This window comes from Sphingopyxis sp. (genome assembly GCF_051861155.1).
Taxonomy (GTDB): domain Bacteria; phylum Pseudomonadota; class Alphaproteobacteria; order Sphingomonadales; family Sphingomonadaceae; genus Sphingopyxis.
In genome coordinates this window covers 56768-170973 of sequence record NZ_JBHYDE010000008.1, presented here as the reverse complement: position 1 = coordinate 170973, position 114206 = coordinate 56768, and the positions used below count along the sequence as shown (strand labels likewise).

Annotated in this window: 105 protein-coding genes and 1 tRNA gene (1 of these 106 cut by a window edge); 63 read left to right on the top strand and 43 right to left on the bottom strand. The window is 66.0% G+C overall.

Features of this window, described 5'->3' with window-relative positions; genetic code table 11:
- The 8 genes from ACTIFP_RS15145 to ACTIFP_RS15110 all read left to right on the top strand — a co-directional run.
- Window positions 1-945: the 3' portion of a 5-(carboxyamino)imidazole ribonucleotide synthase gene (locus ACTIFP_RS15145; protein ID WP_439569568.1), read on the top strand. The gene continues 147 nt to the left of window position 1, outside the view; only the last 945 of its 1092 coding nucleotides appear in the window; its start codon lies beyond the left edge, outside the window; it ends in the stop codon at window positions 943-945.
- Window positions 942-1430: a dihydrofolate reductase gene (locus ACTIFP_RS15140; protein ID WP_439569534.1), complete on the top strand. Its 489-nt coding sequence runs from the start codon at window positions 942-944 to the stop codon at window positions 1428-1430. The genes ACTIFP_RS15145 and ACTIFP_RS15140 overlap by 4 nt, the downstream gene beginning before the upstream one ends.
- 5 nt (window positions 1431-1435) lie before the next feature.
- Window positions 1436-2617, top strand: coding sequence for a dipeptidase (locus tag ACTIFP_RS15135; RefSeq protein ID WP_439569533.1), 1182 nt, complete (start codon window positions 1436-1438; stop codon window positions 2615-2617).
- Between the two features lie 118 nt (window positions 2618-2735).
- On the top strand, window positions 2736-3662 hold the full coding sequence (locus tag ACTIFP_RS15130; RefSeq protein WP_439569532.1) for a bifunctional riboflavin kinase/FAD synthetase: 927 nt from the start codon (window positions 2736-2738) through the stop codon (window positions 3660-3662).
- Window positions 3663-3840: 178 nt separating this feature from the next.
- Window positions 3841-4884, top strand: coding sequence for a glycerophosphodiester phosphodiesterase family protein (locus ACTIFP_RS15125; protein ID WP_439569531.1), 1044 nt, complete (start codon window positions 3841-3843; stop codon window positions 4882-4884).
- 208 nt (window positions 4885-5092) lie between these two features.
- Complete coding sequence (gene ileS, locus ACTIFP_RS15120; protein ID WP_439569530.1) at window positions 5093-8341, top strand: isoleucine--tRNA ligase; 3249 nt, start codon at window positions 5093-5095, stop codon at window positions 8339-8341.
- A complete protein-coding gene (lspA, locus tag ACTIFP_RS15115; RefSeq protein ID WP_439569529.1) occupies window positions 8338-8859 on the top strand; it encodes a signal peptidase II in 522 nt (173 codons plus the stop codon). Before ileS ends, lspA begins: the two co-directional genes overlap by 4 nt.
- A gap of 26 nt (window positions 8860-8885) precedes the next feature.
- On the top strand, window positions 8886-9305 hold the full coding sequence (locus ACTIFP_RS15110) for a DUF3035 domain-containing protein (protein WP_439569528.1): 420 nt from the start codon (window positions 8886-8888) through the stop codon (window positions 9303-9305).
- 58 nt (window positions 9306-9363) lie between these two features.
- Here ACTIFP_RS15110 and ACTIFP_RS15105 read toward each other — a convergent pair whose 3' ends face one another.
- Window positions 9364-10032, bottom strand: coding sequence for a hypothetical protein (locus ACTIFP_RS15105; protein ID WP_439569527.1), 669 nt, complete (start codon window positions 10030-10032; stop codon window positions 9364-9366).
- Between the two features lie 100 nt (window positions 10033-10132).
- Between ACTIFP_RS15105 and relB the strand changes: the two genes are divergently transcribed.
- Both relB and ACTIFP_RS15095 read left to right on the top strand, forming a co-directional pair.
- Window positions 10133-10351 carry a type II toxin-antitoxin system RelB family antitoxin gene (gene relB, locus ACTIFP_RS15100; protein ID WP_439569526.1) on the top strand — a complete coding sequence of 73 codons (219 nt, stop codon included), beginning with the start codon at window positions 10133-10135 and terminating at the stop codon, window positions 10349-10351.
- Window positions 10335-10598, top strand: coding sequence for a type II toxin-antitoxin system RelE family toxin (locus ACTIFP_RS15095; protein WP_439569525.1), 264 nt, complete (start codon window positions 10335-10337; stop codon window positions 10596-10598). Before relB ends, ACTIFP_RS15095 begins: the two co-directional genes overlap by 17 nt.
- Here the strand turns inward: ACTIFP_RS15095 and dxs are convergent.
- The 3 genes from dxs to ACTIFP_RS15080 form a co-directional block, all read right to left on the bottom strand.
- Window positions 10595-12523 carry a 1-deoxy-D-xylulose-5-phosphate synthase gene (dxs, locus tag ACTIFP_RS15090; protein WP_439569524.1) on the bottom strand — a complete coding sequence of 643 codons (1929 nt, stop codon included), beginning with the start codon at window positions 12521-12523 and terminating at the stop codon, window positions 10595-10597. The genes ACTIFP_RS15095 and dxs overlap by 4 nt on opposite strands.
- 118 nt (window positions 12524-12641) lie before the next feature.
- The gene (locus tag ACTIFP_RS15085) at window positions 12642-12866 is read right to left on the bottom strand and encodes a hypothetical protein (protein WP_439569523.1); all 225 of its coding nucleotides are present in this window, start codon (window positions 12864-12866) and stop codon (window positions 12642-12644) included.
- The gene (locus ACTIFP_RS15080; protein ID WP_439569522.1) at window positions 12863-13693 is read right to left on the bottom strand and encodes a hypothetical protein; all 831 of its coding nucleotides are present in this window, start codon (window positions 13691-13693) and stop codon (window positions 12863-12865) included. The genes ACTIFP_RS15085 and ACTIFP_RS15080 overlap by 4 nt, the downstream gene beginning before the upstream one ends.
- 204 nt (window positions 13694-13897) lie before the next feature.
- Here ACTIFP_RS15080 and ACTIFP_RS15075 point away from each other — a divergent pair, with 204 nt between their 5' ends.
- Window positions 13898-14914 (top strand): MipA/OmpV family protein, encoded by a 1017-nt coding sequence (locus tag ACTIFP_RS15075; RefSeq protein ID WP_439569521.1) that lies wholly within the window; start codon window positions 13898-13900, stop codon window positions 14912-14914.
- Window positions 14915-15378: 464 nt separating this feature from the next.
- Here ACTIFP_RS15075 and ACTIFP_RS15070 read toward each other — a convergent pair whose 3' ends face one another.
- The 4 genes from ACTIFP_RS15070 to hflK all read right to left on the bottom strand — a co-directional run bounded on the left by ACTIFP_RS15070 (window position 15379) and on the right by hflK (window position 19513).
- Complete coding sequence (locus tag ACTIFP_RS15070; protein ID WP_439569567.1) at window positions 15379-15747, bottom strand: VOC family protein; 369 nt, start codon at window positions 15745-15747, stop codon at window positions 15379-15381.
- Window positions 15748-15868: 121 nt separating this feature from the next.
- The gene (locus ACTIFP_RS15065; RefSeq protein ID WP_439569520.1) at window positions 15869-17362 is read right to left on the bottom strand and encodes a trypsin-like peptidase domain-containing protein; all 1494 of its coding nucleotides are present in this window, start codon (window positions 17360-17362) and stop codon (window positions 15869-15871) included.
- Window positions 17363-17489: 127 nt separating this feature from the next.
- Window positions 17490-18341, bottom strand: coding sequence for a protease modulator HflC (gene hflC / locus ACTIFP_RS15060; protein WP_439569566.1), 852 nt, complete (start codon window positions 18339-18341; stop codon window positions 17490-17492).
- The gene (gene hflK / locus ACTIFP_RS15055; protein WP_439569519.1) at window positions 18341-19513 is read right to left on the bottom strand and encodes a protease modulator HflK; all 1173 of its coding nucleotides are present in this window, start codon (window positions 19511-19513) and stop codon (window positions 18341-18343) included. The genes hflC and hflK overlap by 1 nt, the downstream gene beginning before the upstream one ends.
- Window positions 19514-19603: 90 nt before the next feature.
- On the opposite strand from hflK, the gene ACTIFP_RS15050 reads away from it, so the two are divergent.
- From ACTIFP_RS15050 to phbB, 7 genes are all read left to right on the top strand, one after another.
- Complete coding sequence (locus ACTIFP_RS15050; RefSeq protein WP_439569518.1) at window positions 19604-20593, top strand: Mrp/NBP35 family ATP-binding protein; 990 nt, start codon at window positions 19604-19606, stop codon at window positions 20591-20593.
- A 6-nt stretch (window positions 20594-20599) separates the two neighbouring features.
- The gene (locus ACTIFP_RS15045) at window positions 20600-21022 is read left to right on the top strand and encodes a CoA-binding protein (protein WP_439569517.1); all 423 of its coding nucleotides are present in this window, start codon (window positions 20600-20602) and stop codon (window positions 21020-21022) included.
- A complete protein-coding gene (locus ACTIFP_RS15040; protein ID WP_439569516.1) occupies window positions 21019-21615 on the top strand; it encodes a hypothetical protein in 597 nt (198 codons plus the stop codon). The genes ACTIFP_RS15045 and ACTIFP_RS15040 overlap by 4 nt, the downstream gene beginning before the upstream one ends.
- Before the next feature lie 163 nt (window positions 21616-21778).
- Entirely contained in the window at window positions 21779-24067 is a 2289-nt protein-coding gene (locus ACTIFP_RS15035; protein WP_439569515.1) for a molybdopterin cofactor-binding domain-containing protein, read from the top strand.
- Window positions 24064-25059, top strand: coding sequence for a ferrochelatase (hemH, locus tag ACTIFP_RS15030; protein WP_439569514.1), 996 nt, complete (start codon window positions 24064-24066; stop codon window positions 25057-25059). The genes ACTIFP_RS15035 and hemH overlap by 4 nt, the downstream gene beginning before the upstream one ends.
- Window positions 25060-25151: 92 nt before the next feature.
- Window positions 25152-26708 carry a DUF1963 domain-containing protein gene (locus ACTIFP_RS15025; protein ID WP_439569513.1) on the top strand — a complete coding sequence of 519 codons (1557 nt, stop codon included), beginning with the start codon at window positions 25152-25154 and terminating at the stop codon, window positions 26706-26708.
- A 97-nt stretch (window positions 26709-26805) separates the two neighbouring features.
- On the top strand, window positions 26806-27528 hold the full coding sequence (gene phbB, locus ACTIFP_RS15020; protein ID WP_439569512.1) for an acetoacetyl-CoA reductase: 723 nt from the start codon (window positions 26806-26808) through the stop codon (window positions 27526-27528).
- 296 nt (window positions 27529-27824) lie between these two features.
- On the opposite strand, the gene ACTIFP_RS15015 is transcribed toward phbB, so the two are convergent.
- Window positions 27825-28568, bottom strand: a complete 744-nt coding sequence (locus ACTIFP_RS15015) for a DUF4019 domain-containing protein (RefSeq protein WP_439569511.1) — start codon at window positions 28566-28568, stop codon at window positions 27825-27827.
- A 145-nt stretch (window positions 28569-28713) separates the two neighbouring features.
- Between ACTIFP_RS15015 and ACTIFP_RS15010 the strand changes: the two genes are divergently transcribed.
- From ACTIFP_RS15010 to ACTIFP_RS15000, 3 genes are read left to right on the top strand one after another with little or no spacing between them, the layout of a single operon-like run.
- The gene (locus ACTIFP_RS15010) at window positions 28714-29256 is read left to right on the top strand and encodes a DUF7010 family protein (RefSeq protein ID WP_439569510.1); all 543 of its coding nucleotides are present in this window, start codon (window positions 28714-28716) and stop codon (window positions 29254-29256) included.
- On the top strand, window positions 29223-29480 hold the full coding sequence (locus ACTIFP_RS15005) for a ribbon-helix-helix domain-containing protein (protein WP_439569509.1): 258 nt from the start codon (window positions 29223-29225) through the stop codon (window positions 29478-29480). Before ACTIFP_RS15010 ends, ACTIFP_RS15005 begins: the two co-directional genes overlap by 34 nt.
- Window positions 29477-29686: a hypothetical protein gene (locus tag ACTIFP_RS15000; protein WP_439569508.1), complete on the top strand. Its 210-nt coding sequence runs from the start codon at window positions 29477-29479 to the stop codon at window positions 29684-29686. Before ACTIFP_RS15005 ends, ACTIFP_RS15000 begins: the two co-directional genes overlap by 4 nt.
- On the opposite strand, the gene ACTIFP_RS14995 is transcribed toward ACTIFP_RS15000, so the two are convergent.
- The 8 genes from ACTIFP_RS14995 to ACTIFP_RS14960 form a co-directional block, all read right to left on the bottom strand.
- The gene (locus tag ACTIFP_RS14995) at window positions 29683-30546 is read right to left on the bottom strand and encodes an ATP-grasp domain-containing protein (protein WP_439569507.1); all 864 of its coding nucleotides are present in this window, start codon (window positions 30544-30546) and stop codon (window positions 29683-29685) included. The two genes, ACTIFP_RS15000 and ACTIFP_RS14995, sit on opposite strands and share 4 nt — an antisense overlap.
- Window positions 30547-30650: 104 nt before the next feature.
- The gene (locus tag ACTIFP_RS14990) at window positions 30651-35357 is read right to left on the bottom strand and encodes an NAD-glutamate dehydrogenase (RefSeq protein ID WP_439569506.1); all 4707 of its coding nucleotides are present in this window, start codon (window positions 35355-35357) and stop codon (window positions 30651-30653) included.
- A gap of 164 nt (window positions 35358-35521) precedes the next feature.
- On the bottom strand, window positions 35522-36865 hold the full coding sequence (locus ACTIFP_RS14985) for a PAS domain-containing protein (protein WP_439569505.1): 1344 nt from the start codon (window positions 36863-36865) through the stop codon (window positions 35522-35524).
- Between the two features lie 107 nt (window positions 36866-36972).
- The gene (locus ACTIFP_RS14980) at window positions 36973-39024 is read right to left on the bottom strand and encodes a glycoside hydrolase family 97 protein (RefSeq protein WP_439569565.1); all 2052 of its coding nucleotides are present in this window, start codon (window positions 39022-39024) and stop codon (window positions 36973-36975) included.
- Window positions 39024-40631 carry an alpha-amylase family glycosyl hydrolase gene (locus tag ACTIFP_RS14975; protein ID WP_439569504.1) on the bottom strand — a complete coding sequence of 536 codons (1608 nt, stop codon included), beginning with the start codon at window positions 40629-40631 and terminating at the stop codon, window positions 39024-39026. The genes ACTIFP_RS14980 and ACTIFP_RS14975 overlap by 1 nt, the downstream gene beginning before the upstream one ends.
- Before the next feature lie 49 nt (window positions 40632-40680).
- Window positions 40681-42483, bottom strand: coding sequence for an alpha-amylase family glycosyl hydrolase (locus ACTIFP_RS14970; protein ID WP_439569503.1), 1803 nt, complete (start codon window positions 42481-42483; stop codon window positions 40681-40683).
- A complete protein-coding gene (locus ACTIFP_RS14965) occupies window positions 42480-43982 on the bottom strand; it encodes a tryptophan halogenase family protein (RefSeq protein WP_439569502.1) in 1503 nt (500 codons plus the stop codon). Before ACTIFP_RS14965 ends, ACTIFP_RS14970 begins: the two co-directional genes overlap by 4 nt.
- Before the next feature lie 80 nt (window positions 43983-44062).
- Window positions 44063-46900, bottom strand: a complete 2838-nt coding sequence (locus tag ACTIFP_RS14960; protein WP_439569501.1) for a TonB-dependent receptor — start codon at window positions 46898-46900, stop codon at window positions 44063-44065.
- Between the two features lie 320 nt (window positions 46901-47220).
- On the opposite strand from ACTIFP_RS14960, the gene ACTIFP_RS14955 reads away from it, so the two are divergent.
- Entirely contained in the window at window positions 47221-48255 is a 1035-nt protein-coding gene (locus ACTIFP_RS14955) for a LacI family DNA-binding transcriptional regulator (RefSeq protein WP_439569500.1), read from the top strand.
- Between the two features lie 136 nt (window positions 48256-48391).
- Entirely contained in the window at window positions 48392-49900 is a 1509-nt protein-coding gene (locus ACTIFP_RS14950; RefSeq protein WP_439569499.1) for an MFS transporter, read from the top strand.
- Here ACTIFP_RS14950 and ACTIFP_RS14945 read toward each other — a convergent pair.
- From ACTIFP_RS14945 to ACTIFP_RS14925, 5 genes are all read right to left on the bottom strand, one after another.
- Window positions 49897-51306 carry an efflux transporter outer membrane subunit gene (locus ACTIFP_RS14945; RefSeq protein ID WP_439569498.1) on the bottom strand — a complete coding sequence of 470 codons (1410 nt, stop codon included), beginning with the start codon at window positions 51304-51306 and terminating at the stop codon, window positions 49897-49899. The two genes, ACTIFP_RS14950 and ACTIFP_RS14945, sit on opposite strands and share 4 nt — an antisense overlap.
- An 11-nt stretch (window positions 51307-51317) precedes the next feature.
- The gene (locus ACTIFP_RS14940) at window positions 51318-54509 is read right to left on the bottom strand and encodes an efflux RND transporter permease subunit (RefSeq protein WP_439569497.1); all 3192 of its coding nucleotides are present in this window, start codon (window positions 54507-54509) and stop codon (window positions 51318-51320) included.
- Window positions 54510-54686: 177 nt separating this feature from the next.
- A complete protein-coding gene (locus ACTIFP_RS14935) occupies window positions 54687-55958 on the bottom strand; it encodes an efflux RND transporter periplasmic adaptor subunit (protein WP_439569496.1) in 1272 nt (423 codons plus the stop codon).
- Window positions 55959-56342: 384 nt separating this feature from the next.
- Window positions 56343-56966 carry a TetR/AcrR family transcriptional regulator gene (locus ACTIFP_RS14930; protein WP_439569495.1) on the bottom strand — a complete coding sequence of 208 codons (624 nt, stop codon included), beginning with the start codon at window positions 56964-56966 and terminating at the stop codon, window positions 56343-56345.
- A 90-nt stretch (window positions 56967-57056) separates the two neighbouring features.
- A tRNA-Cys gene (locus ACTIFP_RS14925) sits at window positions 57057-57130 on the bottom strand.
- Window positions 57131-57381: 251 nt separating this feature from the next.
- Between ACTIFP_RS14925 and ACTIFP_RS14920 the strand changes: the two genes are divergently transcribed.
- The 3 genes from ACTIFP_RS14920 to ACTIFP_RS14910 all read left to right on the top strand — a co-directional run bounded on the left by ACTIFP_RS14920 (window position 57382) and on the right by ACTIFP_RS14910 (window position 60062).
- A complete protein-coding gene (locus ACTIFP_RS14920; protein WP_439569494.1) occupies window positions 57382-58044 on the top strand; it encodes a protein-L-isoaspartate O-methyltransferase family protein in 663 nt (220 codons plus the stop codon).
- Window positions 58045-58080: 36 nt separating this feature from the next.
- Window positions 58081-59562 carry a TolC family outer membrane protein gene (locus ACTIFP_RS14915; protein ID WP_439569564.1) on the top strand — a complete coding sequence of 494 codons (1482 nt, stop codon included), beginning with the start codon at window positions 58081-58083 and terminating at the stop codon, window positions 59560-59562.
- Window positions 59563-59639: 77 nt separating this feature from the next.
- On the top strand, window positions 59640-60062 hold the full coding sequence (locus ACTIFP_RS14910; protein ID WP_439569493.1) for a DUF2497 domain-containing protein: 423 nt from the start codon (window positions 59640-59642) through the stop codon (window positions 60060-60062).
- Window positions 60063-60100: 38 nt separating this feature from the next.
- Here the strand turns inward: ACTIFP_RS14910 and nudC are convergent, their stop codons facing one another.
- Genes nudC through ACTIFP_RS14895 form a run of 3 tightly spaced genes read right to left on the bottom strand, consistent with a single transcriptional unit; the run spans window position 60101 to window position 63305 of the window.
- A complete protein-coding gene (gene nudC, locus ACTIFP_RS14905) occupies window positions 60101-60970 on the bottom strand; it encodes an NAD(+) diphosphatase (RefSeq protein ID WP_439569492.1) in 870 nt (289 codons plus the stop codon).
- Window positions 60970-62256 (bottom strand): serine hydrolase domain-containing protein, encoded by a 1287-nt coding sequence (locus tag ACTIFP_RS14900; protein WP_439569491.1) that lies wholly within the window; start codon window positions 62254-62256, stop codon window positions 60970-60972. The genes nudC and ACTIFP_RS14900 overlap by 1 nt, the downstream gene beginning before the upstream one ends.
- Entirely contained in the window at window positions 62253-63305 is a 1053-nt protein-coding gene (locus ACTIFP_RS14895; RefSeq protein ID WP_439569490.1) for an A/G-specific adenine glycosylase, read from the bottom strand. Before ACTIFP_RS14895 ends, ACTIFP_RS14900 begins: the two co-directional genes overlap by 4 nt.
- Window positions 63306-63331: 26 nt before the next feature.
- Here ACTIFP_RS14895 and ACTIFP_RS14890 point away from each other — a divergent pair, with 26 nt between their 5' ends.
- From ACTIFP_RS14890 to smc, 4 genes are all read left to right on the top strand, one after another.
- Entirely contained in the window at window positions 63332-63907 is a 576-nt protein-coding gene (locus tag ACTIFP_RS14890; protein WP_439569489.1) for a DUF721 domain-containing protein, read from the top strand.
- A gap of 17 nt (window positions 63908-63924) precedes the next feature.
- Entirely contained in the window at window positions 63925-64641 is a 717-nt protein-coding gene (locus tag ACTIFP_RS14885; protein ID WP_439569488.1) for a thioredoxin domain-containing protein, read from the top strand.
- 36 nt (window positions 64642-64677) lie between these two features.
- Entirely contained in the window at window positions 64678-65418 is a 741-nt protein-coding gene (locus ACTIFP_RS14880) for a thioredoxin domain-containing protein (protein WP_439569487.1), read from the top strand.
- 141 nt (window positions 65419-65559) lie between these two features.
- On the top strand, window positions 65560-69003 hold the full coding sequence (gene smc / locus ACTIFP_RS14875; RefSeq protein WP_439569486.1) for a chromosome segregation protein SMC: 3444 nt from the start codon (window positions 65560-65562) through the stop codon (window positions 69001-69003).
- A 1-nt stretch (window position 69004) separates the two neighbouring features.
- Here smc and ubiA read toward each other — a convergent pair whose 3' ends face one another.
- The 4 genes from ubiA to ACTIFP_RS14855 all read right to left on the bottom strand — a co-directional run bounded on the left by ubiA (window position 69005) and on the right by ACTIFP_RS14855 (window position 73216).
- Window positions 69005-69913, bottom strand: a complete 909-nt coding sequence (ubiA, locus tag ACTIFP_RS14870) for a 4-hydroxybenzoate octaprenyltransferase (RefSeq protein ID WP_439569485.1) — start codon at window positions 69911-69913, stop codon at window positions 69005-69007.
- Window positions 69914-69984: 71 nt separating this feature from the next.
- The gene (locus tag ACTIFP_RS14865; protein ID WP_439569484.1) at window positions 69985-70659 is read right to left on the bottom strand and encodes a TadE/TadG family type IV pilus assembly protein; all 675 of its coding nucleotides are present in this window, start codon (window positions 70657-70659) and stop codon (window positions 69985-69987) included.
- On the bottom strand, window positions 70656-71258 hold the full coding sequence (locus ACTIFP_RS14860) for a TadE/TadG family type IV pilus assembly protein (protein ID WP_439569483.1): 603 nt from the start codon (window positions 71256-71258) through the stop codon (window positions 70656-70658). The genes ACTIFP_RS14865 and ACTIFP_RS14860 overlap by 4 nt, the downstream gene beginning before the upstream one ends.
- Window positions 71255-73216, bottom strand: coding sequence for a pilus assembly protein TadG-related protein (locus ACTIFP_RS14855; protein ID WP_439569482.1), 1962 nt, complete (start codon window positions 73214-73216; stop codon window positions 71255-71257). Before ACTIFP_RS14855 ends, ACTIFP_RS14860 begins: the two co-directional genes overlap by 4 nt.
- 205 nt (window positions 73217-73421) lie before the next feature.
- Between ACTIFP_RS14855 and ACTIFP_RS14850 the strand changes: the two genes are divergently transcribed.
- The 5 genes from ACTIFP_RS14850 to ACTIFP_RS14830 all read left to right on the top strand — a co-directional run bounded on the left by ACTIFP_RS14850 (window position 73422) and on the right by ACTIFP_RS14830 (window position 82307).
- Complete coding sequence (locus ACTIFP_RS14850; protein WP_439569481.1) at window positions 73422-74171, top strand: 16S rRNA (uracil(1498)-N(3))-methyltransferase; 750 nt, start codon at window positions 73422-73424, stop codon at window positions 74169-74171.
- A gap of 158 nt (window positions 74172-74329) precedes the next feature.
- Window positions 74330-76243 (top strand): proprotein convertase P-domain-containing protein, encoded by a 1914-nt coding sequence (locus tag ACTIFP_RS14845; protein WP_439569480.1) that lies wholly within the window; start codon window positions 74330-74332, stop codon window positions 76241-76243.
- Window positions 76240-78285 (top strand): hypothetical protein, encoded by a 2046-nt coding sequence (locus tag ACTIFP_RS14840; RefSeq protein WP_439569479.1) that lies wholly within the window; start codon window positions 76240-76242, stop codon window positions 78283-78285. The genes ACTIFP_RS14845 and ACTIFP_RS14840 overlap by 4 nt, the downstream gene beginning before the upstream one ends.
- Before the next feature lie 51 nt (window positions 78286-78336).
- A complete protein-coding gene (locus ACTIFP_RS14835; RefSeq protein WP_439569478.1) occupies window positions 78337-79710 on the top strand; it encodes a glutamate--cysteine ligase in 1374 nt (457 codons plus the stop codon).
- 320 nt (window positions 79711-80030) lie between these two features.
- On the top strand, window positions 80031-82307 hold the full coding sequence (locus ACTIFP_RS14830; protein ID WP_439569477.1) for a TonB-dependent receptor: 2277 nt from the start codon (window positions 80031-80033) through the stop codon (window positions 82305-82307).
- Between the two features lie 33 nt (window positions 82308-82340).
- Here the strand turns inward: ACTIFP_RS14830 and ACTIFP_RS14825 are convergent, their stop codons facing one another.
- A complete protein-coding gene (locus tag ACTIFP_RS14825; RefSeq protein ID WP_439569476.1) occupies window positions 82341-83747 on the bottom strand; it encodes a methyltransferase family protein in 1407 nt (468 codons plus the stop codon).
- Window positions 83748-83978: 231 nt separating this feature from the next.
- On the opposite strand from ACTIFP_RS14825, the gene ACTIFP_RS14820 reads away from it, so the two are divergent.
- From ACTIFP_RS14820 to ACTIFP_RS14810, 3 genes are read left to right on the top strand one after another with little or no spacing between them, the layout of a single operon-like run.
- A complete protein-coding gene (locus ACTIFP_RS14820) occupies window positions 83979-85181 on the top strand; it encodes a M23 family metallopeptidase (RefSeq protein WP_439569475.1) in 1203 nt (400 codons plus the stop codon).
- Window positions 85135-85581 carry a bactofilin family protein gene (locus ACTIFP_RS14815; protein WP_439569474.1) on the top strand — a complete coding sequence of 149 codons (447 nt, stop codon included), beginning with the start codon at window positions 85135-85137 and terminating at the stop codon, window positions 85579-85581. Before ACTIFP_RS14820 ends, ACTIFP_RS14815 begins: the two co-directional genes overlap by 47 nt.
- A 22-nt stretch (window positions 85582-85603) precedes the next feature.
- Complete coding sequence (locus ACTIFP_RS14810; RefSeq protein ID WP_439569473.1) at window positions 85604-85825, top strand: DUF2945 domain-containing protein; 222 nt, start codon at window positions 85604-85606, stop codon at window positions 85823-85825.
- Here ACTIFP_RS14810 and ACTIFP_RS14805 read toward each other — a convergent pair.
- Together ACTIFP_RS14805 and ACTIFP_RS14800 are read right to left on the bottom strand one after the other, a co-directional pair.
- A complete protein-coding gene (locus ACTIFP_RS14805; protein WP_439569472.1) occupies window positions 85812-86111 on the bottom strand; it encodes a DUF1905 domain-containing protein in 300 nt (99 codons plus the stop codon). The genes ACTIFP_RS14810 and ACTIFP_RS14805 overlap by 14 nt on opposite strands.
- Window positions 86108-87616, bottom strand: a complete 1509-nt coding sequence (locus tag ACTIFP_RS14800) for a YifB family Mg chelatase-like AAA ATPase (protein WP_439569471.1) — start codon at window positions 87614-87616, stop codon at window positions 86108-86110. The genes ACTIFP_RS14805 and ACTIFP_RS14800 overlap by 4 nt, the downstream gene beginning before the upstream one ends.
- Before the next feature lie 142 nt (window positions 87617-87758).
- Between ACTIFP_RS14800 and ACTIFP_RS14795 the strand changes: the two genes are divergently transcribed.
- From ACTIFP_RS14795 to ACTIFP_RS14735, 13 genes are all read left to right on the top strand, one after another.
- Window positions 87759-88460, top strand: a complete 702-nt coding sequence (locus tag ACTIFP_RS14795; protein WP_439569470.1) for a TetR/AcrR family transcriptional regulator — start codon at window positions 87759-87761, stop codon at window positions 88458-88460.
- 69 nt (window positions 88461-88529) lie between these two features.
- The gene (locus ACTIFP_RS14790) at window positions 88530-88967 is read left to right on the top strand and encodes a VOC family protein (RefSeq protein WP_439569469.1); all 438 of its coding nucleotides are present in this window, start codon (window positions 88530-88532) and stop codon (window positions 88965-88967) included.
- A 26-nt stretch (window positions 88968-88993) separates the two neighbouring features.
- Window positions 88994-89413: a DoxX family protein gene (locus ACTIFP_RS14785; RefSeq protein WP_439569468.1), complete on the top strand. Its 420-nt coding sequence runs from the start codon at window positions 88994-88996 to the stop codon at window positions 89411-89413.
- Window positions 89410-89628 carry a DUF4287 domain-containing protein gene (locus tag ACTIFP_RS14780; RefSeq protein ID WP_439569467.1) on the top strand — a complete coding sequence of 73 codons (219 nt, stop codon included), beginning with the start codon at window positions 89410-89412 and terminating at the stop codon, window positions 89626-89628. The genes ACTIFP_RS14785 and ACTIFP_RS14780 overlap by 4 nt, the downstream gene beginning before the upstream one ends.
- Before the next feature lie 30 nt (window positions 89629-89658).
- Window positions 89659-90612, top strand: coding sequence for an alpha/beta fold hydrolase (locus ACTIFP_RS14775; protein ID WP_439569466.1), 954 nt, complete (start codon window positions 89659-89661; stop codon window positions 90610-90612).
- A gap of 36 nt (window positions 90613-90648) precedes the next feature.
- Window positions 90649-91320: a glutathione S-transferase family protein gene (locus tag ACTIFP_RS14770; RefSeq protein WP_439569465.1), complete on the top strand. Its 672-nt coding sequence runs from the start codon at window positions 90649-90651 to the stop codon at window positions 91318-91320.
- A gap of 149 nt (window positions 91321-91469) precedes the next feature.
- A complete protein-coding gene (locus ACTIFP_RS14765) occupies window positions 91470-92189 on the top strand; it encodes a DUF1428 domain-containing protein (protein WP_439569464.1) in 720 nt (239 codons plus the stop codon).
- Window positions 92190-92359: 170 nt separating this feature from the next.
- Window positions 92360-92920, top strand: a complete 561-nt coding sequence (locus ACTIFP_RS14760; RefSeq protein WP_439569463.1) for a GFA family protein — start codon at window positions 92360-92362, stop codon at window positions 92918-92920.
- A complete protein-coding gene (locus tag ACTIFP_RS14755) occupies window positions 92917-93216 on the top strand; it encodes a DUF6958 family protein (protein ID WP_439569462.1) in 300 nt (99 codons plus the stop codon). The genes ACTIFP_RS14760 and ACTIFP_RS14755 overlap by 4 nt, the downstream gene beginning before the upstream one ends.
- 34 nt (window positions 93217-93250) lie before the next feature.
- Window positions 93251-94048 carry a VOC family protein gene (locus ACTIFP_RS14750; protein ID WP_439569461.1) on the top strand — a complete coding sequence of 266 codons (798 nt, stop codon included), beginning with the start codon at window positions 93251-93253 and terminating at the stop codon, window positions 94046-94048.
- A 25-nt stretch (window positions 94049-94073) separates the two neighbouring features.
- The gene (locus ACTIFP_RS14745) at window positions 94074-94556 is read left to right on the top strand and encodes a VOC family protein (protein WP_439569460.1); all 483 of its coding nucleotides are present in this window, start codon (window positions 94074-94076) and stop codon (window positions 94554-94556) included.
- A gap of 4 nt (window positions 94557-94560) precedes the next feature.
- Window positions 94561-95214, top strand: a complete 654-nt coding sequence (locus tag ACTIFP_RS14740; RefSeq protein WP_439569459.1) for a glutathione S-transferase family protein — start codon at window positions 94561-94563, stop codon at window positions 95212-95214.
- A gap of 87 nt (window positions 95215-95301) precedes the next feature.
- On the top strand, window positions 95302-96090 hold the full coding sequence (locus tag ACTIFP_RS14735) for an alpha/beta hydrolase (RefSeq protein ID WP_439569458.1): 789 nt from the start codon (window positions 95302-95304) through the stop codon (window positions 96088-96090).
- 27 nt (window positions 96091-96117) lie between these two features.
- On the opposite strand, the gene ACTIFP_RS14730 is transcribed toward ACTIFP_RS14735, so the two are convergent.
- On the bottom strand, window positions 96118-96252 hold the full coding sequence (locus ACTIFP_RS14730; RefSeq protein ID WP_293699368.1) for an entericidin EcnA/B family protein: 135 nt from the start codon (window positions 96250-96252) through the stop codon (window positions 96118-96120).
- A 209-nt stretch (window positions 96253-96461) separates the two neighbouring features.
- Here ACTIFP_RS14730 and ACTIFP_RS14725 point away from each other — a divergent pair, with 209 nt between their 5' ends.
- The 7 genes from ACTIFP_RS14725 to ACTIFP_RS14695 all read left to right on the top strand — a co-directional run bounded on the left by ACTIFP_RS14725 (window position 96462) and on the right by ACTIFP_RS14695 (window position 100870).
- Window positions 96462-96773, top strand: coding sequence for a hypothetical protein (locus tag ACTIFP_RS14725; protein ID WP_439569457.1), 312 nt, complete (start codon window positions 96462-96464; stop codon window positions 96771-96773).
- A gap of 101 nt (window positions 96774-96874) precedes the next feature.
- Entirely contained in the window at window positions 96875-97009 is a 135-nt protein-coding gene (rpmH, locus tag ACTIFP_RS14720; protein WP_037517054.1) for a 50S ribosomal protein L34, read from the top strand.
- 20 nt (window positions 97010-97029) lie between these two features.
- Window positions 97030-97395, top strand: coding sequence for a ribonuclease P protein component (gene rnpA / locus ACTIFP_RS14715; protein ID WP_439569456.1), 366 nt, complete (start codon window positions 97030-97032; stop codon window positions 97393-97395).
- Window positions 97392-97604 (top strand): membrane protein insertion efficiency factor YidD, encoded by a 213-nt coding sequence (gene yidD / locus ACTIFP_RS14710; RefSeq protein ID WP_439569455.1) that lies wholly within the window; start codon window positions 97392-97394, stop codon window positions 97602-97604. The genes rnpA and yidD overlap by 4 nt, the downstream gene beginning before the upstream one ends.
- A 55-nt stretch (window positions 97605-97659) precedes the next feature.
- On the top strand, window positions 97660-99414 hold the full coding sequence (gene yidC / locus ACTIFP_RS14705) for a membrane protein insertase YidC (protein WP_439569454.1): 1755 nt from the start codon (window positions 97660-97662) through the stop codon (window positions 99412-99414).
- 11 nt (window positions 99415-99425) lie between these two features.
- The gene (gene yihA, locus ACTIFP_RS14700; protein ID WP_439569563.1) at window positions 99426-100070 is read left to right on the top strand and encodes a ribosome biogenesis GTP-binding protein YihA/YsxC; all 645 of its coding nucleotides are present in this window, start codon (window positions 99426-99428) and stop codon (window positions 100068-100070) included.
- 128 nt (window positions 100071-100198) lie between these two features.
- Entirely contained in the window at window positions 100199-100870 is a 672-nt protein-coding gene (locus tag ACTIFP_RS14695; protein WP_439569453.1) for a glutathione S-transferase family protein, read from the top strand.
- Window positions 100871-100906: 36 nt separating this feature from the next.
- Here the strand turns inward: ACTIFP_RS14695 and ACTIFP_RS14690 are convergent, their stop codons facing one another.
- Both ACTIFP_RS14690 and ACTIFP_RS14685 read right to left on the bottom strand, forming a co-directional pair.
- The gene (locus ACTIFP_RS14690) at window positions 100907-101464 is read right to left on the bottom strand and encodes a DUF3885 domain-containing protein (protein WP_439569452.1); all 558 of its coding nucleotides are present in this window, start codon (window positions 101462-101464) and stop codon (window positions 100907-100909) included.
- Window positions 101465-101518: 54 nt separating this feature from the next.
- Window positions 101519-101986, bottom strand: a complete 468-nt coding sequence (locus ACTIFP_RS14685) for a cupin domain-containing protein (RefSeq protein WP_439569451.1) — start codon at window positions 101984-101986, stop codon at window positions 101519-101521.
- A 97-nt stretch (window positions 101987-102083) separates the two neighbouring features.
- Here ACTIFP_RS14685 and dapE point away from each other — a divergent pair, with 97 nt between their 5' ends.
- A complete protein-coding gene (dapE, locus tag ACTIFP_RS14680) occupies window positions 102084-103217 on the top strand; it encodes a succinyl-diaminopimelate desuccinylase (RefSeq protein ID WP_439569450.1) in 1134 nt (377 codons plus the stop codon).
- On the opposite strand, the gene ACTIFP_RS14675 is transcribed toward dapE, so the two are convergent.
- The 3 genes from ACTIFP_RS14675 to ACTIFP_RS14665 are packed head-to-tail and all read right to left on the bottom strand — an operon-like array spanning window position 103214 to window position 105802.
- Window positions 103214-103792, bottom strand: a complete 579-nt coding sequence (locus ACTIFP_RS14675; protein ID WP_439569449.1) for a Smr/MutS family protein — start codon at window positions 103790-103792, stop codon at window positions 103214-103216. The genes dapE and ACTIFP_RS14675 overlap by 4 nt on opposite strands.
- 7 nt (window positions 103793-103799) lie before the next feature.
- Window positions 103800-105128, bottom strand: a complete 1329-nt coding sequence (gene mltA, locus ACTIFP_RS14670; RefSeq protein ID WP_439569448.1) for a murein transglycosylase A — start codon at window positions 105126-105128, stop codon at window positions 103800-103802.
- 5 nt (window positions 105129-105133) lie between these two features.
- On the bottom strand, window positions 105134-105802 hold the full coding sequence (locus ACTIFP_RS14665; protein WP_439569447.1) for a Tim44/TimA family putative adaptor protein: 669 nt from the start codon (window positions 105800-105802) through the stop codon (window positions 105134-105136).
- 247 nt (window positions 105803-106049) lie between these two features.
- On the opposite strand from ACTIFP_RS14665, the gene secB reads away from it, so the two are divergent.
- From secB to ACTIFP_RS14645, 4 genes are all read left to right on the top strand, one after another.
- Entirely contained in the window at window positions 106050-106568 is a 519-nt protein-coding gene (secB, locus tag ACTIFP_RS14660; RefSeq protein WP_439569446.1) for a protein-export chaperone SecB, read from the top strand.
- Window positions 106569-106595: 27 nt separating this feature from the next.
- Window positions 106596-108173, top strand: a complete 1578-nt coding sequence (murJ, locus tag ACTIFP_RS14655) for a murein biosynthesis integral membrane protein MurJ (RefSeq protein WP_439569445.1) — start codon at window positions 106596-106598, stop codon at window positions 108171-108173.
- A 13-nt stretch (window positions 108174-108186) separates the two neighbouring features.
- Window positions 108187-109185: a tryptophan--tRNA ligase gene (trpS, locus tag ACTIFP_RS14650; protein WP_439569444.1), complete on the top strand. Its 999-nt coding sequence runs from the start codon at window positions 108187-108189 to the stop codon at window positions 109183-109185.
- Between the two features lie 164 nt (window positions 109186-109349).
- Entirely contained in the window at window positions 109350-110054 is a 705-nt protein-coding gene (locus tag ACTIFP_RS14645; RefSeq protein WP_439569562.1) for a DUF4136 domain-containing protein, read from the top strand.
- Between the two features lie 144 nt (window positions 110055-110198).
- Here ACTIFP_RS14645 and ACTIFP_RS14640 read toward each other — a convergent pair whose 3' ends face one another.
- The 5 genes from ACTIFP_RS14640 to mutM all read right to left on the bottom strand — a co-directional run bounded on the left by ACTIFP_RS14640 (window position 110199) and on the right by mutM (window position 114155).
- On the bottom strand, window positions 110199-110855 hold the full coding sequence (locus tag ACTIFP_RS14640; protein ID WP_439569443.1) for a suppressor of fused domain protein: 657 nt from the start codon (window positions 110853-110855) through the stop codon (window positions 110199-110201).
- A gap of 159 nt (window positions 110856-111014) precedes the next feature.
- Entirely contained in the window at window positions 111015-112373 is a 1359-nt protein-coding gene (gene dnaA, locus ACTIFP_RS14635) for a chromosomal replication initiator protein DnaA (protein WP_439569442.1), read from the bottom strand.
- Between the two features lie 241 nt (window positions 112374-112614).
- On the bottom strand, window positions 112615-112851 hold the full coding sequence (locus ACTIFP_RS14630; protein WP_439569441.1) for a hypothetical protein: 237 nt from the start codon (window positions 112849-112851) through the stop codon (window positions 112615-112617).
- Between the two features lie 40 nt (window positions 112852-112891).
- A complete protein-coding gene (gene rpsT / locus ACTIFP_RS14625) occupies window positions 112892-113155 on the bottom strand; it encodes a 30S ribosomal protein S20 (RefSeq protein WP_088440120.1) in 264 nt (87 codons plus the stop codon).
- 187 nt (window positions 113156-113342) lie between these two features.
- Complete coding sequence (mutM, locus tag ACTIFP_RS14620) at window positions 113343-114155, bottom strand: bifunctional DNA-formamidopyrimidine glycosylase/DNA-(apurinic or apyrimidinic site) lyase (protein ID WP_439569440.1); 813 nt, start codon at window positions 114153-114155, stop codon at window positions 113343-113345.
- Window positions 114156-114206 lie beyond the last annotated feature (51 nt).

Sequence of the window (114206 nt, the reverse complement as noted above, 5' to 3'; positions counted from 1 at the left end):
CAGCATGTCCAGGCGGCGTGGGACGACGAACCGCGCCTCGCCGCCTTTGCCGCAGGCTGCGACGCGGTGACCATCGAGTTTGAAAATGTTCCCGTCGACACGGTGCGCTTTCTGTCGGGGCATGTGTCGGTGCGCCCCGGCGCGCAGGCGCTGGAAATCGCGCAGGATCGGCTGACCGAAAAGACGTTCGTGACCGGGCTCGGCGGCCGCCCCGCGCCCTTCGCCCCGGTGCCCGACCGCGCTGCGCTCGATGCCGCGCTGTCCGAAGTCGGCGCGCCCGCGATCCTGAAAACGCTGCGCATGGGCTACGACGGCAAGGGCCAGGCGCGGCTCGCCGCCCCCGCCGACGCCGACGCCGCATGGGATGCGATCGACCGCCACGCCGCGATCCTCGAAGGCTTCGTTACCTTCGCGCATGAATTTTCGGTGCTGCTGGTGCGCGGCCTCGACGGCGAGACGCGCTTCTGGGACAGCAGCGTCAACGTCCATGCGCACGGCATCCTCGCCACCTCGGCGCTGCCGCCGCCGCCGATCATCCTCGATCAGCAGGATGCGGCGCGCGCGCTGATGACGCGCATCGCCGACGATCTCGACTATGTCGGCGTGCTGACCGGCGAATTTTTTGCCACCGACGACGGCCCGATCTTCAACGAGATGGCACCGCGCGTCCACAACAGCGGCCACTGGACGATCGAGGGCGCGGTGACCAGCCAGTTCGAAAACCACATCCGCGCCGTCGCCGGCCTGCCGCTGGGCAGCACCGCGACCGTCGCACTGCCCATCACCATGCGCAATCTGATCGGCGCCGATATCGCGACCGTGCCCGCGCTGCTGACCGACGGCGCATGCCACGTCCATCATTATGGCAAGACCGAAGTGCGCGCGGGCCGCAAGCTCGGCCACGCCACGTGGGTCGGCGTTGCGGTCGGAACCGACCCCGCATGAACCACCCCGAAATCACCCTCATCCTCGCGCGCGCCGCCAATGGCGTGATCGGCGCCGATGGCAAGATGCCCTGGCACCTGCCCGCGGATCTTCGCCGTTTCAAACGGCTGACGACGGGGCGCCCGATGATCATGGGGCGCAAGACCTTCGACAGCCTGCCCGCGGTGCTCGAAGGACGCCGCCACATCGTCCTGACCCGCGACGCCGACTGGCAGGACGAGGGCGCCGAACCCGTCGCGAGCGTGGAGGAGGCGCTGAAACTCGCCAATGCCCCACACGTCATGGTGATCGGCGGCGCCGAAATCTATCGCCTGTTCCTGCCGCTGGCCGACCGCATCGAGCTGACCGAAGTCGCGCTCGAACCCAGGGGCGACGCAGTGATCGCCTATCCCGACGGGGGGTGGCGCGAAGTGGCACGCGAGGACCATCCCGCCGACGAAGCCGGGCGCCCCGCGTACAGCTTCGTCACGCTGACAAGGACATAGCACCCATGCGCCGCTGGCTGATCGCCCTCCTGCTCGTTATCGCGGTCGCCGCGCTCGCCTTTTTCGCGTTCGCCCCCGGGATCATCGAGCGCGGCACCAACCAGATCGACGGCAAACCGCTGCCCGCGGTCAGCGAACGCGCGAAGGCGCTGCATGCGACGCTGACGATCGTCGACCTGCACAGCGACACCTTGTTGTGGAAACGCAGCATCCTGGATCGCGCCGACCGCGGCCACATGGACCTGCCGCGGCTCGAAGACGGCAATGTCGCGCTGCAAATCCTCGCCAGCACGACCAAATCGCCCAAGGGGCAGAATTACGACGCCAACAGCGGTGATACCGACAATATCACCAGCCTGGTGATCGCGCAGCTCCAGCCGGTGCGGACGTGGAAGTCGCTGCTCGAACGCTCGCTGTGGCACGCCGAAAAGCTGCACCGCGCTGCCGCGGCGTCGGACGGCAAGCTGCGCGCGGTCGCCACCGCCACCGATCTCGACGCGCTGCTCGCGGCGCGCAAGGGCAAGCCGCTGACCACCGGCGCCCTGCTCAGCATCGAAGGCCTGCACCCGCTCGAAGGCAAGCTCGCCAATCTCGACAAGCTCTACGCCGCGGGCTTCCGCATGGCAGGGCTCACCCATTTCTTCGACAACGACCTCGCGGGATCGATGCACGGCCTCAAGAAAGGCGGCCTCACGCCGCTCGGGCGCCAGGTCGTCACCGCGATGGAGGCGAAGGGCATGGTCGTCGACATCGCGCATTGTTCGAACGCCTGCGTCGCCGACATCCTCAAAATGGCGCGCCGCCCCGTCGTCTCCAGCCATGGCGGGGTGCAGGCGACGTGCAAGGTCAACCGCAACCTGTCGGACGCGCAGATCCGCGGCGTCGCCGCGACCGGCGGCCTGATCGGCATCGGCTATTGGGACGCCGCGATCTGCGACACCGCGCCCGCCAGCATCGCGAAGGCGATGAAGCATGTCCGTGACCTCGTCGGCATCCAGCACGTCGCGCTGGGCAGCGACTATGACGGCGCCACCACGGTGCGCTTCGACACGTCGAAGCTGGCGCAGGTCACCCAGGCGCTGATCGACGCCGGGTTCAGCGACGACGAAATCCGCGCCGCGATGGGCGGCAACGCGGTCCGCGTGCTCCAGGCGGGCCTCGTCCCGCTGACGCCGCCGGTCCCATGAACCCATTCTCCAAATCCGTTCGTCCTGAGCTTGTTGAAGGGCTGTTCTTTTCTTTGGCAACGCCGAAAAGAAGAACGGTGCTTCGACAAGCTCAGCACGAACGGAAGAGAGGGCGGATATGATCCGCCTCGACGGCCACGCTCGCATCGAAGGTCCACTGCGCGGCGGGGTCATCGCGCTCGGCAATTTCGATGGCTTCCATGCCGGGCATCAGGCGGTCGTCGGCCGCGCCGTCCGCCATGCCCGCGATGAAGGCCGCCCGGCGATCGTCGCGACCTTCGACCCGCATCCGGTGCGTTTTTTCAAACCCGACGTGCCGCCCTTCCGCCTCACCACGCTCGACCAAAGGCAAGAGCTGTTCGCCGCGGCGGGCGCCGACGCGATGCTCGTGCTGCCCTTCGACGCCGCGCTCGCGGGGACAACGGCCGAGGATTTTATCACCGGACTTCTCCTCGATCGCTACGGCGCCGCGGGGGTCGTCACCGGCGCCGATTTTGTGTTCGGCAAGGGCCGCGGCGGCGACGTCGTGACGCTGGCCGACCACGCCCGCCGCCGCAGTTTCTTCACCGAAATGGTCGCGCCCGTCGAGGATAACGCGGTGATCTCGTCGAGCCGCATCCGCGAAGCGCTGCAGGCGGGCGACTGCGCTACCGCCGCGCGCCTGCTCACCCGCCCCTTCACGGTGCGCGGGCGGGTCGAACATGGCGACAAGAACGGCCGCCTGCTCGGCTTTCCCACCGCCAATATCGACATGGGCAATTACCTCCGCCCGCGCTACGGCATCTACGCGGTGACCGGAAAGCTGCGCGACGGCCGCATTCTGAAAGGCGCCGCGAACCTCGGCATCCGCCCCAGTTTCGACCCGCCCAAGGAATTGCTCGAACCGCATTTCTTTGATTTTGCCGAGGATCTGTACGGCCAGGACATCGACGTCGCCTTCCACGCCTTCATCCGGCCCGAAGCGAAATATGACAGCATGGACGCGCTGATGGTGCAGATCGCCAGGGATTGCGATGCGGCGAAGGCGTTGTTGGCGGACATCTAAACCCTCTCCCCTTGCGGGAGAGGGCAGCGAGACTTGCGAGCTTGCTCGCTAGTCGCAGCGGGTGAGGGGTCGGCGCGCTATCGATATGGCGCTACCCCCTCTCCCAGCCTCAGCTAGGCAGCAAACTGCCAAGCTTGCGCAACCCTCTCCCGCAAGGGGAGAGGGAGTGGGGGACGAAATGACCGACAATGATTGGGCATCGGCCCTCGAACCCCCACCCAAAAAGCCGCTTCGCCGCGGCACCAAAATCGCGCTGTGGATCTTCGCCGCCTTCGTCGCCTGGGCGGTGCTCAGCAACGCCAGCTGGCTTGCCCCCTCGCCCGATGGCAAACCCAAACTCATCGCGCACCGCGGCGTCTATCACCTCTATGACAAGCGCGCCGCGGTCGGCCGCGACACCTGCACCGCCGTCCACGCCTATCCGCCCGAGCATGACGTTTTCGAAAACACCCCCGAATCAATGCGCTGGGCGGTCGGGCTGGGCGCCGACATGGTCGAGATCGACGTCGCGCCGACCAAGGACGGGCGCATGGTGCTGTTCCACGACTGGACCGTCGATTGCCGCACCGATGGCAAGGGCGCCACTCGCGACCTGACGCTGGCCGAGCTGAAGGCGCTCGACATCGGTTACGGCTACACCGCCGACGGCGGCCAAACCTTCCCGCTGCGCGGCAAGGGCGTCGGCAAGCTGCCGACCGTCGAGGAAGGGCTCGCGGCGCTCCCCGTCCACCCGATCCTGTTCAACTTCAAATCGAAAAACCCGCGCGAGGCCGACCAGCTGTTCGCGATCCTGCGCGCTTCTGGCCGCGACAGCGCCAAGCTCGGCGACGCCTTTTACGGCCACCAACGCCCGGTCAAACGTATGCGTGAATTACTCCCCGAAAACTGGTCGTTCGACCTCAAGCGCGAGGCGATGGTCTGCACCAAAGATTATGTGACCTACGGCTGGACCGGCATCGTCCCCGCCAGCTGCCGGAACGGCGTGCTCGCGATCCCGGTCAATTATCAATGGGCGTTCTGGGGCTGGCCCGACCGGCTGATCGCACGCATGGACAGCGTCGGTGCGCGCATCATCGTCTTCGGTCCCTATGAACAGGGCAAATCGAACGAAGGCCTGACCACCCCCCAGCAACTCGCCAAAATCCCCGCCAGCTTCAACGGCTATATCTGGGTCGAAGACATCCGTGCGGTGGGGCCAGCGTTAAGGCCGCGGCAGCGGTAATCCCCTCTCCCATTGGGAGAGGGTTGCGCAGCCTTGGCAACTCGTTGCCTAGGCGAAGCTGGGTGAGGGGTTCTACGCTATCGATGGCGCACAGCCCCCTCACCCGCTGCGACTAAGCCAGCAAGCTGGCAAGTCTCGCTGCCCTCTCCCGCAAGGGGAGAGGGACAGAGGTTTGCTCCCACGCAAATCTGCGCTAAGCGCCGCCCCCATGACCGACAGCACGCCCAGCCCAGAACAGCGCGACTACCGCGACACCGTCTTCCTGCCCAAGACCGACTTCCCGATGAAGGCCGGCCTGCCGCAGAAGGAGCCGCTGATTCTCGCCAAATGGGTCGAGGGCAATCTGGAAGGCCAGATCCGCGCCGCGCGCGCCGGCCGCGACCAGTTCATCCTCCACGACGGCCCGCCCTATGCCAATGGCGACATGCACATCGGCCATGCGCTCAACCATATCCTGAAGGACATGGTCGTCCGCACGCAAACACTGAAGGGCAAGGACGCGCCCTACGTCCCCGGCTGGGACTGCCACGGCCTGCCGATCGAGTGGAAGGTCGAGGAGCAATATCGCAAGAAAAAGCTCAACAAGGACGAGGTGCCGGTCGAGGAATTCCGCGCCGAATGCCGCGCCTATGCGCAGCATTGGGTCGACACCCAGCGCGAGCAGCTGAAACGCCTCGGCATCGGCGGCGACTGGGACCATCCCTACCTCACGATGGATTATGAGGCCGAGGCGACGATCGTCCGCGAACTGCTCAAATTCGCGGCGAACGACATGCTCTATCGCGGCGCCAAGCCGGTGATGTGGTCGCCGGTCGAAAAGACCGCGCTCGCCGAGGCCGAGATCGAATATGAGGATATCGTCTCGACGCAGATCGATGTGGCGTTCGAGATCGACGATGCACACCAATGCAAGCCGATCGAATACATGTTGGCAACGGGTGGCCGAGTATTGGCCGTAATCTGGACGACGACTCCTTGGACGATTCCAGTGAATCAGGCGATCGCGTTCAATCCAAACGTCACATACTCATTCCTGCGCTTGGGTGTGTCTCGCCCTGTTCTTGTCGACGAGACTTGGCCTGAGGAAGACATTGTTCGTCGGCTGCGTCAGCACGGCTACAAGATCATGAATGACGCGTATTTGGTAGCGAAGGATTTGATCGATCCGTTCATCGAACGGATGAACAACGCCATCAAACACATCGATTTCAGTGACATTACGCCTCATCCAGTGAGGTTCTTTGAGACGTTCGATTTCTCAGTTTCTGCTGGCAGCGATGTTGAAATTCTTGGCAAGGAACTGATTGGCGCAACCGTTCGCCACCCAATGCACGCGCTCGGCGGCTTCTTCGACCGCCCGCGCCCCTTCTTGCCCGGCGATTTCGTCACCACCGACAGCGGCACCGGGCTCGTCCATATGTCGCCCGATCACGGCGAGGATGATTTCGACCTGTGCAAGGCGAACGGCATCGACCCCGTGTTCGCAGTCGAGGGCGACGGCAAGTATCGCGAGGATTGGGGCTGGCTCGGCGGCCAGGGCAGCGTCATCAACCCTAAGTTTACCGCCCCCGACGGCCCGATCTGCACCGACCTGCGCGAATCCGGCGGCCTGCTCGCGGCTTCGGCCGACTACAAGCACAGCTATCCGCACAGCTGGCGCTCGAAAGCCAAGGTCATCTATCGCTGCACCCCGCAATGGTTCGTGCCGATGGACAAGGTGATGACGCACATCGAGCCCAAGGCGCCGCGCGAGCAGCGCTGGGAATCCGAAGGCGGCGCGATCAACCCCGCCGAGGAGGATCTCTGCGCAGCGCCGACATTGCGGCAGGCCGCGATGCACGCGATCGACCGCACGCGCTTCGTGCCCGAAAAGGGCCGCAACCGCATCGGTAGCATGGTCAAGGACCGCCCCGACTGGGTGCTGTCGCGCCAGCGCGCGTGGGGCGTGCCGATCACGCTGTTCGTCGACCGCAAGACCGGCCATTATCTCAACGATCCGATCGTCAACGACCGCATCGTTGCCGCCGTCCGCGAGGGCGGCGTCGACGCCTGGAACGACGCGCGCGCGCAGGAATATCTGGGCGAGAGTTACAACGCCGCCGATTACGAACGCATCGTCGACATCCTCGACGTCTGGTTCGATTCGGGCTGCACCCACGCCTTCGTCCTCGAAAGCGGCAAATGGCCCGCGCTCGTCCGTCACGACGGCGGCACCCACAGCGCCGACCTCTATCTTGAAGGCAGCGACCAGCATCGCGGCTGGTTCCAGTCGTCCTTGCTCGAAAGCTGCGGCACGCGCGGACAGGCGCCGTACAAGGCGGTGCTGACCCACGGCTTCACGATGGATTCCAAAGGCTTCAAAATGTCGAAGTCGCTGGGCAACACGATCAGCCCGATCGACCTGATGCGCGACTATGGCGCCGACATCCTCCGCCTGTGGGCGCTGTCGGTCGACTTCACCGAAGACCACCGCATCGGCAAGGAAATCCTGACCGGCGTCGCCGACCAGTATCGCAAGCTGCGCAACACCTTCCGCTATTTGCTCGGCGCGCTCGAAGGCTTCACCGACGAAGAGCGTATCGCCGACGTCGCGGCGATGCCCGAACTCGAACGCTATATGCTCAGCCTGCTCGCCGACCTCGACGGCAAGCTCGCGCGCGCGGTCGATGATTTCGACTTCAACAGCTACACGCGCCTGCTCTCGGATTTCTGCAACGAAGACCTGTCGGCCTTCTATTTCGATATCCGCAAGGACAGCCTCTACTGCGACATCGGCCCCGCCGCGCCGCTCGGCACCGACAAACGCCGTGCGTACCGCACCGTGCTCGACACGCTGTTCCACGCACTGGTGCGCTACGCCGCCCCGGTGCTGGTGTTCACAGCTGAGGAAGTGTGGGGCACGCGCTATCCCGACGCGGATAGCGTTCATTTGCTAGAGTGGCCGAACCTCGACACCCTCCTCCGTCATCCCCGCGAAGGCGGGGATCCCGCTTCTTCCAGCATCGCCGCAGAGCGGGATTCCCTCCTCCGCGGGAATGACGAGTTGAAGGAAAAGTGGGGGCGCGTGCGCGAAATTCGTTGGGCCGTTTCGGGCGCAATTGAACCTCTTCGCCGTGACAAGCTCATCAAATCCAGTCTGGGCGCGCGCGTCGAGGTGCATTGCTTTCACGACGCTGATCTCGAACTTCTGCGGTCCATCAATTTCGCCGAGGTTTGCATCGTCGAAGATGTGAAACTAGAAAAGTGGAATGTCGTGGAATCGGCGTCTGGCGATCAGGTAATTTCTATTGCTGATCCGTTGGGCGACACCTTTTGGCACGATCACGTTGACTTTGTACGTATCGGAGTCACCCCCACCACCGACCAAAAATGCGGTCGCTGCTGGCGCCACCTCCCCGAAGTCACCGCGGACGGCGCCTTGTGCAATCGCTGCGAGACGGTATTGAACCCCGCATGACCAGCACTCGTTCGCCGCACCTGCGCTTTGGCCTGTTGATCGCGGCCTTCGCCTTCATCCTCGATCAGGTGACCAAATGGGTCGTCATCACCCCGCTGTCGCTCGAGGCGAAGCGCGAGATCGAGATCATCGACATCTTCAACCTGACCTGGGCGGAAAACTGCGGCATTTCGCTGTCGATGTTTTCCGATTGCAACGACACGACGCGCTGGACGCTGGTCGCGGTGACCGCCGCGGTGGCCGCCGCGGTCGGCATCTGGATGACGCGCGAAAAGGCGCGCGGCGATGTGATCGCGCTCGCGCTGATCCTCGGCGGCGCGCTCGGCAATATCGTCGACCGCGTCCGCCACGGCTTTGTCGTCGATTTCGCCGACCTGCATTTCGGCGATTTCCGGCCGTTCCTGATCTTCAACGTCGCCGATGCGTGCATCTCGATCGGGGTGCTTTTGCTGGTTGCGCGCGCGCTGCTCTTGGGCGACAAGGCGGCCAGCACCGACGGCAAGCCGTCTTCCGATTAAACGGGGCGCATAGGAGTATATTTCAAGTGAACCGGACCACCGCCATCCTGGCCGCCTCGATTCTGGCTACCACCCTGTCGGCCTGCGGGTCGAACAATCTGTTCAGCCGCGACCGCCCCGACGAATTCGCGGTGTCGCGTCAGGCGCCGCTCGTCGTGCCGCCCGATTTCGCGCTGACCCCGCCCGCCCCCGGCACCGCGCGTCCCGGCGGCGAATCGACCGCGGAACAGACGCTGCGCGCGCTGTTCGGCGGCCCCTCGGCGCGCAGCCCCAATGAAGCCGCGGTGATCAGCAGCGCCGACGGCGCCCGCGCCGACCCCGGCATCCGCAGCCAGGTCGGCAGCCCCGACACGCAGGTTGTCGACAAGGGCCTGGTCGTCCGCGACATCCTGGCCGCCCCCGAAGGCGACGGCCGCGACGCGCAGGCGGCGATCCCGGGGGCGTAAACGCGCCGCCAAATTCAGGACGACGGCCCGGCTTTCCGGGCCGTTTTCTTTTGTGCGGTCAGCTGAACAGGCTCGACAGCAGCAACATTGCAACCAGGCTTTCCACCATCGCGCGCGATGCGTGGCCAAAGGCGCGCAATCGCCCGCATTTCAGATGCTGGTTGAACCACGCCGTCTGCAGGAAGCCGAACCACAGGAAGCCGAAGATCGCGAGCGAGCCCCCCGCGATCAGGGCCCACTCCTGCGCCAGCTTGATCAGGATCACCGCGCTGCCGAGCATGATCGCCAACAGCGCGGCGACATAGCATTGGCTGTAAAAGGGCGCGCGCAGCGTGTCGCGATCGACCCGCAACCGCCGCGCCCGCACCAGCCGGGTCGCCATCAGCACCGGAAACAGGCTGTACAGCACGATGCGCAACATGATCAGGTCGGTGTTGGTGCTGACCAGTGCCGACAACCCGACCTTGCTCGCCACCACCGCATCATTGCCGACCAGCGCCAGTTCGGCGGCATGGACGAGGATCAGCGACAACAGCAGGAACAGCGGCGGCGACAGCGTGTCGGTATATTGCTGGTCCTCGGCATCGCCCTGCTCGATGTCCGAATAGTCCATCATCTGCAGCGGCCGCACCAGCGTGCGCCACAGGGTCATCGGATAAAAGACCAGCCACGACATCACCTCGTACAAAAGCTCGTCGAGCGACTGCAGCAGGTTGAAGAAGTTCATGCAACCTTCTCCGCCGGCAAACGGCAAATGTCCATAAATAGCGCTCCGATCTTGTTTGCCGACCGGCTTCGCTATACATGTATAGCGAAGGAGTCGTGACATGCTCGCCATTCGCCTCGACAAAGAACTGGAAGAACGGCTCGCCGACGCAGCAAAGCGCGCTGGCCGCACCAAAACTTCGTTCGCGCGAAAAGCGATCGAAGAATATATCGAGGACATTGAGGATATCGCCGCCGCCGAAGAGGCGATGCGCCAACACGATCCCGCCAAAACCATTTCCCTTGCCGAGCTGAGGAAAGAACTTGGCCTGGACGATTGAGCTCGACGACGGCGCGCGCCGCGCCTTTCGCAAAATTGCTCGCGAACAGGCCGATCGCATTACGCGCTATCTGGAGGAACTCACCGCCCTCGAAGATCCGCGCCAGCGCGGCAAAGCGCTGACGGGAAGTCTCAAAGGGCTGTGGCGATATCGGGTGGGCGACTATCGTATTGTGGTCCGCATCTATGATGAGCGGCTGGTCGTCCTGGTCCTCACGCTAGCCCATCGTCGTGAGGGGTATCGCTAGGCCCGGACCCCCGCCTCTTCGACGCCCGCGCTGTTATGGCGCAGCGCTTTCAACACGCAATCGACGATCTGCGGCGCATTCAGCCCCGCGGCGTCATATTGCGCCTCGGGCTTGTCCTGATCCTGAAACGCATCGGGCAGGCGCAAGGTGCGCAGCTTCAGCCCGGCGTCGATCAGCCCCTCGTCACTCGCCAGGGTCAGCACATGCGCGCCGAGGCCGCCGACGCTGCCTTCCTCGACCGTCACGCACACCTCATGGCTCGCCAGCGTCTTGCGGATCAGTTCCTCGTCGAGCGGCTTGGCGAAGCGCAGGTCGATGACGCTCGTCGACAGCCCGCGCGCTTCCAGCGTGTCGGCGGCCTTAAGCGCCTCGGCCAGCCTTGTCCCGAGCGAGAAGATCGCGACGGTCTTGCCGTGCCGCACGACGCGCCCCTTGCCGATCTCCAGCTTCACCGGAACCTCGGGCAGCGGCACCCCGGTGCCATTGCCGCGCGGATAGCGGAACGCGATCGGCCCCGCGTCATATTCGGCGGCGGTATAGGTCATATGGACCAGCTCGGCCTCGTCGGCCGCCGCCATCACCACCATGTTCGGCAGCGTCGCCAGATAGGTGACGTCGAACGACCCGGCATGCGTCGATCCATCGGCGCCGACCAGCCCGGCGCGGTCGATCGCAAAGCGCACCGGCAGATTCTGGATCGCCACGTCATGGACGACCTGGTCATAGGCGCGCTGGAGGAAGGTCGAATAGATCGCGCAGAACGGCCGCATCCCCTGCGCCGCCAGCCCTGCCGCGAACGTCACCGCATGCTGCTCGGCAATCCCGACGTCGAAGCTGCGCGTCGGATGCGCTTTCGCGAATTTGTCGACCCCGGTTCCCGACGGCATCGCCGCGGTGATCGCGACGATGCGCGGATCGCTGTCGGCCAGTTTCGCCAGCGTTTCGCCAAAGACGTTCTGATATGCGGGCGGTCCCGGCGGCGCTTTCGCCTGCTGCCCGGTGATGACGTCGAATTTCTGGACGCCATGATATTTGTCGGCGGCAGCCTCGGCGGGGGCATAGCCCTTGCCCTTCATCGTCACCGCGTGGATGAGCACCGGGCCATGGTCGCTGTCGCGGACATTTTCCAGCACCGGGATCAGATGGTCGAGATTATGGCCGTCGATCGGCCCGACATAATAAAAGCCCAGCTCCTCGAACAATGTCCCGCCCATCGCCATGCCGCGGGCATATTCGTCGGTCTTTTTCGCCGCCTTGTGCAGCGGCTCGGGCAATTTGCGCGCAAAGCGCCGCGCGATTTCGCGCAGTTCGATGAACGGCCGCGACGACACCAGTTTCGCGAGATAGGCCGAGAGTCCTCCAACGGGGGGCGCGATCGACATGTCGTTGTCGTTGAGGATCACGATCAGCCGGTTGCCCGCCTGCTGCGCGTTGTTCATCGCCTCATAGGCCATGCCCGCCGACATCGACCCGTCGCCGATCACCGCGATCGCGCGCCCGGGCTCGTCCTTCAGCTTGTTGGCGATCGCAAAGCCCAAGGCCGCGCTGATCGATGTCGAGCTGTGCGCGGCGCCGAACGGATCATATTCGCTCTCGCTGCGCTTGGTGAAGCCCGACAATCCGCCGCCCTGGCGCAAGGTGCGGATGCGGTCGCGGCGCCCGGTGATGATCTTGTGCGGATAGCATTGATGCCCGACGTCCCACACGATCTTGTCGCGCGGGGTGTCGAACACATAGTGGAGCGCGGTGGTCAGTTCGACCACCCCCAGCCCGCTACCCAGATGGCCGCCCGTGGTGCCGACCGCCGAAATCATCTCGGCGCGCAGCTCGTCGGCGAACTGGCGGAGATCTTCGGGCTTCAGCTTGCGGAGGTCGGCGGGGACATCCACCGTGTCGAGCAGCGGCGTTGACGGACGATCGGTCATCGCGTCGTCATAATGGTAACCGCCGAAACTGTCGAACGAAAAGCCAATCTTATCCCCTCCCGCTTGCGAGCGTCGGGTCGGTCATGCCCTTGGCCCCTTCAGCAAGCGGGAGGGGAGGTTAATCCTCGCCTTCATCGCGCTTTGCTGCGCCGATCTGCGCATAAAGCCCGCGCACCATCAGGTCGGTGAACACCAGCATGACCCCGACCATCCCGATCAACAGCGCGACCGCGGCGACCGGAAACGGCCCGACACTGTCGATCGCCCCGCGCCGCAGCGCCACCGCGAGCGCCGCCGCAATGGCCATCAGCGCATAACCGATCAGGCGCGGGGTGCGGTTCATGCACCGGCCGCCGCGGGCGCGCCATATTCACTGAGGTCGATCGCCCGAATATCAGCGAAAATGTCCCGTTTTGCGATATAGCGCGCAGCCTGCTTCAAATCCTGGGCAAGGTGCGGTTTGAGATAGGCCGCTGCCGCCATCGGGTCGCGGCCCGCGAGCGTCTCGCTGATCGCCAGCGCGGTCATCAGCGCGCGTTCGGATAAATAGCCTTGCGAACCCGCAACGAACCACCCGCCATATTGGGTGCCAAGTTCGCCCTGCGTGTGGCGGCTAAAACGCGCACCATTGCCAAGAAAGATGCCGAAACCGAGGAACACGGCAGCGAGGTCGGTCAGCAGCTCATGACAATCCTCGCCGCCCGGTACCGGCCGCTCGGTGCTGGAGAGAAGATAATGGGCGACCTCGTGCGCCAGCGTCGCTACCAGCGCGGCCTCGTTGCCAATTTGCTGGCGACTTGCCACAATCTCCGCAAGCCAGCCGCCCGTGCCATCTTCAATGATCTGAAATGTCCCCATCGCCCAGCCCGTTTCAGGGGTCAGCGCGTGGATCTGCGACACCGCGCGCAATTCGGGTTCGCCATCGTCCATTACCAGCCGCACCGGCCAGTCGGCAATGTCCGCAATCGTCATGATCTGGCCCAGCAATTCCGCGGCGCGCGCGTCACCGGTCTGCTTGCTGTCGGGAAAACAGGCGCCGTCGGGCGTCGCGAGTATGCCCACGCGATGCTTGTCGAGCCCCTCGAACTCCTCGAGCAGCCAGCGAAAGCCTGCCAGCTGCCATTCCCACTCGTCTGCCGCCAAGGGCCGCTTCGGACCGAACAGGTTCATGCGCGCGACAGCATGACTTGGGCAGGACCAAGTGTCGCGCGGCGGGAACCAACAGCGCTGCGGCGCGATAGGGAAACGGCAATGGCGCGGTGATGCATGAAAGGCACGATGCGGCCAAAACCGGTTTTCGGCAAGACGAAGCCTTTGCAATATCTCGACCTTCGCCTACACCCCCGGCAAGAGGGGCAAGAATATAGGATGTGTATGCCCGACTTGACGCCGCTCTTCCGCATGGTTCGCCAGACCGGCCCGCTCCTCGCCACGCTCGCTTTTTCCGGCTTCGCTGCCGCTCCCGCGGCCGCCGCCGATGCGCCGCTGCCCCCCGCGATCCCCGCGCCCGGCGACGCCCTGCTGGTTGCCGAGCCCGTGCTGCCGGCGCGCTATGGGCAGGATACCGGCGACATCGACGAAAATATCCTGCTCCCCGCCGCGCGCGACGACGATGATGATGAACGCAAATGGTCGCGCAATTATATCTCGGTCGCCGGGGGCGTGCTCAGTTCACCCGACTACAACGGCTCGGACGAGCGCCGCCTGCTCCCCGCCTTTTACATCCGCGGTCGCTACGACGGCTATTCCTTTTCGACCCGCGGCACCAATCTTCAGGTCGATCTGATCCGCCACCGCCGCGGGCAAAAGACCGACTTCAAATTCGGCCCGATCATCAGCCTGCGCGCCGACCGCACCGGCAGCATCAAGGATCCGCAGGTCGAGGCGCTCGGCAAGCGCAAGCTGTCGGTCGAGGCGGGCTTTTTCACCGGCGTCACCCACACCGGAGTGATCACCAGCGATTATGACCAGATCGGCTTTCGCCTCGTCGCGCTCAAGGACATCTCCGGCCGCCACGGCAGCTGGGCCGCGTCGCCGACGATCGATTATGGCACCCCGCTGTCGAAACGCGCCTTTGTCGGGGTGTCGGCGTCGGTCAATTTCTACGGCAAGGGTTTTGGCCGCTATTATTACGACGTCGACCCGGTCGGCAGCGCCGCCAGCGGCCTGCCCGTCTATACCGGCGCGGGCGCCAGGGCGGGTGCGGGCAAATATACCCTCGGTCTCGCGGGCGCCTATGCCCTGTCGGGCGATTTGCGCAAAGGATTCGTGATGATCGGCGGTGCCCAATATGGCCGCCTCCTCTCGCGCCTCGCCGATTCGCCGATCGTGAAGGACGTTGGCAGTGCCGACCAATGGCTGTTCGGCGGCGGGCTGGCGTATCAGTTTTGATTTTTTCGAGCGGTTGCCACCATTGCTTCTCCTTGTCGTGAAGCGATGGGAGAGGGACCGCTCGCGAAGCGAGCGGTAAAGGGGCAGCAGCGGCAGCGCCATGACCCCTCTTGTCAGCGCTTCGCGCTGCCACCTCCCTGCGGCGAACCGCGGGGAGGACATGTCCCCATTCGCGACCCTATTTCAGCCATTCGCTGCCGATCCGGAAGGAATGACCAAGAGACGATCAGAAATTGCCGTGTTTCGAAAGGGCGTATCGAGAGAAGATTCGCGCAGCGGCCGCAGAGCACGCAGCGAAGATAAAATGATTCACGCAGAGTCGCGGAGTTGAAGCCGAGGTGGATCATCTCGCCGCGAAATGGCTAAGCGATCCAGGCCCTGCATGATGCGCGGCAGCGCGTGAACAATATAAGACTCGTCAGCGCTCCCTGCGCGAATTTCATCTGGCCCAAAACCGCCGCGCATCACCCCATGATGAACGCATTCAGCTTATTCCCATCCGGATCGCGGAAATAGCCGGCGTAGAAGGTGTCGCCGCGCGGTCCCGGGGGGCCTTCGCAGGTGCCGCCGTTGGCGAGCGCGATGTCGTAGAGGCGCTGGACCTGGTCCTTGTCCCTGGCCTCCAGCGCCACCATCACGCCGTTGCCGACGCTTGCGGCATTGCCGTCGAACGGCTTGGTCAGCCCGATGCCCGCGGCGCCGCCCGGCTTGCCCCACGCGATGAAGCCGTCGAACTCCATCATCCGCGGCGTATCGAGCTCGGCGGCGATCGCGTCATAAAAAACGGCAGCCTTAGCAAGGTCGTTCGTCCCCAACGTCACATAACCGATCATCATCCGCCTCCCGATTCGTCAACAAGAGAACATAATAAGAACATTGCGTGCGTTTGTCAAGCAAAAAAGGGCGCCGGACCCGTAGTCCGACGCCCTGTTTTGACCGGCAGAATGCGCTGTCTTACTTGACCCGCACCGCGATGAACGCCGACGGGCCGCCACGGCGCAGGATTTCGAGCAGCACCGCATCGCGCCCCGCCCGCTTGGCGTCCGCGACCGCCTTGGCCAGCGCGTCGCTGGTCGCCACGGGCACCCGGTTGGCGCTGAGGATCACGTCGCCGCGGCGCAGGCCCTTGCGGCCCGCGTCGCTGTTCGCCGATGCGGCGCCGATCACCAGCCCCTTGGTTCCGGCGTCGACCCCCACCGCGCGTGCGATGTCGGGGGTGACCACCTGCACCGCCAGGCCGAGGTCTTCCTGGATCGCCTTGTCGGCGGCGCCGGTCGGATCCTCGGGAACCGCCTGTTCCTCTTCGGGGTCGAAGTTGCTGCCGGCCAGTTCCTCCTCGGGCGGCCGGGTGCCGACGAGGACGTTGAGCGTCATCGGCTTGCCGTCGCGGATGATTTCCAGCGGGATGCGTGTCCCCGGCTTGGTGTTCGACACGATGTACGACAGCGTCTGCTGCGGCGTGACTTCGCGGCCGTTGACCTTGGTCACCACGTCGCCGCGGCGCAATCCGGCCTTTTCGCCCGCCTGCGCGGGTTCGACGCGCTGGATGAATTCGCCGCGGTCCTTGGGCAGGCCGAGCGCCGCCGCCAGATCCTCGTCGACCGGCGCGATGCCGATGCCCAGATAGCCGCGCTGCGGCCGTTCGCCGGCGCGCAATGCGTTGATCACCGGGATCGCCGCTTCGGCCGGAATGGCGAAGTTGACGCCGATATTGGCGCCGACCGGCGAAATCAGCATGTTGTTGATGCCGACGACATTGCCCTGCAAATCGAACAGCGGGCCGCCCGAATTGCCGCGGTTGATCGCGGTATCGGTCTGGATATAGCGGTCATAGGCGCCGGACTGGCCGATGCTGCGCTGCAATGCCGAGACGATGCCCGCGGTCACCGTCGAGCCGAGGCCGAGCGGGTTACCGATCGCGACGACCCAGTCGCCGACGCGCGCGGTGCCGCCATTGGCGAATTTCACGAACGGCAGGCCGGTCGCGTCGATCTTGAGCAGCGCCAGGTCGGACGCGGCGTCGCGGCCGACGATCGTCGCGCGATATTCCTTCTGGTTGGTCAGCGTCACCGTGACCTGATTGACCGCCTCGCCGCGCGGGCCGCCCGAAATCACATGGTTGTTGGTGACGATATAGCCGTCGGCCGAGATCAGGAAGCCCGATCCGCCGCCCTGCTGTTCCTGGGTGATCGGCTCGCGCGTCCCGGCAAAGGGGTTGATGCGGGTGCCGAGTGTGACCTCCTGCCGGGTCGAGATGTTGACCACCGCGGGCTGCAACTGTTCGACAAGATCGGCAAAGCTTTCGGGCGCGCCCGACCGCGGCACGACCTTGGCGATTTCGCTCTGCTCGTTTTGCGCAACCTGCGCGCCGACGGGGGACTGGGTGACCAGCGCCAGCGCGGTGCCACCCGCCAGCAAGGCCGAAGTGATGCCATAAACATAACGCACGATCGAAAATCCTCTTCTCTTGGGAAAACTCTTAACCCCGGCCGCGGCGGTCTGCGACGCAGCGGCTGAACGCCAATTGAACATGAACGGGCGCTTTCGGTTCCATTCACCGTCGCGCCCGGCCGCATCAACCGCCGCTGAAACGCTTCAGATATTCATTGTCGGGCGACATGATGATCGAGGTTCCGCCCTGGTTGTTTTCACCCAGGAAGGTCTGGCGATAGCTTTGCATGGCGCGGTAGAAATCGTAAAATTCGGGATCCTTGCCAAAGCTGGCGGCATAGATGCGCGCCGCTTCACCATCGGCGTTACCGCGGATGATCTGCGCTTCCTTTTGCCCTTCGGCGCGGATCGCGGTCGCTTCCTGCTGGCGCGCCGACCGCATGCGGTTATACGCCGCGATCAGCGTCGCGCCTTCGGGCAGGTCGGCGCGCTTGATCCGCACATCGATGACCTCGGCGCCATATTTGTTCGCCTCGCGGTTCAGCGCGACCTGGATATTGTCCATCACCGCGCCGCGTTCGGGCGACAGCAGGGTCGCAAAGGTGCGCTTGCCCAGCTCGTTGCGCAGCGACGAGCCCAGGATCGTTGCGAGCTGTTGCTGCAACCGCTCCTCGGTGCGGATCGCAGTGTACATGCGCACCGGATTGGTGATGCGAAAGCGCGCAAAGGCGTCGACCTGCAATCTTTGCTGGTCGGTCGACAGCACCTGCTGGCGCTCCATGTTCACGCCCATGATGCGCTTGTCGATATATTGGATGCCGTCGGTGAACGGCACCCGCAGGACGAGGCCCGCGCCCGAGCTGCCGAAATCCTCATTCGCTTTGTAGCGGTTCACGGTGCGTTCGATTTCACCGAAGCGCAGGATCAGCGCCTGCTTGTCCTCGGGCACGATCGCCAGCGACTGCGACAGGATGACGAGCAGCGCGACGACCCCGACGAGCAGGCGCACGGGGTTCTGGAACAGCGAACTCAACATCATTCGCCTCCCTTCGTCGCCGCGGCGGGCGGCGTGGCGGGAATCCGTTTCTGGACCTCGTTGAGCGGCAGATAGGGGGTCACCCCGCGCGCTTCGACGACGGTCTTGTCGACATTCGACAACACATTCTCCATCGTTTCATAATAAAGGCGCTTGCGGGTCACCCCCGGCGCCAGCCGATATTGTTCGTAAATCTGGTCGAAGGCGGCGGTGTCGCCGCGGGCGCGTTCGAGCACCTGCTGTTGATAGGCGCGCGACAGGTTGATCGCCGATTCGCGCTCCTGCAGCGCCGCGGTGACTTCCTTGAACGCATCATCGACCTGGCTCGGCGGGTCGGCCTGGCGGATCGCGATGCCCTGGATGGCAACGCCGGCGCGATATTGGTTGAGCAGTTCCTGCATGCGTTGCTGGACCTGCGCCTCGATCTCGACGCGGCCGGGGCCGATCGCATCGGTCAGGTTGAAATTGGCGACGGTGGCGCGCATCGAGCTTTCGGCGACTTCGCGGATCGTGCCTTCGGGATCGGCAAGCTGGAAAAAGAACAGCTCGGGATCGCGCACCGACCAGCGCACTTCATACGCCAAGTCGACCAGGCTCTGGTCGCGGGTCAGCACGAAATTTTCGTCGGTCGCGTTGGGCGAGCCGACCGCCATGGTGCGGATCGCGCGGACGTCCTCCAGCCGGATGCGCTCGATCGGCGCCGGCCAGGTGAATTTTACGCCGGGGCCGACGGTGCGCGAATAGCTGCCGAGGCGGGTGACGACGCCTTCTTTTTCGGGCGGCACGATGTGGAACGACGAAAAAATCACCCACAGCACCGCCGCGGCGAGCACGCCCCATTTCCAGAATTTCGCCGAATCGCCCAGGTTGAACTGACCGCCGCCGCCCGAGCCGCCGCCGCCAAAGCCGCCGCGTCCCTTGCGCAGCAGCTCGTCGAGCGCCGAAGGGCCGCGCGGTTTGCGGCCGCGATTGATGTCGATGGGATCGGGGGTCACCCACGGGTTGCGCGGGCCGGGGCGCTTGCCGTCGCCGCCATCCTTGCCCCCGTCGTCGTCGCCCTTGCCCGGACCACTGCCCCACGGGCTCTTGGTCATCTGAAGGATCGACCCGAAAAATTGCCGCAATCCGCTGGGGCTGCGGCGTCCGATGCTGCCGTCGATATTATCGTTCATAACGCTTTTATAGGGTCGGCGCGCGCGATTAACAGGGGGGCCCGCGAAAATGGCTGGCAATTGACCCGCGCATGCCTATCTGCCGCGGACATGACCGATCACAGCGCCGCCATCGCCCGCCTGACCACCGTCGCCGCCGAATTGAGCGAGGGGCGCACCTCGGGCCTGCGCCTGCTCGACGATGCGGGATTACTGGCGGTCGTGCTCGACGTATCGGGGCTGGCGGCCGAGGATCGCCAGCCGCTGGAGGACCAGCTGCGCGCGGGGCTGCTCGCCGAGGCGGGGGTCAGCGAAGTGCGCATCGCGATGACGGCCGAGAAAAAGACGATGACGATCATCGCGGTCGGCAGCGGCAAGGGCGGCGTCGGGAAATCGACCCTCGCCGCCAATCTGGCGGTCGCGCTCCAGCGACGCGGGATCAAGGTCGGGCTGGTCGACGCCGACATTTATGGCCCCTCACAACCCCGCCTGATGGACAGCGAGCATGTGAAACCCGAATCGCGCGGGTCGAAACTGATCCCCGTCCCCAACGCCTATGGCGTGCCGATGCTGTCGACCGGGCAGATCGCGGCGCCGGGGCAGGCGATCGCCTGGCGCGGGCCGATGGCGGGCAAGGCGCTTGAGCAACTGGTCGATGCGAGCTGGGGCGACATCGACACGCTGATCGTCGATCTCCCGCCGGGCACCGGCGACGTCCAGCTGACGATGATCCAGAAACACAAGCCCGCGGGCGCGGTGATCGTGTCGACCCCGCAGGATCTGGCGCTGATGGACGCGACGCGCGCGGTCAGCCTGTTCGAACAGGCGGCGGTGCCGATCGTCGGCCTCGTCGAAAATATGGCTGGCTATGCCTGCCCGCATTGCGGCGAGGTCAGCGATCCGTTCGGCAGCGGCGGCGCCGAGGCCGCGGCCAAGGTGATGGGGCTCGATTTTCTGGGCCGCGTCCCGCTGGCGATGGGCATCCGCCTCGCCAGCGACGGCGGCGTCCCGCCCGCCGCCGGAACCGACCCGGCGGGCGAGCCGTTCCATGCGATAGCGGCAAAGGTCGCCGCGTGGCTGCAAGCGCGCAAACAGGGGTAAAGCGACATGGCGATCAACGACGAAGGTGAAATCCGCGACCTGCTGGGGCAAAAACGCCGCATCGCGGTGGTCGGCGCCTCGCCCAACCCGGCGCGCGCATCGAACGAGATCCTCGCCTTCCTGCTTCGCCAGGGCCATGACGTGATCGCGGTCAATCCGGGCCACGCCGGCAAGACGATCCACGGCGCCCCGGTTGTCGCGACGCTGGCCGATGTCGAACCGCCCGCCGAAATCGTCGATATTTTCCGCAACAGCGACGACGCCGGGGCGGCGGTCGATGAAGCGATTGTGCACGGTGCCAAGGCGGTGTGGATGCAGCTGGGGGTGATCAACGACGCCGCGGCGAAGCGCGCCGATGCAGCGGGGCTGATGGTCGTCATGGACCGCTGTCCCAAGATCGAGATTCCGCGGCTCGGGCTGCTGCGGTGAAGGCCGCGCTGGCGCTGCTCGCCGCGACCGCACTGGCCGGTTGTGCCTCGACTCCGGTTCCCGCCAAGCCGCAAGACGCGTTTTTCGCCGTACTCACCGCGCGCTGCGGCCAAGCCTATGCCGGACAGCTTGCGAGCAATCAGGACGCCGATGCCGATATGCGCGGCAAAGCGATGGTGATGCACATTCGCAGTTGTACGCCCGACCGCATCGAAATCCCCTTCCACATCGACGGCGTCGGCCCCGACGGCGGCTGGGACCGCTCGCGCACCTGGGTCATCACCCGCACCGCCACCGGGCTGCGCCTGAAACACGACCATCGCCACGCCGACGGCGGCAAGGACGAACTGACGATGTATGGCGGCGACACCACCGATCGCGGCACCGCCACGCGCCAGACTTTCCCGGTCGATGCCGAATCGATCGCGCTGTTCACCCGCACCGGGCGCAGCGTGTCGAACACCAACATCTGGTCGGTCGAAACCACGGCAGAGGGCTTCACCTATGGCCTGAACCGCGAGAACCGCGATTTTCGCGTGACCTTCGACTACCGCCAGCCGGTCGCCCCGCCGCCTGCGCCGTGGGGGTGGTAGCCCTCTTCCGTCATTGCGAGGAGCCGCAGGCGACGCGGCAATCCAGGGTGGCGTAACCCGCCCTGGATTGCTTCGCTTCGCTCGCAATGACGAACGGGATTCGGCACAGCCCCGCACCAAAAGCCTTTGCCCTCGCGACTCGCCCCGCTTATCAGCATCGGCGATGGTGGGCATTCGTGACACGGCTCTGAAAAACAAATCGCGCCTGCCGCAGGTCAGCCGCCGCCAGATGCTGGTCGGCGCCACCGCCGCGGGCGGGCTGGCGATCGCGTGGAGCCTGTGGCCGCGCGACTATCAACCCAATCTGACCGCCGCCCCCGACGAGCATGTCTTCAATGCCTTTCTCAAGATCGGCGACGACGGGCACGTCAGCGCCATCGTCCCGCAATGCGAGATGGGGCAGGGCGTCACGACGCTGTTGCCGCAGATCATGGCCGACGAACTCGGCGCCGACTGGCGGACGATCGCGGTCGAAACCGCCCCGATCAACCCGCTCTACACCAACACCCTGCTGGTCGACGAGGATAGCGGGCTGTTCACCCCGCGCGCCGGTGTCCCCGATTTTGTGTCCGACGTGCGCAGCTGGGCGCGGCGCGAGTGGGCGGTGCGCCACGCGGTGATGCTGACCGCGAACAGTTCGTCGGTGCGGATGTTCGAGGGACCGTGCCGCGCCGCCGCGGCGCAGGCGCGCGCGCTGCTGATGATGGCGGCGGCGGCGCGCTGGGACGCCGATTGGGAAGATTGCGATACGCAGGATGGCTTTGTCATCCTAGGCAAGCAGAAGCTGCGCTTCGGCGAGGTTGCCGCCGCCGCCGCCTTGCTCGAACCGCCCGCCGAGCCCGTGTACCGCGCCAGCAGCGGCGACCCCCTGTACGGCAAGGAACTGACGCGGCTCGACCTGCCCGCCAAAATCGACGGGTCGGCCAATTTTGCCGGCGACATCCGCCTGCCCGACATGGTGTTCGCCGCGATCCGCCAAGGGCCGCTGGGTGCGACGCGGCTGAAAAGCATCGACCGGAAACGCGGCCTGGCCTCCGCCGGCCTGCTCCATGTCGTCACCCACGACCGCTGGGTCGCTGCGGTCGCGCGCAACTGGTGGGCGGCGAACCGCGCGCTCGACCGCTTGGCGCCGGTGTTCGAAACCGCCGGCACGCCGATTTCCACGACCCGCATCGACGCGGCGCTGAAACAGGCGCTGAACGACGGCGGCACGCGCATATCGCATACCGGCGACGTCGCCGAAGCAATGATCGGGCGCGCCAAAATCGTCGCCGAATATGCCGTCGCCCCTGCCCTTCACGCGCCGATCGAAACGCGCACCGCGACCGCCGCCCCCGACGGCGGGCGGCTGCGCGTCTGGACCGCGACGCAGGCGCCCGCGCAGTGCCGCGATGCGATCGCGCGCGCGACCGGACTGGCGGCGGGCGATGTCATCCTGTTCCCGATGATGGCGGGCGGCTCGTTCGACGCCTGCCTCGACCATAGCGCCGCGGTGCAGGCGGCGATCATCGCGCTACAGGTGAAGCGGCCGGTCCAGCTCGCCTGGTCGCGCGCCGAAGAGATCATGCGCCTGCCGCCGCGCGCCCCGGCGCGGGCGCGGCTCAGCGCGACGCTCAACGCCGCAGGCGGCATCGACGCACTGGTGACGCGAATCGCCGTGCCGCCGACCAACCACGAGGTGCGCGCGCGGCTGTTCGACAATGTCCCCGCCGATGTCGCACAGCGCGAGGCGGTGGGCCGCGCCGACGCCGCCGCGGTCGAGGGCGCCGCAAGCAGCTACGCCTTTCCGCACCATGCGATCGATCATTGCCCTGCCGACATCGGGCTGCCGACCGGGCGCTGGCGCGGCAATGCCGACAGCTACACTGCCTTTTTCACCGAATGTTTCGTCGACGAAATGGCGACGCGCGCGGGGACCGACGGCCTGTCCTATCGCATGGCGATGCTCGGCGATGCGCCGCTGCTCGCGCGCTGCCTGCTCACCGCGACCAGCCTGGGCGGGTGGGAAGGCGGCGTGTCGGGGACCGCGCAGGGGCTGGCGTGCCACAGCATGCGCGGCAGCCATATCGCGCTGATGGCGACCGCGCAGCAGAGCGACAAGGGGTTGCAGGTCGAACAGCTGGTCGCGGTCGTCGACGCCGGGCGGCTCGTCAATCCGGCGGTCGCGCGGCAACAGATCGAGGGCGGGCTGATCTTCGGCCTCGCCGCCGCGGTCGGGGCGACCACCGACTACAGGGGAGGCGTTGCCACCGCGCGCAAGCTGGGCCAGCTTGGCCTGCCGCGGCTGTCGCAGACTCCGCAGATTTTGGTCGAATTCGTCGACAGCGACCGCGAACCCGGCGGTTTGGGCGAAATCGCGGTGCCCGTCGTCGCGCCTGCGATCGCCAATGCGATGTTCGCCGCAACCGGCCGCCGCATCCGCCGCTTGCCCCTGTCGGGGCAGCCGCTTTGACCCTGCCCCCCGATCATCCGCCCGTCGCGGCGCGGCGCATCGGTGTGCTGCTGATCAACCTCGGCACCCCCGAAGCCCCCGATCCGCCGTCGGTGCGGCGTTATCTGGCCCAGTTCCTGTCCGATCGCCGCGTCGTGGAAATCCCGCAGCTATTGTGGCAGCCGATCCTGCGCGGCATCATCCTGACCACCCGGCCCAGGAAATCGGCGCACGCCTATGCCCAGGTGTGGACCGATGAAGGCTCACCGCTCGCCGCGATCACCCGCGCGCAAAGCGCGGCGTTGCAGGGCGTATTCGGCGAGGAAGTGCACGTCGCCTATGCGATGCGCTACGGCAAACCCGCGATCGGCCCCGCAATCGATGCGCTGGTCGCGGCGGGGTGCCAGCGCATCCTGATCGCGCCGCTGTATCCGCAATATTGCGCCGCGACGACCGCGACGGTGGTCGATGCGGCCGGCGATCATCTGAAGACCCTGCGCTGGCAACCGACCTTGCGCTACCTGCCGCCCTATCACGACGATCCGGCCTATATCGACGCGCTCAAGGCTTCGGCCGAGGCGGGGCTGGCGGCGCTCGACTTCGCCCCCGACGTGCTGCTCGCCAGCTTTCACGGCATGCCCGAACGCACGCTGCATCTGGGCGATCCCTATCATTGCCAGTGCCGCAAGACGGCACGATTGCTGTCCGAGGCGATGGGCCGCCCGATAGAGGTCGCGTTTCAGTCGCGCTTTGGCCGCGCCAAATGGCTCGAACCCGCGACCGACACCCGGCTCGCAGCCTTGGGCAAAGCAGGACAGAGCGTCGCGATCCTCGCCCCCGGCTTTTCCGCCGATTGCCTCGAAACGCGCGAGGAGCTGGCGATCCGCGGCAAGGAACAGTTCGCGGCCGCAGGCGGCGGGCGATTCGCCTACCTGCCGTGCCTGAACGCCGAAGCCCCCGGCATGGCGATGCTGGAGGCGCTGGTGCGCCGCGAGCTGGCGGGCTGGCTTTAATCTCCGACGCTTACCAACTGTTTAGGTCCATGCGCTAGATTGCTCCGGTGCGGCGCCGAAACGGTCCGATCGCTGCAATTTGGAGATACGCCATGAACGAGGTCCAATCGGCAGCATTGATGCTCGCCGGGGTCACGCTGGTCTTTGTGGCGGTCGTCTTTGCTATCTGGTGGCTGCGCCGTCCGCGCACCGCCGCTGCCGCGCCGCGCGCGCCCCGCGAACCGGGTGAAAGCCGGATGCCCAAGCTGTCGCGCAAGGCGAAGGCCGAGGTCGAACCGGTCGAAATCTCGGCATCGCGGCTCGCCCGGGTCAGCGGCAAGGCGCCGCTCGAACCGCAAGCTGAGACCGACTATGACTATCGACAAATCCCCGCGCCCGATAGCGAAACCGCTGCGGTCGAGGCGACGCTCGAAGCATTGGCGTCCGAGGTCGAAGACGAAGCGCATCGGATCGCCAAGACCGAGATCGAAGCCGTCACGCTCCGCCTCGTACCGCAAATCCCGCCGCGCGACGCGATATTGACCACCAGCTGGCTCGGCGGCCGGCCGCGACTACCCGGCGGCATGGACTGGCCGCAGATCGACGGCGAACCCGCCGACTTCCTCGCCCAGATCGACTGTGCCAGCCTGCCGCCCGCGCTGTGGGGTGGGCTGGGGCCGCGCGACGGGGCGCTCGCCTTTTTCATCCATCGCCGCGGCTATCAGATGCGCGTCGTGCATTTGCGCGATGCCGATGTCGCAGTGCCGCCGCCGCTGGCGCTCGACGACCCCGACGGCTGGTTCGGTCCGCACGGCGGCCTGCGTTTCGGCGACCTTGAACCCTTTACGGTGCGCGCCTTTCCCGAATGGCCGGTCGATCTGGTCGCGGTGCGCCCCGGCGACGCCGATCCGCGCGTCGAGGCCGATCCGAACGAGCCGGGATCGGCGCTGTACGAGCGCGGCTACGACATCGCCGATCCCGCCTTTCACCCCTTTGACTGGGGCAGCATGACCGCGATGGCGGCGCTGCTCGAAATGCGGCTCGACCGGCTGATGACCGACGGTGCGCCGCCGCCGGGCGCCAGCGCCGACGCGGTCGCCGAGATCGAACAGCGCGCCGCGATCAACCGCGAAGCACGCACCCGCGCCGAAGAGATCATCACCATCGTCCACGACAGCGCGGCGCACGAAGCGTTTTCGGCGGGCGATGCGACCGCGGTGATGGCGGCGCTGCACGCGATCCATTGGGCCAAGGCGCTGCACCGCATCGACCCCGAGACCGGGGCCGAGACGCACGAAACGATCACCTTGCCGCTCACGACGCACCGCGCCGACGCCAATCTGTGGGTCCATGATTATCAGACGATCCTGTTCGACCGCGCCAAACATGCATGGTGCGCCAATCCGAACAGCCTGTCGGCGCCGATGCGCGCCTTTTACGAACCCTATTGGCACGACCTGGCGGCGCGCGAAATGGCGGCAATCGGGCATGAACCCTTCCGCTATGTCCATGATTTTGACGATGACCGCGACGCGGTGCTGCTCGAACTGCCGACCAGCGGGCTGATGAGCCGGATGTTCGGCGATTGCGACAATCTGGTGGTCACGATCGACAAGAGCGACCTGGCGGTTGGCGACTTTTCCAGGCTGCGCGTCCAAGTGAGCAACTAGCCGCCTGAATAGCTTTGCGATTGACGTTTCGGTAAACTTGCGGCGCCCCGCACCGCGCCCTAGTCTGGCGCAATAATTGTGTGGGAGAGCTTGATTCATGGCACGCGTAGCAATCGTCACCGGCGGCAGCCGGGGCATCGGGGAGGCGATCAGCCTAAAATTGCAGGAACAGGGCGTCACCGTCATCGCCAATTACGGCGGCAATGACGAAAAGGCGAAGGCCTTTACCGACCGCACCGGCATCGCGGCGATGAAATGGGACGTCGGCGACCATCAGGCGTGCCTCGATAGCTGCGCCCGCATTGCCGAGGAATTCGGGCCCGTCGATATCGTCGTCAACAACGCCGGCATCACCCGCGACGGCACCCTCGCCCGGATGAGCTACGCCGATTGGGACGATGTGATGCGCGTCAATCTGGGCGGCTGCTTCAACATGGCGAAGGCGACTTTTGGCGGCATGATCGAGCGCGGCTGGGGCCGCATCGTCAACATCGGATCGATCAACGGCCAGGCGGGCCAGTACGGCCAGGTCAATTATGCCGCGGCGAAATCGGGCATCCATGGCTTTACCAAGGCGCTGGCGCAGGAAGGCGCCAAAAAGGGCGTCACCGTCAACGCGATCGCGCCGGGTTATATCGACACCGACATGGTCGCCGCGGTGCCCGCGCCGGTGCTGGAAAAGATCGTCGCCAAAATCCCCGTCGGGCGCCTCGGCCAGGCCGACGAAATCGCGCGCGGCGTCGCGTTCCTGTGCAGCGAGGATGCCGGGTTCGTCACCGGTTCGACGATGTCGATCAATGGCGGGCAGCATATGTATTGACGGGCCGAGGGCGCCAGCGAAGGCGTTCGCGCAGCGAACGGCAAGCTGGCAACCGGTGGCGAAGCCACGGCCCGGCACGGCCAGCGGGGCGGACGGCTCCAAGGCCGGCCGAGCCCGTCTGACGTCATAGCGGCGGCTTTGCCGTCGCCGCTAACGCGCCATCTAACAGAAAACCCGTTCGCATCGAGCGAAGTCAAGATGCCCCTCGGGCTAGGCGCCCTTACGCGGCGTGTCTCGACTTCGCTCGACACGAACGGGAAGAGAGGGCGGGTCAGATTTCCGATCCGTTCCGCCCCCTATTCGATCGTCACCCCCACCACGCGCCACTGCCCGCCCTCGCGGACCAGCGACAGCGTTTCGATCGCCCCCGCCTTGTTCGCATAATCGGTACGGAACTTGACCAACTGATAGCCATAGGGCGGCGCGGGCACCGACTCTTCGGTCACCAGCACCCGCGACTTCACCGCCCCCAGCGGCAATTGCACCTGCTGCGCCACCCGCGTCCAGGTCTCAACCGTGTTGAGCGCCTTGAACGACGCCCCGGTCGCCGCCCAGCTGCCGTTCCAGTCGCCCTTTTCGACCAGCGCGAGCCAGTCGCGCGCCGCGGCGACCGCGGCGCTTTCGGCTTGGGCGGTCGTGGGCGCCCTGGCGGGCGTATCGGCGCTTCCGGACAGCGCAGCAAAGGCCAGCACGGCAAGACTGAATGACATAATGATCGCTCCTGCAAGCCAGCCGGACGGCCGCACCATGCGGCGCGCTTCGGCGGGTGCAGCAAGCTCTGCCATGGCGGGGGCGGGGGCGGCTTCCCCCAAAGCCTTGTCCCCCAATATTTCGGGGGGCCGCGCCTCGATCTCGCGTAGCTGGCGTGCCGCCTCGCGGCTGCTCGACGCCGACATCTTGCGCCGCGCATCGCGCAAGCGTTCGTTGATCGTATGCACCGACAGTCCCAGATGGCGCGCCATCGATTTTGCGTCATGTCCGTCAACCAGCAGGCGCAAGCTTTCCTTTTCCTTTTCAGTGAGCGCCTGAAATCCGGTCATGACCCTGCCTGCATTTGCACCGCGTCGATTTGCCAGTTTAGGCAGCGCCGAAAATCCGGGCCACCCCAAATATTTTGGGTGGCGGCCGGGCCCGAACCACCGCCGCCGTGCTTGCGGTCACCAATCGAGCCGTTACACCCAAGGCATGACCGACACCCTCCTCACCGCCGCGCAGCATGACCTTGCCCGCGCCTACGCCGGCGGCGCGCCCGGCGTCTTCGTCTCGGGCCTCGTCTGGCTCGTCGCCGGCGCAGTGTGGCTGTTTCACGGCATCACCGCCGCCTTTGCCGCGCTGTTTTTTGGCGGCATGGCGATCCACCCGCTCGGCGTTCTGATCGAGCGCATCGCCTTCCGTGCCCCCAAGGCCAGCATCGGCAAGCCGCTCGAAACGCTGGCGATCGAAGCGACGATCCCGCTGTTCGTCGGCATCATGATCGCCTGGGTGTTGCTCGTGCGCGCGCCCGACCTGGCGATTCCGGTGTTCGCGGCGATTGTCGGCGCGCGCTATTTCCTGTTTCGCACCCTGTATGGCGAGATCGCCTATTGGGTGCTGGGCGCCGCGATCCTGCTGGTTGCCGGGCTGGCGCTGTTCGGCCTTGGCCTGCCGCTGAACCTCGGCTTTCTGGTCGGCGCCATCGAATTGGCGGCAGCGCCGTGGATCCTGCACCGCTGGCGCGCGCGCCGTTGAGCGCGCCGCTCCATCCCCCGGTCAAACGGTCGGTGACGATCGCGGGACATCCGACCTCGATCAGCCTGGAGCCGATGTTCTGGGACGCGCTGGAGGCCGAAGCGGCAAAGCAGGCCCTCCCGCTCAACGCGCTCGTCGCGCGGATCGATGTCGAGCGGATGGAGGCGGACGATCCGCCGAACCTGACGTCCGCGATCCGGCAATGGTTGTGGCGGGAGCGATGAAGAAACTTGTTCGTCAAAGTACAAATATCATCGCTCCGATCATAGCTGCTGGTGCGTTCATCGCGATGATTGTCGATATTGGGTCGCAGATAATATCGGGATCGACCAACAATTTACTGATGAATATCGCTGGATGGCTAATCTTTATCGCGTTCATGGTCTTTGTCTGGCACGCGACCATCCTGCACATTGAATCGTCCGATTAACCGAGCAAAGCCCGCGCCACGGCCAACCCGAACGCCGCCCCCTTGTCGGGTGCGTGATGCAGGAACAGCGAGGGTTCGATCAGTTCGAGTTCCATGATGCGGAGCGTGCCCGCCGCGTCGCCGACCATGTCGACGCGGGCGTAAACCGGCGGCGCCGGGGCGGCCGCCAGCGCGGCGGCGGCGAGCGCCTGTGCGTCAGTGGTCGCATCCCACGCTGTCTCGCGCCCGCCGAATTGTTCCTGCACCCGAAAGTCGCCCGCCGCGGGGCGCTTGACGATCGCGTGACTGAAGCGGCCGGCAAAGAAGAACAACGAAAATTCGCCGTCGGTCAGGATGCCTGGCATCAGCGGCTGGACGAGACGGCGCTGGCCGAGCGCATCGGCGGGGATCGCACCGTTCGCGGCGATGCGGTGGGTACCGTCGGCGCCGCCCGAAATCGCAGGCTTGATGACGACTTCGTCGGCGTGGAGTTCGGCGCGCGCGGCGGCCAGTGATGTATCGCCCAGCGCCGCGACCTCGACCGTAGGCACCACCGCAACGCCCTTGGCGCCGAGCTCGGAGAGATACGCCTTGTCGCTGTTCCAGCGCAGCACCGGTACCGGATTGGCGACCGGCAGCGCCTCGGCCTCCAGCCGATCGAGCAGCGCGTACCACGCCGCAACATCGCGCTGATACCCCCAGGCAAAGAGCGGCAGGATCAGGTCGTGACCCGACAGATCGCCGGGATTGGTCCACACCCGTTGTTCGACGATCAGCCCGGCGCCAGTCAGCGCCGCCGCCTTGCGGGCAAAGGCGGGCTGCCAGTTTTCGTGATAATCGGATGCCGGGACAAGGATCGCGACGCGGGGTTGAAAAGGCATTTCAGGACCACCTTAAAATCCGTCATTGCGAGTGCAGCGAAGCAATCCAGAGCGGTTTACGCGCACTCTGGATTGCTTCGCTGCGCTCGCAATGACGGCAATATCTACCGCCCCAACAATCCGCGCGCCTGCCCCGCAATATGCGACAGCATCGCGCCATTCGGGTTGGGGATCGTCCGGGCGCGATCGACCGTGGCGCGGAACTGGGCAACGCGCGGGGCGTGCTCGGTCAGCCATTTGGTCACCGCGGTATCGAGATCGCCCTTCGGCAACTGGCCAAGGAAGGTCAGCCGCATCTGCTGGAAATCGCGCGCCAGGCTGTTGACCAGCAGGCGCTCCCACGGATCGGCGGGGCTCATATGCGCCGCCAGCGTCTGCGCCCAATCGAGCCCGAGCGCCTCGCCCAGATGGGTGAAGGCGTGGGTCACCGCGACCTCGTCGTCGCCGCGCCGTTCGGCCAGGTCGACGATGCCAATCGCGCCGTCGGTCTTGAACAGGCGAACGACCGCGGCGGTCAGCGTTTCGGGTGCGCCGGCGTCGAGCAATTGCTGGGTCAGCATGTCCCACTGGCGCTTGACCGACGGGCTGAGCAGCCCGTCGACGCTGGCGTTCAGGCGATCGACCCCGGGCTCGAGCCGCGCGACGACCGGCCCCGCCTGCGCCAGCGTTTGCGTGACGCGGAGCAGGTCGGCCATTTGCGAGGTCATCGCCGACGCCGCCTGGCTGAACAGCGACAGGCGCACGCTTTCGTCGATCTTCGCCGCGTCGAGCGCGTCCCAGATCGCGGACATGCCGAGCAGCCGCTCGACCGCGACGAACGCCGCGGCGATGTCGCCGAGCGCGCAGCCTTCTTCCTCGACCAGTTCGAACGGATGGACGATGCCCATGCGGTTGATGATGCGGTTCGCCAGCTTGGTCGCGATGATTTCGCGGCGCAGCTGGTGATCGGCGATCGCGCCCGCAAAATCGCGCTGCATTTCGGCGGGAAAGGCCGCGGCAAGGTCGCTGCCGAGTGCCGGATCGTCGGGCAGGCTGCTGTCCTCGATCGCGTCCTGCAACGCGAGCTTGGCGGTCGACAGCAGCACGGCGAGTTCGGGGCGGGTCAGCCCGCGGCCTTCGGCGGCGCGGCGCAGCAGTTCGTCGTTCGCCGCCAGCCCCTCTACCTTGCGATCAAGGCGTCCCGTCGTCTCGAACGTCTCCATCAACCGGACATAGGACGCGACCGCCGCCGATCCGCCCTGTTCGGCGATCGACAGTGCCAGCGCCTGGAGGCGGTTGTCTTCGAGCACCAACGCCGACACATCATCGGTCATCCGCACCAGCAGCGCGTCGCGCGCTTCCTGTGCGAGGCGCCCTTCGGCCATCTCGCGGTTGAGCGCGATCTTGATATTGACCTCATTATCCGAACAATCGACCCCGGCGCTGTTGTCGATGAAGTCGGTGTTGATCCGGCCGCCCTTGGCCGAAAAGGCGATGCGCGCCGCCTGCGTGGTGCCGAGGTTCGCCCCCTCGCCCACCGCGCGGACGCGCAATTCCTCGGCATCGACGCGCAGCGCGTCGTTGGCGGGATCGCCGACCTCGGCGTTATTCTGGCTCGCCGCCTTCACATAGGTGCCGATGCCGCCGAACCATAGCAGGTCGGCGGGCGCCTTCAGGATCGCCGAGATCAGCGAACCGGGGTCGATTTCGGACACCGACAGGCCGAGCAGCGCCTGCACTTCGGGGCTCAAGGGAATGCTTTTCTGGCTGCGCGGGAAGATACCGCCGCCCTTCGAGATCAGCTTGGCGTTGTAATCGGCCCAGCTCGAGCGCGGCAGCGCGAACATCCGCTCGCGTTCCTTCCAGCTTTTCGCCGGGTCGGGATTGGGGTCGAGGAAGATGTGGCGATGGTCGAACGCCGCGACCAGCTGGATCGCTTTCGACAGCAGCATGCCGTTGCCAAACACGTCGCCCGACATGTCGCCGCAACCGACAACGCGGATCGTGTCGTTCTGCACGTCGACGCCCATTTCGGCGAAATGACGCTGGACCGACAGCCACGCGCCCTTGGCGGTGATCCCCATCGCCTTGTGGTCATAGCCCTTCGACCCGCCGCTCGCGAACGCATCGCCGAGCCAGAAGTCGCGTTCCATCGCCAGCGCATTGGCGACGTCGGAGAAGGTCGCGGTGCCCTTGTCGGCGGCGACGACGAAATAGGGATCGTCGCCGTCGTGGATCACGACGCCCTTCGGATGCACGACCTGACCCGCGACCAGATTGTCGGTGATCGACAGCAAGGAGCGGATGAAGATGCGGTAGCATTCGGTGCCCTCGGCGAACCACGCATCGCGGTCGAGCGAAATGTCGGGCAGCGCCTTGGGATAGAAGCCGCCCTTCGCGCCGGTCGGCACGATGACGGCATTCTTGACGCGCTGCGCCTTCATGAGGCCGAGGATTTCGGTGCGGAAGTCGTCGCGGCGATCGGACCAGCGGAGCCCGCCGCGCGCGACCGGGCCGGCGCGGAGGTGAATGCCCTCGACCCGCGGCGAATAGACCCACACTTCGCGCCAGGGGAGCGGCTTGGGCAGCCCGGGGACCAGGCTGGAGTCGATCTTGAACGCCAGTGCTTCGGCGGCCGCAGGGGCAAAGGCGTTGGTGCGCAAGGTCGCGCCGATGACGGCGTGGAACAGGCGGAGGATGCGATCCTCGTCGATCGATTTGATGTCGGCAAAGCCCGCGAGGATCTCGGCGTCCAGCGCTTCGGCACGCTTGGCGTCGCGCCCCTTGGGATCGTGCAGCGCGCTGAAACGCTGGATCAGCGCCGCGGTCAGCGCCGGGGCATGGCGCAGCGCGCTGACGACGGTGTCCATCCCATAGGCCGACCCGCCCTGCCGCAAATAGCGGAACCAGGCGCGCAGCCAGACGATCGCGCGCGGGTCGGTCTGGTTGGTGAGCACCAGTTCGTTGAACGCGTCATTTTCGGCGCGGCCGTCGAGCACCGCGGCAATCGCGCCTTCGAGCACTTCGGCATAGGGCAGCAGCGCCAGTTCATCGACCGACGCGGGCAGGCGCAGCGTGAAATCATGGATGACGATCGGTACGTCGTCATCACTCTCCATCCCCGGGGCGCGGCCGTGGCCGAGCGCGGTCGGGATTTCCTCGAGCACCTCAAACCCGAAATGTTCGAGCGCGGGAACGACGTCGGACAGCGCGAGCGGGCCGACCGCGCTGTACACTTTCAGCCGCAGCCGGTCGTCGCCGTCGAGGCTCTTTTTCGCCAGCCGGACGCTGCGCGGATTGTCGGCGTCGAGATCGCGCAGCCGCAAGATGTCGCGCGCCGCTTCTTCGGGATTATAGAGGTTGCGGTAGTTGGGCGGAAAGGTCGGCGCAAAGCGCGCCGCGAGCGCCGCCGCGCGCCCGGCGTCGCCGCGCTTGGCCAGCGCCGCCTCGACCTCGGGCTGCCACCCCCGCACCATCTGTTCGAGCTGGGCGTTGAGCGCGTCGGTGTCGGGGACAACCCCGCCGCTGCGCAAGTCGAGCGTGTAGCGCAGCAGCGCCGCGCCGCCATCCTCGAGCACCATCGTCCAGCCGATGACCCCCGCCTTCGCTTCGCGCACCAGCATCGCCTCGACCGCAATGCGGCGACCGGTCGACACCTCGTCGCGCGGCAACCAGACAAAGGCGAACAGGTGACGGCCAAGCGCGCTGCGCACCGTCACCAGCTTGGGCCGCGGGCGGTCGGTGATCGACATCGACGTCAGCACAAGGTCTTCGAGCGAGGCGGCGTCGAACGCGATCAACAGGTCGTGCGGCAGCGCGGTCAGCGCGTGGGCGAGCGCCTTGCCGGCGTGGCCGGTGGGATCGAAGCCGAATTTGGTCATCAGCGCGTCGAGCTGCGCGCGCAGCACCGGCACCTTGTCGGGACGCGCCGACAGCGCCGCGCTGGTCCACAGACCCGCATGGATCGACAGGCGGTCAACCTTCTTGCCCTTCATTTCGGGCACGATAACGAGGTCAAGCAGCACGCGGCGATGCACCGCCGACAGCCGGTTCGATTTGATCAGCAGCGGGGCCTGGCCGCCCCCGTCGAACCACGCAAAGGCGGCGTCGAGCGCGGTGGGCGACAAAAGCTGAGTCTCGCCGCTTTCGCTGACCCCCAGGGAATCATGCACCTTGCCGTCGCGCGTCCGCCATTCGTGGCCGAGCTGGGTCATCGCCCCGCCCTCGAACCAGCGCAGCAGCTCGGCGGCCTCGCCCTCGACGCGCATCGCGGCGTCGGCGAGCATCGCGGCGCGCATCGCACGCCAGTCGCGAACCGCGGCGCGCACGTCGCGCAGCGCGGCTTCCAGCGCGTCGAGCAGGCGGCGACGGGCGCGCGCGTCGCCGCGTTCGAGTTCCATATAGATTACCGATTCGCGGTCCGGCCCTTCACCCGCGGCGAGCAAATGCCCCTTGGCGTCGCGCTTCACGGCGACGACGGGATGGAGGATGCGGTGGACCGCCAGCCCCTGCGCCGCGACGATCTGCGACGTCGAATCGACCAAAAAGGGCATGTCGTCGTTGACGATAACCAGCCGCATGCGGCGGTCGGTGCCGTCGGCGGCCATCGGTTCGAGCAGCAGCGACGGGGTTTCGGCGGCGCGGCCCAGCGACGCGCGCCCGGCAAACTGGCTGGCGTCGGCCAGCGCCGCGGCGTCCATATCGTCACCCTCGCCGGGCAGCGCGCTGCCGCGCAGCGCCGCCAGATAGGCGGCGGCGATTTTGGCGGGGACTTTGGCGGTGGCGGTGGTTGGCGTGTCCGTTTCCGGCGTGGCGGACGAATTTTGAGGCATAAAGTGCAGCATCCCGAACCAAAAGATGGGGATCCCTGCCGACGATCGGCGGGGGCCCGTTCGCTCGCCACCCTATGCGCCTGTGACGCGCGCGGCTCAAGGCCTCGTTCGCGCGCTCACGTTAAAATATTTCAATTTTTGGATCGACTGTTGCGTGAACGCTCTCAGCCGCCGGTAATCGGCACCGCCTTTTTCGCCAATTTGGCGATCAGCGCTGGATCGTCCGCCGCCTTGGCGACGATTCCGATATGGCCGCCCGGCATCGCGCGCGCAATCAGCACGACAAATTCGGCGTCGCCGGCATCATGCTCGAGGATGATCGCCGGATGCGCAGTGCGCAATGCTGCCAGCTTTTCATCGACCCGGGGCGCGGCCTCGCCCTCGGGCTTGCGGCGCGCGCGCGCGTCCTTGACCAGGCCTTTCAGCCCGCCCGGATAGCGATCGAGATAGGCGGCGAGTTCACCGCGGCCGACGCCTTCGTCCCTGGCGTGGCCCAGCACACAGGCATATTCGGCCAGCCGCGTCTTGTCGTAGGTCGCGCCGAACACCAGCTTGACCACCGGCGTCATCGGCGCGCGGTCCTGCACCGCCAGCCCGGCATCGTCGAGCAGCGCGGCAAAGGCTTCGGGCTGCTCCTCCGCGACCAGCGCGAAATCCCAGGCCTTGGCCACCGCCTGATACAGCGCGCCGCGGCTGCGGCTGTCGGCAGCAATCGCGCGCTCGGCGGTTTCGCGCGCCAGCGCCAGCCAGTCGGCGAGCTCGGCATCGGCGCCCGGATCGGCGGCGGGCGCCTCATCGATTTCGTCGGCCGCGACAACGATTGGCACGTCGGCGCTGTCGACCAGCGCGGCAAAGCCGGGGGCCGCATCGCCGTCGACATCGTCGTCGAGATGTTCGCTGTCGGGACCGTCGGCCCACACCGGCACCGGCGCGGTCAGCGGCGCGGCGCTACGCAGCGCCTGTTCGACCGACAGCTGCAATTCGGCGGCCTGATCGGCGGGCGCCGCTTCCTTCCAGTTGATCACCCCCATGATGAAGTCGATCGTGTCGTCGTCGGACGAAAAGGGCAGCAGGATGCCGCGGTACATGATGGTGACGCCGCGATCGTTGACGAATTCGGCTTCGAACCCGATCGGCGCGCGGTTGGCGATGATCTGAAGATAATGGTCGGTCAGCCGCGACAGCAGCGACCGGCCCGGAATCTGGCTGATGTAATGGACATCCTCGTCGATCTGCGATTCGGCGCGCAGCCGGTCGCCGACGAAGGCAATGCCGGGATTCTCGACCCCGGCGGTGAAGTCGAGCAGCACTGCGTTCGAACCGAAGTCGGCGCCCTCCAGATCGAGATCCTCGACCGACGGGTAAGCGCGGTCGGCGAGCAGCGACGCCCAGTAATTATAGGCGCGCACCTGCATCCGCCGTTCGTCGACACCGACCGACGCGGGCGGATCGATCGCCCCGTCGTCCTGGTCGTGGCTGCCCGAAAGCAGTCCGCGCATGCTGTCCATCATTTATCCCCAGCCATAAACATCGGGGAATGCCATGCACCAGAACTGGTAAAAGCCGCGTAAACGATGGCCAGAAAGCCGCCGATCGGCGCGCAATCTGGTCGGGTCTATTTCCCCGGATGGAGCCGGATTGCCGCGCCGCCGCCGGGGGCGAGCCACAGCTTGTACGAATCGCCCTTCTTCACCTTGATCGTCTCATAGGCGATCTTGTGCCGCGCTTCGGTGAGGTACGTGGCGCCTTCGCCGTCCTTGTAGATCGTCGCGGTATAGGTCTTGCCCGCGTCGAGGAAGTCGAAGCCCAGCGTCAGCGTGCGTTCGGTGCCGTCGTTGACCCCGCCGACATACCAATCGGCGCTATTGCGGTCCTTGCGCGCGAAGATCGCATAATCGCCGACCTCGCCCGCGATCAGGCGGCTGTCGGCCCAGTCGGCGGGAACGACCTTGATGAACTCCAGCTCGCGCGGGTGCGCTTCCAGATTCTCGATGAAATCGGCCGCCATCTGGATCGGCGAGTAAATGGCAAGGTAAAGGCCGAGCTGTTTGGCGAGGGTCGAGGCGTGCGGCCGCCCTTCGCCGCCGACGAGGCTCAAGACCCCCGGCGTATAGTCCATCGGGCCCGACAGCATGCGCGTATAGACCAGCGTCGGTTCATGGTCGGGACCGCCGTTCGCAAAGGCGCTCCAGCTGTTATATTCCATCCCGCGCGCACCCTCGCGCGCCACCCAATTGGGGTAGGTGCGGCGCAGCCCGGTGTCCTTCACCGGTTCGTGCGGGTTGACCGCCACCTTGTACTTCGCCGCGGTCTCGACGACCTTCAGATGATGCTGCACCTGGCGCTGGCCGTCGTGCCACTCCATGCGCGTCTCGCCCGGGGCGTCACCCGGCGCGATGATGCCGCCAGCGTCGGCGACATAGCCGGTCTTGACCGCCTGGACCCCCAGATCGCCATAGAGCTTCATCGCGTCTTCGAGCTGGGCTTCATACACCGCGATATTGCCGCCGGTTTCGTGATGGCCGATCAGCGTGACGCCCTTTTTGCGCGCATGGTCGGTCACCGCCTTCAGGTCGAAATCGGGGTATGCCTCGGTAAAGCTATAGGCGTCGCCGTGGCCGAACCAATTGCTTTCCCAGCCCTTGTTCCAGCCTTCGACCAGCACGCCGCCGAACCCGTGCTTGGCGGCGAAGTCGATATATTGCTTGGTGCGCGCGGTCGTCGCACCGTGGTTCGGTCCCTCGGCCCAGCTCCAGTCGCCGCGGATCATCCCCCACCAGATGCCGATATATTTCATCGGCTTGACCCAGCTGACATCGCCCAGCTTGTTGGGTTCGTTGAGGTTGAGCTCGAGGTCGCTTTCGACCAGCCCCGCCGCATCGTCGGTGATGCGGATCGTGCGCCAGGGGGTGTTGAACGGCAGTTCGCGGATCACCCGCGGGCCGCGCGACGAGGGCGACAGCGTCGAGCGGAACAGCCGCCCCTCGGCGCGTTTCAGCCACATCCCCGAATAATCGACCAGCGCCGCTTCGTGGAACGCCAGATGGGTGCCGTCGTCGAGCCGCATCGTCATCGGCGTGTGCGCGGTGGCGACCGCGTCGATCGGGGTCTTTTGATAAATCTGTTCATAGCGGTTCCACTCGCCGGCGGTGATCCACCAGGCGGTACCGGGCGCCGCGATGTCGAATTCGGTGACCTCGTCGATGATCTTTGCGGTCTTCAGCCCCGCCTGTTCGGGCAGTTCGTAGCGAAAGCCGATGCCGTCGTCGAACAGCCGGAAACGGACGTTGAGCGCATGCCCGCCCCAGCTTTCATGCTGGCGAAACCGCACCAGCATTTCATTGTGGCGATCGCGCACAAAGCGCCGCTCGCCCCACGGCAATTCCCACTGGCTGTCGGCGCTTGCCTTTTCGGCGCCCTCGATCGCAAAGCCGCGTTGCAGGCCGACGCGGTCTGCCATCAGAAAGCCGAGCTTTGACGGCGCGATGAGCAGCTTGCCCTTGCGCGACAGCGACCAGGTCGGGCGCTGGTCATTGTCGGTCGATACGGTGAGCACCAGGCTGCCGTCGGGCGAGGTCGCGGTCTGCGAGGGGCGGGCGTTCTGCGCCAGCGCGGCGGCCGGGGTGGTCGCAGCGAGCAGCGAGAGGGTGGCGATCAGAGTCCGCATCATGTTTTTCCTTCGAGTGTAAGCCAGAGGACACCGCAAGGCGGCAGTCTTGCCAGCTCGGCGCCGTTCAGCGCGATGAATACGTCACCGTCGTTGCCATGCGCGGCAATATCGATCGCCTCGCCGCCGAGGTTGAACAGGCAGCGCAAATGCTGGTCGCCGGAAATACGGTCGAATCCGAGCAGGTCGCCCTCTGCGATCCAGGCGGCATCGCGGCCGAGGCGCAGTGCGGGGTGCGCGGCGCGCAGCGCAACAAGTTGCCGCGTCAGGTTGAGCAGCGAGCGATCGTCGTCCTGCTGGCGGTCGACCGCGAGTTCGCGGTGCGCAGGGCCGAGCGGCAACCACGGATCGGTGGCGGAAAAGCCGGCATGCTCCTCACCCGCGGCCCAGGGCAGCGGGGTGCGCGCACCGTCGCGCGACAGGGTGAGCGGCCAGTTCTTGCGCGCCTCGGGATCCTTGACCAGTTCGAACGGAATTTCGACCTGGTCGAGCCCCAGTTCCTCGCCATTATAGATGATGATATTGCCGCGCAGCGCGCACAGCAGCGCCATCTTCATGCGCGCAAAGGCGGCGGGATCGACGCCATCGGGGGTCCAGCGCGACACCGCGCGCGGCGCGTCGTGATTCTCGAACGCCCAGCTGGGCCAGCCGATGCCCGGCGCATCGGGCCATTGCTCGGCCGCTTCGCGCACCAGTTGCGGGGTCAGCCGGTCGGCATAGAGGAAATCAAAGCCATAGGCGCTGTTGAGCCGGTTTGTGCCCGCGGTGAACAGCTTCATCTCGCGCACCGCATCGTCGCCGCCGACCTCGGCGACGGTGAAGCTGCCGTCATATTGGTCGGTCAGCGCCCGGATGCGTTCGAGGAACAGCGGAATGTCGGGGTGCGACTGATTATAGATTTTCTGCTGGAAATCGAACGGGCGGGTGCGGACCTTGTTCGACGGCGGCGCGGGTGGATTGTCGCGCATTTGGGGGTCGTGCATAGCGAAATTGATCGCATCGATGCGAAAGCCGTCGACGCCGCGGTCGAGCCAGAAGCGCACGACGTCGAGCAGCGCATCCTGCACGGCGCGGTTGTGCACGTTGAGCTGCGGCTGGGTGCCCAGGAAATTGTGCATATAATATTGGCCGCGCCGCGCGTCCCATGTCCAGGCCGGGCCGCCGAACACCGACTGCCAGTTGGTCGGCGGCGACCCGTCCGCCTTCGCATCGGCCCAGACATACCAGTCGGCCTTCGGATTATCCTTGCTCGTGCGGCTTTCGCCGAACCAGGCGTGCTGGTCCGACGTGTGCGCGAACACCAGGTCGGTCGTGACCTTCAGCCCCAGCGCATGGGCGCGGGCGACCAGCGCGTCGAAATCGCCGAGGTTGCCGAAGATCGGGTCGACCCCGCAATAATCGGCGATGTCATAGCCGAAATCGTCCATCGGCGAAGGGTAGAAGGGCGACAGCCAGATCGCATCGACCCCCAGCGAGGCGATATAACCCAGCCGCGCGGTGATGCCGGCCAGGTCGCCGATGCCGTCGCCGTTCGAATCGGCAAAGCTGCGCGGATAGACCTGATAGATCGCCGCGCCCTTCCACCATGGCGGCACGGCGCTGGTCACGGGCTGGTCTTGGACAAGGGAGGGATTGGTCGTCACGCTGGGGTTCCGGTTATTCGCTGGCCTGGCAGATGATGGCGCCGAAGGGGGGAAGGGAGAAAGACAGGCTGCCCGGCGCCGCGGCCGTGGCCGGGCAGTCGCCATGGAGCGCGGTAAAGACCGTGCTTTTCATATCGATGGCAATCGTCGCCGACAATTGCGTTGCAGACATATTATAGGCCAGCACGACCTCGCGCCCCGACGCGGGGTCAAAGCGCGAAACCGCGAGCAGCCCCGGCTTGTCCGAAAAGGCGCGCAGCTTGGTGGCGCCGCGCATCAGCGCCGGGGTGCGGCGGCGAATGTCGGCGAGTGCAGCGATATGGCGATAGAGCGGGTGCGCGGTGTCGAAATTCGCGGTCGCGGTGGTCGCGTCGGTGCCGATCAGATCATTGTCGTTATACACCGCGACCTTTGACGCGAACATATTCTCGCGCGCCAGCTGGTCATTGCCGTCGGATATAAACCCCTGTTCGTCGCCATAATAGATCGTCGGCACGCCGCGCAGGGTGAGCATCAGAGTGTGCCCGAGCATCACGCGTTGCAGCAGCTCGGCATCGCTCGCGCCCGGGTTCGCCGCCTTCACGAACATCGCGAAGCGCCCCATATCGTGGTTGCCGAGGAAGGTCGGCAGCTGGAGCGCGGCATCCGCGCCGCCCTTGTAGAGCACATCGCCGTCGAACAGCCGCGCGAACTGGTCGGTGCCCTTGGTCCCGCTGATCGTATCGATCGCGGCGCGCGCAAAGCTGAAGTCGAGCACCGCCGGAAGGTCGGCGGTGTGGGTGTAGGCGGCGAGCGAGCCCGGATCGACGCCGTCGATATACACCTCGCCAAAGATGTGGAAGTTGGGGATGCCGCGCGCCGCCGCGCGCGCCTGCATCGCGGGGACGAACGCCTGCCAGAATTCGGGGTTCACATGCTTGGCGGTGTCGATGCGAAAGCCGTCGATGCCGAATTCGTCGATCCAGCGGCCGTAGATTTCGATGAACCCCGCCACGACGCGGGGGTTTTCGGTCGCGAGGTCGTCGAGTCCCGAAAAATCGCCATAGAGCGCCGATTCGCCGACCCAGTCGCTATTGCCACGGTTGTGATAATAGGTCGGGTCGTTGAGCCACGCCGGAACCTTCACCGCCGCCTCGTCCTGCGGCACGACCGGGGTGTAGGCAAAAGCCGGGTCGGTTAGCTTCGCCCAATTTTCCGGCGCCGCGACATGGTCGCCCGCAAAGCCCGGATTGATCGCCGGTCCGCTCAGCCCGCCGCGCCGCGAAAAGGGATAATCGGCGAGGCTGCGGTACCGAAAGGCTTCGGCCTCGCCTTCCCGGTAACGGATCACGTCGGCGGTGTGGTTGGTGATGATGTCCATATAGACCTTCATCCCGCGCGCGTGCGCCGCATCGACGAAAGCCTTGAATTCGGCGTTGCTGCCGAAATGCGGATCGACGCGGGTAAAATCGGTCACCCAATAGCCGTGATAGCCCGCGCTCTCGTCGCCCTTTGGCCCCTGCACCGGCTTGTTCTTGAACACCGGCGCGAACCAGATCGCGGTCGCGCCCAGTCCCTGGATATAGTCGAGCCGCCTGGTCAGCCCCGCGAGGTCGCCGCCGTGATAGAAGCCCTTGGCGGTCGGATCATAGCCGGTCTTTAGCCGGTCGCCCTTCAGCCCGCCTTTGTCGTTCGCGGCGTCGCCGTTCTCGAACCGGTCGGGGAGGACAAAATAGATGACTTCGTCACTCGCGGGCCGTGCGCGCACCGCGGCTTCGTCGGCGAGTGCGGGCAGCGGCGCGAGCAACAGCGCCAGTGGGGCAAAATAGCGGATCATGCGGCGACTCCAGCGGTGGGGCGGGTGGCGGCGAGGAAGCGGTCATAGCTTTCCATCGCGGCCACCTCGCGGTCGATCATCAGCGAAACGCCCGCCATATATTGAGCCAGCTCCTGTTCGCCGATGCCATCCGCAAGCGGATGCCAGGCGCGCGGTTCGATGCCCTGCCCGACCAGCACCTGCAGCCAGCCCGATTCGGTGAACAATTCCTCATGCTCGCGGAAAATCAGCCCCTGCGCGCGGAACAGCTCGATCTTGGCCGCCAGCGTATCGGGGATCGGCATCGCCGCGCGATCGCGCCAATAGCCGGTGTCGCGGCGTTCGGTGGCCTTGAAATGGAGGATGATGAAATCGCGGATGCGCTCCCATTCGAAATCGCTCTGGCGGTTGAACTCGGCGGCGACGGCGGGGTCGCTCACCCCCGCTGGGAGCATCTTGAGCAGCCGCGAGATGCCCGCCTGGACCAGATGGATGCTGGTCGATTCGAGCGGTTCCATGAACCCGCTGGCGAGGCCGAGCGCAACGACATTGCGGTTCCACATCCGGCGGCGTTTGCCGCTGGTGAAGCGCAGCCGGTTCGGTTCGGCCTGCGGCGCGCCGTCGAGATGGGCGAGCAGGGTCGCGAGCGCGTCGTCGTCCGAAATATGGTCCGAGCAATAGACATAGCCGTTGCCGATGCGGTGCTGGAGCGGGATGCGCCATTGCCAGCCGGCATCGCGCGCGGTCGCGCCGGTCCACGGCAGCTGCGGCGTGTCGCCATGCGCGCAGGGGACGGCGACGGCGCGATCATTGGCCAGCCAGCGCGACCAGTCATCATAACCGGTTGCGAGGGCACCTTCGATCAGCAGGCCGCGAAAGCCCGAACAGTCGATGAAGAAATCACCGTCGATGGCGCGCCCGTCGGCAAGCGTCACCCCCGCGACGTCGCCGTTTTCGCTGTCGAGGCGGACATCGGCGACCCGCCCCTCGATGCGTTCGACCCCGTTCGCCTCGGCGCGGCGGCGCAGATAGGCGGCGTAGAGACCGGCGTCGAAATGAAAGGCATAGGGCATTTCGAGCAAATGCGGCGAGGTGCGCGGCGCCCCGCGCTGCATCCGCCGCGCTCGCGCGGCACGTTCGTTGAGCGAATAATGGTCGAGGCTTTGCGCCGCGCCCAGGCGGCGCGCGCGCAACCAATAATGCTGGAATTCGAGCAGCCCGAGCCCACGGCCGATCGCGCCAAAGGCGTGCATGTAGCGATGCCCGGGGCGCGTCCAGTCGGAAAATTCGATGCCGAGCTTGATCGTGCCCTGCGTCGCGGTGAGGAATTCATCCTCGTCGATGCCGAGCGCCTGGTTGAACAGCCGGATCTGCGGGATCGTCGCTTCGCCGACCCCGACGGTGCCGATGTCGTCCGATTCGACCAGTTGCAGCGACCAGTCCTGCGGCAGGAAGCGGCGCAGGCAGGCCGCGGCCATCCAGCCCGCCGTTCCGCCACCGATGATGATCAATCGCCTCAAGGGTCAGATCCCGCCTCTGCCTCGCCATACAACAAATTGTCGGGGCGGCGCGACCCGGCCGCCCCGACGAGTGGGAGGGTTCAGAATTTGAACGAGGCACCCGCGAGGTAGCGGCGGCCATAGGTCTGGTAATCGATCACCGCGCGCGCATCGCGCGGATCGTCGGTCACGAACGGTTCGTTGGTCAGGTTCTGGCCCTGGACAAACACCGACAGCCCTTCGAGCGCACTGCCCGGCTGGAAATCATAGCCCAGCTGCGCATCGACGATCGTTTCCGACCGCGCCCGGCGCCGCACCCGCTGCCCGCCGAAGCCCGACAGTTCGCCGATGAAGCTCGACCGGTAACGCGCGCTGACACGGGCGTTGAAGCCCCATTTTTCGAAATAGGCGGTGCCGTTGGCGACCCATTTCGAATAGCCCGGGATGTCTTCCGCGGGCGCGCCGGGGTTCGGGCTGATCTTCGTCTTGGTATAGGATACGCCCCCGGTCACCCCAAAGCCGTCGAGCGCCGAAGTGAAGGTGCTGAACGGCAACGAGCCGGCCAGTTCGGCGCCGTAAAGTTTGCCGCCCTCGCCGTTGATCGGCGCGTTCACGGTGCCCATGTAATTGACGATGATCGGCAGCCCGCCCGCGTCGTTGCCCGGCGCCTGGATCGGATAGCCGGTGAAATCGAACGGGATCGCCTGATTATAGATGTAGCTCTTCAAATCCTTGTAGAAGAACTGCACCGCGAGATAGCCCGTCGAGCCGAAATATTTCTCCAGCGTCAGATCGGCGGCATTGGCGCGCCACGGGCGAAGGTCGGGGTTGCCCGAATCGCCGCGCACCACCGCGCAGGTCCGCCCGGTCGGGCACACCATGCCGCCCGGATCGCCGATCGTGGTGCCATAGCTCAAGGTCGCGCGCAGGTCGTCGAGCCGCGGTCGGACGATTTCGCGCGCCACGCTGACGCGGACCACGAAGTCGCTCGCGGTGCGCAGCGACAGGTTCAGGCTGGGCAGCACGTCGATATAATCGGTGCTTTCGCGGCGCGGAATGCCCTGGATATTCGGCGATCCGTTGGGGTTGGTGCCCGCAAAGGTCGCGCTGGCGCCGCTCGAATTCTGGTCGGTGAAGATCGCCTGCACCCCGAAATTGCCGGTCAGCACCGACGACCCCATTTCCTGGTCGATATTGGCCTGAAGATAGGTGGTCATCTGCTTTTCGGCGACGTTGTACGCCTTGACCACCACATCGCCATAGGGGTTCGGCACCAGCGTGTAGATGCCAGCCGCGAGCAGGTCGCGCGGATCGTAGCTGATGACGGGGCCGAGGCCGAGATAGGCAAGGTCGGTCGTGCCGCGGCGGAACTGCGTCGGTACCGGCAGGCTGGTCAGCCCGTCGGTGTTGGCGGTCAGCCCGACAAAGGCTTCGTCGGGGGTCAGCTGCTTGGTGCGGGTCGTGTAATTGACCCCGAACTGCACCGATTTCAGAAAGCCCTCCATCTCGCGTTCGATCTCGACGCGATACTGCCATAGCTCATCCTCGATGATGCGGTTGTTGTAGTAACCGTCCTGGCCGCCGCGGATGCGCCCGCCGTTGACCCCGGTCTGGTCGCCGCCCCAGCCGAGCGGGCTGGTCAACTGAATGAGGTTATAATCGCCATAGTTGAGCGTCGGACGGAAAAAGGTGCCGTCGATGTCGCTGGTGAACCCGATGCTGTCCCGCGCGCCGACCCCGGCGCCGCGACCCGTCCCCGAATTGCTTTCGAGGATCAGTTCGTTGCGGTCGGTTTTCGACATGCTGATGTCGGCATAGGCGTTCCAACCGTCGTCGCCCTGCCAGCGGTTGTTCCAGCCAAAGCTGTACAGCTTGGCATTGCGTTCGAACACGTCGTTGCGCACCACGCCTTCGACATTGGTGAAGGTGCCGGCGCGGGCAAAGACGAATTCGCCGCTGTCGTCGACGTCGGTGATGTTCACCCCGGCGCCGCCAAAGGCGAGCGGCAGTTCGATGCCGCGCTTGATCTGGTCGTCGCTGAAATCCGAATAAAAAGCGTCGAAGGTCGAGGTGAAATTGGGGGTCGGCGCCCATTCCAGCGTGCCCTGAAGCCCCAACCGCTTCAGCTGGGTCGAGGTCGCATAGGATTTCGAACCGCCGAGCACGACCGGGCTGGCGAGGGTGCCATTGCCGGCATAGCCCCAGGCGTTGAATTCCTGGATCTGATAAGGTTCGTCGAGATAGCTTGCCGACAGCGCGATACCGATCGTGTCGTCGGCGAACTGGTCGACGAAGGTGCCGTTGACCCGGTAGCCATATTTTTTCGACCCGACGTTGAGCTTGCCGATTTCGGCCCAGGTGCCGCGGCCGCCAACCGAAATGACGCGCTTGCCATATTCGAGCGGGCGGATCGTCTTGAGATCGACGGTGCCCGAAAGGCCCTGGCCGACGATCGACGCCATCGGCGATTTGTAAACCAGCACCTGGTTGACGACTTCGGACGGATATTGGTCATATTCGACCGCGCGGTTGTCGCCGGTCGAGGTCTGTTCGCGGCCGTTGAGCAATGTCGTCGAGAAATCGGGGGCGAAACCGCGGATCGAGATCGAGTTCGAGCGGCCCGACACACGCTGCGAGGTCAACCCCGGCAGGCGCGCGATCGATTCGGCGATCGACGCATCGGGCAGCTTGCCAATGTCTTCGGCCGAGATCGATTCGACCACCTGGTCGCGGGTTTTCTTGGCGTTCACCGCGCTCTGCAAGCTGGCGCGAAAGCCGGTGACGACGATCGCGTCCTCACTGCCTTCTGCGCCGCCTTCCTCGGCGGCGGGCGCGGTGTCGGCATCCTGTGCCCACGCGGCGGCCGGCAGCAATGCGGTCAAGGCAACGCCAAGCGCCATGGCGCTGGCCCCGCGGCGAAGACTGGTCGATTTGGTCATGCTAAACTCCCCTGCTGCGGCGGGCGGCTTGGCCAGGCGACGACAAAAGGGGGCGGCAATCGCGCCGCGCGGCATCCTCTCATCGACGCGTGGGTTTTCCCATCGCGGCCTAGCAATTGGAGCCAATCGGCGGGGACGGCCATAGGGTATACGTATACGCATATTATGCGGCCGCGCCGCCTGTCGCCGAAATGTCACGCTTTTCGCCGCCGACACCCTTGCCTCTGGCGCCATGCAATTTCTTGGCAGCGCCCGGCCCAGCCGCTAGGCTGCCCCGCAGCAGCGACCCACGCCAAGGCCGCCGCACCCGGGAGAAATAGATGGGGCGCCAGCCCTCGGCCAAACCGACGAGTTTCGACATCGCCTATCTGGCGGGGGTGTCGCAACCGACTGTGTCGCGTGCGCTGCGCGGCGGCAAATCGGTCAGCGCCGCGACCCGCGCCAACATCGAACGCATCGCGCGCGAGCTCAACTACACCGTCGATAAAAACGCCTCCAGCCTGCGCTCGCAGCGCACCCACACGCTGGCGCTGCTGTTCTTCGAGGATCCGACGCCCGACGAATCGATGATCAACCCCTTTTTCCTGTCGATGCTGGGCTCGATCACCCGCGAATGCGCGCTGCGCGGTTACGACCTGCTGATCAGTTTCCAACAGATGCACAACGACTGGCACGTCGCCTATCAGGACAGCCACCGGTCCGACGGGATCATCCTCCTGGGCTATGGCGATTACCAGCTGTACCTCACCAAGCTTGAGCATCTGGTCGAGATGGGGACGAAATTCGTGCGCTGGGGGTCGGTGTCCGACGACGGCATCGGACTGACCGTCGGTTCGGACAATGTCGGGGCGGGCGAACAGGCGGGCGCGCATCTGATCGCGATCGGGCGGCGGCGGATCGCATTCCTGGGTGACGCGTCGGACCATGCGCCCGAGTTTCAGGACCGCTACACCGGGCTGTGCCGCGCGATGCGGGCCGCGGGCGCAGTACCCGACCCGGCGCTGCAACGCGACGCGGTGTCGTCGGAGGATTCGGGCTATGCCGCCGCAAAATCGCTGCTCGCCGGCGGCCAGCCGTTCGATGCGATCTTCGCGGCGAGCGACCTGATCGCGATCGGCGCGATGCGCGCGCTGGCCGAGGCGGGTCTTCGCCTGCCGCACGACGTCGCGATCATCGGCTTCGACGACATCCCCGCCGCCAGCCTGACCTCGCCGACGCTGACCACGGTGATGCAGGACATGAAGGGCGCCGGGACGCTGCTCGTCGATGCGCTGCTGGCGCGGATCGACGACCGCCCGGTCGAACGCACGATGCTACCCGCGCGGCTGATCGAGCGGCAGAGCACGGCGGTTTGACAATGCCGCCTCCCCTGAAGGGGAGAGGCTTAAACTACGCATTCGTATAACCAGCACCGACACCTTGCCCTCCCCCACCCGCCCTGCAATCCTCCGCGCCGACAAGAGCCGCCAATGCGGCCATGGGGAGAGACACATGGACAAGCCGCGGCAGGGCTTTGCCGGCCTTTGGAACATCAGCTTCGGCTTTTTCGGCATCCAGATCGGCTTTGCGCTGCAAAATGCGAATATGAGCCGCATCTTTCAGTCGCTGGGCGAGGATATTGAAAAACTCCCCGGGCTGTGGGTCGCGGCGCCGCTGACCGGCTTGCTCGTCCAGCCGATCATCGGCCATTTGAGCGACAAGACCTGGCTTGGTCGGCTCGGGCGCCGCCGTCCTTATTTTCTCGCCGGCGCGATTCTCGCCGCGATTGCCTTGTTCGTGATGCCCGAAAGCCCGGCAATCTGGTTCGCGGCGATGATGCTGTGGATTCTCGACGCCTCGCTCAACATCTCGATGGAGCCGTTCCGCGCCTTTGTCGGCGACATGCTGCGCCGTGACCAGCATAGCGCGGGCTATGCGGTGCAGACCGCGTTCATCGGCGCGGGGGCGGTCGTCGGATCGCTGTTTCCAACCCTGATGGACGCGATTGGGGTCGCCAATGTCGCGCCGCCGGGGCAGATTCCCGATACGGTCAAATATGCCTTCTGGTTCGGCGGTCTCGCGCTGTTCCTGTCGGTGCTGTGGACCGTCGTCACGACGCGCGAATATGACCCTGCCCAGATGACGGCCTTTGCCGAGCGCGATGCGGCGGCCGAAGCCCCCGCGATCCGCGCCCTCGCCTCGCACAGCTATGCGACCAGCCTACTCTGGATCGCCGCGGGCGGGGCGGTCGTCGCCATCCAGATGCAGTTCGCGCTGCTGCGCGAGGTGCTGCTGCTTGGCGCGCTGCTGATCGGCTATGGGCTCGCCAGCATGCTTGCCATCGCGCTGGCACGCGGGGGGAATGACAAGAATATGCTGTCGAGCATCGTCGGCGATTTCGCGGGTATGCCGCCGCTGATGAAGCGGCTGGCGCTGGTGCAATTCTTCAGCTGGTCGGCTCTGTTCATCATGTGGATCAACACGACGCCGGTGGTCACCCAATATCATTATGGCACCACCGACCCGGCGTCGGCGGCGTATCAGACGGGCGCGAACTGGGTCGGGGAACTGTTTGCGATTTACAACGGCGTCGCCGCGATCGCCGCCCTCACCTTGCTGCCGTGGCTGTCGGCGCGGATCGGGCAGGCGCGCACCCACATCGCCGGGCTGGTCTGCGGCGCGATCGGCTTTGGCAGCTTTTTCCTGCTGCGCGACCCAACCCAGCTGATCGTCAGCGAGATTTTCATCGGCATCTTCTGGGCGTCGGTGCTGGCGATGCCCTATGCGATGCTCGCCTACAGCCTGCCGCAGGCGAAGCTCGGCATTTACATGGGGCTGTTCAACGTCTTCGTCGTCGTGCCGCAATTGCTCGTCGCGACGATCATGGGATCGATCATGCAGGCGTTTTTTCCCGGCGAGCCGATCTATACCATGGCGTTTGCGGCGGCGACGCTGCTGCTCGCGGCGCTCGCGATGCTGCGCGTCGTACCGCTGATGCCAAAGGGCGGACTGGCCGCCTAGCTCGACCAGCCGCCTGCGAGGGCGCGGAACAGCGCGATCTGGCGGCGCGAAATCTGGCCGTCCTGCGCCGCGAGCACCGCCTCGGCCTCGGCAAAGGTGCGTTCGGCGTCGAGCCATTCGAGCGAATCCGAGGCGCCCTCCTGCCGTTTGACGCGCACGATCCGCGCCGCCCGTTCGGCCTGATCGCGCGCGGCACGCAACGCCTGCCGCTGTTCGAGGGCGCGCGCGTAGGACGACAGCGCGGTTTCGGTTTCCTCGAGCGCGCGCAGCACCGCGCCGTCGAACTCGGCGAGCGACGCCTGCGTATCCGCCTCGGCCGCCGCGATTCGCGCCCGCGCCGGTTCCTGATTGGGGAAGGCCCAGTTGAGCAACGGCCCGAGCAGCCAGCGGATCGGCCCGCCGCCGAACACATCGCCAAAGCCCGAACCGGTCGATCCAGCCGAACCACCGAGCGTGATGCGCGGATAAAGATCCGCCGTCGCGACGCCGATGCGCGCGGTGTCGGCGGCGAGGCGGCGCTCGGCGGCGCGAATGTCGGGACGGCGCTTCAAGAGCGCCGCCCCATCACCGACCGGGATGGGGTCGGTGATTTCGAGGCTGATGTTGCGGTCCGCCGCGATGGGGGGGAGCGCAGCGGGGGCACGACCGGTCAGAGTCGCGAGGCGGAACAACGCCGCCTGCCGCTCGGCCTCGATGGAAGGAATGTCGGCCGAGCGCTGGTCGCGGAGCGTCGTGATGCGCGCGAGGTCGAGCCCCGTCGCCATCCCGACCTCTTTGCGGCGTTCGGTGAGCTTCACCTGCTGGTCGAGCAGGCCGACGATGCGCCGCGCGACGTCGAGCCGCGCGGCGCCCGAAGCGGCGTCGGCATAGGCCTGCGTCGTGTCGGCGGCGACGATCACGCGCACCGCATCGGCATTGGCTTCGGCCGCGGCAGCATCGCCGCGCGCCGCCTCGATCGAGCGGCTGACACGGCCGAACAGGTCGACCTCGTACGAAACGTTGAGCCCGACATCGACCGCCCAGTCCTCGCGATCCGCACCCGGCAGGCGCTGGCCTTCGGGGCTGCGGCCGTAATTGGCACCGGCGCCGATCTCGCCCTGCGGCAGCCGGTCCGCGCGCGCGCCGCGCAGTGATGCACGGGCCCGGGCGATGTTCGCGACCGCAACGCGGACGTCGGTGTTGTTGGCAAGCGCATCGCCGACGAGCCCGTCGAGGACGGGATCGTCATAAAGCCGCCACCAGTCGGCTGCGACCGGCGCGAGGGTCACCGCGGGGCTGTTCGCCGATACGAACGGTCCGGTGGCGACGGGCGCCGACGCCGACTTGGGCTCGGCATAGTTGGGGCCGACCGCGCAGGCGGCAAGCGCCAGCGCCGAGGCGGCGGTGAGGATATTGCGGAGGATCATATTCTTGTTCCTTATTCCGCCGGGACCGGCAGCGCGGCCCCGTGGTCGTCTGGCCCGCGCCGCGCGCGCCGCCCGGCCGACCATTGGCTGAGCGCGCGGGCGACGACGTAGAAGGTCGGGGTGAAGATGAGGCCGAACGCCGTCACGCCTAGCATGCCGAAGAAAACCGCGGTGCCAAGCGCCTGGCGCAGCTCCGCCCCTGCCCCGCTCGCGATCAGCAACGGCACGGCGCCGAGGATGAAGGCAAAGCTGGTCATCAGGATCGGGCGCAAACGGTCGCGCGCGGCACGCACCGCGGCTTCGATCGGCGACAAGCCGTCTTCTTCCTCGGCCTGCTTGGCGAATTCGACGATCAGGATCGCATTCTTCGCGGCGAGCGCAATGAGCACGACCAGCCCGATCTGCGTCAGCACATTATTGTCCATGCCGCGCAAATTCACCCCGACCATCGCCGCGAGCAGACACATCGGCACGATGAAGATGATCGTCAGTGGCAGCATCAGGCTTTCATATTGTGCGGCCAACACCAGGAAGACGAAGACCACCGCGAGCGCAAAAACGATACCCGCGGTGTTCGCCGCCGCCTTCTGCTGGAAGGCGATGCCCGTCCATTCGGTGCCGTAACCCGCGGGCAGCGAGTCCGCCGCAAGCTTTTCCATCGTCGTCAGCGATGCGCCCGAGGATGAACCCGGAGCGGTGTCGCCGTCGATCTCGACCGCGGGGAACAAATTGTAGCGCGTGACGCGATACGGCCCGGTGCGGTCCTCAAAATTGGCAACCGACCCGATCGGCACCATCGCGCCCGAATCGGACCGCGTCCGCAGGTTCGCGATATCGGCGACGGTCTGGCGATAGGGCGCGTCGGCCTGCGCGGTGACGCGATAGGTGCGGCCGAGCAGGTTGAAGTCGTTGACGAACGCCGAGCCGAGATAGACCTGCAGCGCCTCGAACACGCGCTCGGGCGGGACGCCGAGCGCATTCGCCTTCGCCCGGTCGATGTCCGCGAAAACGCGCGGGTTGGTCGGATCGAAGAAGGTGAAGACGTTCGCGAGACCCGGGGTCTGGTTCGCCTTGCCGATCAGATTGTTCGTCTCGTTCGCGAGCGCCGCATAACCGTTCCCGCCGCGATCCTGCACGATCATCCGGTATCCGCCCGCCGAGCCGATCCCCTGGATCAGCGGCGGCGGGATGATGACGATCTGCGCCTCGGTAATATCTGCCGTGTTGGCGCGCGCCTGATTCATGATGTCCTCGAAATTGACCCCGAGCTTCCCGCGCTCCTCGAACGATTTGAGCGGGAAATAAGCGGCAGCCGAGTTCGGCGCGAGCGTCTGCGACGGGCCGTCGAAGCCCGCGAGCATCACCGAGCCGAGGACACCCTCGATCGGCAGCACGCGGCCTGCGACCTTCTTCAGCACCGCGTCGGTGCGTTCGACCGAAGCGCCCGAGGGCAGCTTGGCGACGACGAGGAAATAGCCCTGATCCTGCGCGGGGATGAAGCCGGTCGGCGTCGCCCAGAACAGGCCCGCGGTCGCGGCGATCAGCGCGGCATAGGTGACCATCATCTTTTTCGGCGCGCGCACCAGCCGGTCGGTCAGGCGCGCATAGCCATCGCTCATCTTCTCGAAATTGCGATTGAAGCTGTCACCCGCGCGGTGGATGCGCTGCATCAGCCAACCCTCATCCTGGCGCGGGGCGTGCGGCTTAAGCAGGATCGCCGCGAGTGCGGGCGACAGGGTGAGCGACAGGACGAGCGAGATGATCGTCGCGGTCGAGATTGTCACCGCGAACTGTTGATAGAATGCACCCGACAGGCCAGTCAGGAACAGGGTCGGCACGAACACGGCGCAGAGCACGAGCACGATCGCCACGAGCGCCCCCGACACCTCGTCCATCGAGGTGCGCGCGGCTTCCAGCGCGCTCATGCCCTTTTCGAGATTGCGTTCGACATTCTCGACCACCACGATCGCGTCATCGACGACGATGCCGATCGCGAGCACCAGCCCGAACAGCGACAAATTGTTGAGGCTGTAGCCGAACGCCGCGAGCACCACGAAGGTCCCGATCAAGGAAACCGGGATCGCGAGCACCGGAATGATCGCCGCGCGCCATTTCTGCAGGAACACGAGGATCACGATGACGACGAGGATGACCGCTTCGAACAACGTCTCCATCACCGCGTCGATCGACTGGGCGATAAACTCGGTGGGGTTATAGATGACGCGATATTCGAGGCCCTTGGGGAAGCTTTTCGACGCCGCCGCCATTTCGGCTTCGACCGCCTGCGCCGCGGCGAGCGCGTTCGAACCCGGGCGCTGGAAGGTCGCGAGAATGACCGTCGGATCGCCCGACAAATAGGTGTTCGAATTATAGTCCGATGCACCCAGTTCGACGCGCGCGACGTCCGACACGCGGACCTGCCGCCCGTCGGCATCGGTGCGGATAACGATATTGGCGAAATCCTTGGGGTCGGTCAGGCGGCCCTGCGTTTCGACGCTCAGCTGGAAGCTGCTGCCATTGGCATGCGGCGGCTGGCCAAGCGAGCCCGCGGCGACCTGCACATTTTCGCGCCGCAGCGCGGTGACGATCTCGCCCGCGGTCAGGTCGAGCGCGGCGGCGCGGCCGGGGTCGATCCACACGCGCATCGCATAGTCACGCGCACCGAACAGCCGCACGTCGCCAACGCCGTCGATGCGCGACAGGCGATCGCGGAGCTGGGTCAGCGCATAGTTGGAGATATAGGCGCGATCGAGCGACTTGTCGGGTGACACGAGGTTCACCACCATCAGGAAGTCGGGCGACGTCTTGCGCGTCACGACGCCGAGGCGCTGCACCGTTTCGGGCAGACGCGGGGTCGCGATCGCAACGCGGTTCTGCACCAGCACCTGCGCGGCGTCGAGGTCGGTGCCGATCTTGAAGGTCACGGTGATCGTGACGACGCCGTCGCCGGTCGACTGGCTGCTCATATAGAGCATATTGTCGACGCCGTTGATTTCCTGCTCGATCGGCGCCGCCACCGTGTCGGCGACCGTTTCGGCCGACGCGCCGGGGTAATTGGCCGACACGGTCACCGTCGGCGGGACAATGTCGGGATATTGCGACACCGGCAGGCCGATATAGGCGACCGCGCCGACGATGGTGATGATGACGGCGAGCACCGCGGCAAAGATCGGGCGGTCGATGAAAAAGCGGGATAGGCGCATGGGAGAGCCCCTGACTGGAAATTGACCTTCGGAACGCGAGCACTGCCGTCATCCCGGCGCAGGCCGGGATCTCGACGTCAGCAGACCAGCGCACCCTTGAGCTCCCGGCCTTCAGCCACCGGCTGAAGTTTATCCTGAACGCCTGCCAAGGCAGTCGAAGGGCCGGGATGACGAACTCTATTTTGCAAACGTCGCCTGTGCCGACACCGGTTCGGCCGCGGCGGCCGCACCCTTGGGGGGCGTTGAAGCGGCGATCTTGCCCGCCTTGGTCACCGCCTTGGTTCCGGGCCGCGCGAACTGATAGCCGTTGATGACGACCTGATCGGTCGGCGCCAGCCCCGAGCGAATGACGCTGAGGCCGTCGACTTCTGGACCGACCTCGACCGGCTTTGCGGCGACCGTCCCATCCTTGCCGACGACATAGACGATCTTGCGCGCCTGGTCGGTCTGCACCGCCGCGGCGGGGATCAGCAACGCGCGCGTCGTCTGCCCGGTCGACAGGCGCATGTTGCCGAACATGCCGGGGGTCAGGAACATTTCAGGGTTGGCGAAGCGCGCGCGGGCGCGGATCGTGCCCGAACGCGGGTCAAGGCCATTGTCGGTAAAGTCGAGCTGGCCCTTCCAGCGATAATCGCTTTCATCCTGCAGCCGGACCTCGACCGTCGCGCCCTTTTCGGCCGCGGCCCGCTTGGCCTTCAGGAACAGCGCTTCGGAGCCCTGGAAGCTGAAGTAGATCGGGTCCAACGCGTTGATCGTGGTGAGCAAAGTCCCTCCGGCATCGCCCGCCGACACCAGGTTGCCGGCATCGATCTGGCGGTCGGAGATGCGCCCGCCCATCGGGGCGCGCACAACGGTGAATTCGACGTCGAGCGAGCGTGCTGCGATGCGGGCGTCGGCACCGGCGAGCGCCGCCGAGGCGGCGTTGACGCGGGCGCGCAGCCGGTCGATCTCGCTCTGCGACACCGCCTCGACATCGACGAGCCGCCCGGCGCGTTCCAGTTCGAGCCGCGCGAGCGCCAGGTCGCTGCGCGCGCTCGCCGCCGATGCGCGCGCTTCGGCGAGCGCGGCGCGATAGGGGCGCGGGTCGATTGTGAACAGCGGCTGGCCCCGGCGGACGATCTGGCCGTCGGTGAAGTGGATTGCGGTGATCGCGCCCGAGACGCGCGGGCGCACCTCGACCGCCTTAGAGGCTTCGAAACGGCCGATATAGTCGTCCCACAGGGTCACGTCGCGCGCGATCGGCGCTGCGACGGTCAGCACCGGCGCGGGCGCGGCGGCCGCCTGCGGCGGACCATCGCGCAGCAGCCACCAAGCGCCGACGATCAGCACCAGAAACGCGGCGATCCAGGCGTTACGCCGGCTGCGCGCGGGATGGAGCAATGTCTTGAGTTCGCGGCGAACCGTCGCATCGGCGGGGTCGAGCTTTTCGATCGGGGTGTGGACGGTCATTCGGGTGCCCTCTTCTGTTCAATTCGGTCGGCTGCGCGCAAGGCGCAGCGGTGCGCAGCGCGGAAAGCATGCTTCCCGCGGATGACTTCAATTATCCTCATGGCTGGACGGCCCTCTGCGAAGAGGACGGCCATCCGTCCGGCGCCCCGCATGCCGATGCGCGCGCCGATCCCTGTTATATCTTGCGGGCGAACGCAGTCAGACGCCGACCGGAGCAAGGCCCGCTCCCGGACAATATTCTATGTTGGGGGTTCCGGTCGCCACATGATCATTGTCACGCGGCGACCGGCCCGGGGGGAGAACCATTCTTTATATACTAAGTGGTATATATATCTTGTTGCGCTGCGTCAAGCGCATTCTGTACCGGGCAGTAAAAATTTTCTACTAGCGCCCCGGCCACAGCTTCAGGCTGGTTTCGACGAGCCGCTCCAGCTCGGCGCGCGTGGCGCCCGCGCCGGCCTGCACCGCCATGCCCTGGTTCACCGCGATCAGAAATTGCGCGAGACCATCGGGGTCGGTGTCGGGCGGAAAATCACCCTCGTCCTTGGCCCGCGCGAACCGATCGAGCATCGCCAGCTTCGCCGCGGCGCCGCGCGCGACGACCGCGTCGCGAATGCACTCGGCCTCGGCCCCACAGGCGACCGAGCTGATCACGCCCAGACACCCGTTCGGATTTTCGGGGCAGCTGTACATGTCGAGCGCGCCGTGCATCAGCCGCTCGGCCACCCCGCGCGCAGTCGGCGCATCAAGCGCGGCGCGCATATAATCGGTCTTTTCGCGTTCATAGAGGTCGAGCGCCTTGTTGAAGAGCGCTTCCTTGTTGCCGAACGCGGCGTAAAGGCTGGGCTTGGTAATCCCCATCGCATCGGTGAGGTCGGCCATCGACGCGCCCTCATACCCCTTCGACCAGAACACGCGCAGCGCCGCCGCAAGCGCGGCATCGACGCAAAACTCGCGCGGGCGGCCCTTATGCGGTGCAGCGGGGGCAATGGCAGCTTCGATTTCCATAACGGCTGGTATATAAGTGAGGCGGCGGCAAATGTCCAGTGGCGCCGGAAACGGCCTTGACCGTGAAAAGAATGCCATTTCGTCAATCGGTGGAGGCCCGAGCCGGAATCGAACCGGCGTGCACGGATTTGCAGTCCGCTGCGTCACCACTCCGCCATCGGGCCTCATGCCAAATTGCCGCATCCTGGGGGATGGGCCGGGTGTTGGACGGCGCCGCTAGTGAGGGGGTTTCGCCGCCTTGTCAAGGATTCGGCTGCACGCCGACTGGCCCCCATGATGCGGGGTTGGCGGCACCGGCGTTGCCCGCTATGCGCGTCTTAGCGGGCAAAGGCTGTATTACTATTGCAATACAGCGTAGGTTGGGCTAGAGCTGCCCCGCACAGGTTCATGCCCCCAGGGAATCGGAAAAAGGCTGATGGCGACCAAGTTTAGCGAAATCACCGCGGCGGACATGCGCTCTGCCATGATCGACAGCCAGCTGCGCACCAACGACGTCATCGACGCGGCGGTGGTCGGCGCCATGGCGGCGGTGCCGCGCGAGGCGCATGTGCCCGCCCATCTAGCGAGCGTCGCCTATATGGACCGCGCGATCGCGCTGGGCCACGGCCGCGCCCTCAACGCGCCGCTGGTCACCGGCCGCATGCTTGTGGCCGCAGCAATCCGCCCCGGCATGCGCGTGCTGCTGGTCGGCGGCGCGACCGGCTACACCGCGGCGCTGCTGTCGCGGCTCGGCGCCGAAGTCCATGCGGTCGAGGAACAGGCCGAGTTGATGGCGATCGCGCAAGCCGCAACCGCCGACGCCGACATCCACTGGGTCGCCGGGCCGCTGAACGCCGGGGCGCCCGGCGCCGCGCCGTTCGACCGCATCATCGTCGACGGCGCGATCGAAACGCTGCCGGACGCGCTGGCGGCGCAGTTGGCCGAGGGTGGCCGCCTGGTCGCGGCACGCCGCGAAGGCGCGGTGACGCGGCTGGTCCAGGGGGTCAAGGCCGGCGGCGCGGTGCCGCTGCGCAGCTTTGCCGACATGGACGCCGCGCCGCTGCCCGGTTTTGCCGCCCCGGCGGGCTTCACATTCTAAAAGCCACTCCCCTCCTTGTTTCAGGCTGACATGACGATGCTCGATACCGATAAGAAACGGCCTCTCCCCCGCGCGCGCTGGCTCGCCGGTCTGGCCGTCGGCGCCTTGACGCTGTCGTCCGCGGCGCATGCCGAAACGCTGCAGGATGCGCTGGCGAAAGCCTATGAAAACAACCCGACGCTGACCGCGGCGCGCGCCGGACAGCGCGCGAACGACGAAAATGTCCCGATCCAGAAATCGGGCGGGCTGCCGAACGTCGGCGTCGGGGTCGATTATCAGGAAAATCTGGTGCTGCCCGGCAACAGCTTTTTCTCGCCCAAGCGCTTCGTCAGCGTCGGCGGACAAGTGTCGGTGCCGATCTATCAGGGCGGCGCGGTGCGCAACGCGGTCAAGGCCGCCAAGTTTCGCGTCGAGGCGGGTCAGGCCGACCTGCGCGCGACCGAGGCGAGCATTTTTTCGCAGACCGTCGGCGCCTATATGGACGTCATCCGCGACCAGGCGATCGTCCAGCTGAACCAGAAGAATGTCGCGGTGCTGCGCACCAATTTGCAGGCGACGAGCGACCGGTTCGAAATCGGCGACCTGACGCGCACCGACGTCGCGCAGTCGGAGGCGCGGCTCGCGCTCGCCGAGGGCGATTTGCGCACCGCCGAGGCGAATCTGATCGCCAGCCGCGAATCCTATGTCCGGCTGGTCGGCGATGCCCCGGTCGACCTGGAACAGCCGCCGCAGCTGCCGAACCTGCCCGCCTCGCCCGACGAAGCGGTCGCGATCGCGCTGACCAGCAACCCCGACATCGAGGCGGCGAACCAGTTGGTCAGCGCCAGCCGCGCCGACATCGGCGTCGCGCGCGCCGGACGACTACCCAAATTGTCGGCGAGCAGCGGCGCCGGGTACAACAATAATCTGAATTCGGTGAACGATCCGACATCGGAAAATACGACGAAAAGCGCTTCGGCCGGGCTGTCGCTGACGATCCCGATCTTTCAGGGCGGCCGCCCGTCGGCGCAGGTGCGCCAGGCACAGTCGCGCACCAGCCAGGCGATCGAAAATTATGTCGAGGTCGAACGCAGCGTGATCGCCCAGACCCGCGGCGCCTATGCCGCGTGGCAAGCGAATCAACAGATCATCGCCGCGACGCAGCAAGCGGTGAGCGCCAACGGGCTGTCGCTGGAGGGCGTGCGCGCCGAAAACAGCGTCGGCACGCGGTCGATCCTCGACATTTTGAACGCCGAGCAGGAATATCTGAACACCCAGGTCCAACTGGTGTCGGCGCAGCGCAATTCCTATGTCGCGGCTTTCTCGGTGCTCGCCGCGATGGGCAAGGCCGAAGCGCGCGATCTGGGGATCGAGGGCGGCGCGCTCTATGATCCCGAGGTCAATTACAACCGCGTCAAGGGCCAGATCTGGGACTGGGCCGACGACCCGGCGCCGCAGCAGCAGGCGACCGACACGCGCCGCGTCCCCGCGGCAACCGCCAGCGTTCCGGTCGGCCCGCCCGCGTTGCCGCGACAATAAAGCTTGGCAAAACCCGCCTCAAATCGGTAAGAGCAGCGTTAACCATCCGGTAATCGCGGTGGTTTAGGGGGTTGGTTATGGGCGATATGTCGCGGGAACCGTCGATGGAAGATATCTTGTCGTCGATCAGGCGCGTGATCGCACGCGACGAAGCCCCCGGCGCGGCGCGCGAAATCACGCCCGCCATCGCCGAAGACATTCTCGACCTGCACGACGAAGAAGATGACGACGCCGAAGCCGCGCCCACGGCCGACGAACTGGTGTCCGAAGCCAGCGCCGATGCGGCGCGCCAGTCGCTCGACGCCTTGACCGCCGCTATCGCACCCGCCGTTGCTGCCGCGACGGTTGCGGCGCCTGCCGCTGCGGGCCGCACGATGGAAGATGTCGTGCTCGACGCGCTGCGCCCGATGCTGAAAGACTGGCTCGACGCCAACCTGCCAACGCTGGTCGAGGCGATGGTCGCCAAGGAAATCAGCCGGATTACCGGGCGCAGGCTCTAACCTCCCCGATCCTCCCTGTCGCGCGGCGATGGGGGAAATTACCTAATCCAATCCTCGAGCAAATAACGCGCGATCGCCAGCGGCGGCGGCGCCAGGAACGGCGCGCCCATGTCGCCCGCCAGCGCGGCGCGTACTTCGGCCCTATCGACCCACATCGCCGCCTCGATCTCGGTGGTATCGAGGGTCAGCGCCGGATCGGTCGTAACCGCGCGGCACCCGATCATCAGCGACGAGGGAAAGGGCCACGGCTGGCTCGCCACATAAGTCACGTCCGACACGCGGATGCCCGCTTCCTCGAACAATTCGCGCGCTACCGCTTCCTCCAGCGATTCGCCGGGTTCGACAAACCCTGCCAGCGCCGAGAAGAAGCCCGGCGGAAAGCCGCCTTGCCGCCCGACCAGCACGCGCCCGTCGCATTCGGCGAGCATGATGACGACCGGATCGACGCGCGGAAAATGTTCGGCGTTGCAGCTGCCGCAGCGCCGCCCCCAGCCGGCCCGGAACACCGCCGTCGGCGTGCCGCACACCGCGCAAAAGCGATGCCGCGCGTGCCAGTCGACCAGGCTGCGCGCGCCGCCGTAGAGCGCCGTTTCTTCGCCTGACAGCAACGGCAGCAGGCGCATGACGGTGCGCGAGCGCGCGTCGATCCGCCCCCCGGACGCGGCTTCACGAACGAAATGCGGGATTCCGGCGGCGTCGAGGCCGAGCAGGAGCAACGCGCGGTCGTCGGCGGGGTCGAGCGCCTCCCAGCACAGCCCGCCGCCCTCACCCGGCACAAAATCGATCCCGTCGAGCGCCAGGCAACGTGCGCGCGGGTCTGCGGCGGCGGCGGCAAAGCCGTCCGCATTGCTGCGCAGCTGATCGGCGCGGTCGAGCCACGCCCCCGTGAACCCCAACGGCAGCGGCATCAGGCGACGACATCCTTGAAAAAGGTCTCGCCGAACTTCTCCTGAAACGGCACCGCGCCCGAGGGCATATATTGCGCATAGGCCGCGGCGCGATAGCCGAGACCGCGATGGACAAAACCGATGGTCCCCGCGGCGCCCGCCCAGCCGAAAGCGCCCTCGCCGCCCGGCGACGAGGGCAGCGACACGCGGCCCCCGGCGCCAAAGCCCTGCCCGTCGATAAACGTCCCTTTGCGGTCGACGCTGTCGGCGAGCAGGTTCGACATCGCGAGCCGCGCGGTGTCGGCCTTCATCACGCGTTTCCCACCGGTCGCGCCCTCACCCAGCAGCATGGCGAGGAAGCGGTCGTAATCGCGCGCGCTCGACACCAGCCCGCCGCCGCCGAACGGATAGGGCGGCGGGTCGAGGTAGATTGAGCTGGTCGCGGGATCGAAGGGGATCAGCGCGCCGCCATAAGGGGCATAGTTGGTCGTGAAGCGCCCGACATCCTTCGCGCCGACCACGAAGCCGGTGCTCGTCATGCCCAGCGGATCAAACAGCCGCGCTTTCAGGAACGCGTCGAAGGGCTGGCCCGATGCGACCTCGATCACCCGGCCGAGCAGGTCGAGGCTGATCGAATAGCTCCATTTGGTGCCGGGTTCGTACACCAGCGGCAGCGCCGCGAGCCGGTCGGCCATCACCGCCAGGCTGGGCGCCGCGGTGACCGGCGCCATGCCGGGGATCGGCAAGCGGCTCGCCTGGCCGCCGACGATGCCGGCGTCATCGTAAGCCTTTTTGATCGGCCCCTTTTGCATGATGTTGTAGCCCAGCCCCGCGGTGTGGGTGAGCAGGTGGCGCACGGTGATTGCGGTCCTGGCCGGGCGCAAGTCGGTGATCGACCCGTCGGGCGTGTTCTGCACCTGCATCTTGGCATAAGCGGGCAGGAAATCGGCGATCGGCTGGTCGAGTTTCATCTTGCCGTCTTCGATCAGCAACATCGCGGCGATGCCGGTGACCGGCTTGGTCATCGAATAGAGCCGCCACAAAGTGTCGGGGCCGACGGGCACCGCATCGCCCAGCGATTGCACCCCGGCGCCGAAAAATTCGGCGGCGCCCTGACCCTTGCCGATCGCGGCGAGGGTGCCGGCGAGTTCGCGGCGATCGACGAAGCCTTTGATGAACGCGTGGGTCGCGGGATAAAGCTGTGCCCCGCTGTCTTTCCACGCGAAGGCGGCGCGCGGCAGCAGCGCGGCACCACCGCCCAGCGCCAGGCCGCCGAGCAGCGCCCGGCGCGAAACCATCATGTTCATGCCAATTTCTCCAGCATCTTATCGACCAGCCTGCGATAGAGCGTCGGCAGCCCCGCCGCGTCAAGGTCCGAGATCGGCCACCATTCGCCTTCCGCTGCGGCATCGCCGTTTTCCGGAAGAGCTTCGCGGTGAACCAGCTTCAGCGTCAGGTCGAAATGGGTGAAGCCATGATCGACCTCAGCGATGCCCGACTCGGTTGGACGCGCATCGGTCCAGTCGCCCCCCGGCAGCGCGCGCATTCCGCCGAGCATGCCTTTGGTGGGGCGGCGGACGAGCCAGACCCGGGCATCGCGTTCAATCCAGTGCGCCAGCCCGTGGCGATGCGGCTTCGCCTTTTTGGGCGGCTTGACCGGCAGGCGATCGATGTCGGGCCGTCCGCGCGCGCGGCAATCGTTCGTTAGCGGGCAGATCGCGCAGGCAGGGCTGCGCGGGGTACAGATGGTCGCGCCCAGATCCATCAGCGCCTGCGCAAAATCGCCCGGGCGGTCCGGCGGCACCAACGGCGTCAAGGCAGCGCGAATCTCGCGCTTGGCCAGCGGCAGCGGGGTTTCGATCAGGCGGTGGCGCGCGATCACGCGCTCGATATTGGCATCGATCACAACCGCCGGGCGGCCAAAGGCGATCGCTGCAACCGACGCCGCGGTATAATCGCCGATCCCGGGCAGCGCGCGCAGCGCGGCTTCGCTATCGGGAAAGCGCCCGCCATGATCCGCGACCACCGCCCGCGCGCACGCCAGCAGATTGCGGGCGCGGGCATAATAGCCCAGCCCCGCCCAAGCGGCCATCACGTCCGCATCATCCGCCGCCGCCAGATCGGCGACCGTCGGCCAGCGGGTAGTGAAGCGCGCGAAATAGCCCGTGACCGCCGCCACGGTCGTCTGTTGCAGCATGACCTCGGCCAGCCAGATACGATAGGGATCGGGCACCGCGTCGCTGCCCGGCGCGATCCGCCACGCCAGCACCCGCGCGGCACGGTCGTACCACGCCAGCAGGCGGCCAGCGAAGTCGCGCGCGATATTCTGATCGATGCCGGAAGTCTGGACGCTCACCCCTCGGCTATGGCATGGCACCGGCGATGACGAAAGACGCGGGAGACGACGGGCCGGCCAAAAAGGCCAAGGCGAAAGGCGGAGCGAAAAAGCCCGCCAAGCCCGCGCCGCGCGTCTATGAACGCCCGCGCGGCGGCGAGGCGCGCGCGATTTCCGACCTGGTTCCCGAAATCGGCCGCGCCGCTTTTCGCAAATTCGGCTTTATCCAGAGCTCGGTGGTCAGCCGCTGGCGCGAGATCGTCGGCGACCGGCTCGCCGACGTCACTCAGCCCGCGATGATCCGCTTTCCCGTCGGTGCCAAGGCGGGCGGCACGCTGCACCTGACGATCAGCGGCGCACACGCCCCGATGCTGCAACATGTCGCGCCCGACATCATCGCCGCGGTCAACCGCTTCTTCGGCTATGCCGCGGTCGCGCAGGTTCGCATGACGCACGGGCAGATCACCCCGGCGGCGCCCGTTCAGCCGCCCGCAATGCTGAAACCCGTACCCGCCGAACTGGGGGATAGTCTGCGCGACATCGGCGACCCGGAACTGCGCACCGTGCTCGAACGCATGGCGTCGGGGCTGGCCGCCGCGCCCAAACTTCCCCGGATCAGTTGAAGAAAGAGCCGCTGCAAATGTCCGCATTTGACGATTCCCCGCTCGATCGCCGCACCGCGGTCCTCGCGCTGTCGGGCGCCGCGCTGACCCTGCTCGCCGCGACCCCCGCCAAACCCGGGCTATGGTCGTCGACCGTGACCACCAGTTCGATCGGCGCGCATGTCGTTGGCAACCCGGCCGCCAAGGTCCGGCTGGTCGAATATTTCAGCTACACCTGTCACGTCTGTGCCGATTTCGCCAAACTAGGGTCGGCGCCGCTCAAGACGCAATATATCGACCGCGGGCTGGTGCTGTTCGAATATCGCAATCTGGTGCGTGACCCCGTCGACATGACCGCGGCGCTGCTCGCGCGCTGCGGCGGCCCAGCCGCGTTCGCGCGCAACCATCAGGCGATTTTCACCGCTTTCGACATCTGGATGGCCAAAGTGAAGAACGCGACCGACGCGCAGGCGAAAAGCTGGTTCGAAGGCACCACCGCCCAGCGCGCGCGCAAGATTGCCGCCGACACCGGGCTCGCCGCGCTGATGCGCGCGCGTGGTTACACCCAGGCACAGCTCGACGCCGCGCTCGACAGCGAGGTCGCCCAGGCCGAACTCACCGGCATGACCAACATCGCGCGCGGCGCCGATCGCGTCGCCGGCACCCCGACCTTTTTCGTCAACGGGCGCAACGCCGAAGTGACGGCGTGGCCCGCGCTCAAATCGAAACTCGACCTCGCGATCAAGGGATCGTAAAAGCCTGCCCATCTTGTTTCCGGAGAACAGTACATCATGACCGCATCGCTTCGTATCGCCCTTTTGTCTTCGCTCGGCGCAGTGGCGCTTGCCGGTTGCGGCGGCGGTGCCAGCGACACAACCAAGGAACAGGATGTCGTCGCCAAGGTGACGGCACCGGCGGGCAAGAGCTGGTCGCAGGTCGTCAGCTTCGACGGCGATGGCGTCGTGATGGGCAACCCCGAAGCGCCGATCAAACTCGAAGAATTCGGCGCCTTCACCTGCGGCCATTGTGCGCAGTTCGCCAAGGATTCGCACGAGGAGCTGAAGCGCGACTTCGTCGATACCGGCCGCGTGTCGTACAAGCTGACCCCGTTCATGCTGCACCCGGTCGACGCGATCGCCGGGGCGATCGTCAAATGCACGGGCCCCGACCGCTTCTTCCCGCTCGCCGATGCGACCTTCCTCGAGCATGAGGCGTTTATCGCCGGGGCGCAAAAGCCGCAGCCCGGGATCGAAGCAGCGATGCAGCTGCCCCCCGAACAGCGCTTCACCGCACTTGCAAAGGGCTGGGGCATCGATCAATTTTACCAGCAGCGCGGTGTTCCGGCGGCGACGATCCAGCAGTGCCTGAGCAAGGTCGACAATGTCTCGGCGATCGAAAAGGGCACCAACGCCGGGGTCGAGAAACATCAGATCACCGGCACCCCGACCTTCGTCATCAACGGTCAGGTCGCCGAAGGTATCGCCGCTTGGGGCCCGCTGCGCGACCGCCTGCGCACGATGGGCGCGCGCTGACGCTTGGAGCGCCCTCCCCTGAAGGGGAGGGGCTAAAGGCCTTGCGACTCCCCCGCCCGCGCGGCATGACGGCTGCTTGGGGGGATATGTGACACCAGCGTTGCAACATCCGCGATTCGACGATCTGCACGGGGCCGCTCCGTGCAGATAAAACGCTTGCGCCTGACCGGTTTCAAATCTTTCGTCGAACCCACCGAACTGCGCATCGAGCCCGGTCTGACCGGCGTCGTCGGCCCCAATGGCTGCGGCAAGTCGAACCTGCTCGAAGCGATCCGCTGGGTGATGGGCGAATCCAGCCCCAAATCGATGCGCGGCGGCGGCATGGAGGACGTCATCTTTGCCGGCACCGCATCGCGCCCGGCGCGCGATTTTGCCGAGGTCGCGCTGCATTGCGACACCGAAGGCGCGCTCGTCGCGGGCCTGTCCGACGGCGAGGACGGCGACGATCTGGAGGTTATCCGCCGCATAGAACGCGGCGCGGGGTCGGCGTATCGCGCCAATGGCCGCGATGTGCGCGCCAAGGACGTCGCGCTGATCTTTGCCGACGCCGCGACCGGTGCGCACAGCCCAGCGCTGGTCAGCCAAGGCAAGATCGCCAATGTCATCGCAGCGAAACCGACTGATCGCCGGGCGATGCTGGAGGAAGCCGCCGGGATCGCCGGGCTGCATGTCCGCCGCAAGGATGCCGAGCAGAAATTGCGCGCGACCGAAACCAACCTGACGCGCCTGTCCGAAATCACCGCCGACATGGAGGTACGCGCCAATGCGCTGCGGCGGCAGGCGCGCGCGGCGGAGAAATACAAGAAGCTGAGCGACGAGATTCGCATCGCCGAGGGGCGGCTGATCTATGCGCGCTGGCGCGATGCCGCCGCCGCCGCCGATCAGGCGCGCCGCGACAGCGATGCGGCCGAGGCGGCGGTCCAGACCGCGCAGCACGAGCTGGAAACCGTTTCCGCCGCGCAGACCGAGGTCGCGACCCGCGTCGCCGCCGCGCGGCACGACGCACAGGCACAGCGCGACGCGCTGGCCGAAGCGACCGCGACGCAGGTCCGGCTGCAGGGCGAGGAGCGCGCCGCGCTGCAACGGCTGGACGATCTGGCGGCGCAGCAGGCGCGGCTGGCCGACGACCGCGCGCGCGAAGGCGAATTTGCCCGCGAAGCGCATCGCGCGCTGACCGACCTCGACGCCGAGAGCAAGTCATTGGCACACGACATCGCGGGCCATGATGCTGGTAAGGCCGCGCTCGCCGACGCCAATCTGGCGGCGCAGGCCCGGTTGCGCGATGCCGAGGTCGCGTTGGCGCAGGCGCGCGCCAAAGCGGCGAGCGAGGCAGCTGACCGGCGCATTGCGGTGTCGGCGCGCGACAGCGCCGCGGCGGCGGTGCGCCGGATCGACAGCGACAAGGCGCGCGTCGATGCCGACATCGCGGCGTTGGGCGATAGTGCCGCGCTTGCCGCGACCCATAGCGACAGCGTCAACGCCGCCGAGGCGGCCGAAGCGGCGATCGCCTCCGCCGAAGCGGCGCTGAAAAATGCCGAAGCCGGCCGCGAAGCGACCGCCGCCGACCTTGCGGGCGTCGAACAGGGGCTGGCCGAAGCGCGCGCCGCGCTCGCCGCGCTCGACGGCGAGGCTGCGACGCTCGACCGCGCGCTGGCGGCCGGACGCCGCGACGAAGACCGCATCCTCGATCAGCTGCGCGTCGCGCCCGGCTATGAAGCCGCGCTCGCCGCGGCGCTCGGCGACGACCTCGACGCCGGGACCGACAAAGCTGCATCGCGCAGCTGGGGCGGCGCCGACTTGCAAGCCGATGACCCTGTGCTGCCCGCCGGAACGCGGCCGCTGGCCGAATTCGTGACCGCGCCGGCTGCGCTCGCGCGCCGTCTGGCACAGGTTGCGGTGGCCGACAGCGACAACGGACAGCCGCTCAATGTGGGCCAGCGGCTGGTTACCACCGATGGCGTGATGCGCCGCTGGGACGGCTTTGTGGCGCGCGGCGACGGCGCCACGGCGACCGAGCGCCTGCAACGCCAGAACCGCCTTGACGCGCTCGCCGCGCAGCGCCCGCAGGTCGAACTTGGCGTTCAGAACCTGCGCGACCGCCGCGATGTTGCCGCGACGCAGGCGACCGAACTGACCGAGGCCGCCGCCGCCGCGCGCCGCGCGCTCGCGCAGGCCGATGAGGCCCGCCGTACCGCGCTGCGCGCCGCCGATCAGGCGCAGGCGGCGCTCGATCGCCACCGCGATGCCGCCGCGCTGTTCGGCCGCCGCCTCACCGAAATTGCCGAAGCGGCCAGGGAAGCCGCAGAGCAACTCGCGACGCAAGAGGCGGCGCTGGCGGTGCTGCCCGACGACAGCATCGCCCGCGCCGCACTGGCGGCCGAGGAACAGGCCACCGAACGCGCGCGCGGCGATGCGGGCGCGGCGCAGGGCGCACTCGCGGCGCACGAACGCACCCTTGCGAGCTTAAGCGAACGGCAGGCGGTGGTGACCGCCGAAATCAAAAGCTGGAAAGCCCGCGCGGGCGAAGCGGCGCGGCGGGTGACCGAGATGGACAAGCGCGCCGACGCGCTGGCCGCCGAAGCCGCCAAGCTCGCCGATGCGCCTGCGAAACTTGCCGAACAACGCACCGCCGCCGAAGCGCAACAGGCGGCGCTGCGCGACAAAGTCGCGGCCGCCGAGGCGCAGGAGCGCGCCGCTGAGGCGGCGCTGCGCGAAGCCGAGACGGCGCTCAACGCCATCCGCGAGCGCGTCGCCGCGGCGCGCGAAACCCGCGCCGGGGCGATTGCGCGCTCCGAAAATGCCGAGCTCAGGCGGATCGAAATGGGCCGCCTGTCGGGCGAACGCTTTGAATGTCCGCCGCCGCTGCTGCCGCAAAAAGCGGGGTTCAACGGCGAGAGCGTACGCGATGCCGGGGCCGAATCGGCGCAGCACGACCGCCTGATCGGCGACCGCGAGCGGCTCGGCCCGGTCAACCTCGTCGCCGCCGACGAACTGATCATACTCGACGCCGAACGCGAAAAAAGCGCCGCCGAGATCGAGGAACTGACGCAGGCCGTCCACCGCCTGCGCGGGTCGATCGGCAATCTCAACCGCGAGGGCCGCGTCCGCCTGCTCGCCGCGTTCGAGACGGTGAACGGCCATTTCCAGCGGCTGTTCACGACCCTGTTCGACGGCGGCCAGGCGCATCTTGAGCTCGTCGATTCGGACGACCCGCTCGAAGCAGGGCTGGAAATCATGGCGCAGCCGCCGGGCAAGCGCCTCGGCACGCTCACGCTCCTCTCAGGCGGCGAACAGGCGCTGACCGCGGTCGCGCTGATCTTTGGCCTGTTCCTGACCAACCCGGCGCCGATCTGCGTTCTCGACGAAGTCGATGCGCCATTGGACGACGCCAATATCGAGCGCTTCTGCGACCTGCTCGACCGCATGACGCGCGAGACCAACACCCGCTATCTGATCGTCACCCACAATGCGGTGACGATGGCGCGCATGCACCGCCTGTTCGGGGTGACGATGATCGAAAAGGGCGTCAGCCGCCTCGTATCGGTCGATCTGGGCGCCGCCGAGGAATTGCTTGCGGCGGAATAAGCTAGGGCGCCATCCCCACCACCAGCATCGCGGCGAACACCAGCAGCCCGGCAAAGCGGTTGCTGCGAAATTTCGCCAGCGCGTCCTCGCCGCTGACGGGATCGAGGGTGACGATCTGGCCAGTAAAGTGCACCACCGCGGGGAGCAGCGCGATCAGCGCCAGCGGATCCGGCCGTACCACCCATAGCGCGCCACCCCAGCAAGCGAGCGCGGCGCCATAGCACAGCGCGACCCCGCCCTTCACATGGCGTCCCATCGCACGCGCGCTCGACTTGACGCCAATCAGCATATCGTCCTCGATGTCCTGCAGCGCATAGATGGTGTCGTAACCGATCACCCACGCGATGCAGCCGGCGTAGAGCAACGGTAGTGCCAGACCGCCGGGCCCATCGACCGCGATCCAAGCGACGAGCGAGCCCCAGCTGAACACCAGCCCCAGCCACGCCTGCGGCCACCAGGTGATCCGTTTCATGAACGGATAGCCCGCGACCAGGATCAGGCTGGCGAGCGCGACGATCTGCGCCGGCAGCGGCAGCTGGAGCAGCACCAGCAGGCCAACAAGCGCCAGTAGCACCGCCCACAAGGCGGCATTGCGCACCGACACCGCACCGCTCGCGATCGGGCGCGACGCGGTGCGCGCCACACGCGCGTCGAGATCGCGATCGACGATGTCGTTATAGACGCAGCCCGCACCGCGCATCGCGATCGCGCCGAGCAGCAGCCAAAGGAACAGCGGCCAATGGCCAATCGCCCCGCCGCCGAGCGCCAAGCCGAAGGCGCAGGGCCAAAACAGCAGCCACCAGCCGATCGGACGGTCGAACCGCGCGAGCAGCGCATAGGGCCGCGCAGCGGCGGGCAAGAGCGCCACAAAACCACGCAACTGGCTGTCGGGAGGATGGGCGGCGGTCATCGGCAGCGGTGCATGTAGCAGCCGCGGCACCGAGGATAAATGACCGATTATCCGTCAGACGACGGCCTGGATCAGGTGTCGCAATCCGAGGGTGTGACACCTGCTGAAGGATAGACCCGCGTCAGGTCGCGTCCTTCGCGAACATTGAATGCGGCCTCCGACCGAATGGTCCTCGGCCCCAGCCATCGCCCATAGGCAACGGGCTGATAGGTATAGGTCAGTTCAACCACCATCACCGCGGTGCCCTCGACCGCCACCACCCGCTTGCCAACCGGACCCATGCCAGGGAAGCTCGTTCCGGATGCCCCCGTGCCTTCGGTGCCGTAAAGTGATTGCACCGGCAGATCGCCATAGCAGCGTTGCCATTTGATCATCTGGCCGCCATCGGCATTGCGCTCGAGGCTCGACAAGACGATTCGGCCGTTCGCCCGCAGATTCAGCCCGCGCGCCTGCTCTTCGGCGCCCGTGAAAACCTCGTTGATGTCCAGTTCGCGCACCTGCGGAAGCGACATGTTTCTGCCAAAGGCAATACGCGACGCATTGTCGGCGGTGCTGAGGCTGATCTGGCTGATCCGCGTGTTGACCAGCGTCAAATTGGCCATCTCAATCCCGCCGAATCCGACAAACACCAGCAACGGGATGCAAAAGGCCATCTCGATCATGACGGCCGCACGATTGTCGCGCGCGAACCTGCGGCGCGACGAGCGCCGCGAGGCCAGTTTTGTCCAGAGGGGAAAAGCGGTCATGGGCATACGCGCCTGCTTGTCTCGGTGTTGTTGTTGTAAGGCTGGTTGCGCAACACCGAAGTCGATCGCAGCGTCGTTTCTTTCGATTGACCCAGCATGCGCCATACCGGCAGCACGTTGTCGAACGTCATGCTGACGGTGTAGAGAACGACGTCTTCGGCGCCGCCATTGCCATCCAGGCCGCGATCCCTGTCGTAGCTATTGTTGTTGTTCAGATCGGTAAAACACTCATTGGTATCGTGGACGCCGTTGTAAGGGGCCGCGTCCTCCCAAGGCTCCGGTTTGCCGATCGCGTCGTAACTTTCATAAGCTTTACGCGAAAAGCTGACCCGCGCACCCTTGAACACCACCAGCACCTTCCGGCGGACCGCGGCATCGAGACCTGCCTGATCGAGCGCATTGCCTTCCAGCGTCGCGGCACGCGCCGCATTGCTGACCGCGCCCTGCAGCACATGCTGGGCGTAATATTTCCAGCCATAATCGATGATGCCAAGCAGCAGCAGCAAGAAGACCGGCGCCGTCAGAGCGAATTCGACCAGCGCAGTTCCGCGGCTGTCACGGCCAAGACCGCGGCGATTCAGGATGAGCCGGCGGATCATTGCGACAACCTCAATTTCGAGATCTGCCGCGCAATGGCCTGAAACTGCTCATTGAGCTGCGCCGCATTGTTCGCCTGATAGGCGGCGCCCGGCGAGGCACAATTGCGCAGATTCGTGGTCAAGGTCGTGCCGAAACTGACGATCCAGATGGTGGTGTTCTGGCCCTTGGCCTGGGCGCATATTTGCTGGAAGCGGTTCGTGTGCCGGTTCACCGCGTCGGTGTCGCTCGATGCGCCGATACGGCCGGTCGATTGCTCCTGGCTTTGAAATGAAAAGTTGTTGCGCGGCGCCGTCGGCGCGCCATCGGTCATGAACACGATGTGCCGGTTGATCGGCCGGTTGTTCGGCGCGGTCGCATTGTCGTCCGCCAGGATTCCCGTCGGCGACAACAGCCGTGCGCCCCACACCATCCCTACATCGTGATAGGTAAAACCCTGCGACCGGAGCGCAGCGATCCTGGCTACGAAGGTCGAGCGATCGGCTGCCGTCATCGTGGTAAGCCGCATCGCAGGCGGCGGGCAAGCCGCTGTGTCGGAACCGCTATCCGCCAAGTCGCCGAAGCTGTTGACGTTCGATGTGCTGGAGGAAGTGGTCTCAGTCTGCGATGAACGACTATAGGCGAATTCTGGCAGGAACATGTGCCATTGCGTCGCGGGGTCGGTGGTGGGCACCAGATCGATGTTCATGTCATAGGCGTCGGACGGCGCCGTGCTGGTCGAACTGAACGGTTTCGTCTGGCGCTCGATGATGCAGCCATCCCAGGTAAAGCTTTCATCAACGCCAGCCGTTCCCGTTTTCATGGTCAACGCGCTGCCAGATTTCGCCGGCCCCACCTCGAGGTCGTGGTTCTTGTATGTGAAATAGCTGAACTGTTTCACCGGCGGCTGCGTCAGCGTCGAAGGCGATGTTTCGGTGTAGAGATGCGGGCGCGAGCGCCGTTGGCACCGGTTAGGGCTGGAGCTGGTGTTCCAGCGATATTCATAGCGGGCGTAGGTCCAGTCCTGCTCGACGTTCGACGTCGTGACGCGGTTGCCGTTGCCATCGACATACTGACCAGTCTGCGTGCTCCTCTCCGCACCGGACTTGGTCGCGGTCCCGCCGGCTGGCTGCGTCGGAATGACACAATTGGTTTGTGTGATACCACTTCCATAATTGGACCACCCAGACCAGCTGCTGCCCGACGTGGGGTTACCCGGATAGGTGGTACCGCTGGGCGATCCGGTCGTTGTGGTGCCGGTCCCCCAGACATCGATAAATGTCGGTACGCGCGTCGGTGTCGTTGCAACGTCCGCTATCCAGCTCGGATTTTCTTCCAGCAGGATAGCACCGACGTTTACCGTGCCGCTGTACGGGACAATGCCGAACCGCAACCTGCCGTCGCCCAGTTCTGCGGTGGTCAGCGTGTCAAAGAAATCGACGGCGGCTGTCCGCAGCGCCTCAATGCGCGATACCGAGTCGCCCGAATTGACGGTGTCCATCGACCCCGTCACGTCGAGCACCATCATGATGTCGGTATTGGAAACTTCGAGTTTTGCGGTGCACGCCACCGACAGGTTGAAGTCGTCAAACCCGAATATCTTCATAATCTGGGTTGGAAGGTTGGCCGACGCCGAACCGGTAACGTCTGATGTGTTCAATGCCTGCGACGAAAAGGTCACGCCGGTGCTGCCATAGGCGCCCTGGCTATAGTTGAAGGCAAACATCTTGTTCGCTTCCGCCTTGGCCGCGTCATTATAGGTGCCGCCTGCCTGCGCGCGGCGACCCGCAAGAACCCCGGCGTCGCACGCCTGCTGCAAACGAAGCTGCGCCATATAGGCGCGCCCGATGTCGATCCCGGACCCGATCATGGCGAGCACGGGCACGATTGCGGCGGCGGTCAGCATCATCGCATTGCCGCGCTGGTCGCGCGACAGCCTGTTGGCGCCCTGCCGCAGCCGGGTGAATACGGTCCCTCGCATGGTCTAACCCCTCTTGGTCCAGACACGCGGCCCACTACAGATGCGTGGCTGGCATCCTTGCACTAGGGCCGAACTGCTTACCAAACCCCTAATCGCCGACCGCGCGATCCCCGCATCGGGCGGCCTTTTTGACCCGGATCGGGACAGATGGCCATGCCGCACGCGGCAGATGCGCAAAATTCCGCCGTCTGCTATCGCGCGCTTTATGCCCGCGACTCCCGCCTGGCCGCCCGCCAGCACGCCCCGCCTGTTCGTCGATATGCCGCTGTCCGCCGGGGCGACGGCGGCGATCGACGGCGCCGCGGCCCATTATCTGCTCAACGTCATGCGGCTGAAGGCCGGCGCGCCGATCCTGCTGTTCGACAATCGCAGCGGCGAATGGCTGGCCCGTGTCGCCGATGCGGGAAAACGATCGCTGACGCTGCATGTCGACCGCCAGACGCGTGCCATCGAGCAGGTGCCAGACCTGTGGCTGTGCTTTGCGCCGGTCAAAAAGGCACGGCTCGACTGGATCATCGAAAAGGCGACCGAACTCGGCGTCGCGCGACTGCAACCGGTGATCACCGAACGCACGATCGTCGAACGCGTCAAGCGCGAGCGGCTGGAGGCGCAGATCGTCGAGGCGTGCGAGCAATGCGGGCGCACCGCGCTGCCCGCGCTGGGCGAGCCCGTCAAACTGGCGCAGTTGCTGGCCAAATGGCCCGCCGACCGCGCGCTGCTGTTCGCCGACGAAGCGGGGGGCGTGCCGCTGGCCGCTATTGCCGCCCCCGCCCCCGCCGCAATCCTTGTCGGCCCCGAAGGCGGCTTTACAGCGCGCGAGCGCGAGCTGTTGCTCGATAATCCCACAACCCGCCGGATCGCGCTCGGCCCGCGCATCCTGCGCGCCGAAACCGCGGCGATCGCGGCGACCGGCCTGTGGATGGCACAGCATGGCGACTGGACCGGCAGCGGCTGAACAGGCAAAGCTGTGCCGTTGCTGGACAGAATTTCGGCCAAGCCCCCGATTTTAACCGCATATTAGCTATGCGCGGGCATAGCGGCCCGATGCAACGGCAGGACCAGAGCCGATATTGCTGGCGTGGGGGCCGGCGCGCACAGTTTGTACGAGCCCTTTTGCTGCTCGTCGGGCTGGCGCTGACGCTCGCCGCCAATCCGGCCGCGGCACAGACCACCACAACCTATAGCAATACGACCACCGGCGCGATCAGCGAGACTGCGACGCCGTGCACGACGCCGCTGGTGCGCAATTTCACCGTCGCCGCCAACGCGCAGATCACCGACGTCAATATCGGGGTGCAATTCAGTCATAGCTATCGCGGCGACATCCGCGCGACTTTGGTCTCGCCGACCGGCACCGTCGTCAATCTGATCACCAATGTCGGGACGGGGGCGGACAATCTGAACGTCCTGTTCGACGACAGCGCCGCGACCAATATTTCAACGCACAGCGCGAACGACAACACCGCCGCCGCGCCGCCCTATCAGCGGACATTTGTCCCCGAGGCGGGGCTGGCGAGTTTCAACGGCCAGGGTTCGGCGGGGACGTGGCAGCTGACGATCTGCGACTCGCTGAACGGCGACGTCGGCAATTTTACCCGCGCCGACCTGACGCTGACGACGGTGCCGATGGCACCCTCGGCCGATCTGTCGCTGACCAAGTCGGTCAGCAATGCGGCACCCGCCGCCGGGGCCAGCATCAATTATGTGCTCAGCGTCACCAACGCCAGCGGCTCGGCGCTGACCGCGACCGGGGTGACGGTGCAGGACATGCTGCCCGCCGGCTTCGCCTTCACCGGCGCATCGGGGTTCGGCAGTTACAACAGCGTGACCGGCGTCTGGACGGTCGGCAGCATCCCGCCCGGTACGACGCGCACCCTGACGATCACCGGCACCGTCACCGCGACCGCGGGCGCGACCATCGCCAATGTCGCCGAAGTCAGCGCCTCGTCGGCGTTCGATTTCGATTCGACCCCGGGCAATGGCGCGGCGGGCGAGGATGATTATGACAGCGCCAGTTTCACCGTCGCCGGAACGCGCGTCGCCGGCACGCCACCGACCCTGGTCTGCCCGGTCGGTTCGACCGTGCACGATTGGGACGGCGTCACCTGGGCGGCGGGGACGACCAGCGGCAGCTATCCGCTGACCGCGATCGGCACGATGAATTTCAATATCGGGATCAGCGGCGGGGCGTTCCTGACCAACGCCACCTATGGCGGCCAGTCGCCGACGCGGCAGAATGTCGTCACCGGCGGCTTTTCCCCGGCGCAATTTTCGATTTTCCAGCTGGTCGACATGACCAGCCAGTCGGGAACCGTCGCCACGACGATGACGCTCCCCACCGCGGTGCCGGGCGCGCAGTTCCGCCTGTTCGACATCGACTATGCCGCCGGGCAATTCGCCGACCGGGTGACCGTCACGGGCAGCTTCAACGGATCGCCGGTGACGCCGGTGCTGACCAACGGGGTCAGCAATTATGTCATCGGCAACAGCGCCTATGGCGACGGCACCTCCGCCGATGCCAGCGCCAACGGCAATGTCGTCGTGACCTTTTCCGCGCCGGTGGACACGATCGTCATCAGCTATGGCAATCACAGCCTCGCGCCGACCGATCCGGGGCAACAGGCGATCGCGATCCATGATGTCAGCTTTTGCCGCCCGACCACCAATTTGACGATTGCCAAGACCAGCAGCGTCGTCAGCGACCCGACCAATGGCACCACCGATCCCAAGGCGATCCCCGGCGCGACGATGCGTTACTGCATCCTGGTCACCAACAATGGCACCGCGACCGCGACCGCGATCAACGTCGCCGACGCGCTGCCCGGCACAGCCACCTTCGTTCCCGGCTCGCTGCGTAGCGGTTCGAGCTGCGCGGGCGCCACCACGGTCGAGGACGACAATGCCAGCGGCGCCGACGAAAGCGATCCGTTCGGCGCCTCGATCACCGGCACCGCCGTCGCTGCCACCGCGCCGACACTGGCGCCCGCCACCGGGTTTGCCGTCGCGTTCGATGTGACGATCAATTGATCCTGGGCAGTCGCTTCTTTCGGCCGTGCGCGCTGCTGGCCACCGCGGCCGCGGTGGCGACCGCCACGCCGGTCCAGGCACAGCGGGTCATCGTCAACCCTTCGTTCGAATCGAACGACCCGCAAGGGCCGGGCGCCGCCAATTTCCAGATATATCCGAACGGATCGGTCATCGGCTGGGACTCCGCGTCGGGCGAAATCGAGTTGTGGGATACCAATTTTCAGGGCGTCCCCGCTTATGCCGGGTCGGTTTTCGCCGAAATGAACGCCAATGTCCCCGGCGCGCTCTATCAGAATATCTGCATGGTCAATGGCGAGTCGATCGGGTGGACCTTTGCCCATCGCGCCCGGTCGGGCGGGCCCGCGACGCAGACCGCGCGCTTTCAGATCGCGACCAGCGGCGGCACCCTGATCCAGGCGCTGGCGACGCAATCGTCGATCGTGAACAATGTCTGGAACGTCAACACCGGAACCACAACCTACACCGGCGCATCGGGGATCCAGCGCGTCCAGTTCGTGACCACCGACCCGGGCAGCCTGGGAAATTTCCTCGACGACATCCGGATCACGCTCAATCCCTTTATCGAGCTGTCGACGGCATCGGCGGCAGGGGTCGAATCGCTCGCGACCGCCAATTTGCCGACGCTGACCGTCAACGGCACACTGTTCGCGGCGCGGACGGTCAATGTCAGCATCACCGGCGGCACCGCGGTGCGCGGCACCGATTATACGACCCCCGGCGGCGGCGCCAGCTTCACCGTCACCATCCCCGCCGGCACCTATCAGAACGCCGCCGTCCCGCTCGGCATCCAGATTATCGACGACACCGCGAACGAGGGCAGCGAGACGATCCAGATCGCGCTGAACCCCGGCACCGGCTACACCGTGTCGAGCACGTCGAGCTGCGGCGGCGCGGCACGCACCGCGAGCACCTACACGATCACCGATAATGACTCGCCGGTCGTGCTGACCAAAAACTGGGTCACCGGGATCGTCGGCGATGCCGTCAGCCTGGCCATCACCGGCGGCTTCGCGGCCAGTGCGGGCACATCGACCGTTGGCGGCGCGGCGACCAATGCGACCGCGGTGGCCATCCCCGGCAGCACCCTCACCCTGACCGAAGCCTTTACGGCAGGCGCGGCGGCGAATTACAACAGCAGCATCGAATGCCGCCGCAACAGCGACAATGTCGTCGTCGCGACCGCGGGCAGCGGGCTCAGCCGCACCGTCGTCATGCCCTCAGGCACCTCGCTCACCTGCACCTGGACCAACAGCCGCCGATCGGCGACGCTGGTCGTGCGCAAGACCTGGGTCAATGCGGTGCTGGCCAACGCCGTCACCGTCGCGACCAGCGGCCTGATCAACAACGCCAGCCTGTCGTCGGTCGCCAACAGCGCGAACGAGACCGACACCAACGCCGCGGTCACCGTCTATGCCGCCGAAAACGCGGCGCTGAGCGAGGTTTTCACCGTCGGCAGCGGCGCCAACTATAGTCAGGCGCTGGCCTGCACCGGCAATGGCACCGCGCTCGCGGGCAATATCTTGACGGTCAATCCCGCCGACACCGCGATCACCTGCACCTTCACCAACAGCTATGTCGTGCCATTGGCGATCGCCAAGACGTCGGTCGCCTACAGCGACCCGGTGAACGGTCTGGTCAACCCCAAACTGATCCCCGGCAGTTTTGCGAATTACACGCTGACCATCACCGCGCCCGCCAGCACCAGCCCGACGAACAACAGCGTCATCGTCACCGACGCGCTGCCCACCAATCTCGGCCTGTTCGTCGGCACCTATGCCCCCGGCCCCGGCCCGGTGCGCTTCACGCCCGGCGCCAGCGGCCTGACCTACAGCTTCACCAGCCTCGCGAACGCGACCGACGATCTGGAATTTTCGAACAATGGCGGCGCCAGCTGGACCTATGTGCCAACCGCCGACGCCGACGGGGTCGATGCCGCCGTCACCCATGTCCGGATCCGGCCCAAAGGCACGATGGCGGCGGGATCGAGCTTTACGATCAACCTGCGCGGACTGGTCGAATAGGTCCGTTCAACAGTCGATTGCATTCTGTACTGAACAGTCTAAATGCGCGATATGAGCACGCGCACCGCTTCGGACAGCAACGATCCCATCATCGAAAACCGCGACCAGCTCGCGGTCCCCATGGCCCAGGGCGAGAAGCCCAAGGACCGCTGGCGCATCGGCACCGAGCATGAGAAATTTGTCTATCGCACCGCCGATCACCGCGCGCCGAGCTATGACGAACCCGGCGGCATCCACGACCTGTTGATGGCGCTCACCCGCTTCGGCTGGGAACCGGTGATCGAGGGCGGGAAGGTGATCGCGCTTGCGGGCAGCGACGGCACCGTCAGCCTCGAACCCGCCGGCCAGCTCGAACTGTCGGGCGCGCCGCTCGAAAATCTCCACCAGACCTGCGCCGAAACCGGCCGCCACCTGAAACAGGTGAAAGAGGTCGGGGCCGAACTCGGGCTCGGTTTCCTCGGGGTCGGCATGTGGCCCGACAAGACCCGCGCCGAACTGCCGATCATGCCCAAGGGCCGCTACAAGATCATGCTCGACCATATGCCGCGCGTCGGCACGATGGGACTCGACATGATGCTGCGCACCTGCACCATCCAGACCAACCTCGATTATTCGAGCGAGGCCGACATGGTACAGAAATTCCGCGTTTCGCTGGCGTTGCAACCAATCGCGACCGCGCTGTTCGCCTCGTCGCCCTTTACCGAAGGCAAGCCCAACGGCTTCATGTCGTACCGCAGCCATATCTGGACCGACACCGACCCCGCGCGCACCGGGATGCTGCCCTTCGTGTTCGAGCAGGGTTTCGGCTATGAACGCTATGTCGACTATATGCTCGACGTGCCGATGTATTTCGTCTTCCGCGACGGCAAATATATCGACGCCGCGGGGCAGAGCTTTCGCGACTTCCTGAAGGGCGAACTGCCCGCGCTGCCCGGTGAAAAGCCGCGCCTCTCCGACTGGAACGACCATCTCTCGACCGCCTTCCCCGAAGTGCGGCTCAAAAGCTTTCTCGAAATGCGCGGCGCCGACGGCGGCCCATGGAACCGCATCTGCGCGCTACCGGCGCTCTGGGTCGGGCTGCTCTATGATCAGAGCGCGCTCGACGCAGCGTGGGATCTGGTCAAGGGCTGGAGCATCGAGGAGCAGCAGATCCTGCGCGACGCGGTGCCGAGCGAAGGCCTCGACGCGCCGGCCCCCGGCGGCGGCACGGTGGGCGACCTCGCGCATCGGGTACTCGACATCGCGGCGGCGGGCCTCGCCGCGCGCGGTGAAGTCAATTCGATGGGCGACAATGAGGTCGGCTTCCTCGAACCGCTCCGCCGCATCGCCAAAAGCGGCAAATCCCCCGCGCACGACCTGCTCGACCGCTACGAAGGGCCGTGGGCCGGCGATCTGTCGAAAATCTACGACGAGCTCAGCTTCTAGGAGCGAGCGTCGCGGCCGCCAGCGATCCTCCCCCTTGGGGGAGGGGGACCATGCGAAGCATGGTGGAGGGACACAGGCGGTGTTTCCGACCGCTGAGACGAAGCGCGCTGACGCACCTGCCCCTCCACCACCTTCGGTGGTCCCCCTCCCCGTGCCGGGGAGGATCGCCCGCCACCCTCAAAAGTGCAGCAAATCCGCAACACTGCTGACACGAACGTCAGCGGCGCGCGCATCCGCGATTGATCGCACGCGCGCACGAAGCCAAAGAGGGCGCGGTTTTTCGCCTCTCCCATCACCCACTCTGTTTCAGGAAGCTCGCCATGCGCCATTTTCCTTCCGCTACCGCTATTGCGCTCGTTCTCGCTTCGGCCGGCTGGGCTGCCCCCGCCGCCGCGCAGGATGCGCCCACCACCCCCGCTGCCGATGACGGCACGCTGGGCGAAATCATCGTCACCGCGCAGCGCCGCGAGGAAAATCTGCAGGACATCCCGGTGTCGGTCGATGTCGTCAGCGGCGCCAAGCTCGACGCGATCAATTCGGGCGGCGGCGACATCCGCGCGCTCGCCGGCCGCGTCCCCAGCCTCAACATCGAATCCTCGTTCGGGCGCACCTTTCCGCGCTTTTACATCCGCGGCCTCGGCAACACCGATTTCGACCTCAACGCGTCGCAGCCGGTCAGTCTGGTCTATGACGACGTCGTGCTCGAAAACCCGATCCTGAAGGGCTTCCCGATCTTTGACATCGACCGCGTCGAAGTGCTGCGCGGACCGCAGGGCACCTTGTTCGGTCGTAACACCCCCGCGGGCATCGTCAAGTTCGACAGCGTCCGCCCCGACCGCGATGGCGGTTACATCAAGGGCAGCTATGGCCGCTTCGATTCGATCAATGTCGAAGGTGCGGCGGGCGGCCATCTGTCCGACACCGTATCGGCGCGCCTGTCGGCGATGTACCAGCGGCGCAGCGACTGGGTCGACAATCTCGCGACCCCCGACAAGAACGACCTCGAAGGCTATGAAGATGTCGCGATCCGCGGCCAGATCCAGTTCGAACCCAGCGACGCGTTCAAGCTGCGCCTGACCGGCCAGTATCGCAATTTCGACGGCACCGCGCGCGTGTTCCGCGCCAACATCTTCCGCCCCGGCAGCAACGACCTGATCTTCTACCCCGGCGTCCAGAACCCCGGCCAGCCCCCCGCGGCGCCGGTCGATTTCGACCGCAATGTCGTGCGCACCGACGGGATCAATTACCAGAAGCTCGAGCTGTATAACGCCGCGGCGACGATGGATTACGACCTTGGCCCGGTCACCCTCACCTCGGTCACCGCTTACTGGAACGGCAATTATGACAGCCGCGGCGACATCGACGGCGGTTTTGGCGCGGCTTTCCTGCCCAATTCTGGTCCGGGCATCATCCCCTTTCCGGCGCAGTCGCAGGATCAGGTGCCCAGCCTCGACCAGTTCAGCCAGGAAATCCGCATCGCGTCGAACGGTGGCGCGATCGATTACCAGGCCGGCGTCTTCTACTTCGACGAGGACATCGACATCGGATCGATCAACTATGACAATCCGACCGACACCACCCCCAGCGTCGTCGCGCTCCAGCGTCAGGAATCGCGCGCATGGGGCGTGTTCGGGTCGGTCACCGTGCCGGTCACCGAGCAGTTCAAGCTGACCGCCGGGGCGCGCTATAACAATGACAAGCGCGACATGGTCGTCAACCGCACCGGCTTTTTCGGCGCCATCGGCACCGGCAGCGCCAGCGTCGACGACGAGAATCTGACCTGGGATCTGTCGGCGCGCTACGAAGCGTCGGACAGCGTCAACGTCTATGCCCGCGTCGCCAAGGGGTATCGCGCTCCGAGTATTCAGGGCCGCGCGCTGTTCGTGTTCACGACGGTGCAGGATGCGATCAGCACCGCCGACAGCGAAACGATCATGTCGTATGAGGCGGGGATCAAGACCGAGTTCAACCGCCGCGTCCGCTTCAACCTGTCGGGCTTCGTCTATGACCTCAAAAACGCGCAGCTGACCGCGGTCGGCGGCGCCAGCAACGCGGCGCGACTGATCAACGTCGACAATGTCCATGGCTATGGCTTCGAGGCCGAGCTCGACGCGCGTCCGATCGACAATATGACACTGACCGCGGGGATCAGCTACAACAACGCCAGGATCGACGACCCCAATGCGTTCATCACCGGTTGCGGCGGCGGCTGCACCGTCACCGACCCGGTGCGCCCCGGATCGCCCGGCATCTATTCGATCGACGGCAACCAGCTGCCGCAGGCGCCCAAATGGTCCGTCAACTGGACCGCAGGTTACGGCGTGCCGGTGGGCGACGGCGAAGTCTATGTCTTCACCGACTGGGCGTACCGGTCAAAGGTCAATTTCTTCCTCTATGAATCGGCCGAGTTCAACGACGATCATATGCTCGAGGGCGGGCTGCGCGTCGGATACAAGACCGACCGCTATGACATCGCGGCCTTTGTTCGCAACATCACCAACGACGTGTCGGCGGTCGGCGCGATCGATTTCAACAACCTGACCGGCTTCGTCAACGAACCCCGCATCTGGGGCATCGAGGCGGGCTATAAATTCTGATGCCGCGGGCGCGCGGGGTTCGCCCCGCGCGCCTTATGCCACCGGCCCGACCCGCTCGTCGGGTTCGAGGCGGATCAGCGGGCGCTGCCGCCCCGTCAGCCGCGCGAACAGGCGCGGGACCAGCGCATGGTCCTGCGCCCAGTTCCAATATGCCACATAAGCGGGATCGGCGAGGAGATGCTTCTCCTCGGTCTTGGCGCGCCAATAATAGACCCCGCTGACCAGCGCGAGCAGCACGACATTGCGGGCGCCCTCGACCCAGCCGCCGGAGACCGCGAGGAAGGGCATTGCCCCCACCCACCAGCTGAGATTTTTCGACACATAGGCAGGGTGCCGGGTGAAGGCATAGGGGCCGTGGGTGATGATGCCGCGGTGGGTCAGGTTCGAAAAGCGGATGCCGAAAGCCATCGTCGCCCAGCTATAAACCGCGGTGAGCGCAGCCAGCGTAACCGCCCAGACGATAAGCAGCGTCTCCTGCCCCGCCAGCCAATGCCCCCAATCGGCGCCGTTCACCTGATAGTCGAGCGGCCCGCCGCTCATCAGGAGGAAGGGCGGATAACAGACAAGCGCCGCGACCCACGCCATGCCGTAAGGGTTGGCGGTGCGGATATGCGCATCGAGCGGTTTCAGGGTCAGGATATAGCCGACCGTCGCGATATGGACGTCGATCAGATAGAGGAAATTGAGCGCCCACAATCCGGTCATATAGGGGTTGGCGAGCACCTCGCTCATCGGCACGGTGACCAGCGCCGAAAAATTGCCCGGCACAATCGACAACATGAAGGCGGTGAAAAATCCCTTCACCGCCCAGGCGCGCAGATGATGGCCGATCGCGCGCCCATCCACCGGTTTCCCCGGCGCGATCAGCAGGCGGCCGAATTGATAACAGCCGTCGCGCGGTTCGATCATGCGGCGGTCGAGCCACAGCATATAGGGCACCGACACCAGCAGCAGCCACGGCGCCACCCGTTCGAGCAGGTCCATCGAAAAGGCGTAATTGCCCGTCCAGTAATAGCGCATTGTCGCATAGATCAGCGCGATCAGCCCCCAGGTCGCCCACAGCCCGGCGAGCTTGGTCAGGCTGATGTCGATCGTCTCGCGCCAGGCGCGTCGCTGCGTCCAGTCGATCCCGGTTGATGGATTGCGGTGCACCTTATCGACGAATACCGACCACAACACCATCGGCACCCCGCACGCCAGCACACTGGCGATCGCCGAATTCGGCCCGCTCATCGGCCCGCGATTGCCCCAGTCGATGCCGAGGAACGCGGCGATGCCGGGCGCATAGCGCGCGACCAGCAAATAGCCGACCAGCCCTGCGAGCCCGACGATGCCGACCCCGGCGCTGACCGCCGAACGCGGCCGCACGGCGCGGGTCGGCGCCGGGCCGCCGGACGCGGCATCAGCGCCGGGAGCAATGGTTTTGGCGATGGAATCCATACGCTTGGCCCTAGCAAAAATTGGTAAGCAAGCCGTCAATATTATTTAGCGATTCGCGGTCGATTTCTCGCCAAAATGGCAGCGTTCCCGCCGCTTGACACCGTTCACCGCATGCCCGGTTCGACTCGGCGCGAGTCGGCCCGCAAAGATTCGCCGTGCCGCAATCGGCCTGTTAAGGCGCCCATCAATCGGGGCGGAGGGCTCCACAGAACAACAAGATGGGGTCGCCACTTGTCATCGAAATCCACGGGCCTGCGCCATTGGCGCCAGCGCTTTTCTGCGCTGTTTCAGGACCATGAAATCTTCGTTCGCACGCACGGACATGTCCGGTTCCTGCGGATCAGCGCCGTCTGGCAAAAGCGCGTCGCGCTGATCGCCGGGGTCGTGCTGCTGGCCTGGGCCGGTGCAACGCTCGCGGTGCTGATCAACCAGCTGCTCACCGCCGACGAGCGCGCCGCCGTCGCGCAGCAACAGGCCGCCGCCGCCGCCTCCGAAAAGCGCATCGCCCAATATCGCGATCGCGTCGCCGAAACCGCCGCCGATCTCGAAGAACGGCAGGCGCTGCTCGAAGGTGTCGCCGAAAGCCATTTCGGCATCGATCCCGAAGCCATTGCCGCACAGCCGGCCACAGCAACCGCCGAACCGGCCACCGCCACCCCGATCAAGACCAGCGCGATCGACCCGAACCTGCCCCCCGAAGCGCAGGCGCTCGCCCGGCTCGAAGCGCGGCAGGAACGCTTTGCCAGCCGCCTGCTCGCCGCGGTCAACATCCGCGCCGAAAATGCCGAGGACGCGGTCGCCAAGCTCGGGCTGAACCCCGCCGCGATCGTCCGCAGCGCCGCAACCGGCCGCGGTGGTCCGTTCATCCCGTACAAGGGCCGCATGGGCAAGGCCAAGGCGCTCGGCCCGTCGTTCGCCGCGCTCGAAGGCGCACTGTTCCGCATGGAAGTGCTCGAACGCACCCTCGTCGCCGTCCCGTCGGGCAATCCCGCCGACGTGCTGATGATGTCGTCGGGCTTCGGGTATCGCAGCGATCCCTTTACCGGCGCCGGCGCGATGCACGCCGGGCTCGATTTCCGCGGTCCGATCGGCACCCCGATCCTCGCCGCCGCCCCCGGCCGCGTCAGCTTTGTCGGGGTCAAGGCGGGTTACGGCAATGTCGTCGAGGTCGATCATGGCCAGGGCATCATGACCCGCTACGCCCACTTGTCGGGCTTTACGTCCAAGGTCGGGGCTGAAGTCGCCGCCGGCCAGCAAATCGCCAAAATGGGCTCGACCGGCCGTTCGACCGGCAGCCACCTGCATTTCGAAGTCCGTCTGAACGGCGTCGCGGTCAACCCGCGCCGCTTCCTGGAGGCCAAAGCCGATGTTCTCGAAGTCAAAGACGATGCCCGACAGCGAGTCGGTGCCATCACTGCCCGCGGTGCCCGCTAAAATGGCGACCGGCGCGCGTCACACGACCTTTTCGATCCTGGGATCGGACGTCGTCGTCACCGGCAATGTCGCCGCCAGCGTCGACCTGCACGTCGATGGCAAGATCGAAGGCGACCTGAAATGCGCCAATCTGGTCCAGGGCGAAGCCAGCGAGATCAAGGGCGCCGTGAGCGCCGAGACCGCAAAAATCGCGGGCCTGCTCGACGGGTCGATCGAGGCCAAGACGCTGATCGTCCACGCCACCGCGCGGATCACCGGCGACGTGACGTACGAGACGATCACGATCGAAAACGGCGGCAAGGTCGACGGCAAGCTGTCGCACCGCCGCCACGGCGCGATGGCCGCGAAAGCGCCGCCCCCGCTGGAAGTCGTCGAGAATAAGTCGGCGCTCGGCATCTGACCCCGTCCCGCGCCGGGATGGCATGACCGCGCCGCAGTTCGACATCGACACCCATGTGCATTGGGCGTGGGGCCGCGGCGAAGGCCATGGCCGCGTCGCCGCGCGTTTCGAGCAGCGCGTCGAACGGGTGATCAAGGGTGCGCGCATCGTCCGCAACGGGTCGCCCGCCAACCCCGCCTACCTGATCGAAATGATCGACGGGCGCGAGGTGCTGAAACTGGGCAGCGAGCTCAGCGCCGACTGACGCGGCCGATCTGCATCGTGACGGCAATTCGGTCGCCCAGCCCGACGCCCTCGGCGCGCTGCACCGCCACCTTGATCGGCACGACATAGGTGTCGCCGCGGCGGAATAGCGCGGTGGTGAATTCGGTTCCCCCGATCCACACCGTCGCCGGGACCATGCCCCAGCCATAGCTCGCTTCGCGGGCGGCATAATGCACCTCACCGACCAGATGATCGGGCACCGCGGCGAACAGATAGGGCGGCGGGCCGCGCCACTCGATGATTGCGGCTTCGAAGGCGAGCCTCAATTGCGCGGCGCCTGCCGCCGATAGCTGAGCGCTTCGGCGATATGGATGCGCCCGACGTCCGCGGCGCCCGCCAGATCGGCGATCGTCCGCGCCACCCGCAGGATGCGCGTGTAGCCGCGCGCCGACAGCCGCATCGCCTCGGCCGCCTGCGCCAGCAGCTTGCGTCCGGCATCGTCGGGGGTCGCGACCGCCTCCATCAGCTCACCGTCGATTTCGGCGTTCGTGCGCGCCTGGTGCTCGGCATAGCGTGTCGTCTGCCGCGCGCGCGCCGCGGCGACGCGGGCCGCGACTTCAGCGCTACCCTCGGCGGGCGGCGGCAGGACAAGGTCGGCGGCGCTGACCGCCTGCACCTCGACATGCAGGTCGATGCGGTCGAGCAATGGCCCCGACACCTTGGCCTGATAATCGGCGGCGCAGCGCGGCGCGCGGCTGCACGCGAGCGCCGGGTCGCCGAGATGCCCGCAACGGCACGGGTTCATCGCCGCAACCATCTGGACCCGCGCCGGAAAGGTCACATGCGCATTGGCACGCGCAACGCTGACCTCGCCCGTCTCCAGCGGCTGGCGCAGCGAATCAAGGACGGTGCGTTGAAATTCGGGCAGTTCGTCGAGGAACAATATGCCAAGATGCGCCAGACTCACCTCGCCCGGCCGCACGCGCAGCCCGCCGCCGACGAGCGCCGGCATCGATGCGCTGTGGTGCGGGCTGCGGAATGGTCGCGCGCGGACCAGCCGCCCGCCCTCCAGCCCGCCCGCGACCGAGGCGATCATCGACACTTCCAACGCTTCGGCGGGGTCAAGGTCAGGCAGGATGCCGGGCAGGCACGCCGCCATCAGCGACTTGCCCGCCCCCGGCGGCCCGACCATCAACAGATTATGCCCGCCCGCGGCAGCGATTTCGAGCGCCCGCTTGGCGACTTCCTGCCCCTTCACCTGCGCCAGGTCGGCGATGCGCCGAGGCGGTTCGGCCTCGCCCGGGCGCGGCGGCGGCAGCAGCGCGTTGCCCTTGAAATGATTGAGCAGCGACAAGAGGTCGGGCGCCGCGAGCACCTCGACATTGCCCGCCCACGCCGCCTCCGGCCCCTGCGCGACCGGGCAGATCAGCCCGCGGTCCTGGCTGCCCGCGTGAAGCGCCGCGAGCAGGACGCCGGGTGACGCGGCGACGCGGCCGTCGAGGCCGAGTTCGCCGACCACCACATAACCGCTGAGCGTTTCGGGATCGACGACCCCCATCGCGCCGAGCAGCGCGAGCGCGATCGGCAGGTCGTAGTGCGAGCCTTCCTTGGGCAGGTCGGCGGGCGACAGGTTGACCGTGATGACCTTGGGCGGCAGCGCCAGCCCGATCGCGGCGATCGCGGCGCGCACCCGCTCGCGGCTTTCGCCGACCGCCTTGTCGGGCAGGCCGACGACGACGAAGCGCGGCAGGCCCGGGGTGATCTGGCACTGCACTTCGACCCCGCGCGCCTCGAGCCCCAGATAGGCGACGGTGGAAACGATCGCGACCATGAATGTCCCCTGTTTGTTCCTGTCCTTTTGACGGCAATGGCGGGGAAGGTCGAGTCTTTTTCGGATGTTGGCGAAAGTGCCGCGCAGCGTGGGGCAACTTTGGTGTTTGACAACATACCAACTAGTCGGTATGTTGATTCGCATGACGACGAATCAACCCCCTTCCACCCCCACGGCGCTCCCCGCCGCCGCCGCCCGCGACGTCCCCCACGCGGGCGGCGGCACCCCCGCGCCGCGCGCGGCGCGGGGCAGCGCGCGCGACAAGCTGATCGCCGCGGCGCATATGACGGTGCGCAAACAGGGCTATGCCGCGACGACGGTCGACCAGATCTGTGCCGCCGCCGGGGTCACCAAGGGCGCCTTCTTTCATCATTTTGCGTCGAAGGAAGCGCTGGCGGTCGCCGCGGCCGAGGCGTGGACCGAACGCGCACGGCCGATGTTCGAAATGCCGCCGCACACCAAATTGGGCGACCCGCTCGCCCGCCTGCTCGGCCATATCGATTTCCGCTTTGCGATGCTCGACGGCCCGGTCGAGGAGTTTACCTGCTTCGTCGGCACGATGGTGCAGGAAGCCTTTGCGACGAGCAACGCGATCCGCACCGCGTGCGAAGCGAGCATCGCCGCCTATTGCGACGCGCTGGCCCCCGACATCGAGGCGACGATGGCGCGTTACGGCACCCCCGACGGGGTCACCGCGCTCGGGCTGGCGCAGCATGTCCAGGCGGTACTGCAAGGCAGTTTCATTCTGGCCAAAACGACGAACGACCCGGCGATTGCCCGGGAAAGCGTCACCCACCTGAAGCGTTATGTCCGCATGCTGTTCGACCAGCGAGGCGCGCCATGACCCGACACGTAGTTGCCCCCACAGCGCCCCGGCGCTGACCTGTAACACCCCAACCCAAGGAGAAGAACGATGCCCCAGATGATTTTTGTGAACCTGCCGGTGACCGACCTTGCCCGGTCGCAGGCCTTTTACGAAGCGGTCGGCGCGGTCAACAACCCCGCCTTCACCGACGACACCGCCGCGTGCATGGTGGTTCAGGAAGGGTCGATCCACGTCATGCTGCTGACGCACGACAAATGGGCGACCTTCACGTCGAAGGCGATCCCCGACGCGCACACGACCGCGCAGGTGCTGCTGTGCGTGTCGGCCGACAGCCGCGCCGATGTGGACGCGCAGGTCGCCAAGGCCACCGCCGCGGGCGGCAAGGCCGACCCGACCCCGACGCAGGATTTCGGCGGCTTCATGTACGGCCGCAGCTTCGAGGATCCCGACGGCCATATCTGGGAAGTGATGTGGATGGACCCCGCCGCGATCCCCGCCGGTGAACCCGCCGAAGCCACCGCCTGACCCAGGCCGAGAGAAGGAGGAAGAGGATGACCAACGATACGACCCCCGCCAAGGGCCAGTTGATCGCGGGCCGCATATTGAGCGGCCTGGTGATCCTCTTCCTGCTCGTCGACGCCGGGCTGAAGCTGGTGTCGCCCGAGACCGCGATCAAATATAGCCCGCCCGGGCTCGGCTGGCCGCTCGACGTCGGCACGATGACGATGCTCGGCGTGCTGCTGCTGATCCCGACGCTGCTGTATATCTGGCCGCGCACCGCGATCCTCGGTGCGATCCTGGTCACCGGCTATCTCGGCGGCGCGATTGCCACCCATGTCCGTATCGACAGCCCGTTGTTCAGCCACAGCCTGTTCGGGGTGTACCTGGGCCTGATGCTGTGGGGCGGGCTGTGGCTGCGCGATCCGCGCCTCCGCGCGCTGATCCCGCTGAACGCAGGAGCAAGCGCATGAGCTTTCAAGCCTATCTCGACAATGTCGAGGCCAAGACCGGCAAATCGGCCGACGATCTGAAGACGCTCGCGATCGCCAAGGGGCTGGCCGACCCGAACGGCCTGGCACCCGGCATCAAGCCGGGCGCGGTGATCGACTGGCTGAAGGCCGATTTCGATCTGGGCCACGGCCACGCCATGTCGATCGTCGCCTATCTCAAGGGCAAACGATCCTAACCCCCGCTCTGTCAAAACAGGAACAATTCGATGACCTATCCCTCCCCGCTCCGCAGCCTTGTCCCCGCCTTCGTGCTGCTCGCCGTCGCCGCCCTGCCGACGCCATCGCAGGCCCAGGCGGGCGCGACCGTCGCCGCAACCGCCGCAACCCCGGCCGCCGCCAGCGATGGCCATGTCGATGTGCAAGGCGCGCGCATCCATTACCAGGTCCATGGCGACCTTGCCGCCGGCAAGACCCCGCTGCTGATGCTCCACGGCGCCTTCATGTCGGGCGACGCGATGAAGACGCTGATCGATCCGCTGGCCGCGACGCGCCCGGTGATCGCGATCGACGCGCGCGGCCATGGCCGTTCGGGCGGGGTCGACGGCACGCTCAGCTATGACCAGATGGCCGACGATGCCGCCGCGGTGCTGACCAAGCTCGGCGTGAAGCAGGCCGATGTTGTCGGTTATTCGATGGGCGGGTCGACCGCGGTCGCGCTCGCCATCCGGCACCCCGGCATGGTCGGCAAACAGGTCGTCCTGTCGGCGACGTCGCGGCTCGACGGCTGGTATCCCGAAGTGCTGGCAGGCATCGCCGCGATCAAGCCCGAGTTTTTCGCGAACACCATCATCGACACCGAATATAAGCGCCTGTCGCCGACCCCCGAAAAATTCCCCAAGCTGGTCGAAAATATCAAGACGCTCGACGCGACGCCGTTTGCCTTTCCCGACGCCCAGGTCCGCGCGATCCCGGGCAAGACGATGGTGATCATCGGCGATGCCGACGGCGTGACGCTGGATCATGCGATCGCCCTGTTCAAGCTGCGCGGCGGCGGCGACGTCGCCGCGGCGACGCAGGGTTTCCTGACCGAAGCCCCCAAGGCGCGCCTCGCGATCCTGCCGGCGACGTCGCATATCGGCATCATGAGCGAGGTGCCGGCGATCGCCGCGATGGTCACCGCCTTCCTCGACGATGCCAAGCCGCCGATGCCGGCCTTTTGACCCCGAACGGCCAACCGAAAGCCAAGGAGAGCGAATATGTCTGTCGATCCGAACGCCAAGCTGGAAATCACCGCCTTTGACTGGGTGCCCGATTTCGCCCGCGGCTATGTCCGCGACCTGCGCCCGCGCTGGGCGTGCGAAGAGATCGGGCTGGATTATGCCGAGCATCTGATCAGCGCGGTCAACCGTCCCGCCGACCATTTCCTGTTCCAGCCGTGGGGACAGGTGCCGGTGCTCAACGACGGCGGCATCCGCCTGTTCGAAAGCGGCGCGATCCTGCTCCACCTCGCCGAAAAGGATGCGCGGTTGCTGCCGCGCGACAGCCAGGAGCGCGCCAACACGCTGGCGTGGCTGTTCGCCGCCTATAACAGCGTCGAACCGATGCTGTTCGAACTGGGCAATGTCGACATCTTTGCCGCCGACGAGGAGTGGGCGAAGCTGCGCCGCCCCAGCCTGATCGAATTCATCCAGGGTCGGCTCGGCCGCCTGAACGATGCGATCGGCGACAAGGACTATCTGACCGGCGACTTTTCCGTCGCCGACATCGCGATGGCGACGGTGCTGCGCGAAGCGATCGACGCCGGGCTGATCGCCGAACAGCCGCGATTGCAGGCCTATCTCGACCGCTGTCTGGCGCGCCCGGCGTTCCAGCGCGCGCTGGCGGCGCAGCTCGCCGCATTCAGTGAAGAGGCGGGTCCACCCGCCTGACGAGAATAGCCCCTCCCCTTCAGGGGAGGGGTTGGGGTGGGGTGTGCGGCCATAAGCCCACCCCGCTGCGACTAGCCAGCAAGCTGGCAAGTCTCGCTGCCCCTCCCCTGAAGGGGAGGGGATGTAGAGGGGGCAGAAGGAGAGAGAAGATGACGTATGTAGAAGGATTTGTGGTCGCGGTGCCGACCGCGAACAAGGAAGCGTATCGCAAACATGCCGAGGGCGCCGCGCCGCTGTTCAAGGAATTCGGCGCGACGCGGATGGTCGAGGCGTGGGGCGACGACGTCCCCGACGGCAAGGTCAATGATTTCAAGGGCGCGGTGCAGGCCAAGCCCGACGAGACCGTCGTGTTCAGCTGGTTCGAATATCCCGACCGCGCGACCCGCGACGCGGCAAACGAAAAGATCATGAGCGATCCGCGGATGAAGGAGATGGGCGGCACGATGCCGTTCGACGGATCGCGCATGCTTTATGCCGGGTTCGCCCCGATCGTCGACGACCGCGCCGATGGCGCGATGGGCTATGTCGACGGCTATCTGGTGCCGGTGCCCGACGGCAACAAGGACGCGTATCGCGCCCTGGCCGAAAAGGCGTCGGCGGTGTTCCGCGACCATGGTGCGACGCGCGTCGTCGAGGCGTGGGGCGACGATGTCCCCGGCGGCGAAGTCACCGACTATGCCCGCGCCGCGCACAAGCAGGACGGCGAAACCGTCGTGTTCAGCTGGGTCGAATGGCCGAGCAAGGAAGCGCGCGTCGCCGGCTGGGAAAAGGTGATGGCCGACGAACGGATGCAGCCCGATGGCAGCGAAGTCCCGTTCGACGGCAAGCGCATGATCTACGGCGGCTTTGCCCCGATCGTCGAGGCGTGAGCTAATCCTGCCCGTCGCGAAGCGATGGGGAGGGGACCGCTTGCGAAGCAAGGGGTGGAGGGGCCGCGGCGGCGCGCCCCGGCCCCTCCGTCAGCCCTGCGGGCTGCCACCTCCCCATGGCTGCGCCTCAGGGAGGATCGGCGACGCCGCAGATGAATGGGATGCCCATCATGGCCGATACGACAAAGAACGGACAGTCCGACATCCGCACCGCATCATGCCAATGCGGCGCGGTGACGCTGGCCATGATCGGTTCGCCGATCCTGACGGCGACCTGTTACTGCCATAGCTGCCAGCAGGCGGGGCAGGCGTTCGATGCGCTTTCCGACGCCCCGGCGGTGGTCGGGGCCGACGGCGGCACGCCCTATGTGCTGATGCGCAAGGACCGGCTCGAATGGCTGTCGGGATCGGGCCGGCTGGACGAACATCGGCTGACCCCCGAATCGCCGACGCGGCGGTTCGTCGCGCGCTGCTGCCGATCGCCGATCGCGCTGGAATTTACCAAGGGCCATTGGCTGAGCGTCTATGCCGCGCGGATCGCCGCCGCCGAGCGCCCGGCGCCCGAGATGCGGACGATCGTCGGCGATCGGCCCGCGGGGGTCGAGCTGCCCGACGACATCCCGAACTATACCGCGCCGTCGGGCAAATTCATGTGGCGGCTGCTGCTCGCCTGGGCGGCGATGGGCTTTCGCGCCCCGCCGATCGAAAAGACCAAAGGATTTGGGCAATGAGCCAGGACATCGAGCGCGTCGAGATGCGCAATATCATCAGCCCCGGCCATGTCATGCGCGTCGACAAGGCCAAATATGAGGCGATGAAGGACGCGATGCTGGCGGTGGTGCCGGCGGACGCGCCGGGGCATAGTGTCGCCGAGATCAAGGCCGGGGTGCTGCCGCGGCTGCCCGAGGCCTTGTTCCCCGGCGGCGCCAAGGCCGGCTGGTGGCTGAGAGGCGTCCAGCTCGACCTGGAGGCGCGCGGCATCATCGCGCGGGTGCCGGGAAAACCGCTGCGGCTGTACAGGATATGACGCCAATCATTCCCTTTTTCCGAGGAGAGCGACGATGAGCAAGCCCGCCAATTTCATCTGGTATGAATTGATGACCCCAGATCCGCTGGGCGCCGCGGCCTTTTACGGCGCGGTCGTCGGCTGGACGATCGCGAGCCATGGCGACAAGACCGCCGGCGGGGTCGATTATCGCATGATCGGCCGCAGCGACGGCGGCCAGGCGGGGGGCGTGCTGGCGCTCGACGCCGACATGCTGGCGGGCGGCGCGCGGCCGATCTGGATCGGTTATCTGAATGTCGATGACGTCGATACCGCGGTCGATGCGATCAGGGCCGACAGCGGCACCGTGCAGATGGGTCCGATGGACATTGCGGTCGGCCGCATCGCGATGGTCACCGACCCGCAGGGCGCCGCCCTTTATGTCATGGACCCGGTCCCGCCGCCGGGCATGGAAGGCATGGAAAGCGACGTGTTTTCGGTCACGGAAGCGCAGCATATGCGCTGGAACGAGCTCGCGACGAGCGACCCCGACGCCGCCATCGCATTCTACAAACAGCATTTCGGCTGGGGGCAGGAGGGCGAAATCGCGATGGGCGAGATGGGCGCCTACCGCTTCTTTCAGCGCGGCGAGATCGGCATCGGGGCGGTCATGCCGCTGATGGAGGGGTATCCGGTCCCGATGTGGACTTTCTACATCGGCGTCGACGACATCGACCGCGCGCATGCCGCGGTGACCGCCAATGGCGGCACGATCACCAACGAACCGATGGAAATCCCCGGCGGCGAATTTGCGATGAACGCGGTCGATCCGCAGGGCGCCGCAATCGGCTTTGTCGGCCCGCGCAAGAGCTGATGCCCCACCCCCAAGGAGAGCGACGATGACGAACACCCCCCTGACCCTGTGCCTGTGGTACGAGGGCGATGCCGAGGAAGCCGCGGCCTTTTACGCCAAGACCTTTGCCGACACGCACGTCGGCGCGGTGCACCGCGCCCCCGCCGATTCGCCGGGCGGCCAGGAAGGCGATGTGCAGACGGTCGAATTCACCCTGCTCGGCACCCCGTGCGTCGGGCTGAACGGCCCGCCGATCTTCAAGCACAATGAATCCTTCTCGTTCATGGTCCACACCGACACGCAGGAGGAAACCGACCGGCTGTGGGACGCGATCACCGGCGACGGCGGGCAGGAAAGCGTGTGCGGCTGGTGCAAGGACAAATGGGGCGTGTCGTGGCAGATCACCCCGCGCGTGCTGCTCGACGCGACGACCGGCACCGACAAGGCCGCTGCCAAGCGCGCGTTCGAGGCGATGATGACGATGAAAAAGATCGACATCGCCGCGATCGAGGCCGCGGTGAAGGGCTGATCCGGTGCTGATCCTCTATGCCCACCCCTTTTCGTCCTACAGCTGGAAGGCGCAGATCGCGCTGGACGAAAAGGGGATCGATTGCGACTATCGCAATGTTGATCCCGAATTTCCGGCGCATGGTCAGCAATTGCAGGCGCTGTGGCCGGTGGGCAAATTTCCGCTGCTCGTCGATGGCGACCGGACATTGTTCGAAACGTCGATCATCATCGAATATCTCGACCAGGTGCAGCCCGAGCCGCGACTGATTCCTGCGGATCCCGACGCGGCGCTGCGGGTGCGGCAGCTGGACCGTGTGTTCGACCTGCATGTGATGGCGGTGATGCAGGACATCGTGAACGACCGCATTCGCGGGCCCGAGGGGCATGCGCCGATGATCGTCACCAAGGCCCGGGCGGCGCTCGACACCGTCTATCGCTGGCTCGACACGCAATTGGCGGGCGGCGGCTGGGCGACGGCGGATGGGTTCACGCTGGCCGACTGCGCCGCCGCGCCGTCGCTGTTCTACGCCGACTGGGTGCACGAGATCCCGGCCGAACTGGCGAATTTGCGCAGCTATCGCGCGCGGCTGCTCGCGCGTCCGTCGATCGCGCGCGCGGTCGATGGTGCCCGCCCCTATCGCCATTATTTCCCCGGCGGCGCCCCCGACCGCGACTGAGGGGACAAGCGTCCCGCAACGGGGTTAACGGCGCGCTGACGCTGCCGCTTTGCCATTTGGCAAGCGCGCGTGCGCGAGGGCAGGGACATGGCTTCGCCCATCCCCCTCGTCCGCACCCTGTTCGTCGCGCTTTGCGCGGCGGTGCTGGCGTTCGCGCCGGCGCAGGCGCAGCAGGGCTTTACCGTCACCACGACGGTCAGCTGGACCTGGGAAGATACGGGCGAGGACGCGGTCGACGCCGATGAGCTGGCGATCGACGAAGATGCCGCGTTGCTGGGCGACGAAGCGCTGGCCGAGGACGCCGACCTGGCGGCGACACGCCGCTACGCGCCCAGCCCGGCGCTGGCGACGCTGGGCCGGGCGAGGGCGCATTATGGTCCCTTTGCGGTGATCGACGCGACCACCGTCCGCATGGCGGGCGACGTCACGTCGGCGACGCCGCGCCAGTTCGCGGCGATGCTTGCGGCGTTTCCCGGGCTCAAGCGGCTTGAAATGGTCGATTGCCCCGGCAGCCTCGACGAGGAAGCCAATCTGATCCTGGCGCGCGCGATCCGCCGCGCGGGCATGGAAACCGTCGTCCCGAGTGGCGGTTCGGTGCGGTCGGGTGCGGTCGAGCTGTGGCTCGCAGGCAGCACCCGCCGCGCCGCTGCGGATGCCGAATTCGGCGTCCATAGCTGGGCCGACGATACCGGGCGCGAGGCGAATGACTATGCCGCGAGCGACCCGGTCCACGCCGAATATCTGGGATATTACCGCGAAATGGGAATGGACGACGCAAAAGCGCGCGCCTTTTACGCGCTGACCAACAACACTCCATTCGACGAGGTGCGCTACCTAACCCGCGACGATATGGCGCGGTTTGTTGCGCTCAACTGATCATCATTGGTCAGGCGCTCCCAGCGCTTAGCAGTTGCCCTGGACACCATCGGCACAGTCGCCGACCGATTCAACATCCTTTGCTGCACCATCAACGGTATTGCACGCAGACAGGAACAACATCGACCCGCTGATCGCAAAAATCGTCAGAAGCTTTTTCATTCTCTCTCTCCGACACAAGGGCGAACCGCCCTCTAGTTTCGATGCTTTCGGCAACGGTGGTGTGAAAGGATCGTTCCTTTGTGTCGGTGGCGCGCTGGCCGAAGCGTTCCAAAAGACCGCTGGGCCGGGGTGAATAAGGGGTCTGGCTCTGCCTCGCCCTAAAGCTTTTAGTCTTGCCGCGCGGCGCCCTCCTCCCCACATCGGCCTTCATGGCAAAACGCAGCCTTTACCAGCGATTGCGATCGACCGCGCAGGTCCGGCTGGCGCTGTTCGTGCTGGGCGTGCTGCTGATCCTGATTTCCCCGATCATCGGGGTGCTGCCCGGCCCCGGCTTTCTGATCCTGTTCCCCGTCGGGTTGATGCTGTGCCTGCAGAACAGCGCGTGGGCGAAGCGCATCTATGTCCGCTTCAAATGGCGCCACCCGCGCTATGCCGGATGGACCGACCGGGTGATGCGGCGGACCAGTGCGGCGCGGCGACGCGCGCGTGAAGCGCTGGAAAACCGTGCCAATGCCGATTGACTTTGCACCGACTCTCGCTTATCCGCGCCTCCATCAGTGGCCGCCCACGTTTGGCGGCCCTTTTCTGTTAAAGCCTTGCAAGAGATTTAGGGACAACCGCGATGAAGCGTACCTTTCAACCGAGCAACCTCGTGCGCGCCCGTCGCCACGGCTTCCGCGCCCGCAAGGCAACGGTTGGTGGCCGCAAGGTTCTGGCCAACCGCCGCGCCCAGGGCCGCAAGAAGCTGTCGGCCTGATCGCTGACGCTTCTGCGCCAGTGAAACTGGTGCGAACGCTTTCAAAACGCAGCGAATTCCTGGCCGCCAACCGCGGCCTTCGCTTTCCCATGCCCGGCTTTGTCCTGCTCGTCCGCGCCCGCGCCGACGATGATAGCGCGATGGGCATCGGTTACACCGTCAGCAAAAAAGTCGGCAATGCCGTCACCCGCAACCGGATGAAGCGCCGGCTGCGGGCGCTGTGCCGCGCCGCGCTGCCCGAATCGGGGATCGCGGGCGCCGACCATGTGCTGATCGGGCGCCCCGGCGGCAACGACATCGTCTTTGCCGAACTGGGCGAGCAACTCGATTCGGCCTTGCAGCGCGCGGCGAAGAAATTGGCGCCAAAAACGACGCCGCCGACATGATCGCCAAGCTGCTCATCCTGATCGCGCGCGCCTGGCAGTTGGGGCCGTCGCGCATCCTGCCGCCGACGTGCCGCTATTCGCCGTCGTGCAGCGCCTATGCGATCACCGCCTTGCAACGTCATGGTGCGATCAAGGGTGGCTGGCTCGCGACAAAGCGGCTATTGCGCTGCCATCCTTGGGGCGGCCACGGCCACGACCCGGTGCCTTAGGTTCCCGCCGAAGCATCATTCCCCGACATTTTGAGACGAAGAGAGACCAAGCAGCGTGGACGACAAGCGTAACCTGATCGCGGCAATTTTATTGTCGGTGGCCATCCTGCTGGGCTGGAACTTCGTCTCGGCGCAATTTTTCCCGACCCCCGCCAAGCCCGACGTGACGACGACCGTCGCGGGGGCCAACGGGACGCCGACGACAACCCCGGCGGCGCAGGGCCAGCCGAGCGCGCTGCCGACCGCGACCGCCCCCGTGGCCCCCGCGGCGCAGGCGATCCGCCCGGTCGAGGCGGCGCTGGCCGAGGGCAACCGGGTGCCGATCGAAACCCCGGCGCTGGCGGGATCGATCAACCTGGTCGGCGCGCGCATCGACGACATCACGCTGACCAAATATCGCCAGACGATCCAAAAGGATTCGCCGCCCGTTCGCCTGTTCGCGCCGGGCGGCACCAAGGCCGCCTATTTCGCCAGCATCGGCTGGTCGGCGCAGGGCATCGCGGTGCCGAACGCCAGCACCCTGTGGACCGCGAGCGGCAGCAAGCTGACCCCGACGACGCCGGTGACGCTGAGCTGGGCCAACCCCACCGGGCAGACGTTCCGTATCGAATACAGCATCGACGCCAATTATCTGATCACCGCGAAGCAGACGATCGCCAACACCGGCACCGCGCCGGTGAGTGCGAGCAGCTTCGCGCTGATCGACCGCCTCGGCAAACCGACCGACCCGCACGAGGTCGATAGCTGGACGATCCATGTCGGCCCGACCGGATACCTCGACGGCAAGTCGGTGTTCGACACCGATTATGACGATGTCGAGGAAGCCGCAAACCGCACGGTGCGCTATAATTCGGCGGGCTGGCTGGGCTTTACCGACAAATATTGGCTCGCCGCGATCGTCCCGGCCAAGGGCGAGCGCGTCACCGCGGCGATCAGCTCGCCCGCCGCCAACAATTACCAGACGCTGTTCGCACGCGATTTTTCGCAGGTCGCGCCCGGCCAGCAGCTGAGCACCACCAGCCGCATCTTTGCCGGGGCCAAGGAAGTCGAGATCCTGGAAACCTATCAGGACGATCAGGGCATCACCCGCCTGTCGAACGCGATCGATTGGGGCTGGTTCGAATTTTTCGAGGTGCCGATCTTCAAGCTGCTGCACTGGCTGTTCCTGCAGGTGGGCAATTTCGGGCTGGCGATCATGGCGCTGACCCTGATCATCCGCCTGCTGATGTTCCCGATCGCCAACCGGCAATTCTCCTCGATGGCGCAGATGCGCGTCGTCCAGCCGAAGATGAAGGCGCTGCAGGAACGCTTCAAGGACGACAAGCCCAAGATGCAGCAGGAGCTGATGAAGCTATACAAGGACGAAAAGATCAATCCGCTCGCCGGCTGCCTGCCGATCCTGATCCAGATCCCGATCTTTTACGCGCTGTACAAGGTGCTGATGCTGGCGATCGAAATGCGCCACCAGCCGTTCATCCTGTGGATCAAGGATCTGTCGGCGCCCGATCCGCTGCATATCCTCAATCTGTTCGGGCTGCTGCCCTTTACCCCGCCGTCGATCCTGGCGATCGGCGTCCTCGCGGTGATCCTGGGCATCACCATGTGGCTTCAGTTCCGCCTGAACCCGCAGGCGACCGACCCCGTCCAGCAACAGGTGTTCAAGATCATGCCGTGGCTGTTCATGTTCATCATGGCGCCGTTCGCGGCGGGCCTGCTGCTGTACTGGATCACCAACAATATCCTGTCGATCGGCCAGCAGCAGTGGATGTACCGCAAATTCCCGGCGCTGAAGGCGCAAGTCGCGACGTGAGCGAGACCGACATGGAACCGGGCGCCGATCCGGAACGCGCCGAGCGCGCGCGCAAGCTGTTTTCGGGGCCGATCGCGTTTCTGAAGTCGGCCCCGGCGCTCGAGCATCTGCCCAGCCCGAGCATGCCCGAAATCGCCTTTGCCGGTCGCTCGAACGTCGGCAAATCGTCGCTGCTCAACGCGCTGACCAACCGTAACAGCCTCGCGCGTACTTCGGTGACCCCGGGGCGGACGCAGGAGCTCAATTATTTCGACGTCGGGGAGCCGCTGGTGTTCCGGCTGGTCGACATGCCCGGTTACGGCTTTGCCAAGGCGCCGAAGGATGTCGTCAAAAAATGGCGGTTCCTGATCAACGATTACCTGCGCGGACGGCAGGTGCTGAAGCGCACTTTGGTGCTGATCGACAGCCGCCACGGGATCAAGGACGTCGACCGCGACATCCTCGAAATGCTCGACACTGCCGCGGTCAGCTATCGCCTGGTGCTGACCAAGGCCGACAAGATCAAGGCGACCGAACTCGCCGCGGTCCATGCCGCGACCGAGGCCGAGGCACGCAAGCACGCCGCCGCGCATCCGCAGGTGATCGCGACGAGCAGCGAAAAGGGTCTGGGGATCGCCGAACTGCGCACCGCGGTGCTGGAGGCGGTGGAGGTTTAATTTCTCGCTCTTTCCTCTCCCCTCCCGCTTGCGGGAGGGGTCGGGGGAGGGCATGTGAATAGGATGTCGGGCCAGAACAGGCCCTCCCCTAACCCCTCCCGCAAGCGGGAGGGGGACTTGGAGACCCCATGAAACTGTTCATCGGCAACAAGGCCTATTCGAGCTGGAGCCTGCGCGGCTGGCTGGCGGCCAAGCACAGCGGCCTGCCCTTCGCCGAAGTCACCGTCCCGCTGTATGACGAGGATTGGTCGAACCGGCGCGAAGGCGACGAATTCGCGCCGTCGGGCGGCAAGGTGCCGATCCTGTGGGACGGCGACGACATCGTCGTGTGGGACAGCCTGGCGATCATCGATTACCTCAACGAAAAGACCGGCGGCACGCGCGGCTATTGGCCGGACGACATGGCGGCGCGCGCGATGGCACGGTCGATGGCGGCCGAAATGCACTCGAGCTTTGCGGCGCTGCGCCGGGGCCACAGCATGAACATCCGCCGCATCTATCCCGCCGCGCCGCTGCTGCCCGAAGTGCAGGCCGATGTCGTGCGCATCCTGCAAATCTGGGCCGAGGCGCGGGCGCGGTTCGGCGGCGAAGGCGATTTTCTGTTCGGCGACTGGTCGGCCGCCGACATGATGTTCGCGCCGGTGGTCACCCGCTTCATCACTTACTCGATCCCGCTGCCGCCTTTTGCGCTCGCCTATATGCAGGCGGTGATCAGCCATCCGTGCATGCAGGAATGGATCGGCGGCGCGCAGGCCGAGGATTGGGTGATCGAGAAGTTCGAGGGGCCGGGGGTGGGGTAGCCAAGCGTTGACGTTCGACCGGTTGCGGACGTTAACCTATAATCCGTCCTCTCGATCTGAAAGCCAATCTGAATGCTTCAGTATAAGATTTTCTATGGCATCGAGCGATTCAGCGAATAGGTCGAAACCGCCATCATAAGGTGCAAAAACTCGACCACTTTCGGGAGCAAACAAAATAAAGCAATACGGCGCATCATTAGCAATTTCAGTAATAGCTTTATCGTACCTACCTTCCTTCCAAATATCTTTTCTAACGTAGTAGCGCCATACAGCATCATATGGATCCGAGGCATCTTCAATCCACGACCATGCAAAATCTCCAGAACCTACGATTTCATCTGATCTCGCGCATATTACCCAACAATCCGATTCCGACCCCAAGAGTTCGTTTGCCAGAGTGTTTGCCCGTGCAAGAATAATGGCCATTTCATCTTCAGTTTCTGCATAACGCTTAGATTCCGGCAACGCATGAAAGCGGATCCAGGCGGGTGGACCGTGATCCCTCAACACCCAGCCCATGGGCTGTCGGCCGTCGTGATGCCTTGACCAATCCGCCAGAAACGAGCGAGCTAATAGCGAAGTATCATTATCCATAAATCTCACTACCGCTCCTCGCGTCTGCACCCCACCCCAAATTACCTCACCCGCTCACGGAATCCGCGCCGTCGGGTATGGAGTCCCGTCCTTGTGGAAATAGCCCTCCGGCCCGAACAGCATGTCGATGTCCGAATACCCACCGCCGGTGTCATATTTCTTGCCGCCGCCCAGCGCCACGAACACGCAGTCGGCGTCGGATTCATTGACCAGGTGATGGCCGTTGGTGCTGCCCTTGGGCCACACCGCGATGTCGCCGGGCCGCATGGCGTGGCGGCCGTCATCCTCGATCAGCACCGCCGCGCCCGAAATCATCACCAGCATCTCATCCTCGCCGTCGTGCCAGTGGCGCTGCGACGACCAGGCGCCGGGTTTCAGCACGACATGGCTGGCGGCGAAATCGCTGAGGCCGGTCGCGGGGGCAAGGCGGCGGTACCAGCGGCCCTGGACCGGCGCGTCATAGGGCGCGGGGTAACCGGTGGTGTTGGTTTGCGGGATAGCGGCAAGGTCGAGTTTGGGCATGGCAGTCCTCGCGGATTTGTTCCGCCTTTGTTTCGCACAAAGCCGCCGCGATGCAAAGCCTCGACTTGCTGCGGCGCGAGGGGGTAAGGGGGTGGCCATGACCCATGAAGTCGACCCCGTCGAACTGGCCCAGGCGCTGATCGCCGCGCCGAGCATCACCCCCGCCACCGGCGCGGTGTTCGACGTGCTGGAGGCCGCACTCATCCCGCTGGGCTTTACCGTCGAGCGCTTTATCGACGGGATCGAGCCCGACGGGCCGGTCGAGAACCTGCTCGCGGTGCGGCGGGGCAGCGGACCTGTTCATTTCGGCTTTGCCGGGCACCTCGACGTCGTGCCGCCGGGGGTGGGCTGGACCGGCGACGCCTTTGCCCCCGAGATCCGCGGCGAGCTGCTCTACGGGCGCGGCGCGGTCGATATGAAAGGGTCGATCGCGGCGTTCGCCGCCGCCGCCGCCGCGACCCCGGTCGATGCCGGGACGATCAGCCTGATCATCACCGGCGACGAGGAAGGCCCGGCGATCTTCGGCACCCGCGCGCTGATGGAGCATATGGCGGGGCGCGGGATCGCGCCCGACATGATCGTCGTCGGCGAACCGACGTCGGTCAACCGGCTGGGCGACATGGTGAAGATCGGGCGGCGCGGGTCGGTGAATATCTGGATCGACGTGCCGGGGACGCAGGGGCATGTCGCCTATCCGCACCTCGCCGACAATCCGATCCCCAAGCTGGTCAAGATTTTGGCGGCGATCGATGCGGTGGTGCTCGACGAAGGGAACGACTGGTTCCAGCCGTCGAATATCGAATTCACCGACATCGAGGTCGGCAATGGCGCGACCAACGTCATCCCCGCGTCGGCCCGCGCGCGGCTGTCGATCCGCTTCAACGACCAGTACCGCGGCGCCGATCTGGTGGCGATGATCGAGCGTATTGCGCATGAGGTGGAGCCCGCCGCGAAAGTGCTGGGCAAGATTTCGGGTGAGGCGTTCCTGACCCCGCCGGGCGAATTGTCGGGGCTGGTCGCCGAGGCGATCCATGCCGAAACCGATGTGGTGGCGGAGATGTCGACGACCGGCGGTACGTCGGACGCCCGGTTCCTGCACGCGCTATGCCCGGTGGTCGAATTCGGGCTGACCAACGCGACGATGCACAAGCTGGATGAAGCGGTGGCGGTCGCGGATCTGCACAAGCTGACCGCGATTTACCGCGGGATCCTGATGCGCGCCTTTCTCTAATCCTCGCGGCTCCGCCGCAGGATGACATAGACCGCGCCCGCGCCGCCGTGGCTGATATGCGCGGGGCGCAGCGCGACGATCTGGTCGGCGTGCGGCGAAGTGGCGAGCCAGTCGGGGAGTGACGCGCGAATCGCGCCGCGCGGGCGGGGGTCGCCGTGCATTTGCGGCAGGCGGTCGGCGCCGGGGCGGAGGCGCCCGGCAACGACGAGCAGCACGCGCGCGCCGCGGATCAGCGCGCGGATGATCGCGTCGTCGAGCAACGCCTGCGCCGATGCCAGCGTATGCCCGTGGAGGTCGATGCTAAGGTCGGGGCGCACCAATCCCTTGCGCAGGCGGCGATCCCAATGACCGTCGAGCGTTGCGGCGCTGTGCGTGCGGCGTGGCGGCGGCAATGGCGCGGAAGGCCGCGGAGCAGGCGCGGCGCGCGGCGCGGTGCTGCGTGGGGTCGGCAGCGGCGGGCGGATCGTCGGTGGGGCCGTGGGGGCGAGCGGGGCTTTTGCTTTCGGCAGCGGCTTCACGGTCGCCGCGACCTTTTTCCACAGCGCGCTTTCGTCGGGATCGAGCCGCCGCGCCATGGCGGCGTCAGCGCGCCGGGAGCAGCCGCGCGATGCTGGCGCGCGGCAGCAGCAGCAGCGCCGAACCGCGCGCCGCCATGCCGCCGGCGATCGCGCGCGCGTCTTCGCCCGCACCCCAGAAGCTGTCGAAGCGGTTGGCGCCCTTGATCGCGCCGCCGGTGTCCTGCGCGATCCACAGCCCATTGGGTTCGGCGCGGTCGAGCGAGAGGATCAGGGGGGCGCCGAGCGGCACATATTTGGGATCGGCGGCGACGCTGGCGCGGCCGGTCACCGGCAGACCCATGGCGCCGAGCGGGCCGGGGCCGGTCAGTTCGCGGAAAAACACCCAGCTGGGATTCTCGTTCATCACCGCGGCGCCGCGTTTCGGGTCGGCGCGCAGATAGTCGAGGATGCCCTGCATCGACGCCTGCCCGCGCTGCAATTCGCCGCGGTCGAGCAAGAGCTTGCCGATGCCGACATAGCCGCGGCCATTCTGCGTATCATAACCGATCCGCATGATGCCGCCATCGGGCAGGCGCAGGCGTCCCGAGCCCTGGACTTGCAGGAAAAAGAATTCGGCGGCGTCGGCGGCATAAGCGATTTCGAGCCCGCGGCCTTCGAGCGCGCCGCTTTCGATCGCCGCGCGGTCGTAATATTGCACCAGATTGCCGCCATCGACGCGGCCGCGGATCTTCTTGCCCTTCAGCTCGTCGGAGAATTGGCCGAGATCGACATCGACCAGATCGGCGGGGCGGCGATAGATGGGGACGTCGTAGCCCGCGCGCTTCGTGCGCGACCCGGCGATTTCGGGTTCGTAATAGCCGGTGACGAACGCCGTCCCGGCGCCGATCTGGACGGTGCCGAAATAGCGGGCGAAGAAGGCGGAAGCGTCGGCGTCGGACCAGTTCTTCGCAGCGTTGCAGCTTTCGGTCCAGTCAGTGCCTTGCGTCAGCCCACTGGCATCAGCGCGGCGCTGGACCGAAGGACAGCTGATCCGGAACGCGGCGAGCGCGGTTGCGGCCTGTTCGGCAGTCACACCAAGGCTGGCAAAATCGGGCCCGGCGATGACCCCGCTGGCCGCGGCGGTGGTTGCGTCCGCCGGGACGGCAGCGGCGGGGAGCGCGGCGCGCGGGGTGGCCGGGATCGGTTTGGCCGCAACGCCGCCACTTTCCGACGGGCGCGGTTGATAGGGGCGCGGTGCGGTCGTCGGCCGCGTCGGCGCGGGCGCGGAGGTGACCGGCCGGTTGCCCGAATCGGGGATCACCGACGCGCAGCCCGCGAGCAGCGGCAAAGCGGCGAGCAGGCTGAATCCGAAAGCGCGCGTCCGGCGCGTCCCGGACGTCAATATCGCCGGCACCGCGGTCAGGCTGCTTCGATTTCGTCGAGCAGCCAGTTGGGATCGCTGCTGCCGATGGTGCGGCGGAAGGTCCACAGGTCGTCGGTGCGCGAAGCGTCGCTCATCGACCCGGCGATCATCTTGCCATCGGCGTCGCGGGTGACCGCGCTGATGTCGGCCTGATAGCGCACGGTGATGCGCGCTTCCTTGCGGTCGAGGTCGACCGCGGTGATCTTGGCCGAATCGATGCCGACCAGCCGGTTGTCGAGCCGTTCGCCGCGCGCGTCGCGCGCCTCGATCGCCTCGACAAAGGCTTCGTAGCTGTCGTCGTCGCACAGGTCGCGCAGCGTGTCGCGGTCGCCGGTCCAATAGGCCTCTGAAATCATGCGATATGCTGCCTCGGCGCCTTCCATGAAGCGACCGGCATCGAAGCTGCGGTCGGTCGCGAGCAGCTGGCGCAGCCCGATTTCGGCGGCGGGTTCGTAAACCAGGCCCGAGGGGTCGGCGGCAGGGCCGGTCGGCGCCGGGGGCGTTTCGCCGTCTTCCAGCCGCACCGGGGCCGGCGCGGCACGCTCGTCGCGGCGCGGCAGCACGGGTTCCTGCTCGTGCCCGGTGCGCTTGCCGAGCACCGAATACAGCCGCATGCCGAGGAAGGCGGCAATCATGGCGAGCAAGACGATCGAAAAAGCAGTCACGGGCAAAAGTCCAATGCGGGCAATGGAAACATATTGACCCATACATAGGCGATGCACGGCCAAGTTTCAAACCACCATGGCCCCGGCGTCGCGGCAGGTCAAATTTTTGCCCCTCCGGTTCCCGCGCCCGCCGCCCCGCGGCGCGCCCATTGTGCTGGCTGCCGCGCGCTGCTAAGCGCCGCCGCAACCGTCCGCCGCGATCCGGCACGGAACCTGTTTCATCTTTTTTGAGCGAAAGCATTAGACCATGGCTGACGAGACCAGCGCCGACATCAACAACCCCGCCCTGCAGCCCAATGGCGAAGACACGAGCCCGGCGATCGGCCTGATTTCGCAATATGTCAAAGACCTGTCGTTCGAAAACCCGAACGCACCCGCGGTTTACCAGTGGCAGGAAGCGCCGCAGATCGACGTCCAGTTCAACATCGCCGCCGACAGCGTCGGCGACAATCTGTTCGAAGTGTCGCTGAAGATCGACGTCACATCGAAGGCTGACGCGGGCACGATGTTCGTGATCGAGCTGAAATATGCCGGCCTGTTCGGCGTCCGCAACGTCCCCGAAGACCAGTTGCAGCCGTTTTTCCTGGCCGAAGCGCCGCGCATCCTGTTCCCCTTTGCCCGCCGCGTCGTCGCCGATGCTGTGCGCGACGGCGGCTTTGCGCCGCTCCTGCTCGAACCGATCGATTTCCACGGCCTGTTCATGCAGCAGGTCCAGCAGGCCGAAGCGGGGCAGCTGGGCGACGCCGTGCCGGTCGGCCAGGCGTAACCACCATCAACGGGGCGGGCTGACGGGGTGAGCAGCCTGGTCAAGAGCGTCGGGACGATCGGCGGGCTGACGATGGTCAGCCGCATTTTCGGTTTTGCGCGCGACATGCTGCTCAGCCGCATCCTCGGCGCGGGCGGCATTGCCGATGCGTGGCAGCTCGCCTTCCAGCTCCCCAACATCTTTCGCCGCCTGTTCGCCGAGGGCGCCTTTGCCGCGGCCTTTGTCCCGCTGTTCAACCAGCGGATGACCAAGGACGGCGATCGCAGCGAAGCGCGCGCCTTTGCCGACGCCGTGCTCGCGGTATTGATCCCGATCCTGATTGTCTTTTCGGCGCTGCTGCTGATCGTCATGCCGTGGATCATGCACCTGTTCGCGAGCGAGGCACTGCGCGCCGACGGCGAAAAATTCGACCTGACGATCGCGATGGCGCGCATCGCCTTTCCCTATCTGGCGTTCATGAGCGTCGCGACGCTGTTCGCGGCGATCCTGAACAGCCTGTCGCGCTTTGCCGCGGCGGCGGCGGCGCCGATCCTGCTCAACATCTGCCTGGTCGCGGCGCTGCTGATCGGCATGGCGACGGGCGACGGCGGCGAGCAGGCGAAAGCGGCGACCGGGCTGTATCTGGCGATATCGGTCTCGCTGTCGGGGCTGTTCCAGCTGATCTGGCTTTATTATTGGGTGCGCAAATCGGGGTTCCGGCCCGCGCTGCACCGGCCGCGACTGACCGCGGGGGTGCGCGAGATGGGGGTGCTGATCCTGCCCGCGGTGTTCGGCGCCGGGGTCTATCAGATCAGCCGTTTCGTCGACCTGTTCTTCATCGCGATGCTGCCCGACAAGAGCATCACCTATCTGGCGATGGCCGACCGCCTGAACCAGTTGCCGCTTGGCATCATCGGTATCGCGCTTGGCACCGCAATCCTGCCCGCCTTGTCGCGCTTTGTGGCGCAGGACGACCGCGACGGCGCCTTTCGCCTGCAAAGCAACGCCGTCGAACTGGCGATGCTGCTGACCGTCCCCGCGGCGGTCGCGCTGTTCGTCGCCGGTCCCGCGATCACCAGCGCCTTTTACGTGGGCGGTCAGTACAGCCTGGCCGACGGGCTGGCGACCGGTGCGGTGGTCGGCGGGCTGGTCGTCGGGCTGCCCGCCTATGTGCTGGTCAAGGTGCTGGTCCCCAATTTCTTCGCGCGCAAGGACACGCGCACCCCGGTGTGGACCGCGGCGATTTCGCTGCTGATCAACGTCGGCCTCAACCTCGCGCTGATCCCGTCGCTGGGCATCGTCGGGTTGGCGCTGGCGGGGTCGATCGCGGCGTGGTGCAATGTCGCGATGCTCTATGCGATCCTGCACCGCAGCGGATCGTTCCACCTGACCGGGCGCGTCGCCAGCCGGATCGCGCGCATCGTGCTGGCCGCCGCGGCGATGGCGGCGGCGCTGCATTTTGCGATCCCGCTGGCCGGGGACGCCTTTGTCGGCGGGGCGTTCGAACGCATCGCCGCGCTGGGCGCGATCGTCGGTCTGGGCGCGGTCATATTCTTTGGTTGCGCCGTGCTGTTCGGCGTGGTCAATCGCGACACCGTCGGCCAGCTGCGCCGACGCACACTCTAACAGGACACGAATCATGCGGACGCTATCGGGCATTCAGCCCACCGGAAACTTGCACCTGGGCAATTATCTGGGTGCGATCCGCAACTGGGTGCGGATGCAGGACGAGATGGCGGGCGAAAAGCTCTATTTTCTCGCCGATCTGCACGCGATCACCGTGCACAACGACCCCGCCGAACTGACCGCGAACACGCGCGAGATGGCGGCGGCGCTGATGGCGGCGGGGATCGACCCCGCCAAAGCGATATTGTTCAATCAGGCGCGCGTTCCCGCGCATGCCGAGCTCGGCTGGCTGTTGTTCTGTACCGCGCGCATCGGGTGGCTGAACCGGATGACCCAGTTCAAGGAAAAATCGGGCAAGAATCGCGAGGGCGCCAGCGTCGGGCTTTACGCGTATCCGGTGTTGCAGGCGGCCGACGTGCTGCTGTATCAAACGACGCATGTTCCGGTCGGCGACGACCAGAAACAGCATCTTGAGCTGGCGCGCGACATCGCGGCCAAATTCAACCTCGACACCGGCACCGAAACCTTCACGCTGCCCGAACCAACCATTCCGCCGACGGCGGCGCGGATCATGAGCCTGCGCGACGGCAGCGCCAAAATGTCGAAATCGGACCCGAGCGACGCGAGCCGGATCAACCTGATCGACGATGCCGACACGATCATGGCGAAGATCCGCAAGGCCAGGACCGACGCCGAACCCTTGCCGTCGGAGGCCGCCGGGCTGGAAGGGCGCGCCGAGGCGAAAAACCTGGTCGCCATCTATGCCGCGATGGCCGACGAAAGCGTGGATCAGGTGCTGGCGCGCTTTGCCGGACAGGGGTTCGGCGCGTTCAAGCCGGCGCTCGGCGAGCTGCTTGTCGAAAGCCTGCGCCCGATCGCGACCCGTTTCGGCGAGCTCAAGGCCGATCCGGCGGCGATCGACGCCGCGCTGGAAGATGGCGCGGCGCGCGCAAGCGCGCTGGCGCGGCCGACGATCGATGCCGCTTATGCCGCCCTGGGGCTGTGCCGCTAATCTCCTGTCCGGGCTTGCTTATTGGCGAAGGCACCCGATATTGATCGGTGGAACCAAGGTGCGACGAGCCGGGTTCAACCAAGGTTAAGTCGCATCGGCGCAGTCATGGTATAAAGCGCCAGCGATGTGCGCCCCCGAATCACGGAGCCAAGACGATGAGCAAGATGACCCTTCGCCACCTCGGCCTTCGCCACCTCGGCCTCGCCGCCATGACCGGCGCCGCGCTGGCGCTCGCCGGCTGCGCGACCCCGTTCAAGGCCGATGTCGCGCGTTTCCAGACCCAGCTACCCGCGCCGCAAGGCCAGAGCTTTGTCGTCGAGGCGGGCAACCCCGCGCTCGCCGGCGGGATCGAGTTCGGCCAATATGCCAATCTGGTCGCCAGCGAGCTGACCCGCTACGGCTATCGCCCCGCGGCGCGCGGCGAAAATGCCGATCTGGTCGTGCGGATGGATTATGGCGTCGACAAGGGGCGGGAACGCGTCGTGTCGAGCCCCGGCTTCGGCGATCCCTGGTACGGCGGCTATCGCGGCTATTATGGCGGCGGCTTCTATCGTCCGGTGATCGTCACCGGCCGCGGCGGGCGCCGTTATGTCTATGGCTATCGCGACCCGTTCCTGTGGGGCGGTTTCGGCCCCGGCTGGGGCGGCACCGACGTCAGCAGCTACACCGTCTATACCAGTGGGCTGAACCTGCAGATCAACCGCGCCGGCGACGGATCGCGGCTGTTCGAAGGCCATGCCGAGGCGCAGTCGCGCGACAATAATCTGCAAACGATCGTTCCCAATCTGGTCGAGGCGATGTTCACCGGCTTCCCCGGCAATTCGGGCGAGCGGGTGCGGATTACCGTGGCACCGCCCGAGAAGGGGTGAACTTGCCGCAAGGCTGAAGACAAAGGCCCGCCCTCCATCCGGAAGGCGGGCCTTTTGCTTTGGCGTGTGGAGCAATGTCGGGTTTCGACCGAAGTCGGACATGGCTTAGTTCGTAAGCTTCGCCTGAAAGCTGTCGCACGACCATTATACAGAGAGTGACTTGCGATTGGGATTCGTCACAGGGTGGAATCCTGCAGTTCGGAGTTTCTCGATCAAGGCAAGCGATCCGTGCGCTTTTGCGAACCCGAGTTCGGCATCGGTTATGCCCGTGAAGCCGACCAGAATGACCTGACCAGATGGAAGGGAAAATTCCTGCGGCTCATCCTCCCTCTCCACAAGGATCAGGTTGCGCAGTTGGCAGTCTGGCTGACCATTGAGCGGAGCGCGTAAGGGAATGCGGTCATGCAACGAGAAGCGGTCTGCTCCGGCATACCGACCGACACCGAGCAGTAGATCAAAGGCCAGCATATGCTGCAGCGCTCGGATCGCCCAATCCCCTTTCTCCGATACCGCGAAGGTGAATTCAACCCCAGCACCCGACTCCCCCTCCGGATCATAGTCGACTCCGTCCTGCTCCCAAGGATTTGAATATCCCGAGGTGACGTAGAGCCATGAAGGTCGGTCGGCCGTTGGCGCAAACTCGAAAACGCCGTGAAACAACCAGCGAGGGTCAATGTCGATCTGACCGAAGCGTTCTTCGAATAGCTGCTGAGTAAGAGGGAAGATGCCTCGGCTGATGGGGCCGAATAAGGTCGGATACACCTCTTCCTCGCGAATTTTCCACACACGCTCAAGGTCCATCGACGATCCTTCCTGCCCCATACGCCCAAGGGGACGTCTAGTATCGGACGGATGAAATCAATAGCCGTCAGGCAGCTTCCCACCCCAAAGCCGACGATACGGCGCGCGAGCGCAAGCGCTGTGGACAATCCCGGGGACAAACCCGGCATAAGCTGTGGATCAGCTGTTCAAACTGCGCCGGATCGCGGCGATTTCCGCGTCGAGTTCGCTGTCGGCGACGCGCAGCGCCTCGACCGTGCGGACCGCGTGGATCACGGTCGAATGATCGCGCCCGCCAAAGCGCCGCCCGATTTCGGGGTACGACCGCGGGGTCAGTTCCTTGGCCAGATACATCGCGACCTGACGCGGGCGGGCGATGGCGCGGACGCGGCGCTTCGAGGCCATTTCCGACTTGTCGAGCCGGTAGTGGGCGCAGACGGCGCGCTGGATCTCGTCGATCGTGATCCGCGGGCGCGCGGTGCGGACATTTTCGGCGAGCCGGTCCTCGGCGAGCGTCAGGTCGATCGTCGTGCCGGTGAGCGCGGCATAGGCGAGCAGCTTGTTCAGCGCGCCTTCGAGTTCGCGGATGTTGCGGGTGAAATGCTTGACCAGATAGGCGACGACAGCGTCGGGGACGTCAAGCATCGGCATCGCGGCGAGCCGCTGGCGAATGATGCGTTCGCGCAGATCATCCTCGGGCGCTTCGATGTCGGCGACGAGGCCGCCCGACAGCCGCGAGAGCAGCCGCGCTTCTACCCCGTCGAGCATTGCCGGCGGGCGGTCGGCGGTGACGACCAGGCGCTTGCCTGCGGTCATCAGGTCGTCGATCGTGTGGAGCAATTCTTCCTGCGTCGAATTCTTGCCGATGACGAACTGCAGATCGTCGAGCAGCAGCAGGTCGGCGGCGCGCAGCCGCGCCTTGAACGCCATCATGTCGCCGCCGCGCATCGCGCCGACGAATTCGAGCATGAATTTTTCGGCCGACATCAGGATGATGGTCGCGGTCGGATGCGCCGCGGCATAATCCTGCGCGATCGCCTGGAGGAGGTGGGTCTTGCCCTGCCCGGTGCCCGAGCAGAGGTAGAGCGGGTTGAACTGCGGCGCCTCGACCATCGCCATGCGGCGCGCGGCGTTGGCGGCGAGGATGTTGCTGCGCGCGACGACGAAGCGATCGAACGACAGCCGCGGGTCGAACGGCGACGGGACAGCGATCGGCGTCGGAACCGGGGTATCGAACGCCGGCAGCGGCGGGCTGGCCAGAATCGCGGCGCGCTCGGTCGCACCGGCGCCGCCGCGCACGGTGACGCCGCGCACCGTCGGCAGATGCTGGCGCCAGGCGAGTTCGAGCCGGTCGCCAAAACGTTCGTTGATCCAATTGGCCGAAAAACGGCTGACGGTTTCGAGCGTCACCACCCCCGACAGCGTGCAATAATCGCCAAAGCGCACGGGTTTCAGCCAATGGTCGAAAGTGCGCACGCCGAGGTCGCGGCGCAGTCCTTCGGCAACGCGCGGCCAGAGCGCCGCGGCATCGCCGCTCATCGCTCCGTCCCTTGCATCGTCACCATGAAGATTTCCGCTCTTTATCACGCTGCGCCGCCCCCGCTGATCCCCCTGCCCTCGAAACCTTTGCGGAGCCGCTCCCACGCCGATTCGTCGCCTGCGCCGGGGCGCAAGCATCCTGCCCGGGACCGAGGGCCCGAAGAAGTGCGAATCATGTCGATGTGGCGGCCACCGGCGAAGGCCGACGACCCCCCTGTCTAGTCAGGGCGAAGCGAGTCGATCAAGGGGCGGTCGTGTAAAAATACTGAAATAAAAATCTTGACTCGGCAGGGGTGCCGGAATCGCGCGAAATCGGTGTTTTCATCAAAATTTTCAGATACTTATATATGACAATCGGGTTGCAGATCAACGAATCGCCGTAAATCCGCCACTTACCGCGCTGCAACAATATTGCCATCGCCCGGTCATATTCGGCGGCACAAAAAAAGACCCGCGGGCGGTGTGCCGGCGGGTCCATTTTGTTCCCTTTCGGGACAAGCTCAAATAGGCGTGGGCAATCAGGCGATTGCGTTCACGCTCTTGGTCAGGCGCGAGAATTTGCGCGCGACGGTGTTCTTGTGCAGCACGCCCTTGGCGACGCCGCGCGCCATTTCAGGCTGCGCCGCCTTCAGCGCGGTCGCCGCCGCGTCCTTGTCGCCAGCGACGATCGCGTTCTCGACCTTCTTCACCAGCGTGCGGATGCGCGAGACGCGATTCTTGTTCACGACGGTGCGCGCGGTGTTGCGGCGGATGCGCTTTTTTGCCTGCGGCGTATTGGCCATAAATTCCTCGGTTTCCAAACGGTCTAAGTCAGTCGGAGCACAGCGTCACCGGAGCAGCCGAATCGCGCGAAACGAGCGAATCAATATCCGGATACGGCCGGTTCCGGTAACCCGGACCCTGCTCGAAGGGTGCGCGCATAGCCAGACAACCCCGGTTGGTCAATCATTTTTGCGGCAAATGCGCGCGTCACCGCTGGCATTTGGGGCAATAAAAGGTCGAGCGGCCGCTCTGGACGATCCGCGCGATCGTGCCGCCGCAGTCGCACGTCTCACCCTCGCGGCCATAGACGCGCCAGTCTTTGGCGAAATAGCCGAGTTCGCCATCGGGCTGTTTATAGTCGCGCAGGGTCGAGCCGCCCGCCGCGATCGACGCCTCGAGCACCGCCTTGATCGCGGGAACGAGCACCGCGAATTTGGCGCGCGACACGTCGGCAGCGGCGCGGGTCGGCGCGATGCGCGCCATGTTGAGCGCCTCGCACACATAGATATTGCCCAGCCCCGCGACGATCGTCTGGTCGAGCAGCATCGCCTTGATCGGCGCGCGCCGCCCCGCCAGAACGCGCGCGAGATGGGCGGCGTCGAAGGCATCGGACAGAGGCTCGGGGCCGAGCGTGACGAAAGCGGGAAAGCCGGTGAGCGGATCGCCGGCGACCAGGTCGACCGACCCGAAACGGCGCGGATCGTGGAGCATCAATCGCTGCCCCGCCGCGGTATCGATCAGCAGATGGTCGTGCTTGCCGGGTTCGCCCGCGCCGATCCGCCAACTGCCCGACATGCCGAGGTGAAAGATCATATGATCGCCGCGGTCGGTGGCGATGATGCCATATTTGGCGCGCCGCGACAGCCCGGTGACAATCGAGCCGGTGAGCCGCTGCGCCAGATCAACCGGGAATGGGCGGCGCAGATCGGGGCGCAGCGTCGAGACGCGCACCAGCCGCTGGCCGGTGAGGTGCGGCGCGAGGCCGCGGACGGTGGTTTCGACTTCGGGAAGCTCGGGCATCGTCAGCGGGAGCTACGCGCCATTTGCTTGCGCGACAAGGCCCCGCTAAAG

Bases quoted from the DNA above. Each gene is read 5' to 3' on its own strand.
- ACTIFP_RS14760 (WP_439569463.1), top strand. From the start codon at position 92,360: ATGGCCGATACGACAAAGAACGGACAGTCCGACATCCGCACCGCATCA.
- ACTIFP_RS14685 (WP_439569451.1), bottom strand. From the start codon at position 101,986: ATGCCCAAACTCGACCTTGCCGCTATCCCGCAAACCAACACCACCGGT.
- ACTIFP_RS15085 (WP_439569523.1), bottom strand. From the start codon at position 12,866: ATGAACCGCACCCCGCGCCTGATCGGTTATGCGCTGATGGCCATTGCG.
- ACTIFP_RS15035 (WP_439569515.1), top strand. From the start codon at position 21,779: ATGGTGGGCATTCGTGACACGGCTCTGAAAAACAAATCGCGCCTGCCG.
- ACTIFP_RS15105 (WP_439569527.1), bottom strand. From the start codon at position 10,032: ATGAACTTCTTCAACCTGCTGCAGTCGCTCGACGAGCTTTTGTACGAG.
- ACTIFP_RS15025 (WP_439569513.1), top strand. From the start codon at position 25,152: ATGAACGAGGTCCAATCGGCAGCATTGATGCTCGCCGGGGTCACGCTG.
- ACTIFP_RS14765 (WP_439569464.1), top strand. From the start codon at position 91,470: ATGACGTATGTAGAAGGATTTGTGGTCGCGGTGCCGACCGCGAACAAG.
- ACTIFP_RS14780 (WP_439569467.1), top strand. From the start codon at position 89,410: ATGAGCTTTCAAGCCTATCTCGACAATGTCGAGGCCAAGACCGGCAAA.
- ACTIFP_RS14955 (WP_439569500.1), top strand. From the start codon at position 47,221: ATGGGGCGCCAGCCCTCGGCCAAACCGACGAGTTTCGACATCGCCTAT.
- ACTIFP_RS15015 (WP_439569511.1), bottom strand. From the start codon at position 28,568: ATGACCGGATTTCAGGCGCTCACTGAAAAGGAAAAGGAAAGCTTGCGC.
- trpS (WP_439569444.1), top strand. From the start codon at position 108,187: ATGCGGACGCTATCGGGCATTCAGCCCACCGGAAACTTGCACCTGGGC.
- ACTIFP_RS14730 (WP_293699368.1), bottom strand. From the start codon at position 96,252: ATGAAAAAGCTTCTGACGATTTTTGCGATCAGCGGGTCGATGTTGTTC.
- ACTIFP_RS14825 (WP_439569476.1), bottom strand. From the start codon at position 83,747: ATGGATTCCATCGCCAAAACCATTGCTCCCGGCGCTGATGCCGCGTCC.
- ubiA (WP_439569485.1), bottom strand. From the start codon at position 69,913: ATGACCGCCGCCCATCCTCCCGACAGCCAGTTGCGTGGTTTTGTGGCG.
- lspA (WP_439569529.1), top strand. From the start codon at position 8,338: ATGACCAGCACTCGTTCGCCGCACCTGCGCTTTGGCCTGTTGATCGCG.
- ACTIFP_RS14815 (WP_439569474.1), top strand. From the start codon at position 85,135: ATGCCCGACAGCGAGTCGGTGCCATCACTGCCCGCGGTGCCCGCTAAA.
- rpsT (WP_088440120.1), bottom strand. From the start codon at position 113,155: ATGGCCAATACGCCGCAGGCAAAAAAGCGCATCCGCCGCAACACCGCG.
- ACTIFP_RS14785 (WP_439569468.1), top strand. From the start codon at position 88,994: ATGACCAACGATACGACCCCCGCCAAGGGCCAGTTGATCGCGGGCCGC.
- ACTIFP_RS14960 (WP_439569501.1), bottom strand. From the start codon at position 46,900: ATGACCAAATCGACCAGTCTTCGCCGCGGGGCCAGCGCCATGGCGCTT.
- hflK (WP_439569519.1), bottom strand. From the start codon at position 19,513: ATGAACGATAATATCGACGGCAGCATCGGACGCCGCAGCCCCAGCGGA.
- dapE (WP_439569450.1), top strand. From the start codon at position 102,084: ATGACCCATGAAGTCGACCCCGTCGAACTGGCCCAGGCGCTGATCGCC.
- ACTIFP_RS14980 (WP_439569565.1), bottom strand. From the start codon at position 39,024: ATGCGGACTCTGATCGCCACCCTCTCGCTGCTCGCTGCGACCACCCCG.
- ACTIFP_RS15130 (WP_439569532.1), top strand. From the start codon at position 2,736: ATGATCCGCCTCGACGGCCACGCTCGCATCGAAGGTCCACTGCGCGGC.
- ACTIFP_RS14990 (WP_439569506.1), bottom strand. From the start codon at position 35,357: ATGCCTCAAAATTCGTCCGCCACGCCGGAAACGGACACGCCAACCACC.
- ACTIFP_RS14940 (WP_439569497.1), bottom strand. From the start codon at position 54,509: ATGCGCCTATCCCGCTTTTTCATCGACCGCCCGATCTTTGCCGCGGTG.
- ACTIFP_RS14810 (WP_439569473.1), top strand. From the start codon at position 85,604: ATGACCGCGCCGCAGTTCGACATCGACACCCATGTGCATTGGGCGTGG.
- dnaA (WP_439569442.1), bottom strand. From the start codon at position 112,373: ATGAGCGGCGATGCCGCGGCGCTCTGGCCGCGCGTTGCCGAAGGACTG.
- ACTIFP_RS14985 (WP_439569505.1), bottom strand. From the start codon at position 36,865: ATGGACAGCATGCGCGGACTGCTTTCGGGCAGCCACGACCAGGACGAC.
- ACTIFP_RS14945 (WP_439569498.1), bottom strand. From the start codon at position 51,306: ATGATCCTCCGCAATATCCTCACCGCCGCCTCGGCGCTGGCGCTTGCC.
- ACTIFP_RS14835 (WP_439569478.1), top strand. From the start codon at position 78,337: ATGAGCACGCGCACCGCTTCGGACAGCAACGATCCCATCATCGAAAAC.
- ACTIFP_RS14675 (WP_439569449.1), bottom strand. From the start codon at position 103,792: ATGGCGCGGCGGCTCGATCCCGACGAAAGCGCGCTGTGGAAAAAGGTC.
- ACTIFP_RS15080 (WP_439569522.1), bottom strand. From the start codon at position 13,693: ATGAACCTGTTCGGTCCGAAGCGGCCCTTGGCGGCAGACGAGTGGGAA.
- ACTIFP_RS14690 (WP_439569452.1), bottom strand. From the start codon at position 101,464: ATGGATAATGATACTTCGCTATTAGCTCGCTCGTTTCTGGCGGATTGG.
- rpmH (WP_037517054.1), top strand. From the start codon at position 96,875: ATGAAGCGTACCTTTCAACCGAGCAACCTCGTGCGCGCCCGTCGCCAC.
- hflC (WP_439569566.1), bottom strand. From the start codon at position 18,341: ATGTTGAGTTCGCTGTTCCAGAACCCCGTGCGCCTGCTCGTCGGGGTC.
- ACTIFP_RS14770 (WP_439569465.1), top strand. From the start codon at position 90,649: ATGTCTGTCGATCCGAACGCCAAGCTGGAAATCACCGCCTTTGACTGG.
- ACTIFP_RS14920 (WP_439569494.1), top strand. From the start codon at position 57,382: ATGGCGACCAAGTTTAGCGAAATCACCGCGGCGGACATGCGCTCTGCC.
- ACTIFP_RS15140 (WP_439569534.1), top strand. From the start codon at position 942: ATGAACCACCCCGAAATCACCCTCATCCTCGCGCGCGCCGCCAATGGC.
- ACTIFP_RS15135 (WP_439569533.1), top strand. From the start codon at position 1,436: ATGCGCCGCTGGCTGATCGCCCTCCTGCTCGTTATCGCGGTCGCCGCG.
- ACTIFP_RS15045 (WP_439569517.1), top strand. From the start codon at position 20,600: ATGGCGATCAACGACGAAGGTGAAATCCGCGACCTGCTGGGGCAAAAA.
- ACTIFP_RS14865 (WP_439569484.1), bottom strand. From the start codon at position 70,659: ATGACCGCTTTTCCCCTCTGGACAAAACTGGCCTCGCGGCGCTCGTCG.
- ACTIFP_RS14640 (WP_439569443.1), bottom strand. From the start codon at position 110,855: ATGGACCTTGAGCGTGTGTGGAAAATTCGCGAGGAAGAGGTGTATCCG.
- ACTIFP_RS15075 (WP_439569521.1), top strand. From the start codon at position 13,898: ATGCCCGACTTGACGCCGCTCTTCCGCATGGTTCGCCAGACCGGCCCG.
- ACTIFP_RS14775 (WP_439569466.1), top strand. From the start codon at position 89,659: ATGACCTATCCCTCCCCGCTCCGCAGCCTTGTCCCCGCCTTCGTGCTG.
- ACTIFP_RS14725 (WP_439569457.1), top strand. From the start codon at position 96,462: ATGGCAAAACGCAGCCTTTACCAGCGATTGCGATCGACCGCGCAGGTC.
- ACTIFP_RS14695 (WP_439569453.1), top strand. From the start codon at position 100,199: ATGAAACTGTTCATCGGCAACAAGGCCTATTCGAGCTGGAGCCTGCGC.
- ACTIFP_RS14745 (WP_439569460.1), top strand. From the start codon at position 94,074: ATGACGAACACCCCCCTGACCCTGTGCCTGTGGTACGAGGGCGATGCC.
- ACTIFP_RS14795 (WP_439569470.1), top strand. From the start codon at position 87,759: ATGACGACGAATCAACCCCCTTCCACCCCCACGGCGCTCCCCGCCGCC.
- ACTIFP_RS14735 (WP_439569458.1), top strand. From the start codon at position 95,302: ATGGCTTCGCCCATCCCCCTCGTCCGCACCCTGTTCGTCGCGCTTTGC.
- ACTIFP_RS14885 (WP_439569488.1), top strand. From the start codon at position 63,925: ATGTCCGCATTTGACGATTCCCCGCTCGATCGCCGCACCGCGGTCCTC.
- ACTIFP_RS14850 (WP_439569481.1), top strand. From the start codon at position 73,422: ATGCCCGCGACTCCCGCCTGGCCGCCCGCCAGCACGCCCCGCCTGTTC.
- ACTIFP_RS14860 (WP_439569483.1), bottom strand. From the start codon at position 71,258: ATGATCCGCCGGCTCATCCTGAATCGCCGCGGTCTTGGCCGTGACAGC.
- yihA (WP_439569563.1), top strand. From the start codon at position 99,426: ATGGAACCGGGCGCCGATCCGGAACGCGCCGAGCGCGCGCGCAAGCTG.
- ACTIFP_RS14900 (WP_439569491.1), bottom strand. From the start codon at position 62,256: ATGAACATGATGGTTTCGCGCCGGGCGCTGCTCGGCGGCCTGGCGCTG.
- ACTIFP_RS14800 (WP_439569471.1), bottom strand. From the start codon at position 87,616: ATGGTCGCGATCGTTTCCACCGTCGCCTATCTGGGGCTCGAGGCGCGC.
- ACTIFP_RS14645 (WP_439569562.1), top strand. From the start codon at position 109,350: ATGACCCTTCGCCACCTCGGCCTTCGCCACCTCGGCCTCGCCGCCATG.
- phbB (WP_439569512.1), top strand. From the start codon at position 26,806: ATGGCACGCGTAGCAATCGTCACCGGCGGCAGCCGGGGCATCGGGGAG.
- ACTIFP_RS14830 (WP_439569477.1), top strand. From the start codon at position 80,031: ATGCGCCATTTTCCTTCCGCTACCGCTATTGCGCTCGTTCTCGCTTCG.
- ileS (WP_439569530.1), top strand. From the start codon at position 5,093: ATGACCGACAGCACGCCCAGCCCAGAACAGCGCGACTACCGCGACACC.
- secB (WP_439569446.1), top strand. From the start codon at position 106,050: ATGGCTGACGAGACCAGCGCCGACATCAACAACCCCGCCCTGCAGCCC.
- ACTIFP_RS14790 (WP_439569469.1), top strand. From the start codon at position 88,530: ATGCCCCAGATGATTTTTGTGAACCTGCCGGTGACCGACCTTGCCCGG.
- ACTIFP_RS14890 (WP_439569489.1), top strand. From the start codon at position 63,332: ATGACGAAAGACGCGGGAGACGACGGGCCGGCCAAAAAGGCCAAGGCG.
- ACTIFP_RS15010 (WP_439569510.1), top strand. From the start codon at position 28,714: ATGACCGACACCCTCCTCACCGCCGCGCAGCATGACCTTGCCCGCGCC.
- dxs (WP_439569524.1), bottom strand. From the start codon at position 12,523: ATGACCGATCGTCCGTCAACGCCGCTGCTCGACACGGTGGATGTCCCC.
- ACTIFP_RS14910 (WP_439569493.1), top strand. From the start codon at position 59,640: ATGGGCGATATGTCGCGGGAACCGTCGATGGAAGATATCTTGTCGTCG.
- ACTIFP_RS14880 (WP_439569487.1), top strand. From the start codon at position 64,678: ATGACCGCATCGCTTCGTATCGCCCTTTTGTCTTCGCTCGGCGCAGTG.
- ACTIFP_RS14915 (WP_439569564.1), top strand. From the start codon at position 58,081: ATGCTCGATACCGATAAGAAACGGCCTCTCCCCCGCGCGCGCTGGCTC.
- ACTIFP_RS15000 (WP_439569508.1), top strand. From the start codon at position 29,477: ATGAAGAAACTTGTTCGTCAAAGTACAAATATCATCGCTCCGATCATA.
- ACTIFP_RS14755 (WP_439569462.1), top strand. From the start codon at position 92,917: ATGAGCCAGGACATCGAGCGCGTCGAGATGCGCAATATCATCAGCCCC.
- ACTIFP_RS14750 (WP_439569461.1), top strand. From the start codon at position 93,251: ATGAGCAAGCCCGCCAATTTCATCTGGTATGAATTGATGACCCCAGAT.
- nudC (WP_439569492.1), bottom strand. From the start codon at position 60,970: ATGCCGCTGCCGTTGGGGTTCACGGGGGCGTGGCTCGACCGCGCCGAT.
- mutM (WP_439569440.1), bottom strand. From the start codon at position 114,155: ATGCCCGAGCTTCCCGAAGTCGAAACCACCGTCCGCGGCCTCGCGCCG.
- ACTIFP_RS15050 (WP_439569518.1), top strand. From the start codon at position 19,604: ATGACCGATCACAGCGCCGCCATCGCCCGCCTGACCACCGTCGCCGCC.
- ACTIFP_RS14935 (WP_439569496.1), bottom strand. From the start codon at position 55,958: ATGACCGTCCACACCCCGATCGAAAAGCTCGACCCCGCCGATGCGACG.
- ACTIFP_RS14970 (WP_439569503.1), bottom strand. From the start codon at position 42,483: ATGATCCGCTATTTTGCCCCACTGGCGCTGTTGCTCGCGCCGCTGCCC.
- ACTIFP_RS14630 (WP_439569441.1), bottom strand. From the start codon at position 112,851: ATGGACCCGCCGGCACACCGCCCGCGGGTCTTTTTTTGTGCCGCCGAA.
- ACTIFP_RS15070 (WP_439569567.1), bottom strand. From the start codon at position 15,747: ATGATCGGTTATGTGACGTTGGGGACGAACGACCTTGCTAAGGCTGCC.
- yidD (WP_439569455.1), top strand. From the start codon at position 97,392: ATGATCGCCAAGCTGCTCATCCTGATCGCGCGCGCCTGGCAGTTGGGG.
- ACTIFP_RS14930 (WP_439569495.1), bottom strand. From the start codon at position 56,966: ATGGAAATCGAAGCTGCCATTGCCCCCGCTGCACCGCATAAGGGCCGC.
- ACTIFP_RS14950 (WP_439569499.1), top strand. From the start codon at position 48,392: ATGGACAAGCCGCGGCAGGGCTTTGCCGGCCTTTGGAACATCAGCTTC.
- relB (WP_439569526.1), top strand. From the start codon at position 10,133: ATGCTCGCCATTCGCCTCGACAAAGAACTGGAAGAACGGCTCGCCGAC.
- ACTIFP_RS14855 (WP_439569482.1), bottom strand. From the start codon at position 73,216: ATGCGAGGGACCGTATTCACCCGGCTGCGGCAGGGCGCCAACAGGCTG.
- ACTIFP_RS15125 (WP_439569531.1), top strand. From the start codon at position 3,841: ATGACCGACAATGATTGGGCATCGGCCCTCGAACCCCCACCCAAAAAG.
- ACTIFP_RS14995 (WP_439569507.1), bottom strand. From the start codon at position 30,546: ATGCCTTTTCAACCCCGCGTCGCGATCCTTGTCCCGGCATCCGATTAT.